General features: G+C 62.4%; 112 protein-coding genes and 1 riboswitch (2 of these 113 cut by a window edge). Of the genes, 60 read left to right on the forward strand and 52 right to left on the reverse strand.

Annotated elements, in window-relative coordinates:
- The 5 genes from tsaB to AC02Y0_RS16790 all read right to left on the reverse strand — a co-directional run.
- Positions 1–517, reverse strand: the 5' portion of a protein-coding gene (gene tsaB / locus AC02Y0_RS16770; RefSeq protein ID WP_476380004.1) for a tRNA (adenosine(37)-N6)-threonylcarbamoyltransferase complex dimerization subunit type 1 TsaB. The gene continues 131 nt to the left of window position 1, outside the view; 517 of the gene's 648 nt are visible here — the first part of the coding sequence; the start codon lies at positions 515–517; the stop codon falls past the left edge of the window.
- Positions 518–538: 21 nt separating this feature from the next.
- Entirely contained in the window at positions 539–1,102 is a 564-nt protein-coding gene (locus tag AC02Y0_RS16775; RefSeq protein ID WP_444558581.1) for a NifU family protein, read from the reverse strand.
- A 100-nt stretch (positions 1,103–1,202) separates the two neighbouring features.
- Positions 1,203–1,694, reverse strand: a complete 492-nt coding sequence (locus tag AC02Y0_RS16780) for a universal stress protein (protein ID WP_476380005.1) — start codon at positions 1,692–1,694, stop codon at positions 1,203–1,205.
- A gap of 72 nt (positions 1,695–1,766) precedes the next feature.
- Positions 1,767–2,831, reverse strand: coding sequence for a tryptophan--tRNA ligase (gene trpS / locus AC02Y0_RS16785; RefSeq protein WP_476380006.1), 1,065 nt, complete (start codon positions 2,829–2,831; stop codon positions 1,767–1,769).
- Between the two features lie 88 nt (positions 2,832–2,919).
- The gene (locus AC02Y0_RS16790; RefSeq protein ID WP_476380007.1) at positions 2,920–3,330 is read right to left on the reverse strand and encodes a VOC family protein; all 411 of its coding nucleotides are present in this window, start codon (positions 3,328–3,330) and stop codon (positions 2,920–2,922) included.
- Positions 3,331–3,580: 250 nt separating this feature from the next.
- On the opposite strand from AC02Y0_RS16790, the gene AC02Y0_RS16795 reads away from it, so the two are divergent.
- Positions 3,581–4,000 (forward strand): YcbK family protein, encoded by a 420-nt coding sequence (locus AC02Y0_RS16795; RefSeq protein ID WP_102020771.1) that lies wholly within the window; start codon positions 3,581–3,583, stop codon positions 3,998–4,000.
- Here the strand turns inward: AC02Y0_RS16795 and murJ are convergent.
- The 3 genes from murJ to mutS all read right to left on the reverse strand — a co-directional run bounded on the left by murJ (position 3,991) and on the right by mutS (position 11,173).
- Positions 3,991–5,601 carry a murein biosynthesis integral membrane protein MurJ gene (murJ, locus tag AC02Y0_RS16800; protein ID WP_476380008.1) on the reverse strand — a complete coding sequence of 537 codons (1,611 nt, stop codon included), beginning with the start codon at positions 5,599–5,601 and terminating at the stop codon, positions 3,991–3,993. The two genes, AC02Y0_RS16795 and murJ, sit on opposite strands and share 10 nt — an antisense overlap.
- A gap of 3 nt (positions 5,602–5,604) precedes the next feature.
- Entirely contained in the window at positions 5,605–8,430 is a 2,826-nt protein-coding gene (locus tag AC02Y0_RS16805; RefSeq protein ID WP_476380009.1) for a [protein-PII] uridylyltransferase, read from the reverse strand.
- A gap of 91 nt (positions 8,431–8,521) precedes the next feature.
- Positions 8,522–11,173, reverse strand: coding sequence for a DNA mismatch repair protein MutS (mutS, locus tag AC02Y0_RS16810; protein ID WP_476384064.1), 2,652 nt, complete (start codon positions 11,171–11,173; stop codon positions 8,522–8,524).
- A 198-nt stretch (positions 11,174–11,371) separates the two neighbouring features.
- On the opposite strand from mutS, the gene AC02Y0_RS16815 reads away from it, so the two are divergent.
- A complete protein-coding gene (locus AC02Y0_RS16815; protein WP_476380011.1) occupies positions 11,372–13,657 on the forward strand; it encodes an NADP-dependent malic enzyme in 2,286 nt (761 codons plus the stop codon).
- On the opposite strand, the gene AC02Y0_RS16820 is transcribed toward AC02Y0_RS16815, so the two are convergent.
- From AC02Y0_RS16820 to AC02Y0_RS16850, 7 genes are all read right to left on the reverse strand, one after another.
- Positions 13,654–14,571 (reverse strand): LysR substrate-binding domain-containing protein, encoded by a 918-nt coding sequence (locus AC02Y0_RS16820; RefSeq protein ID WP_476380012.1) that lies wholly within the window; start codon positions 14,569–14,571, stop codon positions 13,654–13,656. The two genes, AC02Y0_RS16815 and AC02Y0_RS16820, sit on opposite strands and share 4 nt — an antisense overlap.
- A gap of 436 nt (positions 14,572–15,007) precedes the next feature.
- On the reverse strand, positions 15,008–15,889 hold the full coding sequence (gene olsB / locus AC02Y0_RS16825) for a l-ornithine N(alpha)-acyltransferase (protein ID WP_476380013.1): 882 nt from the start codon (positions 15,887–15,889) through the stop codon (positions 15,008–15,010).
- Positions 15,890–15,975: 86 nt separating this feature from the next.
- Positions 15,976–16,467: a signal peptidase II gene (lspA, locus tag AC02Y0_RS16830; protein ID WP_444558621.1), complete on the reverse strand. Its 492-nt coding sequence runs from the start codon at positions 16,465–16,467 to the stop codon at positions 15,976–15,978.
- A 2-nt stretch (positions 16,468–16,469) separates the two neighbouring features.
- Positions 16,470–17,330 (reverse strand): TrmH family RNA methyltransferase, encoded by an 861-nt coding sequence (locus AC02Y0_RS16835; protein WP_476380014.1) that lies wholly within the window; start codon positions 17,328–17,330, stop codon positions 16,470–16,472.
- Positions 17,327–18,469, reverse strand: a complete 1,143-nt coding sequence (locus AC02Y0_RS16840) for a class I SAM-dependent methyltransferase (RefSeq protein WP_476380015.1) — start codon at positions 18,467–18,469, stop codon at positions 17,327–17,329. The genes AC02Y0_RS16835 and AC02Y0_RS16840 overlap by 4 nt, the downstream gene beginning before the upstream one ends.
- A gap of 106 nt (positions 18,470–18,575) precedes the next feature.
- A complete protein-coding gene (locus AC02Y0_RS16845; protein WP_444558572.1) occupies positions 18,576–18,920 on the reverse strand; it encodes a LapA family protein in 345 nt (114 codons plus the stop codon).
- 93 nt (positions 18,921–19,013) lie between these two features.
- A complete protein-coding gene (locus AC02Y0_RS16850; protein ID WP_054149157.1) occupies positions 19,014–19,316 on the reverse strand; it encodes an integration host factor subunit beta in 303 nt (100 codons plus the stop codon).
- Positions 19,317–19,618: 302 nt separating this feature from the next.
- Here AC02Y0_RS16850 and AC02Y0_RS16855 point away from each other — a divergent pair, with 302 nt between their 5' ends.
- The 6 genes from AC02Y0_RS16855 to ptsN all read left to right on the forward strand — a co-directional run bounded on the left by AC02Y0_RS16855 (position 19,619) and on the right by ptsN (position 24,712).
- Positions 19,619–20,302, forward strand: a complete 684-nt coding sequence (locus AC02Y0_RS16855) for an LPS export ABC transporter periplasmic protein LptC (RefSeq protein WP_102020759.1) — start codon at positions 19,619–19,621, stop codon at positions 20,300–20,302.
- A complete protein-coding gene (locus tag AC02Y0_RS16860; protein ID WP_102020758.1) occupies positions 20,299–20,850 on the forward strand; it encodes an LptA/OstA family protein in 552 nt (183 codons plus the stop codon). The genes AC02Y0_RS16855 and AC02Y0_RS16860 overlap by 4 nt, the downstream gene beginning before the upstream one ends.
- A 21-nt stretch (positions 20,851–20,871) precedes the next feature.
- Entirely contained in the window at positions 20,872–21,672 is an 801-nt protein-coding gene (gene lptB / locus AC02Y0_RS16865; RefSeq protein WP_444558620.1) for an LPS export ABC transporter ATP-binding protein, read from the forward strand.
- A 140-nt stretch (positions 21,673–21,812) separates the two neighbouring features.
- Complete coding sequence (rpoN, locus tag AC02Y0_RS16870; protein ID WP_476380016.1) at positions 21,813–23,381, forward strand: RNA polymerase factor sigma-54; 1,569 nt, start codon at positions 21,813–21,815, stop codon at positions 23,379–23,381.
- A gap of 223 nt (positions 23,382–23,604) precedes the next feature.
- Positions 23,605–24,180, forward strand: a complete 576-nt coding sequence (gene hpf, locus AC02Y0_RS16875) for a ribosome hibernation-promoting factor, HPF/YfiA family (protein ID WP_112247436.1) — start codon at positions 23,605–23,607, stop codon at positions 24,178–24,180.
- 67 nt (positions 24,181–24,247) lie between these two features.
- Entirely contained in the window at positions 24,248–24,712 is a 465-nt protein-coding gene (gene ptsN, locus AC02Y0_RS16880) for a PTS IIA-like nitrogen regulatory protein PtsN (RefSeq protein ID WP_102020754.1), read from the forward strand.
- A 79-nt stretch (positions 24,713–24,791) separates the two neighbouring features.
- On the opposite strand, the gene grpE is transcribed toward ptsN, so the two are convergent.
- Both grpE and hrcA read right to left on the reverse strand, forming a co-directional pair.
- Positions 24,792–25,418, reverse strand: a complete 627-nt coding sequence (gene grpE / locus AC02Y0_RS16885; protein ID WP_476380017.1) for a nucleotide exchange factor GrpE — start codon at positions 25,416–25,418, stop codon at positions 24,792–24,794.
- 102 nt (positions 25,419–25,520) lie between these two features.
- On the reverse strand, positions 25,521–26,609 hold the full coding sequence (gene hrcA, locus AC02Y0_RS16890) for a heat-inducible transcriptional repressor HrcA (RefSeq protein ID WP_166602486.1): 1,089 nt from the start codon (positions 26,607–26,609) through the stop codon (positions 25,521–25,523).
- A 171-nt stretch (positions 26,610–26,780) separates the two neighbouring features.
- On the opposite strand from hrcA, the gene rph reads away from it, so the two are divergent.
- Genes rph through AC02Y0_RS16910 form a run of 4 tightly spaced genes read left to right on the forward strand, consistent with a single transcriptional unit; the run spans position 26,781 to position 30,103 of the window.
- The gene (gene rph, locus AC02Y0_RS16895) at positions 26,781–27,497 is read left to right on the forward strand and encodes a ribonuclease PH (protein ID WP_476380018.1); all 717 of its coding nucleotides are present in this window, start codon (positions 26,781–26,783) and stop codon (positions 27,495–27,497) included.
- Positions 27,498–27,520: 23 nt separating this feature from the next.
- Entirely contained in the window at positions 27,521–28,165 is a 645-nt protein-coding gene (gene rdgB / locus AC02Y0_RS16900; protein ID WP_476380019.1) for an RdgB/HAM1 family non-canonical purine NTP pyrophosphatase, read from the forward strand.
- Positions 28,166–28,169: 4 nt separating this feature from the next.
- Complete coding sequence (hemW, locus tag AC02Y0_RS16905) at positions 28,170–29,351, forward strand: radical SAM family heme chaperone HemW (RefSeq protein WP_476380020.1); 1,182 nt, start codon at positions 28,170–28,172, stop codon at positions 29,349–29,351.
- Between the two features lie 14 nt (positions 29,352–29,365).
- Positions 29,366–30,103 carry a class I SAM-dependent methyltransferase gene (locus AC02Y0_RS16910; RefSeq protein WP_476380021.1) on the forward strand — a complete coding sequence of 246 codons (738 nt, stop codon included), beginning with the start codon at positions 29,366–29,368 and terminating at the stop codon, positions 30,101–30,103.
- Positions 30,104–30,182: 79 nt separating this feature from the next.
- On the opposite strand, the gene dnaA is transcribed toward AC02Y0_RS16910, so the two are convergent.
- From dnaA to mutM, 4 genes are all read right to left on the reverse strand, one after another.
- Positions 30,183–31,733, reverse strand: a complete 1,551-nt coding sequence (dnaA, locus tag AC02Y0_RS16915) for a chromosomal replication initiator protein DnaA (RefSeq protein ID WP_476380022.1) — start codon at positions 31,731–31,733, stop codon at positions 30,183–30,185.
- Positions 31,734–32,552: 819 nt separating this feature from the next.
- Entirely contained in the window at positions 32,553–32,819 is a 267-nt protein-coding gene (rpsT, locus tag AC02Y0_RS16920) for a 30S ribosomal protein S20 (protein ID WP_102020747.1), read from the reverse strand.
- Positions 32,820–33,061: 242 nt separating this feature from the next.
- Positions 33,062–33,835 (reverse strand): enoyl-CoA hydratase, encoded by a 774-nt coding sequence (locus AC02Y0_RS16925; protein WP_476380023.1) that lies wholly within the window; start codon positions 33,833–33,835, stop codon positions 33,062–33,064.
- A gap of 30 nt (positions 33,836–33,865) precedes the next feature.
- On the reverse strand, positions 33,866–34,756 hold the full coding sequence (gene mutM / locus AC02Y0_RS16930) for a bifunctional DNA-formamidopyrimidine glycosylase/DNA-(apurinic or apyrimidinic site) lyase (protein WP_476380024.1): 891 nt from the start codon (positions 34,754–34,756) through the stop codon (positions 33,866–33,868).
- Between the two features lie 137 nt (positions 34,757–34,893).
- Here mutM and ubiE point away from each other — a divergent pair, with 137 nt between their 5' ends.
- The 7 genes from ubiE (at position 34,894) to AC02Y0_RS16965 (ending at position 41,995) form a co-directional block, all read left to right on the forward strand.
- A complete protein-coding gene (gene ubiE / locus AC02Y0_RS16935; RefSeq protein WP_476380025.1) occupies positions 34,894–35,670 on the forward strand; it encodes a bifunctional demethylmenaquinone methyltransferase/2-methoxy-6-polyprenyl-1,4-benzoquinol methylase UbiE in 777 nt (258 codons plus the stop codon).
- Positions 35,671–35,675: 5 nt separating this feature from the next.
- The gene (gene ubiB / locus AC02Y0_RS16940) at positions 35,676–37,250 is read left to right on the forward strand and encodes a 2-polyprenylphenol 6-hydroxylase (protein WP_476380026.1); all 1,575 of its coding nucleotides are present in this window, start codon (positions 35,676–35,678) and stop codon (positions 37,248–37,250) included.
- 111 nt (positions 37,251–37,361) lie between these two features.
- Positions 37,362–38,849, forward strand: a complete 1,488-nt coding sequence (locus AC02Y0_RS16945; RefSeq protein ID WP_476380027.1) for a sensor histidine kinase — start codon at positions 37,362–37,364, stop codon at positions 38,847–38,849.
- A 2-nt stretch (positions 38,850–38,851) separates the two neighbouring features.
- The gene (locus AC02Y0_RS16950) at positions 38,852–39,289 is read left to right on the forward strand and encodes a response regulator (RefSeq protein WP_102020741.1); all 438 of its coding nucleotides are present in this window, start codon (positions 38,852–38,854) and stop codon (positions 39,287–39,289) included.
- 13 nt (positions 39,290–39,302) lie between these two features.
- Positions 39,303–40,343: a sensor histidine kinase gene (locus tag AC02Y0_RS16955; RefSeq protein ID WP_476380028.1), complete on the forward strand. Its 1,041-nt coding sequence runs from the start codon at positions 39,303–39,305 to the stop codon at positions 40,341–40,343.
- Positions 40,344–40,430: 87 nt separating this feature from the next.
- Positions 40,431–41,645 carry a bifunctional phosphopantothenoylcysteine decarboxylase/phosphopantothenate--cysteine ligase CoaBC gene (gene coaBC, locus AC02Y0_RS16960; protein ID WP_476380029.1) on the forward strand — a complete coding sequence of 405 codons (1,215 nt, stop codon included), beginning with the start codon at positions 40,431–40,433 and terminating at the stop codon, positions 41,643–41,645.
- On the forward strand, positions 41,642–41,995 hold the full coding sequence (locus tag AC02Y0_RS16965; protein WP_102020738.1) for an MmcQ/YjbR family DNA-binding protein: 354 nt from the start codon (positions 41,642–41,644) through the stop codon (positions 41,993–41,995). Before coaBC ends, AC02Y0_RS16965 begins: the two co-directional genes overlap by 4 nt.
- A gap of 10 nt (positions 41,996–42,005) precedes the next feature.
- On the opposite strand, the gene AC02Y0_RS16970 is transcribed toward AC02Y0_RS16965, so the two are convergent.
- The gene (locus AC02Y0_RS16970) at positions 42,006–42,833 is read right to left on the reverse strand and encodes a class II glutamine amidotransferase (protein ID WP_476380030.1); all 828 of its coding nucleotides are present in this window, start codon (positions 42,831–42,833) and stop codon (positions 42,006–42,008) included.
- 241 nt (positions 42,834–43,074) lie between these two features.
- On the opposite strand from AC02Y0_RS16970, the gene AC02Y0_RS16975 reads away from it, so the two are divergent.
- Positions 43,075–43,986 carry a pirin family protein gene (locus AC02Y0_RS16975; protein WP_006724991.1) on the forward strand — a complete coding sequence of 304 codons (912 nt, stop codon included), beginning with the start codon at positions 43,075–43,077 and terminating at the stop codon, positions 43,984–43,986.
- Positions 43,987–44,065: 79 nt separating this feature from the next.
- On the opposite strand, the gene thiD is transcribed toward AC02Y0_RS16975, so the two are convergent.
- A complete protein-coding gene (thiD, locus tag AC02Y0_RS16980) occupies positions 44,066–44,893 on the reverse strand; it encodes a bifunctional hydroxymethylpyrimidine kinase/phosphomethylpyrimidine kinase (protein ID WP_476380031.1) in 828 nt (275 codons plus the stop codon).
- Between the two features lie 51 nt (positions 44,894–44,944).
- Positions 44,945–45,041, reverse strand: a riboswitch (TPP riboswitch).
- Between the two features lie 184 nt (positions 45,042–45,225).
- Here thiD and AC02Y0_RS16985 point away from each other — a divergent pair.
- A complete protein-coding gene (locus AC02Y0_RS16985; protein WP_476384065.1) occupies positions 45,226–45,843 on the forward strand; it encodes an HAD-IA family hydrolase in 618 nt (205 codons plus the stop codon).
- 46 nt (positions 45,844–45,889) lie between these two features.
- Here AC02Y0_RS16985 and AC02Y0_RS16990 read toward each other — a convergent pair whose 3' ends face one another.
- Positions 45,890–49,621 carry an autotransporter domain-containing protein gene (locus AC02Y0_RS16990; protein ID WP_476380032.1) on the reverse strand — a complete coding sequence of 1,244 codons (3,732 nt, stop codon included), beginning with the start codon at positions 49,619–49,621 and terminating at the stop codon, positions 45,890–45,892.
- A 137-nt stretch (positions 49,622–49,758) separates the two neighbouring features.
- Positions 49,759–51,342, reverse strand: coding sequence for a peptide chain release factor 3 (locus AC02Y0_RS16995; protein ID WP_476380033.1), 1,584 nt, complete (start codon positions 51,340–51,342; stop codon positions 49,759–49,761).
- 87 nt (positions 51,343–51,429) lie between these two features.
- On the opposite strand from AC02Y0_RS16995, the gene dut reads away from it, so the two are divergent.
- Together dut and AC02Y0_RS17005 are read left to right on the forward strand one after the other, a co-directional pair.
- A complete protein-coding gene (gene dut / locus AC02Y0_RS17000) occupies positions 51,430–51,906 on the forward strand; it encodes a dUTP diphosphatase (RefSeq protein WP_476380034.1) in 477 nt (158 codons plus the stop codon).
- 8 nt (positions 51,907–51,914) lie between these two features.
- On the forward strand, positions 51,915–52,799 hold the full coding sequence (locus AC02Y0_RS17005; RefSeq protein WP_476380035.1) for a GNAT family N-acetyltransferase: 885 nt from the start codon (positions 51,915–51,917) through the stop codon (positions 52,797–52,799).
- 21 nt (positions 52,800–52,820) lie between these two features.
- Here AC02Y0_RS17005 and AC02Y0_RS17010 read toward each other — a convergent pair whose 3' ends face one another.
- Complete coding sequence (locus AC02Y0_RS17010) at positions 52,821–53,453, reverse strand: LysE family translocator (protein ID WP_476380036.1); 633 nt, start codon at positions 53,451–53,453, stop codon at positions 52,821–52,823.
- A 123-nt stretch (positions 53,454–53,576) separates the two neighbouring features.
- On the opposite strand from AC02Y0_RS17010, the gene AC02Y0_RS17015 reads away from it, so the two are divergent.
- The 3 genes from AC02Y0_RS17015 (at position 53,577) to AC02Y0_RS17025 (ending at position 56,511) form a co-directional block, all read left to right on the forward strand.
- Positions 53,577–54,194: a LysE family translocator gene (locus AC02Y0_RS17015; protein WP_102020731.1), complete on the forward strand. Its 618-nt coding sequence runs from the start codon at positions 53,577–53,579 to the stop codon at positions 54,192–54,194.
- Positions 54,195–54,368: 174 nt separating this feature from the next.
- Positions 54,369–55,337, forward strand: coding sequence for a cysteine synthase A (cysK, locus tag AC02Y0_RS17020; RefSeq protein ID WP_476380037.1), 969 nt, complete (start codon positions 54,369–54,371; stop codon positions 55,335–55,337).
- Positions 55,338–55,455: 118 nt separating this feature from the next.
- Positions 55,456–56,511: an HWE histidine kinase domain-containing protein gene (locus tag AC02Y0_RS17025; protein ID WP_476380038.1), complete on the forward strand. Its 1,056-nt coding sequence runs from the start codon at positions 55,456–55,458 to the stop codon at positions 56,509–56,511.
- Between the two features lie 43 nt (positions 56,512–56,554).
- Here AC02Y0_RS17025 and AC02Y0_RS17030 read toward each other — a convergent pair whose 3' ends face one another.
- The 9 genes from AC02Y0_RS17030 to rsmI all read right to left on the reverse strand — a co-directional run bounded on the left by AC02Y0_RS17030 (position 56,555) and on the right by rsmI (position 65,544).
- Positions 56,555–58,084, reverse strand: a complete 1,530-nt coding sequence (locus tag AC02Y0_RS17030) for a YifB family Mg chelatase-like AAA ATPase (RefSeq protein ID WP_476380039.1) — start codon at positions 58,082–58,084, stop codon at positions 56,555–56,557.
- Between the two features lie 193 nt (positions 58,085–58,277).
- Positions 58,278–59,225 (reverse strand): glutathione synthase, encoded by a 948-nt coding sequence (gene gshB / locus AC02Y0_RS17035; protein WP_476380040.1) that lies wholly within the window; start codon positions 59,223–59,225, stop codon positions 58,278–58,280.
- Positions 59,226–59,321: 96 nt separating this feature from the next.
- Entirely contained in the window at positions 59,322–59,813 is a 492-nt protein-coding gene (locus tag AC02Y0_RS17040; RefSeq protein WP_476380041.1) for a cupin domain-containing protein, read from the reverse strand.
- Positions 59,814–59,899: 86 nt separating this feature from the next.
- Complete coding sequence (locus AC02Y0_RS17045; RefSeq protein WP_476380042.1) at positions 59,900–61,012, reverse strand: sn-glycerol-3-phosphate import ATP-binding protein UgpC; 1,113 nt, start codon at positions 61,010–61,012, stop codon at positions 59,900–59,902.
- Positions 61,013–61,026: 14 nt separating this feature from the next.
- Positions 61,027–61,869: a sn-glycerol-3-phosphate ABC transporter permease UgpE gene (ugpE, locus tag AC02Y0_RS17050; RefSeq protein ID WP_112247368.1), complete on the reverse strand. Its 843-nt coding sequence runs from the start codon at positions 61,867–61,869 to the stop codon at positions 61,027–61,029.
- A 10-nt stretch (positions 61,870–61,879) separates the two neighbouring features.
- On the reverse strand, positions 61,880–62,761 hold the full coding sequence (locus AC02Y0_RS17055; protein WP_444558544.1) for an ABC transporter permease subunit: 882 nt from the start codon (positions 62,759–62,761) through the stop codon (positions 61,880–61,882).
- A gap of 66 nt (positions 62,762–62,827) precedes the next feature.
- Positions 62,828–64,126 (reverse strand): extracellular solute-binding protein, encoded by a 1,299-nt coding sequence (locus AC02Y0_RS17060; protein WP_476380043.1) that lies wholly within the window; start codon positions 64,124–64,126, stop codon positions 62,828–62,830.
- Between the two features lie 135 nt (positions 64,127–64,261).
- Positions 64,262–64,630, reverse strand: a complete 369-nt coding sequence (locus AC02Y0_RS17065; RefSeq protein ID WP_444558542.1) for a YraN family protein — start codon at positions 64,628–64,630, stop codon at positions 64,262–64,264.
- Positions 64,627–65,544, reverse strand: coding sequence for a 16S rRNA (cytidine(1402)-2'-O)-methyltransferase (rsmI, locus tag AC02Y0_RS17070; protein ID WP_476380044.1), 918 nt, complete (start codon positions 65,542–65,544; stop codon positions 64,627–64,629). Before rsmI ends, AC02Y0_RS17065 begins: the two co-directional genes overlap by 4 nt.
- A 224-nt stretch (positions 65,545–65,768) precedes the next feature.
- Here rsmI and dnaN point away from each other — a divergent pair, with 224 nt between their 5' ends.
- From dnaN to AC02Y0_RS17100, 6 genes are all read left to right on the forward strand, one after another.
- Positions 65,769–66,887 (forward strand): DNA polymerase III subunit beta, encoded by a 1,119-nt coding sequence (gene dnaN / locus AC02Y0_RS17075; RefSeq protein WP_476380045.1) that lies wholly within the window; start codon positions 65,769–65,771, stop codon positions 66,885–66,887.
- A gap of 126 nt (positions 66,888–67,013) precedes the next feature.
- The gene (gene pmtA / locus AC02Y0_RS17080) at positions 67,014–67,607 is read left to right on the forward strand and encodes a phospholipid N-methyltransferase PmtA (protein WP_476380046.1); all 594 of its coding nucleotides are present in this window, start codon (positions 67,014–67,016) and stop codon (positions 67,605–67,607) included.
- Positions 67,608–67,723: 116 nt separating this feature from the next.
- Positions 67,724–68,428 carry an orotidine-5'-phosphate decarboxylase gene (pyrF, locus tag AC02Y0_RS17085; RefSeq protein WP_476380047.1) on the forward strand — a complete coding sequence of 235 codons (705 nt, stop codon included), beginning with the start codon at positions 67,724–67,726 and terminating at the stop codon, positions 68,426–68,428.
- 26 nt (positions 68,429–68,454) lie between these two features.
- Complete coding sequence (locus AC02Y0_RS17090; RefSeq protein ID WP_476380048.1) at positions 68,455–68,742, forward strand: DUF1330 domain-containing protein; 288 nt, start codon at positions 68,455–68,457, stop codon at positions 68,740–68,742.
- Positions 68,743–68,873: 131 nt separating this feature from the next.
- Positions 68,874–69,854 carry a complex I NDUFA9 subunit family protein gene (locus AC02Y0_RS17095; protein ID WP_476380049.1) on the forward strand — a complete coding sequence of 327 codons (981 nt, stop codon included), beginning with the start codon at positions 68,874–68,876 and terminating at the stop codon, positions 69,852–69,854.
- Positions 69,855–70,058: 204 nt separating this feature from the next.
- Entirely contained in the window at positions 70,059–70,217 is a 159-nt protein-coding gene (locus AC02Y0_RS17100) for a hypothetical protein (protein WP_167494938.1), read from the forward strand.
- A gap of 63 nt (positions 70,218–70,280) precedes the next feature.
- On the opposite strand, the gene AC02Y0_RS17105 is transcribed toward AC02Y0_RS17100, so the two are convergent.
- Positions 70,281–71,087, reverse strand: coding sequence for an undecaprenyl-diphosphate phosphatase (locus AC02Y0_RS17105; RefSeq protein ID WP_476380050.1), 807 nt, complete (start codon positions 71,085–71,087; stop codon positions 70,281–70,283).
- A gap of 141 nt (positions 71,088–71,228) precedes the next feature.
- Between AC02Y0_RS17105 and AC02Y0_RS17110 the strand changes: the two genes are divergently transcribed.
- The 13 genes from AC02Y0_RS17110 (at position 71,229) to guaA (ending at position 84,547) form a co-directional block, all read left to right on the forward strand.
- A complete protein-coding gene (locus tag AC02Y0_RS17110) occupies positions 71,229–71,921 on the forward strand; it encodes a glutathione S-transferase family protein (protein ID WP_102020714.1) in 693 nt (230 codons plus the stop codon).
- A gap of 11 nt (positions 71,922–71,932) precedes the next feature.
- Complete coding sequence (gene queG, locus AC02Y0_RS17115) at positions 71,933–73,087, forward strand: tRNA epoxyqueuosine(34) reductase QueG (protein ID WP_476380051.1); 1,155 nt, start codon at positions 71,933–71,935, stop codon at positions 73,085–73,087.
- Positions 73,088–73,090: 3 nt separating this feature from the next.
- Positions 73,091–73,972 carry an SDR family oxidoreductase gene (locus tag AC02Y0_RS17120; RefSeq protein ID WP_476380052.1) on the forward strand — a complete coding sequence of 294 codons (882 nt, stop codon included), beginning with the start codon at positions 73,091–73,093 and terminating at the stop codon, positions 73,970–73,972.
- Between the two features lie 370 nt (positions 73,973–74,342).
- Positions 74,343–74,705, forward strand: coding sequence for a septal ring lytic transglycosylase RlpA family protein (locus tag AC02Y0_RS17125; RefSeq protein ID WP_476380053.1), 363 nt, complete (start codon positions 74,343–74,345; stop codon positions 74,703–74,705).
- A 104-nt stretch (positions 74,706–74,809) separates the two neighbouring features.
- Positions 74,810–76,102 (forward strand): RsmB/NOP family class I SAM-dependent RNA methyltransferase, encoded by a 1,293-nt coding sequence (locus AC02Y0_RS17130; protein ID WP_476380054.1) that lies wholly within the window; start codon positions 74,810–74,812, stop codon positions 76,100–76,102.
- A gap of 123 nt (positions 76,103–76,225) precedes the next feature.
- Positions 76,226–77,506: an imelysin family protein gene (locus AC02Y0_RS17135; protein ID WP_476380055.1), complete on the forward strand. Its 1,281-nt coding sequence runs from the start codon at positions 76,226–76,228 to the stop codon at positions 77,504–77,506.
- Positions 77,507–77,553: 47 nt separating this feature from the next.
- Complete coding sequence (locus AC02Y0_RS17140) at positions 77,554–79,080, forward strand: di-heme oxidoreductase family protein (RefSeq protein WP_476380056.1); 1,527 nt, start codon at positions 77,554–77,556, stop codon at positions 79,078–79,080.
- Positions 79,080–80,186, forward strand: a complete 1,107-nt coding sequence (locus AC02Y0_RS17145; RefSeq protein WP_476380057.1) for an imelysin family protein — start codon at positions 79,080–79,082, stop codon at positions 80,184–80,186. The genes AC02Y0_RS17140 and AC02Y0_RS17145 overlap by 1 nt, the downstream gene beginning before the upstream one ends.
- A 1-nt stretch (position 80,187) precedes the next feature.
- Positions 80,188–81,264: a DUF1513 domain-containing protein gene (locus AC02Y0_RS17150; RefSeq protein ID WP_476380058.1), complete on the forward strand. Its 1,077-nt coding sequence runs from the start codon at positions 80,188–80,190 to the stop codon at positions 81,262–81,264.
- A gap of 39 nt (positions 81,265–81,303) precedes the next feature.
- A complete protein-coding gene (locus AC02Y0_RS17155; RefSeq protein WP_476384067.1) occupies positions 81,304–81,756 on the forward strand; it encodes a TspO/MBR family protein in 453 nt (150 codons plus the stop codon).
- 67 nt (positions 81,757–81,823) lie between these two features.
- Positions 81,824–82,273: a PaaI family thioesterase gene (locus AC02Y0_RS17160; RefSeq protein WP_444558527.1), complete on the forward strand. Its 450-nt coding sequence runs from the start codon at positions 81,824–81,826 to the stop codon at positions 82,271–82,273.
- On the forward strand, positions 82,270–82,908 hold the full coding sequence (locus AC02Y0_RS17165; RefSeq protein WP_476380059.1) for a 5'-methylthioadenosine/S-adenosylhomocysteine nucleosidase: 639 nt from the start codon (positions 82,270–82,272) through the stop codon (positions 82,906–82,908). The genes AC02Y0_RS17160 and AC02Y0_RS17165 overlap by 4 nt, the downstream gene beginning before the upstream one ends.
- 76 nt (positions 82,909–82,984) lie before the next feature.
- Complete coding sequence (gene guaA, locus AC02Y0_RS17170; RefSeq protein ID WP_148168436.1) at positions 82,985–84,547, forward strand: glutamine-hydrolyzing GMP synthase; 1,563 nt, start codon at positions 82,985–82,987, stop codon at positions 84,545–84,547.
- 74 nt (positions 84,548–84,621) lie between these two features.
- On the opposite strand, the gene AC02Y0_RS17175 is transcribed toward guaA, so the two are convergent.
- Positions 84,622–85,185, reverse strand: a complete 564-nt coding sequence (locus tag AC02Y0_RS17175; RefSeq protein ID WP_476384068.1) for a methylated-DNA--[protein]-cysteine S-methyltransferase — start codon at positions 85,183–85,185, stop codon at positions 84,622–84,624.
- A 171-nt stretch (positions 85,186–85,356) separates the two neighbouring features.
- Here AC02Y0_RS17175 and AC02Y0_RS17180 point away from each other — a divergent pair, with 171 nt between their 5' ends.
- Together AC02Y0_RS17180 and ybaK are read left to right on the forward strand one after the other, a co-directional pair.
- Entirely contained in the window at positions 85,357–85,704 is a 348-nt protein-coding gene (locus AC02Y0_RS17180) for an ArsC family reductase (RefSeq protein ID WP_476380060.1), read from the forward strand.
- A 4-nt stretch (positions 85,705–85,708) separates the two neighbouring features.
- A complete protein-coding gene (gene ybaK, locus AC02Y0_RS17185) occupies positions 85,709–86,182 on the forward strand; it encodes a Cys-tRNA(Pro) deacylase (RefSeq protein WP_476380061.1) in 474 nt (157 codons plus the stop codon).
- A gap of 5 nt (positions 86,183–86,187) precedes the next feature.
- Here the strand turns inward: ybaK and AC02Y0_RS17190 are convergent, their stop codons facing one another.
- Entirely contained in the window at positions 86,188–86,772 is a 585-nt protein-coding gene (locus tag AC02Y0_RS17190) for a hypothetical protein (RefSeq protein WP_476380062.1), read from the reverse strand.
- 66 nt (positions 86,773–86,838) lie between these two features.
- Here AC02Y0_RS17190 and AC02Y0_RS17195 point away from each other — a divergent pair, with 66 nt between their 5' ends.
- On the forward strand, positions 86,839–88,089 hold the full coding sequence (locus AC02Y0_RS17195) for an aminopeptidase (protein ID WP_476380063.1): 1,251 nt from the start codon (positions 86,839–86,841) through the stop codon (positions 88,087–88,089).
- 79 nt (positions 88,090–88,168) lie between these two features.
- Here AC02Y0_RS17195 and AC02Y0_RS17200 read toward each other — a convergent pair whose 3' ends face one another.
- The 5 genes from AC02Y0_RS17200 to AC02Y0_RS17220 all read right to left on the reverse strand — a co-directional run bounded on the left by AC02Y0_RS17200 (position 88,169) and on the right by AC02Y0_RS17220 (position 90,799).
- Positions 88,169–88,522: a hypothetical protein gene (locus AC02Y0_RS17200; protein ID WP_476380064.1), complete on the reverse strand. Its 354-nt coding sequence runs from the start codon at positions 88,520–88,522 to the stop codon at positions 88,169–88,171.
- Between the two features lie 216 nt (positions 88,523–88,738).
- Positions 88,739–89,119 carry a DUF6481 family protein gene (locus AC02Y0_RS17205; RefSeq protein ID WP_102020698.1) on the reverse strand — a complete coding sequence of 127 codons (381 nt, stop codon included), beginning with the start codon at positions 89,117–89,119 and terminating at the stop codon, positions 88,739–88,741.
- A 30-nt stretch (positions 89,120–89,149) separates the two neighbouring features.
- Positions 89,150–89,371: a hypothetical protein gene (locus tag AC02Y0_RS17210; RefSeq protein WP_102020697.1), complete on the reverse strand. Its 222-nt coding sequence runs from the start codon at positions 89,369–89,371 to the stop codon at positions 89,150–89,152.
- A gap of 133 nt (positions 89,372–89,504) precedes the next feature.
- Positions 89,505–89,714, reverse strand: a complete 210-nt coding sequence (locus tag AC02Y0_RS17215) for a cold-shock protein (RefSeq protein WP_006725042.1) — start codon at positions 89,712–89,714, stop codon at positions 89,505–89,507.
- 233 nt (positions 89,715–89,947) lie between these two features.
- Positions 89,948–90,799, reverse strand: a complete 852-nt coding sequence (locus AC02Y0_RS17220; protein ID WP_476380065.1) for an EamA family transporter — start codon at positions 90,797–90,799, stop codon at positions 89,948–89,950.
- Positions 90,800–90,887: 88 nt separating this feature from the next.
- Here AC02Y0_RS17220 and AC02Y0_RS17225 point away from each other — a divergent pair, with 88 nt between their 5' ends.
- Positions 90,888–91,391, forward strand: a complete 504-nt coding sequence (locus AC02Y0_RS17225) for a MarR family winged helix-turn-helix transcriptional regulator (RefSeq protein ID WP_476380066.1) — start codon at positions 90,888–90,890, stop codon at positions 91,389–91,391.
- Here AC02Y0_RS17225 and AC02Y0_RS17230 read toward each other — a convergent pair.
- The 3 genes from AC02Y0_RS17230 to AC02Y0_RS17240 form a co-directional block, all read right to left on the reverse strand.
- A complete protein-coding gene (locus tag AC02Y0_RS17230) occupies positions 91,388–91,987 on the reverse strand; it encodes an NAD(P)H-dependent oxidoreductase (protein ID WP_476380067.1) in 600 nt (199 codons plus the stop codon). The two genes, AC02Y0_RS17225 and AC02Y0_RS17230, sit on opposite strands and share 4 nt — an antisense overlap.
- Complete coding sequence (gene xseA / locus AC02Y0_RS17235) at positions 91,987–93,597, reverse strand: exodeoxyribonuclease VII large subunit (RefSeq protein ID WP_476380068.1); 1,611 nt, start codon at positions 93,595–93,597, stop codon at positions 91,987–91,989. The genes AC02Y0_RS17230 and xseA overlap by 1 nt, the downstream gene beginning before the upstream one ends.
- Positions 93,598–93,663: 66 nt before the next feature.
- On the reverse strand, positions 93,664–95,496 hold the full coding sequence (locus AC02Y0_RS17240; RefSeq protein ID WP_476380069.1) for a hypothetical protein: 1,833 nt from the start codon (positions 95,494–95,496) through the stop codon (positions 93,664–93,666).
- 171 nt (positions 95,497–95,667) lie between these two features.
- Here AC02Y0_RS17240 and AC02Y0_RS17245 point away from each other — a divergent pair, with 171 nt between their 5' ends.
- Together AC02Y0_RS17245 and AC02Y0_RS17250 are read left to right on the forward strand one after the other, a co-directional pair.
- On the forward strand, positions 95,668–96,705 hold the full coding sequence (locus AC02Y0_RS17245; protein WP_476380070.1) for a glycosyltransferase: 1,038 nt from the start codon (positions 95,668–95,670) through the stop codon (positions 96,703–96,705).
- Positions 96,702–97,076: a GtrA family protein gene (locus AC02Y0_RS17250; protein WP_476380071.1), complete on the forward strand. Its 375-nt coding sequence runs from the start codon at positions 96,702–96,704 to the stop codon at positions 97,074–97,076. The genes AC02Y0_RS17245 and AC02Y0_RS17250 overlap by 4 nt, the downstream gene beginning before the upstream one ends.
- Before the next feature lie 15 nt (positions 97,077–97,091).
- Here AC02Y0_RS17250 and AC02Y0_RS17255 read toward each other — a convergent pair whose 3' ends face one another.
- Positions 97,092–98,078, reverse strand: a complete 987-nt coding sequence (locus AC02Y0_RS17255) for a Gfo/Idh/MocA family protein (RefSeq protein WP_476380072.1) — start codon at positions 98,076–98,078, stop codon at positions 97,092–97,094.
- Between the two features lie 192 nt (positions 98,079–98,270).
- On the opposite strand from AC02Y0_RS17255, the gene AC02Y0_RS17260 reads away from it, so the two are divergent.
- From AC02Y0_RS17260 to AC02Y0_RS17275, 4 genes are all read left to right on the forward strand, one after another.
- The gene (locus tag AC02Y0_RS17260; RefSeq protein WP_476380073.1) at positions 98,271–98,831 is read left to right on the forward strand and encodes an isochorismatase family protein; all 561 of its coding nucleotides are present in this window, start codon (positions 98,271–98,273) and stop codon (positions 98,829–98,831) included.
- A gap of 11 nt (positions 98,832–98,842) precedes the next feature.
- Complete coding sequence (locus AC02Y0_RS17265; RefSeq protein ID WP_476380074.1) at positions 98,843–99,811, forward strand: GlxA family transcriptional regulator; 969 nt, start codon at positions 98,843–98,845, stop codon at positions 99,809–99,811.
- Between the two features lie 169 nt (positions 99,812–99,980).
- Positions 99,981–100,931, forward strand: coding sequence for an aldo/keto reductase (locus AC02Y0_RS17270; protein ID WP_476380075.1), 951 nt, complete (start codon positions 99,981–99,983; stop codon positions 100,929–100,931).
- Positions 100,928–101,380: an N-acetyltransferase family protein gene (locus AC02Y0_RS17275; RefSeq protein WP_476380076.1), complete on the forward strand. Its 453-nt coding sequence runs from the start codon at positions 100,928–100,930 to the stop codon at positions 101,378–101,380. The genes AC02Y0_RS17270 and AC02Y0_RS17275 overlap by 4 nt, the downstream gene beginning before the upstream one ends.
- Positions 101,381–101,386: 6 nt before the next feature.
- Here AC02Y0_RS17275 and AC02Y0_RS17280 read toward each other — a convergent pair whose 3' ends face one another.
- Positions 101,387–102,277, reverse strand: coding sequence for a LysR family transcriptional regulator (locus tag AC02Y0_RS17280; RefSeq protein ID WP_476380077.1), 891 nt, complete (start codon positions 102,275–102,277; stop codon positions 101,387–101,389).
- Between the two features lie 120 nt (positions 102,278–102,397).
- Here AC02Y0_RS17280 and AC02Y0_RS17285 point away from each other — a divergent pair, with 120 nt between their 5' ends.
- Positions 102,398–103,393 (forward strand): aldo/keto reductase, encoded by a 996-nt coding sequence (locus tag AC02Y0_RS17285; protein WP_476380078.1) that lies wholly within the window; start codon positions 102,398–102,400, stop codon positions 103,391–103,393.
- Positions 103,394–103,497: 104 nt separating this feature from the next.
- Here the strand turns inward: AC02Y0_RS17285 and AC02Y0_RS17290 are convergent, their stop codons facing one another.
- Positions 103,498–104,358, reverse strand: a complete 861-nt coding sequence (locus AC02Y0_RS17290) for a DMT family transporter (protein ID WP_476380079.1) — start codon at positions 104,356–104,358, stop codon at positions 103,498–103,500.
- A 161-nt stretch (positions 104,359–104,519) separates the two neighbouring features.
- Here AC02Y0_RS17290 and AC02Y0_RS17295 point away from each other — a divergent pair, with 161 nt between their 5' ends.
- The gene (locus AC02Y0_RS17295) at positions 104,520–105,881 is read left to right on the forward strand and encodes an aminotransferase-like domain-containing protein (RefSeq protein WP_476380080.1); all 1,362 of its coding nucleotides are present in this window, start codon (positions 104,520–104,522) and stop codon (positions 105,879–105,881) included.
- On the opposite strand, the gene AC02Y0_RS17300 is transcribed toward AC02Y0_RS17295, so the two are convergent.
- Entirely contained in the window at positions 105,882–106,859 is a 978-nt protein-coding gene (locus tag AC02Y0_RS17300; RefSeq protein ID WP_476380081.1) for a helix-turn-helix domain-containing protein, read from the reverse strand.
- A 46-nt stretch (positions 106,860–106,905) separates the two neighbouring features.
- Between AC02Y0_RS17300 and AC02Y0_RS17305 the strand changes: the two genes are divergently transcribed.
- The 3 genes from AC02Y0_RS17305 (at position 106,906) to AC02Y0_RS17315 (ending at position 109,282) form a co-directional block, all read left to right on the forward strand.
- Positions 106,906–107,820, forward strand: coding sequence for a DMT family transporter (locus AC02Y0_RS17305; protein WP_476380082.1), 915 nt, complete (start codon positions 106,906–106,908; stop codon positions 107,818–107,820).
- A 140-nt stretch (positions 107,821–107,960) separates the two neighbouring features.
- On the forward strand, positions 107,961–108,983 hold the full coding sequence (gene rsgA, locus AC02Y0_RS17310; RefSeq protein WP_476384069.1) for a ribosome small subunit-dependent GTPase A: 1,023 nt from the start codon (positions 107,961–107,963) through the stop codon (positions 108,981–108,983).
- 152 nt (positions 108,984–109,135) lie between these two features.
- A complete protein-coding gene (locus AC02Y0_RS17315) occupies positions 109,136–109,282 on the forward strand; it encodes a hypothetical protein (protein WP_444558506.1) in 147 nt (48 codons plus the stop codon).
- Between the two features lie 138 nt (positions 109,283–109,420).
- On the opposite strand, the gene pheT is transcribed toward AC02Y0_RS17315, so the two are convergent.
- Together pheT and AC02Y0_RS17325 are read right to left on the reverse strand one after the other, a co-directional pair.
- Positions 109,421–111,844, reverse strand: a complete 2,424-nt coding sequence (gene pheT / locus AC02Y0_RS17320) for a phenylalanine--tRNA ligase subunit beta (protein WP_476380083.1) — start codon at positions 111,842–111,844, stop codon at positions 109,421–109,423.
- A protein-coding gene (locus tag AC02Y0_RS17325; protein ID WP_476380084.1) for a DUF2442 domain-containing protein crosses the window boundary here: on the reverse strand, positions 111,841–111,950 show its 3' portion. 181 nt of this gene lie beyond the right edge of the window; 110 of the gene's 291 nt are visible here — the last part of the coding sequence; the start codon falls outside the window, past its right edge; its stop codon occupies positions 111,841–111,843. The genes pheT and AC02Y0_RS17325 overlap by 4 nt, the downstream gene beginning before the upstream one ends.

Genomic DNA, 111,950 nt, shown 5'->3' on the forward strand with positions numbered 1-111,950 from the left:
GGCCGGTTTCGGCATTCCGGTCTGCGACGAGGGCCGAGGCGGAGCCGACGAGGACGGTCCCGGTAACAGCGGCGCGGGCGAGGTAATCGTCGAGTTCGAGCAGCAGCGGCTCACCAAGGGGCATGCCGGCCTCAAAGCTCTGAGCATAGACTTCATCGCGATGGGCGTTGATGGCGGCGAGAACCGGTTTGTCGGATTCGGATGCAGTCTGTGCCAGCACTTCCAGTGTCGAGACGCCGACGCATTCCACGCCGAGTGCAAGAGCCAGGCCACGGGTAGCAGCGACACCGACGCGGATGCCGGTGAAAGAGCCGGGGCCGACGGTGACACCGATGCGGCCTATATCGGTGAGCGTAAGTCCGGCCTCAGTCAGCGCATCATCGATCATCGCCATCAGGCGCTCGGCATGGCCGCGGCCGATGGTTTCGCTGACGCGGCCGAGCAGCTTGCCACTGTCGGAATCAAAAACGGCGGCTGCGCAGTCCACACCCGCCGTGTCGATCGCAAGAACGATCATGTCGTCTCCAGTCCGGTCAAATCAGACCGCTTCGACTTCCTGCACTTCCGGAACGAAGTGGCGGAGCAGGTTCTGCACGCCATGCTTCAGGGTAGCCGTCGAGGACGGGCAGCCGGCGCAGGAGCCCTTCATGTTGAGGAAGACCTTGCCATCCTTGAAGCCGCGGAAGGTGATGTCGCCACCATCCTGGGCAACGGCCGGGCGGACGCGGGTTTCGAGCAGTTCCTTGATGGTGGCCACGATCGTCTCGTCGCCGGCATCGAAGAATTCTTCGTCACCATCGACCTGCGCCGAGGTGGAGGCCGAACCCATGACCGGGGCGCCGCTCATGAAATGCTCCATGATCGTGCCGAGGATAGCCGGCTTCAGGTGCTGCCATTCCGGGCCGTCCTTGGAGACGGTGACGAAATCGTAGCCGAAGAAGACGCCGGTGACGCCGGGGATGGCGAAGATGCGCGCGGCAAGCGGCGAAGCGCTGGCGCTTGCTTCGTCGCGGAATTCGGCGGTGCCGGTTTCCATGACCACCTTGCCGGGGAGGAATTTCAGGGTCGCCGGGTTCGGCGTGGCTTCGGTCTGGATGAACATTTAGGCCTCCGGGCGGCGAAGACGCCGCTAAAGATTAGAATGTTTCAAAAATAGACCCTGCGGGTCGCATCTTCAAGACGCGATCGACAGGATGTTGAAATTAGCAGAGCGCGTCGATTTCCTCATTGGTCAACGTGTCCGGCAGGACTGTGACCGGGATCGGGAAAGCGGCACCACGGCCGGCGATCATCGAAACCAGCGGACCCGGCCCCTCCTTGGTGGAGCCGGCGGCCAGAACCAGGATGGCGATGTCGCGGTCTTCGTCGATCAGGCCGTTGATCTCCGCGAAGGAGCCTCCCTCGCGAATGACGAGCTCCGGCTCGATGCCGATCGTGTCACGCACCGTCTGGGCGGCCTTGGCCATGATGGCTTCCGCCTCTTCGCGGGCTTCGGCGCGCATGATCTCCTCGACGCCCAGCCATTGCTGGAAGTCGCCTTCCGGGATCACGAAGATCAGCACCAGTCCGCCGTTGGAATTCTTGGCGCGACGGCCGGCATAGTGGACCGCGCGCGAGCATTCCGGGGTGTTGTCGATCACCGCCATGAACTTGCGGCGGTGACCTTCAAGACGTGACAGACGCGTTGAAACCATTGAGAACCCCGCCGCCGGACAGATATCATGTGGCGAAGACGGGCTCCGGGCGGACCCGCCTGCCTGCCGACCTTATCGCACGAATCCGATGATGTCGCGGACTTCGTTCATGGTCTTTTCGGCGCGGGTGCGGGCACGCTCGCCGCCGTCCCGAAGGACCGTATCGATGTGACCGGGGTCTTCCATGAGGCGGCGCATCTCGGCATTGATCGGGGCCAGAACCTCGACCGCGAGATCGATCAGCGCCGGCTTGAAGACCGAGAACTGCTGACCGCCAAACTCGGAAAGCACATCGGCCTTCGACTTGTCGGCAAGGGCTGCAAAGATGCCGACGAGGTTGTCGGCTTCCGGGCGACCCTTGAGGCCATCGACTTCGCTCGGCAAGGCATCCGGATCGGTCTTGGCCTTGCGGATCTTCTTCGAGATCGCGTCCTGGTCGTCCATCAGGTTGATGCGCGACAGATCGGACGGATCCGACTTCGACATCTTCTTGGTGCCGTCCTTGAGGCTCATGACGCGCGGGGCGGGGCCATCGATCAACGGCTCGACCATCGGGAAATAGGCATGCACCGGCTCTTCGCCGACCTTGATGTCGATGCCGAGGCCGGTCGGGCGGATCTTATCGTTGAAGTCCATGTTGAACTTCATGGCAATGTCGCGGGCAAGCTCCAGATGCTGCTTCTGGTCTTCGCCAACCGGCACATGGGTGGCGCGGTAGACGAGGATGTCAGCGGCCATAAGGCTCGGATAGGCGTAGAGACCGAGCGAGGCCTGTTCGCGGTCCTTGCCGGCCTTGTCCTTGAACTGCGTCATCCGGTTCATCCAGCCGATGCGGGCGACGCAGTTGAAGATCCAGGCGAGTTCCGCATGCTGCGGCACCTGGGACTGGTTGAAGACGATGTGCTTCTTCGGGTCGATGCCGGCGGCGAGGAAGGCGGCCGTGATCGAACGGATCTGGGTCGCCATGTCCTCGTGGACAAGCTGCGCCGTCAGCGCGTGCAGGTCGACGACGCAGTAGATGCAATCGTTGTTTTCCTGGAGCGCGACGAACTTTCTGATCGCACCAAGATAATTGCCGAGATGGAGGTTGCCGGTGGGCTGAACGCCGGAAAATACCAGCGGCTTGAACTCAGTCATTTTTGTCCTCAACAGGCTGGTGGAGGGCCCGATCATCTGATCGCGTCGGTCAGGGCTTATGCACGGCGGGCGGGGCGCAATCAAGCGCTCACTTTTGCGTCCGAGGCTTCGCCCGCTCGATCAGATCCCAGAGGTTTCCATAGAGATCGGCAAAGACGGCGACAGTGCCATAGGGCTCATGGCGCGGCTCCTCCTGGAAGAGGACGCCGGCTTCCGTGAAGCGCCGGTGGTCGCGGGCGAAATCATCGGTTTGGAGGAAGAAGCCGACGCGACCGCCGGTCTGGTTGCCGATAGCCGCGCGCTGGGCCTCGTCAGAGGCTTCGGCGAGCAGGAGCGATGCGCCTTCGCCACCCCTCGGGCGGACCACCAGCCAGCGTTTGCCATCCTGCATTGCGGTGTCTTCCAGGCACTCGAAGCCGAGGCCATCGCAATAGAAGCCCTTTGCCCGATCATAGGTGTCGACGACCAGGCTGACGAGAAAGAGGCTGTTTCGGCTCATGAAATCGCACTTTCGGTTCGTTGTGTGACGAAGTCGTTCCCGATGTCACGCATAGGGAAATTTCCTCCCAGAATCGAGGGGTTTAGGGAATGAATTCGCGACGCACCGGAGCAGTGATTCGCAGCCTTGCAAGGCCTCAAAAAGCAGAAATGAGCAAAGCGCACCAAATTTGACACATTTGCGGGAATAAAAAACCGCCACAAGCGATCTGGATCGCTCAAAACAACAATCCCATTCCAGAAGGTCACTCATGCGCACTTTGTTTCGCGTCGCGCTCGGCTGCGTTCTTTCGGTCTGTCTCCTCTCCCCCGTGGAGGCCGTCGAGAAGAAGAAGCAACACTTTTTCATGAAGCACGACACAGCTGTCGCCTACACGCTGCAGCGCGTCAGCGTCAAAGCCAACTGCTTTCCCGACGAACTCAAGGGCATCCTTGCCCATATCGCCAAGAAGACCGGGAAGAAGCCGGTCGTGACCTCCGGCCACCGCCCGCGTTCGGGCCGTTCCCAGCACAGCCACTGTTTTGCAGCCGATATTCGCGTCCCCGGCGTATCCGAGAAGAAGATCGTCGCGGCGGCTCGCACGGCACCGGGCATTGGCGGCATCGGCCGCTACTGCAACGGCATCGTGCATGTCGATATCGGACCGAAGCGGACCTGGACTTACTGCTGATCCGGATCGGTCGAGGTCGCTGCGGCCTCGTCGGCTGTCTTCTTCCTGCGCTTCAGGCTGCGGCGAATGATGCCGATATCGGCGCCGCCGATCAGGAAGGCGATGCCGAAATAGACCGGCATGGCAATCACGACCAGACCGCCGAGCGCCAGCGCCTGGTCGAAGAGCGGGCTTGAAGGCGCAAGCCAGGCAGACCAGCGGTCGGAGAGGTAAACGAGCAGGCCAGCCATGATCGCGGACGCGATCATCAGGCGGGCCGTGCGCGTCACGAGCGACCATTCGAAGACGAGATGGCCACGCCAGAGCAGGACCGAGAACAAGAGGATCGTGTTGATCCAGCCGGCAGCGGCTTCGGCGATCGCGATGCCACTTTCCTCGAACATCGGGAAAAGCGTGATGGCGAGACCCGTGTTGAGCGCGACTGAGACCATGGTGAAGCGCATCGGGGTCTTGGTATCTTCGCGGGCATAGTAACCCGGCTGCAGGGCCTTGATCAGCACGAAGCCGGGCAGACCGATGCCGTAGATCGCGAGGATCGAGGCAACGACGGCGGTGTTTTGCTCGGAGAAGGCGCCGCGCTCGTAAAGCACGCGAATGATCTCGTCTGACAGTACCCAGATAGCGGCAGCGGCGGGGAGCGTCAGGAAAAGAACGAACTCGATCGAGCGGTTCTGGAGGGTGCCAGCCTCCTTCATGTGCCCGCCCTTGAGGGCGCGGGCCAGCTCCGGCAGGAGCACAACGCCGACCGCGACACCGACCACGCCGAGAGGCAGCTGATAGATTCGATCGGCATATTGAAGAGCCGCAATCGCGCCTTCCTTGGTCGAGGCGATGGCCTGGCCGATCAGCTGGTTGATCTGGGTGATACCGCCGGTGACGGCAGCGGGGACGGCCAGCACCAGCAGACGCTTCACATTGGGCGTGAAGCGCGGCCGCTTGAAGCCGATGCGGATGCCGGCATGGCGCACGCCGAGATAGACGACGGCCATCTGCAGCAGGCCTGCGCCAAGTACCGACCAGGACAGCGCCCAGGCGGTGGCAGCCGGGTCAGCGCCCGTCCAGAGCGCCCAACCGAGCGCACCGATCATCAGCACATTGAGGAAGACGGGGGCAATGGCAGCCGCAAAGAAGTGGTGCAGCGAGTTCAGCATGCCGCTCAGCATGGCCGTCAGAGACATGCACATGAGATACGGGAACATGACGATCGCCAGGCGGACCGTCAGGTTAAACTTTTCCGGGTCGTCGGCAAAGCCCGGCGCAATGATCCACTGCACCAGAAGCGGCATGGAAAGCTGCATGCCGATGGTCAGGATCAACAGGACGGAGAAGAGGACGCCGAAGACTTCCTCGGAAAAGCGCTTGGCTCCATCAATGCCGTTCGCTTCGATCTCCTTGGCGAATAGCGGCACGAAGGCGGCGTTGAAGGCCCCTTCGGCAAACAGACGGCGAAAGAGATTGGGGAAGCGGAAGGCAGCGTAGAAGACGTCGGCGACCGGGCCGGTGCCCAGCGCTGCGGCCATCAGGGTTTCGCGCGCAAAGCCGAAGATGCGGCTGCCGAGCGTCGCCCCACCGACCGTCATGAATTTCTTGACGAGGCTCATTCCTCAGGCCCGTGCCTTTTTCGGCGCTGGTGCAGCGCGGTGTGGCTGGGCGATGATGCCCGAGGGCATGTTGTCCTTCAATTCGTCGGGCTGCTCGGTCATTACGGGCTTCAGGCGATTGGCGATATTGGCCTGACGGTTCTCGTTGGTGACCTTCTGGCCGACAAGATCGGTGACATAGAAGGTGTCGATGACCTTTTCGCCGAAGGTGGTGATGCGGGCCGAATGGATGTCGAGCGAGAGGTCGGACAGGACCGCGGTGATTTCGGCCAGAAGGCCGATACGGTCGAGGCATTCGACCTCGATGACGGTGAACTTGTTGGAGAGCGCGTTGGAGATGCGTACATCCGGCTGGACCGGGAAGGTCTTGTTCTTCTTCTTGCCCTTGGAGCGCGTGGCGATGACCTCCGGCAGACGCTTGCGGCCCGAGAGTACGTCCTCGATCATCTTGCCGATCGTGGCGGCGCGACGGGTTTCGTCCTCGTCGATCGGGAATTCGCGGTTGATCAGGATCGTATCGAGCGCGCGGCCATCCGATGTCGTGAAGATCTGGGCGTCGGCGATGTTGGCGCCGGCAGCAGCGCAGGCGCCGGCGATGATCGACAGCAGGCGCGGATGGTCGGGCGAGAGCACGGTGATCTCAGTGATCGCGTGGAACTGATGGGTGCGCACCATGGTGGCGAGCGCCTGGCCTGATTTGTCGGTCTGGCGGATGAAATGGGCGTGGCGCACCTGGTCTTCGAGATCGACGGAGAGCAGGTAGGGCTCGTAATGCAGCTTGGTATAGGTGCGCTGGTCCTTCTGGCTCCAGCCCTCGAGCGCCTTGGTAAGCTGCTCGGCGGCATGCTTGGCGCGCTCCTTGCGGGAGACCTGGGAGAAGCCGCCTGACAGCAGCAGTTCGGTCTCGTAGTAGAGCGTGCGCAGGAGCTGGCCCTTCCAGCCGTTCCACACACCCGGGCCGACGGCGCGGATATCGCAGACCGTCAGCACCAGAAGCATCTTCAGGCGGTCGAGCGACTGCACCTTTTCGGCGAAGTCGGTGATGGTCTTGCGGTCGTGCAGGTCGCGGGTCTGGGCGACCATGGACATCAAGAGATGCTGATCGATGAGCCAGGCGACCATTTCGGTCTGCTTGGGCGATAGTCCGAGACGCGGGCAGAGCTTGCGGGCAACCTTGGCGCCGGCGATGGAGTGATCCTCCTGGCGGCCCTTTGCGATGTCATGCAGGAGGATCGCGACGTAGAGTGCCTGACGATCTTCGATCTCCGGCATGATCTTGTTGGCGAGCGGATGGACTTCCTCCGCCTTGCCGTTGTCGATCTCGGAGAGAACCTCGACGGTGCGGATGAGATGCTCGTCGACGGTGTAGTGATGATACATGTTGAACTGCATCATCGAGACGATCTTGCCGAATTCCGGCATGAAGCGGCCGAGCACGCCGGCTTCGTTCATGCGGCGCAGGATGAAGCCCGGGTCCTTGCGCGAGGTGAGGATCGACAGGAAGAGGCGGTTCGCCTCCTCGCTTTCGCGGAAATCATTGTCGATCAGCGACAGCGAGCGGGTGACGGCCTTGAGGGCGTCCGGATGGAATTCGAGCCCGTTCAGATCCGCCACATGGAAGAGGCGCATGATCGACATCGGATCATTCTTGAAGACGCCGGGATCGGCAAGCCCGATACGGCCACGATCATCGATGAACTCGCTGGCACCGGGGATCTTGCGCGGGCGATTGGCAAAGCGGCCGAGCATGCCGCCGATGCCGGGAGCAGCCTTGGCCTGCTGATCTTCCAACGCCGCCGCAAAGATGCGGGTGAGGTCACCGACGTCCTTTGCCACCAGGAAGTAGTGCTTCATAAAGCGTTCAACGGCGGAGAGGCCGGGGCGAGCCTGATAACCGAGGCTTTTTGCGATCTCCGGCTGGATGTCGAAATAGAGGCGCTCTTCCGGCTTGCCGGTCAGGTAATGCATGTGGCAGCGGACAGCCCAGAGGAAGTCGTCGGCCTTCTGGAAGAGGCGCCACTCGTGGCGGGAAAGCACGCCCAAGCGGACCAGTTCGTCGGTATCGCGGACATGGTAATTATACTTGGCGATCCAGAAGAGGGTCTGCAGGTCGCGCAGACCGCCCTTGCCTTCCTTGACGTTCGGCTCGACCAGATAACGGCTGTCGCCGGCCTTCCGGTGGCGCTCGTCGCGTTCGGCGAGTTTCGCGGCAATGAACTCGGGCGCGGTGCCGGTCGTGACTTCCTGGTCGAAACGGTGCTGCAGCTCCGTGATCAGGGCCTCGTCGCCGCAGATGTGGCGGGTTTCGAGGATTGCGGTCCGGATCGTCATGTCCGACTTGGACAGGCGGATGCATTCCTCAACCGTCCGGGTGGCATGGCCGACCTTGAAGCCGACATCCCAGAGGAGATAGAGCACGAACTCGACCGCCTTGTGCATGGCGGGGCCGGCCTTGGCCGGCAGCAGGAAGAGTAGGTCGATATCCGAGCCGGGTGCCAGCGTTCCGCGGCCATAGCCGCCGACGGCTGCGACCGAGAGACCGTCTGTGTCTTTCGGATAGACATGGATGCGGGCGAAATCGAAGATCACCGAGATCAGCTGGTCCTGGATCCAGGAGATGCGATTGGCGCAGTTCATGCCGCTGCCATCCTCGAAGAGCTTCAGGCGCGCCTGTTCGCGGGCGTCGGCCGAGGCCTTCTTCAGGATCGGCAAGAGCTTCGAGCGGGTCTCCAGCATATTGCCGCATCCGGCCTCTGCGATGGTCTTGCAGGACGCACGAAGCGCGTCGATATCGAGGAGATCGTCGAAGGCGAGGTCTGCTTTGGCCATGGGGGCGGCATCATCTCTTGGGACCCGGGAATCAGCCGGGATTGGTGGCGCTATAGCGCTTTTCGGGCGCGATTGACAGGCACTCTACCGGTCAAGGCTTGCCAAGTTGTTTCTTGAGATCATAGAGCGCATCGAGCGCCTGGCGAGGCGTGAGGTCGTCAAGATCGAGTGAGCGCAAGGCCTCCTCGACCTTCGACGGGCCGGATTTCGGGATCTCCTCGCGACGCACGGCGACCTGGAAAAGCGGCAGGTCATCGATCAGCTGGGCCGCCGGGTGCTTGCGGTCGCTGTCTTCCAGGCGGGTCAGAACCACGCGGGCACGGTCCACGACGGCCGCCGGCAGACCGGCGAGACGGGCAACCTGGATGCCGTAGGAACGATCGGCGGAACCGGGGCCGACCTCATGCAGGAAGATGACGTCGCCGTCCCATTCCTTGACGCGCATGGTGACGTTCGACATCCGGGCGAGCTTTTCCGACAGCGCCGTCAACTCGTGGAAATGGGTGGCAAAGAGCGAGCGGCAGCGGTTTGCCTCATGCAGATGCTCGACAGCGGCCCAAGCGATGGAGAGGCCGTCGAAGGTGGCCGTGCCACGGCCGATTTCGTCGAGGATGACGAGCGAGCGGTCGGTCGCCTGGTTGAGGATGGCGGCGGTTTCGACCATCTCAACCATGAAGGTGGAGCGGCCACGCGCCAGATCATCGGACGCGCCGACGCGGGAGAAGAGGCGATCGACGATCCCGATATGGGCGGCACCGGCGGGCACGAAGGAGCCCATCTGGGCAAGGATAGCGATCAGCGCATTCTGACGCAGGAAGGTCGATTTACCGCCCATGTTGGGGCCGGTCAGCAGCCAGATGGCGCCGGGGCCTTTGGTATCATTGGGCGAGAGATCGCAATCGTTCGCGATGAAGGGGCTGGCGGCCTGGCGACGGAGCGCCTGTTCGACCACCGGATGGCGGCCGGCGGTGATGGCAAACATTCTGGAATCATCGACCAGCGGGCGGCAGTAACCCTGCTCTTCGGCAAGCGCGGCAAGTCCGGCGGCGACGTCGATGACCGCGAGTGCGCGGGCAGCGGCCTTGATGGGTTCGGCGGCTGAGACGACTTGGCTTACCATCTGGTCGAAGGCCGCGAGTTCCAGCGACAGCGCCTGGCCTGCGGCATTGGCGATCCGGCTTTCGAGATCAGCGAGTTCGGTCGTGGTGAAGCGCATGGCGTTGGCCATGGTCTGGCGATGGATGAAGCGGGCTTTCGCCTCGTCGCCCTCGGTCATCGGGCCGGCATTGCCGGCTGTGACTTCGATGAAATAGCCGAGCACGTTGTTGTGCTTGATCTTCAGCGACTTGATGCCGGTTTCCTCGGCATATTGCAGCTGCAGGCCGGCAATGACGCGGCGGGACTGGTCGCGCAGGGCCCTGAGTTCGTCGAGTTCGGGGATGGCGCCATCGCGCAGGAAGCCGCCGTCGCGCTTCAGAAGCGGCAGTTCATCGCCGAGCATCGCAGCGAGGCTCGGCGCGAGCTCGGCGGGCAAGGCTCCAAGGTCTGCGAGCGCGTCGGACAGTTCTGTCGGCAGGTTGGACGGATCGAGCAGTCGGCCAACTTCGGCCGAGGCGGCAAGGCCGGCGACGATGGCGCCGAGGTCACGCGGGCCGCCGCGATCGAGCGCCAGACGGGAAAGCGCGCGGGGCATATCGGGCACGCGCTTCAGGGCGTCACGTAGGCGGTCGACGAGCAGGCCGTCGGCCAGCAGATGGGCGATCGAGTCCTGGCGGTCGGAGATGGCTTCCGGGTCTGTCAGCGGCGACATCAGGCGCTCGGCGAGCAGGCGGGCGCCGCCGCCGGTGACGGTGCGGTCGATGGCCTTCAGCAGCGAGCCGTTACGGTCGCCGGACAGCGTCTTCACCAGCTCGAGATTGGCGCGGGTGGCGGGATCGATGAACAGGGTGGAGGCCGCATTCTGCCTTTCCGGCAGGCCGAGCGGCGGGCGCTCGGAGATCTGGGTCTTTTCGACATAGGCAACGGCTGCGGCAGCAGCTGCAATCTCGGCGCGCGAGAAGGCTCCGAAGCCATCCAGCGTTCCGACGCCGAAATAACGGGCGATGCGACCTTCGGCGCTGGCGCTGTCGAAGAGCACGGCGGGCTGGGGCACGACGACACGACCGAGCACGTCGAAGGCGGGCTTCAGATCCTCGTCGTGGAAGAGCGTGTCAGGCACGATCAGCTCGCGCGGCTCGATGCGCAGGATGTCGGCGAGCAGGCGGGTCTCGGTGGTTTCCGCCAGCCGAAAGATGCCGGTGGAGATGTCGATCCAGGCGAGCGCCAGCTGCGGGGCGGAACCGCCACGGATGCGGGCCAGCGCCATCAGATAGTTGGATTCGAACGGCGAGAGGAGCTTGTCTTCAGTGATCGTGCCCGGCGTGACGAGACGCACGACGTCGCGCTTCACGACCGATTTCGAGCCGCGCTTCTTGGCCTCTGCCGGATCCTCGATCTGTTCGCAGACCGCAACGCGGAAGCCGAGCGAAATCAGCTTCTGCAGGTAGTCATCCGCCGCATGGACCGGCACGCCGCACATGGGGATGTCCTGGCCGAGATGCTGGCCACGCCGGGTCAGCGTGATGCCCAGCGCGCGGGAGGCGTCGACCGCATCCTCGAAAAACAGCTCGTAGAAATCGCCCATGCGATAGAAGAGCAGACTGCCGGGATTGGCGGCCTTGATCTCGATGAATTGCTCCATCATCGGAGTGGCCGTTGCGCGGCTCTCTTCCGAGGTCAGCTCGGCGACGTTCAGGACATCACTTTGGGTGGCTTGATATAGCGTCACGGGCTCAATGTTTTCTTGAAAAGGAAGTCGTGCAACACTAACGACTTAAGGCGAGGAAAAACAACCAGGATGGGCCGGCGATCGCCCGCTGCCCACAACAAGGTGAGGGGAAGCATGGCAAACGAGAAGACGACCGGCCGGACGAAAGTCTCGGTGACGGAACAGGAAGCGCTGGACTTTCACTCCCAGGGCCGCCCGGGCAAGCTGGAGATCACGCCGACCAAGGCGATGGCAACCCAGCGCGATCTTTCGCTCGCCTATTCCCCGGGCGTGGCCGTGCCTGTGAAGGCGATCGCTGCCGATCCGGCAACGGCTTATGACTATACGACCCGTGGCAACATGGTGGCCGTCATTTCGAACGGTACCGCCATCCTGGGCTTGGGCAATCTGGGGGCGCTCGCCTCGAAGCCCGTCATGGAAGGCAAGTCCGTCCTCTTCAAGCGCTTTGCCGATGTCGATTCGATCGATCTCGAGGTCGATACGGAGAATGTCGACGAGTTCATCAATTGCGTGCGTTATCTCGGCCCCTCCTTCGGCGGCATCAATCTCGAAGACATCAAGGCGCCGGACTGCTTCATCATCGAAAGCCGGCTGCGCGAGCTGATGGATATTCCGGTCTTCCACGACGACCAGCACGGCACGGCGATCATTGCCGCGGCCGGCCTGATCAATGCGCTGGAGCTGACGGGCCGCGACTTCAAGACGACCAAGCTCGTGTGCAATGGTGCGGGCGCTGCGGCGATTGCCTGCATCGAGCTGATCAAGGCCATGGGCTTCAACGGCGAGAACATCATTCTCTGCGATACCAAGGGCGTGATCTACCAGGGCCGCACCGAGGGCATGAACCAGTGGAAGAGCGCGCATGCGGTGAAGACCGACCGGCGGACGCTGACGGAAGCCATGGTGGGCGCCGATGTGGTGTTCGGACTTTCGCAAAAGGGGGCGCTGTCTTCGGAGATGGTGGCCTCGATGGCGCCGAACCCGATCATTTTCGCCATGGCCAATCCGGACCCGGAAATCACGCCTGAGGAAGTGGCTGCGATCCGCGACGATGCGATCATGGCGACCGGGCGTTCGGACTATCCGAACCAGGTGAACAATGTTCTGGGCTTTCCCTACATCTTCCGGGGTGCACTCGATGTGCGCGCCAGCCAGATCAATGACGCGATGAAGATTGCCGCTGTGCGGGCGCTAGCCGATCTGGCGCGTGAAGATGTGCCTGACGATGTGGCGGCGGCTTATCAGGGCGAGCGTCCCCGCTTCGGGCCGCAATACATCATCCCCGTGCCGTTCGATCCGCGGCTGATCTCGGCCATTCCGGTGGCTGTCGCGAAGGCTGCGATGGAAAGCGGCGTGGCGCGCAAGGAAATCGAGGATCTCGGCGCCTATGCGCATGAGCTATCCGCCCGACGAGACCCGATCGCGGCCGCCACGCAGCGGATCTACGAGCATGTGCGCAGCCATCCCAAGCGCGTTGTCTTTGCCGAGGGCGAAGAGGAGCAAGTGATGCGTGCGGCGATCTCCTTCGTCAACCAGGGGCTCGGCACAGCCATCCTGCTTGGCCGCGACGAGCCGTTGAAGGCGACCGCCGAGCGGGCCGGGATCGATCTCGACCGTCCCGGCATCGAGGTGGTCAATGCGCGCATGTCGACCCGCGTCGATGCCTACACCGAATATCTCTATGCCCGCCTGCAGCGGAAGGGATACCTGCACCGTGATGCGCAGCGCTTGATCAACACCGACCGCAACCACTTTGCCGCCTGCATGGTGGCGCTGGGCGATGCCGATGCCATGGTCACCGGCACGACGCGCAATTATTCGACGGCGCTTGAGGATGTCCGCCGATGCATCGACACGGCCCCCGGTCACCGCGTGATCGGGGTGTCGCTGGCGCTGGCCCGTGGGCGCACGATCGTGGTCGCTGATACCGCCGTGCACGACATGCCGACGGCAGAGGAGCTGGCGGATATCGCCGAAGAGGCGGCGGGTGTTGCGCATCGGCTGGGGCTCGAGCCGCGCGTGGCGCTGTTGGCCTATTCCACCTTCGGGCATCCGACCGGTGAACGCTCGGAGCGGGTGCGCGAGGCGGTGAAGGTGCTCGACCGGCGGGGTGTGTCCTTCGAATATGACGGCGAGATGGGCGCGGACATTGCGCTCAACCAGCACCGGATGGAGCAGTATCCATTCTGCCGCCTCTCGGGCACGGCCAATGTGCTGGTCATGCCGGCGATCCATTCGGCAGCGATCTCGACCAAGATGCTGCAGGAACTGGGCGGCCTGACCGTGATGGGGCCGCTGCTCATTGGCCTCGAAAAGTCGGTGCAGATCGCGCAGATGGGAGCAAAGGACAGTGACATCGTCAATATGGCGGCGATTGCGGCCTATAACGCCGCGGGTTAAGCGAAGACCGGAGCGGCTTTTGCGAGCCGCTCCATGTCGTCCTCGATCTCGCGCTTCAGCCAGCGCTTGAACTTCTCCACCTTGTCGGAGCGCCTCGCATTCTCTGCGGTCACGAAGTAGTGGCCGAAGCCGGTTTTGACGGCTGGACCAAAGGGCGCAACGAGCTGGCCATGCTGAAGCTGATGCGAGGCGATCGTCTGCCAGGCAAGCATCACCCCCTGCCCCGCAATGGTCGCGTCGAGGCAGAGTGAAGCTTCGCTGAAGGTATGGCGCGCCTTGATCTCGGCGCCTTCAAGACCGACCTCCGACAGCCAGACATCCCAGGTGAACATGGCCCTGCCGTCGATGACCTTCGGCAGGTCAAGGATGTCGGCGGCTTCGCGCAGCTTTTCGGCCATGGCCGGGGTGCAAAGCGGAGCGACCCGTTGCTCCAGGATGAGTTCGGCCTTGAAGCCCGGCCAGTGGCCACGTCCGACACGGATCCTCAGATCGACGTCCGTCTGGCTGGCATCGGTCAGGCGATCGTTCGCGTCGATGCGCAGTCCGATTTCCGGGAAGCGTTCCGAAAAGGCGGGAATGCGGTGGACGAGCCAGCGGGCGGCGAAGACCGGGGCGACGGAGATTGTCAGCAAGCTGTCGTCGCTGCGCCTGGCGAGGGCCACGGCCCCGGAAAGGTGACGAAAACCATCCGACAGACGCGCCAGCACATCTACAGCCGTTTCGACCGGGACCATGCCACGACTGGTGCGCTCGAAAAGCGGGCGGCCGAGCTGCTGCTCGGTCTTGATGACCTGCTGGCTGACGGCCCCAATGGAGACGCCCAATTCTTCCCCCGCCGCCTGGAGCGATCCGAGGCGGGCGACGGCTTCGACGGCCCGCAGGCCGTTCAGATGTACCTGGTTGAGGTTTTTCATGTAGGAAAGCTATAGTCGGCGGAGGCAAAACTCAATTGAATTTCGCAGGCTACAGGCCGATGGTGAAGCCTCTTTAGAAGGTTCACACCTTCCTTTCATCACACCGAGGCGAAGCCATGCTCAAGTTTCTCTGGAGACGACGCGAACCCGTTACACCGCTGGTGCGGGACTGGCGGCATGATCCTATGGGGCATCCAGCCTTGCGGGAGATGAACCTCCGGGAAATTGCGGACCTGCCCATGGTAGCGGAAGTGCCGATGCGGGTGGCAAGGGTGGAGGCCACGGCATATTGCCAGCGGCGTGTCAGCCGGGTGCAATCAGGCGGATGTGCCGTTTCGCAATGATCGGCAAGCACTGACGACTTTGTGGTTCGGCTTCGCCGCCCCCCTCATCTCCCTGCCGGGATCTTCTCCCCGCCGGGGAGAAGAGACGATCGTCAGCTGGCGCTGGCGAAGCGGCCGGCGTCGGCGCCGTAGTAGTTGACGTAGCGGCCGGAAATGCTCGCGATCGGCAGGATGATCAGAACATCCGTCGTGTTGAAGGCCTGGTCGACCACCGCGCCGTTGCCGACCATGGCACCGAGACGCAGGTAACCCTTGATCAGCGGCGGCATGGCGAAGAGCGCGCGGCGGGCATTGACGGCCTCTGATGGCATCAGATCCATCTCGCGGTAGAGATGAGGCAGCGCGTCGACCGCCCATTCGCCCTTGGCGACGGCATTCTGGTGTAGGAAGGAGAGTGCGAGCGCATGCTCTTCCGGCTGCACACCGGGGAAGGAACCGCAGCCGAACATGGCATCGATGCGGTTATGCAAGGCATAGGCCCAGCAACCCTGCCAGAGCAGCTCGACCGTGCGCTTGGTCCGGTATTGCGGCAGCACGCAGGAGCGGCCAAGCTCCATGAAACGCTTTTCCGGATGGCGGGCGACGAGTGCGTCGACGCCGAATTCGGAGCCGGAATAGAAGCCGCCATGGGCGATCGCCACTTCATGGCGCAGCAGGCGATAGGTGCCGACGATCTGGTCTTCGGCGTCGCCGTCGATCGAGCGATCGAGAACCAGGAGATGGTCGCAGAGGCTATCCCAGCTGTCGACCTCGCGGCCGCGACGGGCATCTTCAACGCAGACCTGCGCCTTCATCTCCTCGACGAAGACGCGGTAGCGCACGGCCTGGGCTGCGTCGATCTCGCGTTCGGTCCGGGCAATGCGGGTTTCGAGATTGCCGATGCGCCCGAGGATATCACGGGATACGGGCTGTCCGAGCGGCGCGGCCGTCGGATTTGCCAGAAGAAGGTCTCGTTCGATCAGTTCCACGCTCATCGGATCTATCCAGCGTTGAAGTCACGGGCCTTTAAACACGAGACTGCTACAGGAAAGTGACAAAACTTCGGAGGCTTCCGCCTCCTTCAAGCCTCCGGCGGCTTCGGCTTTCGGTGCTGGATGATCTCGTCGATGACGATGAAGATCGCGCCGATGGTGATGAAACTATCCGCCAGATTGAAGACCGCGAAGGACCAAGTCTGGGTGTAGAAGAGGATGTAATCGACCACATAGCCATAGGTGAGGCGGTCGATGATATTGCCGAGCGCGCCTGCGATGATCATCGCAAAGCCGAGATGGGCGAAGTGCTGCTCGGGGCCGGTCTTCCGCCAGAGCCACAGGACAAAAGCAACGATCACCAGGCGCAAGCCGACGATGAACCAGCTGTCGAGATGCGACAGCATGGAGAAGGCTACGCCGAGATTATGGGTCCGGTAGAGCGCCCAGAAAGGCATGACCGGGATCAGCTCATGCATCGGCAGATAGATCTCCACCGCATATTTGATGGCCTGATCGAGGATCAGGGCGATGGCGATGAAGGTCAGGACCGGACCGGGCCGGTTGAAGGCGGCAAGCATGGTCACTTGGCTCCGTCGAGGGCGAGCAGGTGGCGGCGGACCTCGAACAGCATGACGCCGGTGGCGACTGCGAGGTTCAGGCTATCGGCCATGCCGACCTGGGGAATGCGTGCGAGCTTGTCTGCGGCCTGAGCCAGTTCATCCGGCAGGCCTGACTGTTCGTTGCCCATCATCAGGATGACCGGCTTGGAGCGGTAGTCGATGGTGCGGTAATCGACGGCGCCGGCGAGATGCGTGGCGACGAGGCGAGCATCCACGGACTTCTTCCATTTCAGGAAATCGGCCGGTGTCGTCTTCACCAGCGGCAGGGCGAACATTGAGCCCATGGTTGCGCGCACGGTTTCCATGGAAAAGGGATCGGTGCAATCACCGACGAGGATGACGCCCGAGGCGCCGGCAGCGTCGGCGGTTCGTATGATGGTGCCAAGATTGCCAGGATCACGGACGCGGTCGAGCGCGATCCAGGTTTCCGAGCCCTTCGGCTGGACGTCCTTGAGCGGCGTCCAGCGCTGTTCGAAGACGGCGGCGACCATTTGCGGATTGTCGCGCCTCGTGATCGAGGACATCACCTTTTCGCTCACTTCCAGCACAAGGCCGCCAGCGGCGACGGTGCGGGCGGCGACCTTCTCGACCAGCGGCTTGCCCTTGCCGGCCTTGGCATAGACGAGGGTGCGGATGGTCCAACCGCGATCGAGCGCGTCGATCACCAGCTTCAGGCCTTCGGCAAGGAAGGTGCGGCTTTCGTCGCGGCTCTTCTTCTGGGAAAGAGCCTTGATATCCTTGATGATGGGATTGGCGAGGCTGGTGACTTCCTTGACCTGGCCGACGCGTCGCGGGCCTTCGTTTCGATAGTCGTCGGTCATTTCGGCACCCAGCGGCTGAAGAGAGAGGTGGAGAGCGCACGCCCCGGCGTCTTGCCGTCGAGGCCGGCTTCGCGGATGACGAGTTCGCCCGACTCGACGAGGCCGCCCTTGCCGCGCATCGTCTCGCGCATCAGTTCGTGAATGGAATAGAAGCTTGCACGGATCGAATAGGCTGTGAGCACGAGGCCGACGGCCTTCGGCGCCAAAAGCTCGCGGCAGATGTCGAGCATCAGCGGCAGATGGTCGAAGAGCTGCCAGACTTCACCGTTCGGGCCACGGCCAAATTTCGGCGGGTCGGTGAGGATGATGTCGTAGCGGTGGCCGCGACGCTCCTCGCGCAGGATGAACTTCATCGCATCTTCGCAGATCCAGCGGATCGGCGCCTTGTCGAGGCGGCTCAACGACTGGTTCTCGCGCGCCCAGCCGATCGCCTTCTTCGAGGCATCGACATGCGTGACCTCGGCGCCAGCAGCGGCGGCTACGAGCGAGGCGACGCCGGTATAGCCGAAGAGATTCAGGACTTTCAGCGGCCGATCGGCAGCCTCGATCTTCTGCTTCATCCAGCTCCAATGGGCGATCTGCTCGGGAAACACGCCGACATGGCGGAAGGCGGTGAAGCGACCGTGGAAATCGACACCAAGAAGAGAGAGCGGCCAGGTTTCGCCGAGCGCCTCGCGCTGGAAGCGCCAGCGGCCCATGCCATCTTCGTCGGTATCGCCAGTAAACACGGCATCAGCCTTGTCCCAGACATGGGTGGGCAGCGCCTTCGGCCACAGGGCCTGCGCTTCCGGCCGCACGATCCGATAGGGGCCGTATTGCTCGAGCTTCAGCCCGTCGCCGCTGTCGATCAGGTGGAAGTCGCCAGCGCCTGTCGATTCCAGGATCAGCGGCACGCGCTCGGTCGGGCGATCACCGGTGCGGACCGTCAGAGCACGGGCGGGTTCAGTCGTCGTATCGGGCGATTGCGGCTGTGGCTTCGGCTTTGGTGCCTCAGCATCACGGCGCGGCGGACGGGCCTGCCGCTCATCCCTGCCCTTCGATGCATAAGGCTTTGCCGTTGCCGGCCGTGTCTCGCCACTGCCTTTAGCCTTCGCTCCCGGGAATGGCTTGGCGCCGGGGCGACGTTCCTTGTTCTTCACGTCAATGATCCGTGGGTCGTGTTCGTCTCGGCCAGCCCTTAGCATTGCCGGCCCGGCGCGGAAAGGAAATTTGCCGCGAGCGACCGTCGCTCAGGTTTGCTGGGGCTTAGCGTGCGCCTAACTGGGGAAGGGTCGAGCCGGCAATCTCTTCGGCCCGCGTCTTCTGCCGGTCGGCTTCGGCCTGCCACTGCTGGGCCATGCGCGACTGGCTGCGGGCCTTCTTGCGGTGTTTGCCTTGAGTGAACCAGGTGACCGTGGCGCCGAGAAGGACGCCGAGCATGACTGCCACGATTAGGAAGACGAAGAGGGGCGCGGAAACGGACAGCGCCTGATCCGCCGGATTGAACGGGTTGAGGGCCAGATTGACCGAGGCACGGTTGGCAACGGCCAGAACGACCAACAGCACACCGAGCGGAAGGAATACCACGAGGCTCACGATTTTCCGGACCATCTCGACAACTCCCTCATCTCTTCAGGCCCCCTGCCGGGACCTCTCAGAGGTTCAAGTTAAGGACAGAGGCGGAATTTTCAACGCGAAAAGCGCTTATTCGTCGTCTTCGTCGCCCATGCCGGGGTTCAGACGCTCGCGCAGTTCCTTGCCGGTCTTGAAGAAGGGCACCCACTTTTCCTCGACGAAGACTGTCTCGCCGGTGCGCGGGTTGCGTCCGGAGCGGGAGGGGCGATTCTTGACCGAAAAGGCGCCGAAGCCACGCAGCTCCACGCGATTGCCGGCTGCCAGCGCGTCGGTGATCTCGTCCAGGACTGCATTTACGATATTTTCGACATCCCGGTGATAGAGATGCGGATTACGGGCCGCGACGATCTGCACCAATTCCGACTTTATCACGCGGACCCCCTGAATTTTCTAATGTGACGTGAGTGCTGACAAAGGTGCCAAAGCAAAAAAGCTCAGTCAAGGAACAACTTAACCATAAAGTGCCGGCTTTGCGAGTGCTATGACGCCCATCACACGCGGATTCGTGAACGACACTGCCTCACTTTCTCCGCGGGACCGCTGCACCGTCGATCTGGCATGCTTCTTGTAATGGGCCTGCCACAATCCATATTGGCAACATCCCATAGACATGCGAAACGACGAGAATGGGCGAGCGGGCTGCGGCTGGCCGCCATGAAAACGGGTTCCTGTTAATGCTGCAATCAACACATGATGGCGCGCCGGCCACTGGACACGGCTCCGGTGCGGACACCTATCGCAGGGCGATGAGCCATTCGCGGCGTGTGCGGCGTCTGCGCATTCTGCTGCCGGTCGTGGCACTCGGGATCACGCTTGCCTTCGTCGCGGTGTCCCTCGTGCGCGGCCTCATGCCGGACGAGCTGCAGATCGAATCCGCCAAGATCGAAGATGGCAAGGTCGTCATGGAGAAGCCGGCGATCGCGGGCCGCAATTCCGAAGGCGTTCGCTATTCGCTGCGGGCCGAACGCGCCCTGCAGGATATCAAGAACCCCAACATGATCACGCTCGAGTCGATCGCTGCAGCCGTGCCCGTCAATGACAAGGTCCTGGCCCGCGTGGTGGCGACGAGCGGCATCTTCGATCGGGGTGCCAACCTTCTCAATCTCGACAAACCGTTCACCCTGAATTTGAGCAGCGGCATCGACGCCCAGTTTGGCTCCGCCAATCTCGACATCGGCGGTGGCACCATGAAGACAGACGACCCGGTGGCTATCCAGACCAAAGGCGCGTCGATTGTTGCGAACTCGCTCGAGATGAAGGATAAGGGGCGAACCATGATATTTACGGGCGCCGTCAAGTTGAACATCGAGCCGTCCGCCCTTCGCAGCAATCGGTCAATGGAAGCCGCCCAGCCATGATTCACCGCTCCTTCGCCAAGATTTCCGTCGCTGGCTTCCTCCTGCTTTCCGCAAGCGGCTTCACCGCGCTTGTCTCGGCTCAGACAACCAGCAGCCAGATGGATGGGCTCAAGCTTTCCAACGACCAGCCGATCCAGATCGAAAGCGATGCGCTCGAGATCCGCGAGGCGGAAAAGAAGGCTTTCTTCACCGGCAATGTGAAGGTGGTTCAGGGCACGACGACCCTGCAGGCCGGCTCCATGACGGTTCTCTATCGCGGCGAGGGCACAACGGTTACGCAGGGTAATGCCGACATCGAAAAGATCGATGTGATGGACAAGGTCTTCCTGCAGTCGGAGACGCAGCAGGCGACGGCCGACAAGGGCTATTTCGACATGACCAAGCAGGTCTTCGTGCTCGAAGGCGAGCGGGTCGTTCTGTCCGAGGGGCAGAACGTCTTCGTAGGCTGCAAGCTCACCGTCCAGATGAATTCTGGCCAGGCCAAGCTCGACAGCTGCGGCCGGCGCGTCCAGATTCAGCTCGACCCAAAATCCCAGAAGAGCAACTGACGGGTCAGCGTGAACGTGCACATTCCCTTCCTTACCAAGTCCAAGCAGGCCAAGAAGCCGGCTGCCCCGGCAATCCTGCCGGGTGACAAGTCGCGCTATGAAGGCACGCTGATCGCCCACGGGCTGACCAAGACCTACAATTCCCGTCGTGTGGTGAATGGCGCCTCGCTCGTGGTTCGCCGTGGTGAGGCCGTCGGCCTGCTCGGGCCGAACGGTGCCGGCAAGACGACCTGTTTCTACATGATCACCGGTCTCGTGCCGGTGGATGCCGGAACGATCTCGATCAACGGCAATGATGTAACCTCTATGCCGATGTACCGCCGCGCCCGCCTTGGCGTCGGCTATCTGCCGCAGGAAGCGTCGATCTTTCGCGGCCTGACCGTAGAAGAGAACATCCGCGCGGTGCTCGAGGTGCATGTGACCGACAAGCGTCAGCGCGAAGCCAAGCTCGACGAGCTTCTCGCTGAATTCCATATCGAGAAACTGCGCAAATCCCCGGCAGTCGCACTGTCTGGCGGTGAACGCCGTCGCCTTGAAATCGCCCGCGCGCTGGCAACCGATCCGACCTTCATGCTGCTCGACGAACCGTTTGCCGGCGTCGATCCGATCTCGGTTTCCGATATCCAGAACCTGGTGCGGCACCTGACGGCGCGCGGCATCGGCGTTCTCATCACCGACCACAATGTGCGCGAGACGCTCGGCCTGATCGACCGGGCCTATATCATTCATGCCGGCGAAGTTCTGACCCACGGCCGCGCCAACGACATCGTCAACAATGCCGATGTCCGTCGCCTCTATCTTGGCGAACAGTTCAGCCTCTGAGGGCTGGACGAAGAAAACGCCACCCCAGCCCCTCCTGCGGCTTGACCAAAGTAAAATAAAAAGCAATTTTTGGGCCAAGTGGATTTTCCCGCCATTAATGGCGGGATTTCGGGGGAATGTAGGGGAGTCGAACGTCCGCCATGGCCTTATCCGCCAACCTATTCCTGCGACAAAGCCAGTCTTTGGTGATGACTCCGCAGCTGATGCAATCCATTCAGCTGTTGCAGATGACTCACCTGGAACTGATGCAGTTCATCGCGCAGGAAGTGGAGCGCAATCCGCTGCTCGAAATGGCAGCAGATGACGGAGATTTGGGCGGCGAGCTTCCCGACAATGCCGATCGCCACAGCGCAAGCACGCAGCAGGACAGCCAGACCACGGTCGATGAGTTTGCGGCACCTCCCTCGCTCGACAGCGACTGGTACGAGAACGACGCCAGCGATCGGCTGAACGATCGCCTCGACACCAATTATGACACCGCCTTTGCCGACGAGGGATCTGCCCAGCGGCCCGACGCGCCCGAGCTGCTGGGACAATGGAAGTCGATGCCAGGGCAATCCGGCGATGGGAGCGAGAGCTTCGACCTCGATGATTTCGTCGCGGGTCAGGTTAGCCTGCGCGACCATCTGAACCAGCAAATTCCTTTCGCGCTGAGCGCCGCCCCCGATCAATTGCTCGCCTCCGTGCTTGTCGACCATCTCGACGAAGCCGGCTATCTGCGGGCTGATCTCCAGGATGTCGCTGAGAGGCTCGGGCTTTCGCTCGCGGCGGTCGAGGGCGTGCTCACCACCCTGCAGACGCTGGAACCTGCCGGTGTCTTTGCGCGCTCGCTCAGCGAATGCCTGGCGATCCAGCTGCGCCAGCGAGACCGGTATGATCCGGCCATGGCCGTGCTTGTCGACAATCTCGAGCTTCTGGCGAAGCGCGATTTCGCGGCGCTGAAAAAGATCTGCGGTGTCGACGAGGAAGACCTGATCGACATGCTGTCGGAGATCCGCAAACTCAATCCGAAGCCGGGCAGTTGCTTCGAACATGAGGCGAGCGAATCCGTTACGCCCGACATCGTGGTGCGCGCCGACGGGATTGGCGGCTGGCGGGTGGAACTGAACCCGGACGCCCTGCCCCGGGTTCTGGTGAACCACAGCTACATGGCAGCGGTTCGTCCCGGGACGGCGAAGGATGCGCCGGATCAGGCCTTCATGTCGGAATGTCTGCAGAATGCCAACTGGCTGACGCGCAGCCTGGACCAGCGTGCGAAGACGATTACCAAGGTCGCGGCCGAGATCGTGCGCCAGCAGTCGGCTTTTCTCGATCACGGGGTCGATCACCTGCGTCCGCTCAATCTCAAGACGATCGCAGACGCCATCAAGATGCACGAATCGACGGTAAGCCGCGTTACCACCAACAAATACATGATGACGCCGCGCGGGCTGTTCGAGCTCAAATATTTCTTCAGCGTTTCCATCGCCTCGGCAGAGGGCGGTGACAGCCATTCGGCAGAATCTGTCCGGCATCGCATCCGTGCCCTGATTGCCCAGGAAAGCCCCGAGGCCGTGCTTTCCGACGACGATATCGTCGATCAGCTGAAGTCCGGCGGTGTCGATCTCGCACGCCGAACGGTCGCCAAATATCGGGAGGCGATGAACATCCCCTCCTCCGTCCAGAGGCGCCGGGAAAAGCGGGCCATGGCCAAGGTTTCGGCCGTCTGACGGACACCTTCCGGACGCAAAGATTAACAGGACATTGACTCTTCCTCAGATGGCGGCTAGAAGCGCGCCGCAATCGACAGCGCACACTGTTGCCCGAGGGCAAGAACCCTCGACTACGCCCGACAAACGAAGGCACAGACTGACCGAACCGCTCGAAAAGCTTGGACGCGGGCGTCGCTTGGCGTAAAATGGAGACGCAACCAATCATAAGAAGGGAAACTCCATGAGTGTGCGTGTATCCGGCAAGCAGATGGAAATCGGTGAAACGTTCCGGCAGCGGATCGAGGATCGGATCCAGGATGCGGTTACCAAGTACTTCGACGGAGGGTATTCCGGGCAAGTGGTCGTCACGAAGTCGCAGTCGCGCTTCGCGGCCGATTGCCTGGTGCATCTCGATACCGGCGCAAACCTGCATGCCGCAGGCGAGGCCAATGATCCGCAAGTGGCCTTCGACACCGCTTTCGAGCGCGTCGAGAAGCGCCTGCGCCGTTACAAGCGCAAGCTGAAGGATCATCACGCGGGCGAGGCTCAGAACGCGTCGATCGAGGTGGCCTACACGGTCATGGATTCTGTGGACGACGATCACGAGGAACTGCCGGACGACTACGCGCCGACAATCGTGGCCGAAAGCACCAAAAAGCTTCGGACCATGTCCGTTGCCTCGGCGGTTATGGCTCTCGACATGACGGATGACCCGGTTCTTCTGTTCAGAAACCCGGGAAGTGAACAATTGAATATCGTTTATCGTCGTAATGACGGTAATATCGGGTGGATCGATTCCGCCAACATCAAAGGCTGAAGATCGGCTTGGGCGACTGCGCACTGCAGTCGCCCGCTCCTCGATCCGAGGCATGAAGGACATTGATATGGCATTGGCAGATTTGCTGCAGCAGGATGCTGTCGTACCGGCCCTCCGGGTGAACTCCAAGAAGCAGCTGCTTCAGGAACTTGCGGCCAAAGCCTCAAAGCTTACCGACATTCCGGAACGGGAAATTTTCGACGTGATCCTGCAGCGCGAGCGTCTTGGCTCGACCGGCGTGGGTAACGGCATCGCCATCCCGCATGGCAAACTCAACAAGATCAGCAAGATCACCGGCATTTTCGCCCGTCTGGAAACGCCCGTGGACTTCGAGGCCCTGGACGACCAGCCGGTCGATCTCGTCTTCCTGCTGCTGGCGCCGGAAGGCGCAGGTGCGGACCATCTGAAGGCTCTGTCTCGGATTGCACGCGTGCTGCGCGACCACGATCTCGTGGCCAAGCTGCGCGCGACCGAATCGGCATCGGCGATCTACACCTTCCTCAACGAGGAACAGGCTTCGAACGCCGCCTGAGGCCATTACGCCTCCCAATCAGCTCAAGAAAAAAGCGCCTCGTGAGGCGCTTTTTTTATTCAACCATGATCACGGCCGATCACGCCTTGGCGCTATCCTCTGAGGCGGCATCCGTCTTCGGGCCACCCTTGGCGACGCCGACCATGGCCGGACGGAGAACTCGGTCGCCGATGGCGTAGCCTGCCTGGACGACCTGGACGACCGTGTTGTTGGCGACATTCGGGTTCGGAACCTCGAACATGGCCTGGTGGAAGTTGGGGTCGAACTTCTGGCCTTCAGCTTCAATCTTGCGCACACCATGGCGCTCGAGCGTGGCCAGCATGCCGCGCTCGGTCATTTCCACGCCCTCGATCAATGCCGTCATCGTGGCATCGGCAGAGGCGCGGGCTTCGTCCGGCAGGGTCTCGATGGCGCGGCGCAGATTGTCGGAAACCGACAGCATGTCGCGGGCAAAGCCGGTCACGGCATAGGACTTGGCATCTTTGACTTCACGATCCGTGCGGCGGCGCAGATTGTCCATCTCGGCTGCCAGGCGCAGGAAACGATCGCGCAGGTCGGCATTCTCGGCCTTCAAGGCTTCGACGGGATCGACCTGTCGTTCCGACGCGCCCTCTTCCTCGCCTGCAGCCTGCTGTTCAGCCGCTTCGGTTGCGTGCGCCTCGTGGGCGGCCGCGTCAGGTCCGTTCTTGTTGGTTTCTTCGGTCATGACGTTCTCCGAATGGTTTTAGGTGTTCGAACTCTCGGTGTCGAATTCGTGCCCGATATCAGGGTTTGGTGTGAAAAAATCAAGGGTTGGCGGCAAATCCGCCTAACGACTGCCGCGCGAGAGCCTTGCCATCAACTGCGCGGTGTAGTCGACCATGGGCACGATGCGCGAATAGTTGAGCCGAGTGGGGCCGATGACGCCGACTGCGCCGACGATCCGGTCTTCGCCGTCTCTATAAGGTGCGACGATCAGGGACGAGCCGGAAAGCGAGAAGAGCTTGTTCTCCGAGCCGATGAAGATGCGCACACCGGGTCCGCTTTCGGCAAGGTCGAGGATCTCGATCAGGCTTTCCTTGCGTTCCAGGTCGTCGAAGAGCAGTCGAAGACGATCGATGTCATCGGAACCTGCCAGGCCTTCGAGCAGATTGGCGCGACCGCGAACGATGAGCCGTGCCGGCTGCTTTTCCGCGACTTCGCCCGACCAAACCGCGAGCCCGCGCTCGACGAGGTCCTGCGACAGGGTATCGAGTTCGCTTGCGACCTGCGTCTTGAGCTTCTCGATCTGGCTGCGCAGTTCCCGCATCGTCTGGCCGGCGAGATTGGCGTTCAGGAAATTGGCCGCTTCCGTCAGCTGGGAGGCGGTGACACCGGCCGGCAGATCAATGATGCGGTTTTCAATCTGGTTATGCTCGCCGACCAGAACGGCGAGCGCCTTGGTCGGCTCCAGCCGGATGAATTCGACATGCTTGAGGATCGGATCGTTCTTCGATGAAATGACGAGGCCCGCGCCCCGCGACAGCCCGGAGAGCATGCGGCTCGCTTCGGTCAGCATGGCTTCCATCGGCTGATCGGCGCTGGTCGGTCGGATCTGGCGCTCGATTTCGTCGCGCTCGCCGTCCGAGAGATCGCCGATCTGCATGAAGGCATCGACGAAGAAGCGCAGGCCAGCTTGCGTCGGTAGCCGTCCGGCACTGACATGCGGGGCATAGATGAGGCCGAGGTCTTCGAGGTCGCTCATCACGTTGCGCACGGAGGCGGGCGATAGCGACATCGGGAGGAGGCGCGACAGATTGCGCGAGCCAAGGGGATCACCGGAGTCGAGATAGGTCTCGACGATACGGCGAAATACCTCCCGGGAACGATCGTCCAGGGACGCGGAAACGTCTGCTACGGTTGTCTTCAGTGATGCCATTGGCGCAGCGGACAGGATCTCAGATGTTTCATGCTGGAAATATAGTCACTGCGCGATGGATGACCAAGCGGTAATTCCGGGTCTTCGTGCCTCTCGGCGCTGCGGGATGGTTTTTCTTTGCAAATGGCAGGCTCCCTCCTTAGAAGGCAACAGACAACCCAGGAGATTACGATGCGGCCATCCGGCAGAAAAACCGACCAAATGCGCAAGGTTTCGTTCGAGCGCAATTTTTCCAAGCATGCGGAAGGCTCCTGCCTGGTGAAGTTCGGCGATACGCATGTGCTGTGCACCGCGAGCCTTGAAGAAAAGACGCCGCCATGGCTGCGCAATTCTGGCAAGGGCTGGGTGACGGCCGAATACGGCATGCTGCCGCGCGCCACCGGCGAGCGCATGCGCCGCGAGGCATCGTCCGGCAAACAGAGCGGTCGCACGCAGGAAATCCAGCGGCTGATCGGTCGCTCGCTGCGGGCCATCGTCGACCTGGAAGCGCTCGGCGAGCGGCAGATCTCGATCGACTGCGACGTCATCCAGGCGGATGGCGGCACACGCACGGCGGCGATCACGGGTGCATTCATTGCCCTGCATGATTGCCTGAAGTGGATGGAAACCCGTAGCATGATCAAGGTCGAGAAGGTCCTGAAGGACCATATCGCGGCCGTTTCCTGCGGGATCTTCGCCAGCCAGCCGGTGATCGACCTCGATTACCTGGAAGACTCGGCGGCTGAGACCGATGCCAACTTCGTCATGACCGGTTCCGGCGGCATCGTCGAAATCCAGGGCACGGCCGAAGGCAAGCCGTTCAGCCAGGACGAATTCCTGATCCTGCTCGGCCTCGCAAGAAACGGTATCGACGAACTGGTCGCGCTGCAGAAGCAGGCGATCGGCTGAGACGAAAGGCCGGAGAGGCATCCATGCGTAAACTCGACACCCGCACCATCGTCGTTGCCAGCCACAATGCCGGCAAGATCGCTGAGATCGCCGACCTGATTGGCCCCTTCGGCTTTTCGGCGAAGTCGGCCAAGGACCTCAACTTCGTCGAGCCGGATGAAACCGGTACGACCTTCGAGGAGAATGCGGCGATCAAGGCGCAGGCTTCGGCCAAGGCCTCGGGCCTGCCCGCCCTCTCCGACGACAGCGGCCTTGTCATCGACGCGCTTGACGGTGCGCCTGGCGTCTACACGGCCAACTGGGCCGAGCGCGAGGATGGCAGCCGCGACTTCGCCATGGCGATGGAGAAGGTCGAGAAGGCGCTTGCAGAGCGCGGCGCGACCGAGTCTGCGCAGCGGACCTGCCGCTTCGTCAGCGTGCTCTGTCTTGCCTGGCCTGACGGTCATACGGAATTCTTCCGCGGCGAGGTCGAGGGCACCGTTGCCTTGCCGCCGCGTGGGTCAGCCGGTTTCGGCTACGACCCTATCTTCCAGCCGGAGGGGCATGAGCGCACCTTTGGCGAGATGACGGCGGACGAGAAGCATGGCTGGAAGCCCGGCGATGCGGCGGCCCTTTCGCATCGTGCACGGGCCTTCAAGCTCTTCGTCGAAACCTGCCTGGAGGCCTGAGGCTTTGACCGATCGGTCCTTCACGCTGCTGCCCGACACGGGAGAACCCGGCTTCGGCGTTTATGTGCATTGGCCCTTCTGCGCGGCCAAGTGCCCTTACTGTGACTTCAACAGCCATGTGCGGCACCAGCCGGTGGATCAGGCGCGTTTCGTTGCGGCCTTCCTTGCCGAGCTCAAGGCCGTGCGCGCGCTGTCGGGCCCGAAGACGGTCACCAGCGTCTTCATGGGCGGTGGCACGCCCTCGCTGATGGACCCATCAACGGTCGGGGCGATCCTCGACGGGATCGCCGCCAACTGGCACATGCCGGATGGTATCGAGATCACGATGGAGGCGAACCCATCCAGCGTCGAGGCAACCCGCTTCCACGGCTACCGGGCGGCTGGCGTGAACCGCGTTTCGCTGGGCGTGCAGGCGCTGAACGATCCGGACCTGCGCTTCCTCGGACGCCTGCATGACGTCGCGGATGCGCTGAAAGCCATCAAGCTGGCGCGCGAGATCTTTCCGCGCATGTCCTTCGACCTGATCTACGCCCGTCCGAACCAGACGGTGGAGGCCTGGGAGCGTGAGCTCAAGGAAGCCATGTCCTACGCGGTCGATCATCTGTCATTGTACCAACTGACGATCGAGGAAGGCACGGCCTTCTACGGCCTGCACAAGGCGGGCAAACTGATCGTGCCTGACGATGAGCATGCGGCGACGCTTTACGAGGCGACGCAGGAGATTACGGCACGCGAGGGGCTGCCGGCCTACGAGGTTTCCAACCACGCCCGCCCGGGTGCGGAGAGCCGGCATAACCTGACCTATTGGCGCTACGGCGATTATGCCGGTATCGGACCCGGCGCGCATGGACGGCTGACGCAGGGGCGGACGAAGATTGCCACCGTCGCTGAACGGCATCCGGAGACCTGGCTTTCCGCCGTCGAGCAGAGCGGCCATGGGATCATCGAGCGCGAAGAGCTGGATCACGAGGCCCAAGCCGACGAGCTTCTGTTGATGGGTCTTCGGCTGCGCGAAGGGGTCGATCTCGCCCGCTGGCAGCAGCTTTCCGGTCGCGATCCCGATCCGGACAAGGAGCAGTTTCTGCTCGAGCAGGGCTTCATCGAGCGGCTCGGCAATTCGCGGCTGCGCTGCACCCCGCCGGGCATGCTGATCCTCGACGCCGTCGTCGCCGATCTCGCCTGCTGAGGGAGTGAGAGACGATGCCGGTCGATCCAGCCTTTGCCCGCTTCGACATGGCCCGCCTCTATGACGCCTTCAACCATCATGGCGAAGACGGCGACTTCTACGAGAATTTCACCAAGACTCCCTGCCGCGTGCTCGACATCGGATGCGGCACGGGATCGGTGACGCTGCGCCTAGCAAACCGTGGCCACACGGTCACCGGCGTCGATCCGGCACACGGCATGCTGCAAGTCGCGCGGATGAAGGATGGGCAAGGTCGGGTAGCGTGGGTTCAGGCACCCGCTGCCGAGTTTACGCTTCCCGATCGTTTCGACCTCGCCATCATGACGGGGCATGTCTTCCAGGTCTTTTTCGACGATGCCGAAACCCTGGCTGCCTTGCGCAACATTCACCGACACATGGTACCGGGCGCCAGGCTGATCCTTGAAAGCCGCAATCCGCAAGACAAAGCCTGGCAAGACTGGACGCGGGAGAAGACACGCGAACAGCGGGTCATCGACGGCATTGGGCCGGTCGACGTCTATTACCAGATCAAGGATGTCGAGGGTGAACACGTGACCTTCGATGCGGTCTTCACGATCGAGGCCACGGGCGAGACCCTGGTCAGCGAGAGCCGGCTGAGGTTTGCGCCGGTGGAAACCATCCGGGGCCTGCTCTCCGCTGCGGGATTCGGCGAGGTCGAGCTTCTCGGCTGGTGGGATGGCACACCCTATTCGGAAGCCAGCCCCGAGATCATCGCGATCGCCCGCGCCTGAACCCATATCCGCATACGAAAAGGCCACCGCGAACCCATATTCAGGGATCGCGGTGGCCTATATCTCTGCGACTGGTCGCTTATTCGTTGATCAGGCGGCGCAGCAGCTCGATTTCCTGCGACAGCTTCTGGTCGGCCGAGATCAGTTCTTCGATCTTGCGCACGGCATGCAATACGGTCGTGTGGTCACGTCCGCCGAAGCGACGGCCGATCTCCGGGAAGGAGCGCGGGGTCAGCGTCTTCGACAGATACATGGCGATCTGGCGCGGCTTGACGATGACGCGGGTGCGGCGGTTCGACACCAGTTCCTGGCGCGAAACATTGTAGTGGCGGGCGACGACGCGCTGGATGTCTTCAATGCGCACGCGCTTCTGGTCACCGGCACCAACGAGGTGGGCGAGCAGTTCATCGACGCGTTCGATCGACAGGTTCGGCTCGAAGGAGCGACGGAAGAGCAGCTGGTTGAAGGCGCCTTCCAGATCACGGCCGCTGCTGGTGATGTTGCGCGCAACGTGTTCCAGGATGTCAGCAGGGATATCGATCGACGGATCGTCCTTGCGGACAACGTCCAGGCGCGACTTCATCATGTCGAGGCGCATGTCGTAGTCGGGCGCTTCCATTTCGATGGCAACGCCACCCTGGAGACGCGAACGGACGCGCGGATCGAGCGATTCCAGCTCCCAGGGCGCGCGGTCGGCGGCAACGACGACCTGCTTGGCGCTGTCGAGCAGCATGTTGAGCAGATGGCAGAATTCGTGCTGGATCATCTTCCCCTGCAGGAACTGCATGTCGTCGATGATCAGGAGGTCGATGTTGCGCAGCGAGTCCTTCAGCGTCAGGGCATCATTGTCGCGGATCGCCGTTGCGAAACGCCACATGAAGTATTCGGCGGTCAGGTAGACGACGCGCGGCTGGCGCGGGCTATGAACCGCGGCATTGGCGATCGCCTGCAGCAGGTGCGTCTTGCCGAGACCAACCGAGGAATGAATGAAGAGCGGGTTGAAGCGCACAGCGCCGGCGCCTGCTTCCGCAATCGTCTTGGCGGCCGCGAGGGCCACGCGGTTGGACGCGCCTTCGACGAAGCCGTCAAAGGTGTAGCGGCTGTCGAGCGGCGAGCCGAAGAGCGGGCCGCTCTGGCTGCGCGCCGTGGTGCCGGAGGAGGAGGCCTGCGGGGTTGCGATCTGGCCGATCGACTGGGGGCCGGACTTGCGGACGGCTGCGGGCTGTGCCGCCTCGGCGCCGGCAGGACGATCTTCGGCCTGCGGACCACGGGTGCTGCGGCTTGCGCTGCGCACCATGATCTCGACCTTGAGGATCGACGGATCCTCGGCCTGGAAGATCGATGTGATGAGATCGAGGTAACGGTTGTTGATCCACGACTTCAGAAAGGTGGTGGGTACCGTCAGGCGCACCACGCTCTTCGATGCGGAATGGAGCTTCAAGCGTCCAAACCAGCTCTGGTAGACGTCGACCCCGACCTGGGCCTTCAGTCGCTTGCTGAAGCGGTCAAAGAGATCGTTATGCTTCATATCGGCGTTCTCTCCTGCTCCTTCGGAGCACGTGGCGCCGAGCGCCGAATGTGCATTGTCCCCGTTCGCCAATGCACCGGCCGTCATAGAGTTCATATGCATGTTGCCGCCTTCCAAATTCATTCCAGGTGCCGGGCGTTTCTATCGCCGTCCGACAGCCGCTTCATCTCAAGTCGATCCGAACGGATCGACGGTCCCCGAACGCGTCACGTCAGCGCTTCAGCCAAAAGCGCCTGCATGACTTGCCCCTCGCCTCCCTCACGGCGCTGGTCGCTCCATATGCACAAACCACATCCTCGACATGCGGCTCGACATTTACCGGCCCGGTCTGCAACACTGCAGACAAGGCACAAATCGTCATCGCGCGGAAACGGCTACGTCTCCGATGCAACGCCGATTACTTTATGAGAAAACGGAATGGAAACACTCCGCTCCGGCAAAGGCGACTTGTCTTGTGGGCATTGCTGCCGTTCAGACCGTCGTTTCGGGCTAGTCCCTCGCCCTTTGCTGAGACACATTAAGGCAGGATCAAATGTGAAGATCAACACCGATTTTTAGGCTATCGGGCGCTTGGACCATTGACTCTTCGTACTTCATTTTTGCGTCACATTCGGCCGAAAAAGAATCGCTTTTGAATCAAGGAGATTCCCAAACGGGCACAAAATGGGCCTCTCGCAAAGCGAAAAAATAAAATTTCTCTTGACTCACGAGGGGGCCAACTTCCCCCAGGGTGAAGTGGCGATGGAACAAGGCACCTCCCTGAACCTATTGAATTATCAGGATTTTTTATGTCACCGGACTGACAAGATGCAGTGCAGCAGGAAGCCCTAAAACATCAATTTCCGGTAAGACGCAGCGGAAACGACAAAAAGCCCGGCGCAACGCCAGGCTCTTCAGATTTTGTCGAAAAGGTGTCTTAAATTAGACAGCCAGGGCCTTCACACGAGCGGCCAGACGCGAGATCTTGCGCGATGCCGTGTTGGCGTGAACCACGCCCTTGGTGGCGGCGCGCTGGATCTCCGGCTGAGCAGCCTGGAGGGCGTCCTTGGCAACCGCTGCGTCACCAGAAGCGATGGCTTCCTCGACCTTGCGGATGAAACCACGGACCCGCGAACGACGAGCCTTGTTGACTGCAGTACGGGCAGCGATCTTGCGGGTCGCCTTCTTCGCCGAAGCTGTATTGGCCATAGATGCCTCTCTCGAATTCAAACCAAAGCCCACCATCGCCGCGTCGGGTCGTTGCGACCTGCCATACCAGCACATGGGAAGCTGTTTCATGGGAAAAGCGCATCGGCTTTCCCAACCGTGGGCGGGCATATAGCGGGAAAGCGGGAATGCGTCAACGCGGATTCTGCAGATAACGCGCCGTCCCTGTACCAAAGTCACGGAATGGAAGCGATGCGACCAGATCCGTGACTTTGGTATCACGCCTACCTGTTCTTGAAGGCGGGCTTCCGCTTCTCGACGAAGGCCGCCATGCCTTCCTTCTGGTCTTCGGTGGCGAAGAGCGAATGGAAAAGCCGACGCTCGGAACGCAGCCCTTCGGCCAAGGTCTGCTCGAAGGCGCGGTTGACCGCCTCCTTGGCCATCATGACTGACGGCAGGGAGAAAGACGCGATCTTGGCGGCGGCTTCCATCGCCTCATCGAGAAGACGCTCGGGCTCGACAACGCGGGCGACGAGCCCCGCACTCTCGGCTTCTGCCGCATCCATCATGCGGCCGGTGAGGCAGAGATCCATGGCCTTGGCCTTGCCGACCGCATGCGTGAGCCGCTGCGAGCCACCCATGCCGGGGATGATGCCCAGCGTGATCTCGGGCTGGCCGAACTTCGCGGTCTTCGAGGCGATGATGAAATCGCACATCATGGCGAGCTCGCAGCCACCGCCCAGCGCAAAGCCAGAGACGGCCGCGATCAACGGCTTGCGGAAGCCGGCGATCTCGTCCCAGCCGCCGATGAAGCCGCCGGTATATGCATCGACGAATTCGAGCGACTGCATTTCCTTGATATCGGCGCCAGCGGCAAAGGCCTTCTCCGACCCGGTGATCACGACGGCACCCACGGTCGCATCAGCCTGCAGCTCGGCCAGAAGCTGGCGAAGCTCGCGCATCACGGTCGAGTTCAGGGCGTTCAGCGCCTGGGGCCGGTTGAGCGTGACAAGCGCCACGCGGTCACGGCGTTCCATCAGCAGGGTTTCAAATGACATGGCGTCCTCCCTTGTGCGGCCTTAGAGGCCTTATTTCTGGCAGCGGCTACAATAGAATGTCGAGCGGCCGGATTGAACTATCCTTTCGACGGTACCCCCACAACCATCGGTGAGACACGGCTCGCCCTCGCGGTCATAGGCGCGGAAGGAATGCTGGAAGTAACCGAGCGTGCCATCCGCCTGGATGTGGTCGCGCAGCGAAGAGCCGCCCGCCTGGATCGCATCGATGATGACGTCGCGGATAGACTGGGTCAGCAACGCAAGCTCCGCCTTGGGGTTGCCCTTTGCCGTCACCAAGGTCGCCACCTTGCGGGTGGGCGACAAATGCGAGCGCCAAAGCGCCTCGCAGACATAGATATTACCGAGACCGGCGATCACCTTCTGATCGAGCAGCGCGCCCTTCAGTGGCTGGCTGCGTCCGGCAAAGCGCGTGGCGAGATAATCGGCGGACAGCATATTACCGACAGGCTCGGGACCCAGATCGCGGAAGGCGGGATAGGTGTCGAGTTCTGATCGAGCCATTAGCTCCATGAAGCCGAAACGGCGCGGGTCATTATAGATGACACGGAGCGGGCCATCGGCCCCGTCCAGATGGAAGACGACGTGATCGTGCTTCTCGTCCTTGCTGCGCTCATGGTGGAAGACGCCAGGCGCCTCCACCGCAGCTCCTGCCTCGATGCGGAAGGAGCCGGACATGCCGAGATGGGCAATCACGGTCAGGTCATCCTCAAGGTCGATCAGCAGGTATTTTGCGCGCCGCGACAGGGCTTCGATCCGGCGCCCCTCGACCCTTGCGGCAAAATCGCGCGGCAGGGGGAAGCGCAGATCAGGGCGGCGCAACTCCAGGCGCCTGACCCGCGCGCCTTCCATTGTCGGCGCCAAGCCGCGACGTACCGTCTCTACCTCTGGCAATTCCGGCATTTCAGCCCATCTTTCTGTTTGAACCGCTTCTTTAAAGGTCTATAGACCAGCCAGCCTTCGGCTTCTTCAGCGCAGATAGCGCGTCGGAAGCCTTTTCGCTATGGTCTGCCGACCGTTCCGTTACGTGGAGTGAACCGATGACTGCAAGCCGCATTTCCGCCGAAGGCGGCATGGAAACCTCCTACGGGTTCCGCCAGGTCGACGAGCAGGAAAAGCAGGGCCTGGTCAATGATGTCTTCCACAAGGTGGCCAAGCGCTACGACATCATGAACGATGTGATGTCGGCCGGTCTGCACCGCGTCTGGAAGGATGCGCTGGTCGCCTCGCTCAATCCCCGCAAGGATGCCAACTATAAGGTGCTCGACGTAGCCGGCGGCACGGGTGACATCGCGTTCCGCATAGTGGAAGCCTCCAATCGGCTGGCCCATGCGACCGTACTCGACATCAACGGCTCGATGCTCGGGGTCGGTGCTGAACGCGCAGAGAAGAAGGGGCTCTCCCCCAATCTCACCTTCGTCGAGGCCAATGCCGAGAGCCTGCCCTTCGAGGACGCCACTTTCGACGCCTATACGATCGCGTTTGGCATTCGCAACGTGCCGCATATCGATGTGGCGCTGTCGGAAGCTTTCCGCGTGTTGAAACGGGGCGGACGGCTTCTGGTGCTGGAATTCTCGGAAGTCGAACTTCCGCTGCTCGACAAGGTTTATGATGCCTGGTCGTTCAACGCGATCCCGCGCTTCGGCAAGATGATTACCGGTGACGCCGAGCCCTACCAGTATCTGGTGGAATCGATCCGCAAATTCCCCAACCAGCCTGACTTTGCGCGGATGATCGAGCGCGCTGGCTTCTCCAATGTCCGCTTCACCAACTATACCGGCGGCATCGCGGCATTGCATTCCGGCTGGAAGATCTAAGCCGCATGAGCACGATCGGGGCATATTTCCGCCTGGCGCGGGTCGGCTGGGTGCTGGTGCGGGAAGGTGTTGTCGCGGCGCTGCCCTCCGAGGGTCTACCGCCGCTCGTCGGCATCGCCAAGGCCGCCGTCGCGCCGTTGGCGCGCAGCCGGGCGAAGTCCGTAGACCGTTCTGACAGGCTTGCGAGTGCGGTGGCACGGCTCGGTCCCTCCTATGTGAAGATCGGCCAGTTCCTCGCGACGCGCCCCGATGTCGTCGGTGCGGATTTTGCCGAAGATCTCGCAGGCCTTCAGGATCGGATGGCCTTTTTCCCCACCGAGGCGTCCAGGTCGACGATCCAGGAGTCACTCGGTCGTCCGGTCACCGAGCTCTATACGCATTTCGGCGAACCGATCGCTGCAGCCTCCATCGCGCAGGTGCATCCGGCCGAGGTCGCAACGCCCGATGGCCCCCGCAAGGTTGCGGTCAAAGTCATCCGCCCGGGCGTGCGCAAGCGTTTCGCCGCCGATCTTGAGGCCATGTATCTCGTCTCCCACCTGCAGGAGCGCTTCATTCCCAATTCGCGGCGCCTGCGCCCCGTCGAGGTGACGAAGACGCTTGAGCAGACCACCAAGGTCGAGATGGATCTTCGGCTCGAGGCAGCAGCGCTGTCCGAAATTGCCGAAAACACCAAGGCCGATCCGGGCTTCCGCGTGCCAGAAGTCGACTGGGAGCGCACCGGCCGCGACGTCGTCACCATGGAATGGATCGACGGCGTCAAGATGTCCGACGTCGAGGGCCTGAGGGCCGCCGGCCACGATCTCAATGCGCTCGCCGACACGCTGATCCAGTCCTTCCTGCGCCATACGCTGCGGGATGGCTTCTTCCATGCCGACATGCATCCCGGCAATCTGTTCGTCGATCCCACAGGCATGATCGTTGCGGTCGACATGGGCATCGCCGGCCGGCTTGGAAAGAAGGAACGGCGCTTCCTCGCCGAGATCCTCTACGGCTTCATCACGCGCGACTACATGCGCGTGGCTGAGGTGCATTTCGAGGCGGGCTATGTGCCGTCGCACCATAATGTCGCGAGCTTCGCCCAGGCGATCCGGGCAATTGGCGAGCCTATCCATGGGCAGCCGGCCGAGACCATCTCGATGGGCAAGCTGCTGACGCTCCTGTTCGAGGTCACCGAAATCTTCGACATGGAAACGCGTCCCGAACTGGTGATGCTGCAGAAGACGATGGTGGTCGTCGAAGGTGTTTCCCGCATACTCAATCCCCGCTTCAATATGTGGAAGGCCGCCGAGCCGGTCGTTTCTCACTGGATCCGCGACAATCTCGGGCCGAAGCGCATCGCCACCGACCTCAAGGACGGCGCCAAGGCAGCGCTCAGACTTGCTGAAGCGTTGCCGGAGATCGCCGCCAAGACCGAGAAGCTGCATGGCGAGATCGTGCGGATGAGCGAGGAAGGCCTTCGTTTCGATGCCGATACTGCGGAGCGGATCGGGCGGGCCGAGGCGCGGCATACCAGGCTCGGGCGTGTGGCGCTCTGGGTCATCGCCGTGGCTGCCGTCGTCATTGCGGCGCAGTTGTCCTGAGCCGCCTCATCGGCAGCAGGTAAACCAAATTTTCTTGATCTTTCGATGGAACAAAGTCGTGAATGCCGCGTTGGAACGGCGTTACGCTTTTCTTGTTCCTTCAGGAGTTCCATGTCCGCCACCCAAACCGGCTTCGTCCGGTCCACGCTGCTCTTCCTCCTGATCGGCACCGGAATTCTCATCGGGATCATCGTCGCGACCTTCGGTCTCGTCGAGCGCACGCGCTCGACCTTCGACTACATCCTGCAGGAACGTAACATCCGCCGCATGGCGGCCAATCTGATGCAGAAGCTGACCGATGCCGAGACGGGGCAGCGCGGCTTTGTCATCACCCGCGACGAATTGTTCCTGCAACCCTATGAAGGCGCCGCAAGCGAAATTCGTGACGACGTGGAAGCCCTGGCACTCGCTGTGAAAGATCGCCCGATCAAAGCGCAGCAGATGGATGCCCTGCGCGACAAGGTGCGGGGCAAGCTCGCGGAGATGGGGCAGGCAATCAACCTCGTGCGCAGCGGCGAGCAGGACCAGGCAATCGAACTGGTTCAGAGCGATGTCGGCCGCGAATTGATGAACGACATCCGCCAGATGCTGGATGAGTTCAAGGAACTGTCCGACGCCAATGTCGACAGCGGGACGAAAGACCAGCTCTCGGCCACGCAGCAATTGCAGTGGATCACGATCGGCGGGGGTATCGCGATCATCGCCGTGATGGGCGGAGCAATTCTCGTGGTTGCCCAGCATGTGCGTGCATTGGCGTCTTCGAGACGCGAAGTCGAAGTGCTCAACCAGGGCCTGGAAGCACGCGTCGCCGAGCGTACTGAAGATCTCATGCAGGCGAACCAGGAAATCCAGCGTTTTGCCTATATCGTCACGCATGACCTGCGGGCGCCGCTCGTCAACATCATGGGCTTCACCGCCGAACTGGACGCTTCGCTGAAGGCCCTGCAGGCCTATGTGCTGAACGACGGCAAGCCGGTGTCGGAAGACCAGATCCGGGAGGCGCGACTGGCGGCTTCCGAGGATCTGCCGGAGGCCATCGGCTTCATTCGTTCGTCGACCAAGAAGATGGACGGCTTGATCAATGCCATTCTGAAGATTTCCCGCGACGGACGGCGTCAGCTGAAGCCCGAAATCGTTGAGCTGCAGCCATTGCTGGAAACGATCACCAACAGCGTGTATCACCAGATCAGCGAGAGCGACGGCAAGATCGATCTCGACATCCAGGCCCCTCGTCTCAATACCGACCGGCTCTCGGTCGAACAGATTCTCGGTAACCTTTTCGATAATGCTATCAAATACAAGCATCCGGATCGGCCCTTGACCCTCGCCGTCCGAACCACGCCCGAAGGGCGACACATGGTTCGGATCGAAGTGGAGGACAACGGCCGTGGCATTGCAGAACAGGACCACGAACGCATCTTCGAACTCTTCCGCCGTTCCGGTCAGCAGGACCAGTCCGGCGAAGGCATCGGCCTTGCTCATGTCCGCTCGCTCGCGCGGAATCTCGGGGGAGAAATCACCGTTCGCTCCCAATTCGGAGAGGGATCGACGTTCGTCCTGCGACTGCCATCTGACCTGTCACGCTTGGTACGGAGTTGAATATGAAAGCCGTGGGTAAAGAAGTCACCATCATCATGGTCGAGGACGACGAGGGTCATGCCCGTCTGATCGAAAAGAACGTACGTCGCGCCGGCGTGCACAACGACATCATCCCGTTCACCAATGGGACCGAGGCGCTCGACTATGTTCTCGGCAAAGATCGCAGCGGCAAGGTTTCAGAAGATCGCTATTTGCTGATCCTGCTCGATCTCAATCTCCCCGACATGTCGGGCACCGATATTCTCGAAAAAATCAAATCAAATCCGCATACGCGACGGCTCCCGGTCGTCATCCTCACGACGACGGATGACGAGCGCGAAATACAGCGGTGCTACGATCTTGGGGCCAATGTCTATATCACCAAGCCTGTCGATTACGACAATTTCGCCAATGCCATTCGCCAGCTCGGATTGTTCTTCTCCGTCATGCAAATTCCCTGACGGCGGCCCGGCGATGCGCTTCAGCGTCCTATACATTGACGACGATGCAGCCATCGCCCGGCTGGTGCAGAAGCATATGGGCCGCCTCGGACACGAGGTGGCACATGCAGAGAATCCAGACGAGGCGCTCCACCTCCTGCAGACTGAAACCTTCGATGTCGTCGTGCTTGACCACTATCTGCGCCAAACGACCGGCCATGATGTGCTCGCCCGCATGCGGGAGGCCGAGATCGATGTGCCCGTGGTCTATGTCACCGGGTCCAACGAGGCGCAGGTTGCGATCGAAGCGATCAAGGCGGGTGCTGCCGACTATGTGATCAAGACCGTCAGCGACGACTTTCTCTCGCTGCTGTCGAGCGCCATCGAGCAGACGGTGGCAAACGCACAGCTGCGGGCGGCAAAGGTCCGGGCCGACGAAGAGATCCGTCTGGGCAAGGAGCGGGCAGAAGCCCTTCTCGCCGAGGTGAACCACCGTGTCGCCAATTCGCTGGCGCTGGTCGCAAGCCTTCTCAGGCTGCAGATCTCCAGCGCCAGGAGCGAAGAGGTGAAGGCGGAGCTTGCAGAGACCCAGGCGCGCATTACCGCCATCGCCGGCATGCATCGCAGCCTCTACACCTCGGACGATGTCAGCCGGGTCGAACTCGACCGGTATCTCAGCCGCCTCACCGCAGAACTCTACAGCTCGCTGCACAGCGCGGAAAAGCCGATCCGCCTGCTGCTCGATGCCGATCAGATTTCGATGAGCGCGGACAAGGCGGTTTCGGTCGGCATGATCGTGACCGAACTCGTCACCAATGCCTTCAAATATGCCTATGCCCCCGGGCAGCCCGGCGATATCCGCGTGCACCTGAAGATGCTCCCCGACGGTGCAGCGATGCTGCGCGTCGAAGACGACGGCATCGGCATCGATCCTGAGAGTGCGCCCAAGGGTACCGGCCTTGGCAGCCGTATCGTCAAATCCATGGCGGCGACGCTGGGGGACGGGCTGCATTATCTTGAAGGCACGAATGGCACCGTGGCCGAGGTTCCCCTGAAGCTCGACGGCACGGGCTGAGGCACGTTTACCACTCTGGCGTCCGGTGATTTGCCAGCGACCCGATTTGCGTTAGGGTCGCGCCGCAGACATTAAGGGTTGTTCTTCATGAGCTTGGCCGGAAAGCGCATATTGCTAATCATCGCAGGCGGCATCGCCGCCTATAAGAGCCTGGACCTCATCCGGAGGCTTCGGGAGCGCGGTGCAAGCGTGCGCCCAATCATGACCCGTGGCGCCCAGGAATTCGTCACGCCGCTTGCCGTCGGCGCTCTCTCGGCCTCGCATGTCTATACCGAGCTGTTCTCCCGCGAGGATGAGCAGGATGTCGGCCATATCCGGCTGGCGCGCGAATGCGACCTCGTGCTCGTCGCACCCGCCACCGCCGACCTGATGGCGAAGATGGCAAACGGGCTGGCCGATGACCTTGCCTCGACCGTGCTGCTTGCCACCGACCGTCCCGTGCTGATTGCACCAGCGATGAACCCGAAGATGTGGGCACATCCGGCCACGCAGAGAAACTTTGCGGTGCTCCAGCGCGATGGCATCCAGGCGATCGGACCGATGGAAGGCGAGATGGCCGAAAGCGGCGAGCGCGGGCGCGGCCGAATGGCCGAGCCACTCGACATCGTTGTCCGGGTCGAAGATCTGCTCTCAGGTCCGAAGCCACTGAGCGGCATGAAAGCTATCGTCACCTCAGGGCCGACCCATGAGCCGATCGATCCGGTGCGCTATATTGCCAATCGCTCCTCGGGCAAGCAGGGGCATGCGATCGCGGCAGCCCTGGCACGTCTCGGCGCGGATGTGACGCTGGTTTCAGGGCCGGTCACGATCGCGGATCCCGTGGGCGTAAAGACCCTTCATGTCGAGCGCGCCGACGAGATGCGCGACGCCGTCCTATCCGCCCTTCCCGCCGATATTGCCGTGATGGTCGCCGCCGTCGCCGACTGGCGGGTGGCGACGTCTGCGGAACAGAAAATCAAGAAGCAGCCGGGCGAGGCGCCGCCGCCGCTCGAGCTCACGGAAAACCCAGATATACTCAAGACTGTCGGCCATCATGCCCAGCGTCCTCGTCTCGTCGTCGGCTTTGCCGCGGAGACCGAGAATGTCGAAGAAAACGGTAAGGGCAAGCTCGAGCGCAAGGGCGCCGACCTGATCGTCGCCAACGACGTGTCCCCGGAAACCGGGATCATGGGCGGCGACCGCAACCGGGTGAAGCTCATCAGCCGGGACGGCGTGGAAGGCTGGCCGGATCTTTCCAAGGACGAGGTCGCCGAACGGCTGGCGCTCTGGATCGCAACCCAGATCGGGGGGACCGGCGCATGAGCCTGTTTACCCGCCCTGATTTCGATGCCTTTACCGAAGGCTTCGCCGGAACCACACTCATCGACCAGTGGGACAGCCGTATCGCCAAGGTCGGCGACAAGGTCTTTGCACTGCTGACAGACGCCGAACGGCGGATCTGCTTCAAGGTCAGCGAGGAAAGCTTCGAGATCCTCACATCACTTCAGGGCGTGTCGCAGGCCCCCTATTTCGCCAAGCGCAAATGGGTGACGGTGAACCCGGATACGGAACTCAGCGAAGCGGATGTGCGGGAATATCTCACGCGCTCCTATCGCACGGTCAGCGCCTCGCTGACACGCAAGCTGCGCGCGGAACTCGGCATCGTCGAGTAAAGCCCAGGTCTCAGCCTGCCGCCATGGCCGGCTGACGGATCTGGTCCACGCGGGTGCGCGCGACCTCCGGCTTGAACTCGGCGGCATCCAGTCCGTTTTCGCTGAGGATCACGGCACTGCCGGCGGGAATTTCCACCCAGGTATCGGTCTCGTCGTTCAGAGGCTCCGACACGAGACAGAAGCTGCCCTTCGGCCCCATGGGTGCTGCAAACAGCGTCGGCGCATATTCGTCCGTCGAATAGCGTACGGCATAGAGCGTCTTGCCATCGGAGAAGGCCGCTGTCAGGCGGATGCGGGCCGTGCCCGTCAGATGCAGGCTGATCTGCTCGACGAAGCCCACGGCCTCGCTCATGGCGGCGATCGGGCGTTCCCGCAGCCCGAACTGGAGGGCGAGCAGGAAAAGCAGCTCGCTGTCGGTCGTGCCGACGCGTGCGTGGAAATGCTCGTCATCCAGCATGCCTTCCATCGGCCGACGGATGCGATCGAAATTGTCGATCTGGCCGTTGTGCATAAATGACCAGTTTCCCTGCACGAAGGGATGGCAGTTGTCGCGGCGGGTGGCGCCATGGGTCGCGGCGCGCACATGGGCGAGGAAGAGCGGGGAGCGGATCTGGCTTGCGAGGCTCTTCAGATTGCAGTCAGACCAGGCCGGCAGCACATCCCGGAAGCGGCCGGGCTCAGGGCGGTCACCATACCAGGCAAGGCCAAAGCCATCGCCATTGGTCGCCGTCTTGGCGCGGGTCGCACAATGGGATTGCTCGATCAGGGAATGCGCAGGCGAGGTGACAAGCTCCTCGAGGAAGATCGGAACGCCACGGTAAGCTGCCCAACGACACATATGCTTTTTGCCCCAGTTCCATCGAACCGACTGCTCGTTTTCAACAGTCTTGGCCCGATAGACTAATGATTTGCAAACATGGCATCCTTCATGACAAAATTTTGTCGGGCAGTGCAACATTCTTCCTGACGTTGACTGGCACAAAAGTGAACACTGCGTTCTGTTCAGCGGGCCTGCGTGCACCGGCCCCCTCGCCTATATTGCCACCTGAGCAAAGAGCCGTTTCCCGAGGAGGCCCCGAATGTCCATCCGCCCCGTCAAGCATGAGAGCCGTGCCACGCCGACCATGGAGGGTGCGGGCGTGAAGCTGCACCGCGTCTTCGGCTTCGGCGATCCCTCGATGACCGACCCCTTCCTGATGATGGACGATTTCCGCAACGACGAGCCGATGGATTACGTTCGCGGCTTTCCCTGGCATCCGCATCGCGGCATCGAGACGATCACCTATGTGCTGGCCGGCACCGTCGAGCATGGCGACAGCCTGGGCAACCAGGGCATGCTGGGCGCGGGTGATCTGCAATGGATGACCGCCGGCAGCGGCATCCTGCATCAGGAAATGCCGAAGGGCGACTTCGCCGGCCGCATGCATGGCTTCCAGCTCTGGGCCAACCTGCCGTCTTCGCTGAAGATGACGAAGCCGCGCTATCAGGACATCAAGTCGCCCGAGATCCCCGTTGTCATCGATGATGACGGCACGTCTGTGCGGGTTATCTGTGGCGACTTCTGGGGCAAGAGCGGCCCTGTCGACGGCATCGCTGCCGAGCCAGTCTATCTCGACATCTCGGTGCCGCCCGGCAAGCGCAAGACATTCCCGGTCGATACCTATCGCTCGGCCTTCGCCTATATCTTCGCCGGCTCCGGCTCGTTCCGCGACGCATCCAAGCCCTTCGGCGTCAAGGTCGAGAAGGAATACATGGGCGAGGAGCTGAATATCCGCGACCTCTCCGGCAACCGGACTCTAGTCGTTTTCGACACCGGCGACGAGATTACCGTGCAGGCCGGCGAACAGGGCATCCGCTTCCTGCTGGTGACCGGCAAGCCGATCAAGGAGCCAGTCGCCTGGCACGGTCCGATCGTGATGAACACCCGCGAGGAACTGATGCAGGCGATGAAAGAGTTGCAGAACGGAACCTTTATCAAGGCCGATCATTAACCCCACGCAGTCAAGTTCACTTCAACCCGGCGTCTCCAGCGCCGGGTTTTCTTTTTGCCTGAATTCACCGTCTCTGAGTTCAAGCCGGCGTCGAGGCCTGCCAAAGCGCATGGAAATGGTGGACCGGTCCGTGCCCGGAGCCAACCGACAGAGTGCCCGATGTCCGAACGGCCTCCTTAAGCCAGGTCTTGGCGGTGCGTACGGCCTCCTCGACATTTCTCCCCTTCGCCAGTTCAGCCGCCAGCGCACTCGACAGAGAGCAGCCGGTGCCATGGGTATTGCGGGTCTCGATACGGTCGGCCTCGAACCAGGTCACCTGTCCGTCCGCCACCAGCACATCAGGGCTTTCGCCACCGGCAAGATGGCCACCCTTGATCAAGACGCCGCGGGGGCCGAGCGTCGTCAGCCTGATCGCCTGGGATTCCATGATGCGCCGGTCGCAGGCTTCGGGATCGCCGAGCAGGGCTGCAGCCTCAGGCAGATTCGGCGTGAGCAAGGTTGCAAGCGGCAGGAGTTCAGTCTTCAGCGCCTCGACGGCATCCGGATCGAGCAGGCTTGCCCCACCCTTGGCGATCATCACGGGGTCGAGCACGATGGGAATGCCGCGATGGGGCTTCAGCGCCTCGGCGACGGCCCTTGCGATCCCGGCATTGGCGATCATCCCGATCTTCACGGCATCGACCCTGATATCGGTAAAGACCATGCGGATCTGCTCGGAAACGAATTCGGGATCGAGCGGCACAACGGCAGAGACGCCTTGCGTGTTTTGCGCCGTGAGCGCGGTGATGGCCGCCATGCCATAGCAGCCACGGGCGGAGAAGGCCTTGAGATCGGCCTGAATGCCGGCACCACCGGAGGGATCGGAGCCGGCGATGGAAAGGACATTGCGGATTGGGTAGGCTGTCATGTCTGCTTCTCCTCAGACGGCGAAGAAGCGACGGGCAGGACGCGGAGAGCCCGCGGCACCCGAGCGACTCCCTCCGCCAGCATGATCTGGTTCAGGTTCAAAGGGTGCTTCTCAGCCCGGCTTGCGCCAGACGCCCCTGTCTCTCGTGTCAAAGACTAGGGCAGAGAGAAGGCCCTGTCACCTGTCATCCCGGCCTATCCCGATTAAGTGTTTGCAGGCCGGGTTCAGAGCCGGTACGGGAGCCTCAACGTGCGTTCGACCAAAGGATCCAGGCCTTGCATCATTCCCCCGACCGGCTTTTCGACCGCTTCTATGACGCCTTCCTCTTCGATATGGACGGCACGCTGCTCAACTCCATCGCCGCGGCCGAGCGCGTCTGGAGCCGCTGGGCGCTCAAGCATGGGCTTGATCTCCAAACCTTCCTGCCGAGCATGCATGGCAAGCGCGGGGTCGACACGATCAGCGCGCTGAACCTGCCCGGCATCGATGTGGTGCAGGAGGCCCTTGAAGTGGAGCGCGGCGAGATCGAGGATCTCGAGGGCATCGTTCCAATCCCGGGCGCCATCGCCTTCCTTCAGAGCCTGCCGGCCGAGCGCTGGGCGATCGTGACCTCGGCACCATCTGCCCTCGCCCGCGCGCGCATTGGCGCTGCCGGCCTGCCGCAGCCACTCCAGATCGTTACAGCGGAAGACGTGAAGATCGGTAAGCCCGATCCCGCCGGCTATCGCCTTGGGGCCGAGCGGCTGGGTTTCGATCCTTCCCGCTGCCTGGTGTTCGAGGATGTGCTGGCCGGCGTCAGGGCTGGAGAGGCTGCGGGGGCCGATGTCGCCGTCATCACGGCCACCCATGCCCATCCGCTCGAAACCTCTCATCCGACCATCGCCAGCTATGAGCATCTGCGCGTCGATTTCCACGCTTCGCAGGGGCTGCGGATCGGGCCTGCGCGCTGAGGGGAAACGCGGGGCGCTCAGCCGCCCCGCACTGGTCGCACTCTCATCAGAACTGCTTCTGAAAATTCAGTTTGACGGATTGCGCATTGCCACGGTTGCTGTAGCTGCCGTCGAAATCCAGGCCGATCGTCGTCATCGGGGCGATGGGCATGTCGATGCCGGCCTGCAGGACGAGGCTGTTTTCCGCGACCGTCTTGCTGGAGGTGACGAAATCGCTGCCACCGGAAAAGGACAGGGTCGAGGCCGTTTCCGTATCGCCAAAAGCATGCTGCCATCCGGCAGCCCCCCGGACTGTTGCATTCACGCCGGCCAGCGCCACCTCGGTCCCGGCCCGGAGACCGATATTGGTGAAGGTGAGGTTCATGTCGCTCGCCGCGCGCGACAGGGAGGCGGCACCACCTTCTTCGGTGAAAGCGGGCGTGTGCATGTGGACCTGGGCGAGGTTTGCGAAGGGCTCCAGGCGCACGTCCTGGACCTTGATCTCATAGCCCAGCTCCGCAAAGGCCTGTGCGGTGTTCGTCCCGTAGTCCGCCGAGAGCTGGTCGGTGAAGCCGCCAAAATCGACCGTGCGTTCGGTCGAGACCTGCTGGTGCTTGTAAAGCGCACCGAAGCGAAATGCGAGCGCACCCCACTGGTTGCCGCCATAGATCCCGATATCGAAATCATCGCTGTCGCCGCTCGACAGACCGTCGCTCAGCTCGAAGGATGCCGCGCCGTAACCGCCGAGAATGCCGAGGCGCCAAGTGGTGTCGGCCAGCACTGTGTCGATGCCGAAGGCTATGCCGCCGATCGAGTTTGAGAGATCGGCATCGCCGTTCTCGCCGAAGCTCTTGCCCCAGCCGCCATAGGCTTCGGCCCAGGCAACGGGGCCGGCCTTTTCCGGCGTCACCAGGATCGACTCTGCCGCCAGTTCTGCCGGGGTCTTCGCCTTTTCTTCGCCATAGGCCAGCGCAGCGGTATTGCCACCCGTGGTGCTGCCGAGGGAGACGACATTGGTTTGGCCGGCGCCAACGGAACCGAAGGCGGAGCGCATGCGATTGCCGCCCAAACTGCGGATCAGGCCGCTATTATCCAAGCTCGCACTGACGCTCTGGCCATGGACTTCGCCGGAAAGCTGCTGGAAGGCCGTCGAGGCCGCGTCATCGTCCAGGACGACAACCGCGTCGTAGACCGCATTGCCCGAGCCCAGGCTCTCGATTGCGCCTGCCGTCGCAGACTGGTTCGTCGATTGCGCGATATCGGCGAAGTCGGTCGCATTGCGGGTCAGTGTCATCGTCACATCATTCGCATCGTAGCCGAGCGCGGCATCAAGGAAGCTGTAATCCGTATCGACCGTGTCGAAGGTTCCGGTCAGGCCGCCATCGGCTGAGAGAATGACATAGGACTGGTTGGCCGCATAACCGCTGGAGGGCCCTACATGCAGAACGGAGCCTCCGGTGAGGGTTGCCGTGCCCGTGGCATGCAAGAGGTCGCTGGCGCCGGTCGAGGTGTTGACGTCGACCTCATAGCTCGCGCCCGCGTCGAAGACCAGATTGCCGTCGACCGTCAGGGTTCCGACGCCGGAGCCCCCGGGGGTGACCGTGGCACCACTGGAGACCGTGGTCTCCCCCACCGTGCCCGTCCCGCTCAGCGTTCCCCAGCCGGAGACGGAGAGTGTGCCGCCAAGCGTGGCGTTGACGAGGTTTAGCGTGCCGCCGCTGATATTCGTATCGCCGGTGAAAGCGCTGCCATTGCCTTCGTAGATGACCGTGCCATTGGCCACAGCGATCTCGCCGGTTCCTTCGATGCGCGCGTCGAAGGAAACATCATCACCGCCGAAATTGAAAACGAGCTTGCCCGTACCGTTGCCAAAATCGATTTCGTTGACATCGAAACTGGCACTGCCGCCCGCCGTCTGCCCAAGGGCTGCGCCGATGATGAACGTGCCTGTGGAACCAGCCTGCCGGGCAATCTTGATCTCGTCTGCGGAGACGAAACCGCCGCCCGTGACAATCAGCGTGCCAGTGCCCGCGTTGCCGATCAGGAGGTCCCCGGTGGTGGCCCAGGTCGAGCCATTGCCTGAAACCGTGGCGGTACCTGTCGATCCGGCTTCATTGCCGATGAGACTGCGCAGCGAAGTCACGTCGCCGCCCAGGGCGATGGTCATCGCACCATTTCCGAAACGGCCAACATTCAGGTCGCTCGAAACGGTCCAGCGTGAACCATTGCCGGTGACGAGCATCTCGCCATCGGCTCCTGCCAGATTGCCGAGAATACCCTGCAGGTTTTGAATCCGGCCACCTGCCGAGATCGTCACCGAGCCTTCTGACAGGTTGCTATGACCGACGATAAGGTCGCCGCTCATGACCCAGCTCGAACCCGTGCCATTCACTGTGGCTTCGCTGTTAGAGCCGTTGTCCGTGCCGACATAACCGTCTGTACTCGTCAGGTCGCCGCCGGTCAGAAGCTGGAGCGTACCATCACCGACATTGCCGACGAAGAAGACACCGGTGTTCTGCCAGAGGCTGCCGTCGCCGGAGATCGTGACGAGGCCGGATCCGGAGGCATCGTGGCCGATGAGGCCACCGGTCGAGGTGATCTTGCCGCCATTGGTAATGTTGACGGTGCCTTCGCCCAGCCCGCCGACGCTGATGCGGTCGGAAAGGTTCCAGAGCGAGCCCGTTCCGTCGACATTGACCGTGCCTTCCGACCGTGTGCTGTCGCCCAGGATTGCAGAGGTGCCGTTGACGGTCGCGCCGGCGAGGATATCCAAGGTTCCGTTGCCTGCGACCGAACTGGACGTGTCGGAGCGATCGCCACCAACAAGGAGGGCACCAGTGGTCCAGCTGGAGTCCGTGCCGCTGACGGTGACAGAGGACGTCGAGTGGCGGCCGATGACAGCACTGCCATTCGACACCGTGGCACCCGCGAGAATGTCCAGTGTGGCGTCACCGAAGGAGCCGACGAAGAGCTCTCCGGTGTTGACCCATGTGGTCCCTGCACCCGTGACCGTGACGCTGCTGCCGTCAGTACCCGCCCCACTCCCGATATAGGCCGCCGTTCCGGATACATCGGCGCCTTCCTTGATCAGCAGGGTGCCGACACCATCGCCACCAATCGTCAGAGCATTTGAGAGCGTCCACTGCGACAAGGTCGCGACCGTGGCACTGCCCGAGGAGCCGATGCCGTCCGCGATGACCGTGCGCCCCGTCGTTGCCGTGGCGGCCTGCTCCAGGGTGAACGTGCCGTCTCCTGCATAGCCGATATAGAAACTCGTCGCTTCGAAACGGCTCTGGTTCGAGACGTTGAGCGTGCCCTCTCCTGTGAAGCCTGCGCCGAGATAGACGACGCCGCCGAGAAATTCGCCCTGGGTCAGCACGTTGACGGTGCCGGTCCCATTGTTGCCGATATAGGTGGAACCCGTATTGGCCCATTCCCCGAGGTTGCCGCTGACCGTGATCGTGCCAGACGAACCGCTGTTGTAACCGAGGGTCGTGTTGGTGGTGTTGAGCCCGTTCTGAACGGTGAGGCCACCGGCAGACACAATGCCGACGAAGAGGTTTTCTGCCGCCGCATCCTGACCATTGATCACGACGCCCATCTGGCCGATGCGTGCATCATCGCCAGCCACCGGTGCACCGGTGCCCCATTCCCAGTTGCTGCCCGTGAACCAGTCAGTCGAGGTTGCGCCAGTCCAGCTGACCGAGCCGGCCTGTGCTGCACCTGTCAGGAAAGGCAGGATGCTTGCCGATGTCAAAAGCGCCCGCAGGCGGGCCTTACGAGAAAATGTCTTGAACAAAACGCCCCGGTCGCAACGACCGCCCACACAAGATTTGAAGTTGTATGAACAGTATCACGCCGAGGCGAACAGCAAAGGTCAGTATCCGGCCAAAATCCGCAGGGATTCGGACCACTTCTGGGCAGATTACGGCTTGGTCACGCCGCCTTGGCGACGTGATATTCCTTGATGGCAACCATCTTGATTGCCGGGTAGCGCTCGGACTCGTAGCGCAGCGAGAACTGGTCCTGCGCCATGAAGACCGGGTCGCCGTCGAGATCCCGGCAGATGTCGCCGCGGCGCTGGGTCATGAACTTTTCCAGATCGTCCTTGTTCTCGGCCGAGATCCAGCGGCAGACGGAGAAGCGCGACATTTCGAAGGAAACCGGCAGGCCGTATTCGCCCTGGAGGCGTTCCTTCAACACGTCGAGCTGCAGCGCGCCGACGACGCCGACGATGGCGGGCGAGCCGTCTTCCGGCGAGAAGAGCTGCACGACGCCTTCTTCTGCCATCTGCTGCAGGGCTTCCTTCAGCTTCTTCGCCTTCATCGCATCTTCCAGCCGCACGCGGCGAAGAATTTCCGGCGAGAAGTTGGGCACGCCCTGGAAGACGAGGTTCTCGCCTTCGGTCAACGTGTCGCCGATGCGGAGCGTCCCGTGGTTCGGAATGCCGACGACATCGCCGGCGAAGGCGGTGTCGGCCAGCTGGCGCTGGGAGGCAAAGAAGAACTGCGGTGCCGTCAGGCCCATCTGCTTGCCGGTCCGGGCCAGGCGGGCCTTCATGCCGCGCTCCAGTTTCCCTGAGCAGATGCGGGCAAAGGCGATGCGGTCGCGGTGGTTGGGATCCATGTTGGCCTGGATCTTGAAAACGAAGGCCGTCATCTTGTCTTCCGCCGCGTGGACGGTGCGCGTATCGGCCACCTGGTCGCGCGGCGGGGGCGCATAGGCACCCAGCGCATTGATCAGATCGCGCACACCGAAATTGCGCAAAGCGGAGCCGAAGAAGACCGGCGTCATGTGGCCTTCGAGGAAGGCCTTGTGATCGAAGGGTCGGCAGGCTTCCTGCGCCAGTTCCAGCTCGTCGATAAAGGTGGCGCGTTCGTTTTCCGGCAGGTTTTCAGCCACGTTTCTCGGGCTGTTGACGGCGAGCGCCTCGACCTGCTTGTCGGAGCCACGGAAGGTGTTTTCGACCAGATTGTAGGAGCCGCAGAAGCTCTTGGAGCGGCCGACCGGCCAGGTGATCGGGGCCGTATCGAGCGCAAGCTTCTCTTCGACCTCGTCAAGGATCTCGAAGATATCCCGACTTTCGCGGTCCATCTTGTTGACGAAGGTGATGATCGGAATGTCGCGCATGCGGCAGACTTCGAACAGCTTCAAGGTCCGCGGCTCGATACCCTTGGCGGCGTCGATGACCATGACGGCGGCGTCGACGGCGGTCAGCGTGCGATAGGTGTCGTCGGCGAAGTCTTCGTGACCGGGCGTATCGAGGATGTTGAAGACATTGCCTTCATATTCGAAAGTCATGACCGAGGTGACAACCGAGATGCCGCGCTCGCGCTCGATCTTCATCCAGTCCGAGCGGGTCTGGATGCGATCCTTCTTGGCTTTCACTTCACCGGCGAGCTGGATGGCGCCGCCGAACAGCAGCAGCTTTTCGGTCAGCGTCGTCTTACCCGCGTCCGGGTGCGCGATAATAGCAAAGGTGCGGCGGCGGGAGACCGCCTCGGCGAGCGTTTCAGCCATATCTCAGGAATTCCTTGTGGTCGGGCGGTTATCTAGCGTTTCGAGGGCCAATATGCAATTGAGCGCGGTCAACAAAGGAATCTCGCCATGTCCTCCATCAGCCCCGAAATCCTCGGCCCCGTCCTGAACCTGAAGCGACTGCCGCATGGCGCGAGCCTCGACGTGCCGGCTTACGAGACGGCGGGGGCAGCCGGCATGGATCTGCGCGCGGCGGTCGGAGACGAAGAGCCAATGACACTTGTACCGGGTGCGCGGGCGCTGGTGCCGACGGGCTTCGTCATGGAAATCCCTCAAGGTTTCGAGGCGCAGATCCGGCCGCGCTCCGGCCTTGCCTTCAAAAACGGCGTGACCTGCCTCAACACACCCGGCACCATCGACAGCGACTATCGCGGCGAGGTGAAGGTGCTCCTGATCAATCTCGGCCAAGAGGATTTCTTGATCACCCGTGGCATGCGCATCGCGCAGGTGGTGATTGCGCCGGTGACCCAGGTCAGGGTGGCCGAGGTGACGGAGACATCCGACACGGCGCGGGGTGCCGGCGGGTTTGGCTCGACGGGGGTGTGAGGGCGCCCATGCCGGAAACGCTCGCGCTGCGGGAAGGCTACTTAGGAGATCCCGCGGCGTTTCAGGCGCTCGCGGATCTGCTCCAGGATATCTTCGGCATCGACATCTCTCTCCAGATGGCCCTGGGCGGACCTGATCCCACATCCATGCCGTTTGGCTACTTTGATCCGTCAGGACAGTGTGTTGCGAATTTCTCGGCCTTCTCGATGCCGCTCTTCGTCAATGGACGGGTGGTTCGGGCCGCTGGCTACCAGTCTGGCGCCGTGCGGCCGGACTATCGCGGACAAGGGCTATACCGGGCCTTGATGCAGAGGGCCTTCGACTGGGCGGAACGCGAAGGCTTCGAAGCCGGGATACTGCTGACGGACAAGCCAGGGCTTTATGAACCCTACGGCTTCCGGACCGTGCCGCAGTTCCGATTTCATGGTGCCGTTCCACATGCTGACTTGGCCGTGCTCATGGCGCGAGACCTCGACCTGAAGCAAGAGGCGGATCTCGAGAGCGTGCAGGTGGTGCTCGAGGCTCGGCAACCCGTCTCGGAGATCTTCTCTGTCGTGCGGCAAAAGGAGATGTTCCTGCTCAATGCCCACTTCGATCCGGACATCCGGCTGAGCCTGCTGAAAGAAGACGATGCGGTCATCGCCTGGAAGCCCCAGGGGGAAACGTCGCTGCAGATCCTGGATGTCGCGGCACGCCAGATCCCACAGCTCGGCCATATCGTGGCGAGCCTCGGGGCGCATTTTGAGCGGGCAGAGGTATTCTTCCCCGTAGATCGGCTCGGTTGGGACGGTGTGGCAACACCGCATCAAGGCGACTGTGTGCTCATGGTAAAGGGCCTGGACCTCACGTCCCTGGCTCGGCCCTTCATGCTCTCGCCGCTGGCGGATTTCTGAAGAGCGGCCTGTTCCGGATATTCAGCGCTGTGCCTCCGTCACCATGCGGATCGCGAGAGCCGCCAGCACCGTGCCCATCAACCAGCGTTGCACCACCATCCAGAACGGGCGGCCGGCGAGAAAAAGCGCGATGGTGCCGGCTGAGAGGGCAATCAGGCCATTGCCCGTCACGCCGATGATAATTTGCGTAAAGCCCAAAACCAGCGACTGGAGCAGCACACTGCCGCGCGCTGGATCGATGAACTGCGGCAGAAGCGACATGTAGAGTATCGCGACTTTGGGGTTCAGCAGGTTGGTGACAAGCCCCATGACAAAGAGCTTGCGGGGACTGTCGGCAGGCAGATCACGCACCTGGAAGGGCGAGCGCCCACCAGGCCTCAGCACTTGCCAGGCGAGCCATCCGAGATAAAGCGCGCCACAGAATTTCAGAACCTCGAAGGCGAAGGGAACGGCGAGCAGCAGGACGGTGATGCCGAAGGCTGTGAGAAGCATGTAGACGACAAAGCCGAGAGCCACGCCGCCCAACGAAATGAGGCCTGCCATGGGGCCCTGGCAGATAGACCGGGACACCAGATAGATCATGTTCGGCCCGGGCGTGAGGACCATACCAAGGCAGATCAGGCTGAAGGCAAGGAATGCGGGGAGGCTTGGCATGACATCGTTTCCTCACGGCGATTGATGCCTCCTAACGGCAACCGGCTGAGAGCCGCAATCGCGATCGTGTCACCGTTGCAAGTCTTTCCGCCCGAGATTAGGAATGGGCGAGGAGGAGCCCCCATGACACTGACGACCATCATCGCCTATTGCGGCGCCCTCTTCATTGCGGCTGCCATTCCAGGCCCCGGCATGACGGCGATCGTGGCGCGTGCGCTGGGCTCCGGTTTCCGCCCGACCTTCTTCATGGGGCTCGGGCTGATCCTCGGCGATCTCGTCTATCTGACCGCCGTCATCCTCGGTCTCTCGGTGCTGGCCAAGACATTCGTCACACCCTTCATCATTCTGAAGTTCCTCGGCGCGGCCTATCTCGTCTATGTCGCCTGGAAGCTATGGACTGCGGGCCTCGTTCCCCAGGACATCAAGGCGCAGAAGGCGATGCGCCCGGCGCTTTCCTTCCTGTCCGGCCTGCTGGTGACGCTCGGCAATCCGAAGACCATGCTCTTCTATGTCGCGCTGGTGCCGACACTCATTCCGCTCGAGGCGATCGGGCTTGCCGATTACATCCTGCTCGTCGGGCTGACCTTCATCGTGCTGATGGCGGTGCTCCTGCCTTACATCCTGCTGGCGGCCCAGGCGCGTGGACTGCTCAAGCGCCCTGAGGCGCTGAAGGTTCTGAACCGGAGCGCAGCGGGCATCCTGGCCGGCACGGCGGCCTATATCGCGGCGCGCGCCGCCTGAGTTTTCAAGGCATGCAACAAACCGACCGCGGGCGCTTTTCTCCTGAAGGGTCAAGAACGGGCCGGCGGCGGAGCAGATTTTTCCAAGGATGCCGCTCGCCGCGGCATGGCTATGCTGGAATGCACGGGGCACCGGGCGTAAGCTCACGCCAACCAAATCATCAGGGAGAGACACATGACTGAGCAGAAGAAACCCGGTCGCGGACGCGTCTATGGCTCGATCACTGAGACGATCGGCGACACCCCGATCGTGCGCCTCGACAAGCTGGCCAAGGAAAAGGGCGTGAAGGCGCATCTGCTGGCGAAGCTCGAATTCTTCAATCCGATCGCCTCGGTCAAGGATCGCATCGGCGTGGCGATGATCGAAAGCCTGGAAGCCCAGGGCAAGATCGTGCCCGGCAAGACCGTGCTGATCGAGCCCACGTCCGGCAACACCGGCATTGCGCTTGCATTCGCGGCCGCAGCCAAGGGCTATCGCCTGATCCTCACCATGCCCGAGACCATGTCGATCGAGCGCCGCAAGATGCTGGCGCTGCTTGGCGCCGAACTGGTGCTGACAGAGGGCGCCAAGGGCATGAAGGGCGCGATCGCCAAGGCTCAGGAACTGGCCGAGACGACGCCGGATGCCGTTATCCCACAGCAATTCGAGAACCCGGCCAATCCGGAAATCCACCGCAAGACCACGGCCGAGGAGATCTGGAACGACACCGAGGGCACGATCGACTTCCTCGTCTCCGGCATCGGCACCGGCGGGACGATCACCGGCACAGGCCAGGTTCTGAAGAGCCGCAAGCCGGAGATCAAGATCATCGCGGTCGAGCCGGCCGACAGCCCGGTTCTGTCAGGCGGCAATCCGGGACCGCACAAGATCCAGGGGATCGGCGCGGGCTTTGCGCCTGCCATCCTGGATACTCATGTCTATGACGAAGTGGTCACCGTGACCAATGACGAGGCCTTTGAAAACGCACGGCTCGTCGCGCGGCTCGAAGGCGTGCCGGTCGGCATCTCCTCCGGCGCAGCTCTGACCGCCGCGATCAAGGTCGGGCAGCGCGAGGAAAACGCCGGCAAAACGATCGTTGTGATCATCCCGTCTTTCGCCGAACGGTATCTCTCGACCGCCCTATTTGCAGGCCTCGGCGAGTAAGTTATCAAGGGAAGCGCCGGCGGTCGTCCGGCGCTTCCTCTATTGCGGGCGTCTCTTTCCCCGGTTAGATTGCCTCACAAAAAATTGATTTAGTTTTTCAAGTTCTCCCCGGGGGTCCATGCGCGCACTTCTTCACCGGCTGCCTGCCTTCGCTTCCGTCAAGGAGCAACTGTCGGCCGGCGGCCTGATTGCCACCTATGTGGCAAGCCTGATCGTCTTTGCGGTGGCGCTTGCTGTCCGCGCGTGGTTCGATCCCGTCCTACCGGCCGGCTTTCCCTTCCTCACCTTCTTCCCTGCGGTAATCATCTGCGGCTTCGTCTTTGGACTGCGCCAGGGGGTGCTCGTTGCCATCCTGTCGGGTCTGTCCGCCTGGTATTTCTTCATCAGCCCAGGGCGGTTCGACTTTTCCATGGGCACACGGCTTGCCATGGGTCTCTATCTCTTCGTTGTCACCACCGAACTGACGATGATCTATCTCGTGACCCGGGCCTATCGGCAGGAAATCGACACACGCGAGGAAATCCAGCGGCTGGCCGAGCAGCAAGAGGTGATGGCGCAGGAGCTTGATCACCGGCTCAAGAACATTTTCGCCACGATCAACGCGATCATCAGCCTCTCCCTGAAGAACGCCTCCAGCGCCGATGAACTCGCCGCACGGCTGCGCGACCGGCTGGCCGCACTCGGCCGCTCGAACCTTCTGCTACGGGGCCTGCGCGAAGGCGAGGACGCCTCGCTGCAGAGTGTCGTCTTCCAGGCGCTAGAACCTTTCGCCATCGTCGGCACCGCCCGGTTCGACGCGAGCGGCCCGCGTGTTCCGATCGGCGGCCAGACCGTGGTTGTCTTGAGCCTCATCCTGCATGAGCTCGGAACCAATGCTGCCAAATACGGCGCTCTCAGCGTAGCTAGCGGTCATGTCGATCTCGCCTGGTCGATCGACGCTCGTCCGGATGCCGACGAGCAACTCGTGATCACCTGGCGCGAAAGCGGCGGTCCGGTTCCCACCCCGCCGCTCGCCGGTGCGGGCGGGTTCGGCTCCACCTTGATGAAGCGCGTGATCGCCGGCGTGCGCGGACAGACCGAGATCAGCTATCCCGAAACCGGCGCCGTGATCCGCCTGACGCTGCCGGTCGACATGTTGCGCCCGACTGCCGAACCACCCTCAGACCAGCACTGACAAACGCCGGGCCCTGCACTTCGCGGCCTTCATGCAGCCGCCGTCATGCCGCCGCCGCGAGGCGTTCGGAAGCGATACGATAGGAGATGGCCTCGGCCAGGTGAATGCGCCCCAGCGTCTCCACGCCATCGAGATCGGCCAATGTGCGGGCGACCTTCAGCACCCGGTGATAGCCGCGCGCCGAGAAGCGGAATTTCTCGGCCGCATCGCGCAGAAGCTGCAGCCCGGAGGCATCCGGCTCGGCCAGCGTCTCGATCAGCGCCGTCGAGCAGCGGGCATTGGTGCTGAAGGTGAGACCGAGCCGCTCGAACCGATCCCGCTGGCGGGCACGGGCAGCCGCCACGCGTTTCGCCACATCGGCGCTGCTTTCGGCTGCGCGCGGCTTGATCAGGTCCGTCGCCGAGACCGCCGGGACGTCGATCCTGATGTCGATGCGGTCCATCAACGGGCCGGAAATGCGGCCCTGATATTCGGTCTGGCAGCGCAAGCCGCGGGCGCAGACATGTCCGGGCTCCCCCGCCATGCCGCAGCGGCAGGGGTTCATGGCCGCGACCAGCTGGAAATCGGAGGGGTAGGACACACGGTGATTGGCCCGGGCGATGATGCATTCGCCGGTTTCAAGCGGCTGGCGGAGAGCATCCAGCACGGGCGGCGCGAATTCCGGCAGTTCGTCGAGGAAGAGGATGCCGTGGTGGGCGAGCGATGCTTCGCCGGGTTTGGCCCTGAGTCCGCCGCCGACCAGGGCCGCCATGGTGGCGGAATGATGCGGCGTCCGGAAGGGACGGCGGTCCGACAGCTTGCCGCCGGAGAGCTGGCCAGCAATCGAATGGATCATCGAGACTTCGAGCAGTTCGGGCGCCGACAGCGGCGGCAGGATCGAGGGCAGGCGCGCGGCCAGCATCGACTTGCCCGAACCGGGAGGGCCAACGAAAAGCAGGTTGTGGCCACCAGCAGCTGCGACCTCCAGCGCGCGCTTGGCGCTTTCCTGGCCTTTGATATCGGCAAGATCAGGCAGATTGGCTGGAAGCGCCCGGATCGAGGGCTCGGGCCGGGACAGCACCTGGGTTCCACGAAAATGGTTGGCCAGCGCGATCAGGCTGCGCGGGGCGAGGATATCGATCTCGCTGCCGGCCCAGGCGGCTTCCGCGCCGCTGTCGCCCGGGCAGATCAGCCCCTTGTCCATGGCATTGGCGCTGATGGCAGCAGGCAAGGCGCCCGCAATCGGCGCGATGGTGCCGTCGAGATTGAGCTCACCGATGACCAGATAGCCGGACAATGCATCGCCCGGGATCGCGCCGAGGGCAGCCATGAGGCCCAGCGCGATGGGCAGGTCGAAATGCGAGCCTTCCTTGGGAAGGTCCGCCGGTGCGAGATTGACGGTGACCCGCTTGGCCGGCAGGGCAAGGCCCGAGGCGTGCAGCGCCGCCTGAACACGCTCGCGGCTTTCCGCCACCGCCTTGTCAGGCAGGCCGACGATCTGCATGCCGGTCTTGCCGGGCGCAACCATGACCTGAACCTCGACGGGCACGCCCTCGATGCCCTGGAATGCAACCGTACTGATACGCGCTACCATCGCCCGCCCTCGCCGATCGACCTTTAGTCGCCAATGCAACTTCATATTGCGTGTGGCGACAGGAACAATCTCGCATAAGAGGCATTGGAGCGCAAGAACATTTGCGGAACATACGCATCTTCAGATAGGCGTGCGGTTGCATCCGGTTGAGCAACCGGAACAACCGCTGTACTTCCAAAGAGGATTCAGAGCGTTAGGCGCGCTTGCGCTCGATCGCATCCCAGAGAAGGGCTGCGATGTCGGCGCCGCCGAACTTCTTTACTTCCCGCAATCCGGTCGGCGAGGTGACGTTGATCTCGGTCATGTAATCGCCGATGACGTCGATGCCGACGAGCAGGAAGCCGCGTTCGCGAAGCGCTGGGCCGATGCGGGCGCAGATCTCCCGCTCGCGTGCCGTCAGCTCTGTCGGCTCGGGCCTTCCGCCGGCATGCATGTTGGAGCGGGCATCGTGTTCGGCGGGCACGCGGTTGATCGCGCCGACAGGTTCGCCATCGACGAGGATGATGCGCTTGTCGCCCTTGCGCACCGCCGGCAGATAGCCTTGAGCGATGAAGGGTTCGCGGAACATCTGGCCGAACATTTCCATCAGCGAGGAGAAGTTGCGATCGTCGCGGGTCGAGTGGAAGACGCCAGCGCCACCATTGCCGTAGAGCGGCTTGAGGATGATGTCGCCCTGCTCTTCCCGGAAGCGCGCGATCTCGGCCGGGTCCCTGGTGATCAGGGTGGGCGGCATCAGGTCGGCAAATTCGGTGACGAAGATCTTCTCCGGTGAATTGCGCACCCAGGCCGGATCGTTGACGACGAGCGTCTTCGGGTGAATGCGCTCAAGCAGATGCGTCGCGGTGATATAGGCCATGTCGAAGGGCGGGTCCTGACGCAGCAGGATGACATCCATCGTCGAGAGATCGATGCGCTCGGGCGCGCCGAGGGTGAAGTGGTCGCCCTTGACGTCGCGCAGTTCCATCGGCTCGACGGTGGCAAAGACCTTGCCATCGCGCATCGAGAGTCTGTCGGGCGTGTAGTGGAACAGCTTGTAGCCGCGTGCCTGGGCCTCCAGGCTCATGGCGAAGGTGGAGTCGCCCGCGATGTTGATCGTGGATACATGGTCCATCTGGACCGCGACATTGGTAATCTTCGCCATGTGGTCTGTCTCCGTTCGGAAGTCTCGGAGATTTAGGCCGTGCGGCGGGCGATAGCAACGCCGCGCGGCCTCAATTTTGCTGAAGGAGCCTTCAGATCAGAGTGCCGAATATTTGCCGCGCCGCAGCGCATTGCGGATGCGGTAGAGCGTGGCCAGCGGCTCGGGGAAGGGTTTGCGCAGGAAGGCAACCTTGCGGACGTAAGTGTCCACCCGCCAGGTGGACCAGGTGCCCTGGCGGAAATAGGCGATGTCGCCGGCCTTCAGCAGACGCTGAACGCCGTCCTCGGCGGTGACGTTCACCTCGCCCTCCTGGATGACCACGGTCTCGTCCCAGCCGAAGAACCAGCGGAACTCGCCAGCGGTGCAATCCCAGACGGCCGTCAGGCTCGCCTCGTCGCCGCTTTGTGAATGCTCGCCAATGCGGGCGAGCGGGGTGCCGCGGATGATCCAGTCCGGATTGATCGGTGCAGCCTTGAATGCCAGATGATCACCGTTGGCGGCGATCACGGGCGGCTGGGCGTCGCCACGGCGGTTCGGCGCCGCCAGCGCCACGCTCGCCATTCCCGCCAGAAGAAGCTTCAGAGCCATCATTTCCCCCTTAAAAGTCGCTGCGGACGTTAGCAGCAAGCTTCTAAGGACGCGTGTTCCCGATCGCTAAAATGCTTCGGATCTGATCAGGCCAGGACCGGGCTTCGCTCGGCCACTGCGGTCTCGGCAGCGCCATCGCGTGCAATGGCTTCAAGGCGTCGACCGGTGTCGAGCGCGAAGAAGTGCAGACGCTGCGGCGCAATGCGCAGGGGCAGACGATCACCGAGCGGAACGTTGGAGCCGAGAACGGCGGTCAGAGGCTGATTGCCGACCAGGCCATGGACCAGACGCTGGGCACCCAGCTCTTCGACGTAGTCGATCGCGAGGTCGAACATCGTGTCGTTTTCGCTGGCGACGACCAGATCTTCCGCCCTGATACCGACTCGGACCTCGCCCTGAGGCCAGGCACCGCTCAAGGGAATGCGTGCGTCGCCGATTGCGAGCTCGGCTCCGTCGATGTGGCCTTCAACGAGGTTCATGGCTGGCGAGCCGATGAAGCTTGCGACAAACGTGGAGGCAGGGCGGTTGTAGACTTCAAGTGGCGTGCCGATCTGCTCGATGCGACCGCCGTTCAGGACCACAAGGCGATCGGCCAGCGTCATGGCTTCCAGCTGGTCGTGGGTGACGTAGATCGCGGTGGTCTTCAGCCGCTTCTGCAGCTTGCGGATTTCGCCGCGCATCGTGACACGCAGCTTGGCGTCGAGGTTCGACAGCGGCTCGTCGAAGAGGAAGACCGCCGGCTTGCGGACGATGGCGCGGCCCATGGCGACGCGCTGGCGCTGGCCGCCCGAGAGAGCGCGCGGCTTGCGATCAAGATATTTCTCGATCTCCAGCATCTTGGCGGCTTCCGCCACGCGGGCTGCGATTTCTGTCTTCGGCGTGCCGCGGTTCTTCAGGCCGTAGGCCAGATTGTCGTAGACGGTCATATGCGGATAAAGCGCATAGTTCTGGAAGACCATGGCGATGTCGCGATCCGCGGGCTCGACCTCGTTGACCACGCGGTCGCCGATCGAGATCGTGCCCTGCGAGATCGCTTCCAGGCCGGCGACCATGCGCAGAAGCGTGGACTTGCCGCAGCCGGAGGGGCCGACCAGCACGATGAACTCGCCGTCCTCGATCTGGATGTCGACGGTATCGACAGCCTTAGCGCCGCCCTTGTCGTAGATCTTGGAGACCTCGGTGATGTCGATGGACGCCATGGTCGGCACTCCCTTTACTTGTCGGTTTCGGTGAGGCCCTTGATGAACCAGCTCTGGAACACCACCACCACGATAACGGGGGGCAGGAGTGCGAGCACGGCCATGGCAAAGGCTTCGTTGTAATCGGGGATCTGCGAGCCGACCCAGACCTGCAGGATCTGCTTGATGCCGCGCATCAGGGTGTAGAAGCCCTCGTCCGTGGTCATCAGCATGGGCCAGAGATACTGGTTCCAGCCATAGACGAACATGATGATGAAGACGGCGGCGATCATGGTGCGCGAGAGCGGCAACAGGATATCGATGAAGAACTTGAACGGACCGGCACCGTCGATGCGGGCCGCCTCCAGCAGTTCGTCCGGCACCGACTTGAAGAACTGGCGGAAGAAGAAGGTGCCGGTGGCAGACGCCAGAAGCGGCAGAATCAGGCCCTGGTAGCTGTTCAGGAGCGAGAGTTCGCTCATGACCTTGTAGGTCGGCATAATGCGCACTTCGAGCGGCAGGAGCAGCGTGGTGAAGATCAGCCAGAAGGCGAGTGTGGCAAAGCGGAAGCGGAAATAGACGATGGCATAGGCCGCGAGCATCGAGAGCACGATCTTGCCGATCGCGAAGCCCAAGCCCAGGATCAGCGAGTTCATCGCCATGGTGAGCCCGGTTACCTGGCCAGTGAAGCCGCCGGACTTGAAAAGGACCTTGTCATAGGTCGTGGCGAAATCATCGCCGATCGAGAGCATCAGGCCGTTCGTATGGATCTCAGCGGCCGAATGGGTCGAGGTGGTGAAGGCGACGACCAGCGGCCCGAGCATGAAGATCACGCCCGCGATCAGGATCAGGTGGTCGAAGAATTTGGTGCGGTACATGGCGCTCTCCTCAACCGTAATGGACGCGGCGTTCGATGAAGCGGAACTGGATCATGGTCAGCACCAGGACGACCAGCATCAGGATGACCGACTGGGCCGAGGACGAGCCGAGGTCATTGCCGCGGAAGCCGTCGAGATAGACCTTGTAGACCAGCGTGATCGGGTTGTTCGCCGCCTTGTCCTTCACGATGACGTCGATGACGCCGAAGGTGTCGAAGAGCGAATAGGTCATGTTGATGACCAGCAGGAAGAAGGCCGTCGGGGTGAGCAGCGGCAGGATGACCGTCCAGAAGCGGCGCGTGCCCGACTTGCAGTCGATGGCGGCCGCCTCGCGGATCGAGGCCGGTATGCCCTGTAGCCCTGAGAGGAAGAAAATGAAGTTATAGGGGATCTGGTTCCAGACCGCGACCGCGACCATGGCGAAGGCCGTGTCGAAATAGTTGAGGCCGACCTTCATCTCCCAGCCGAAGAGGGCAGCGAACTTCACGAAGGGGCCGATATGCTGATCGAACAGCATCATGCCGATGAGGCCGGCGACCGGCGGGGCAATCGCATAGACGACAATCAGCAGCGTCTTGTAGGCCGACTTGCCGCGGATCACTGCATCGGCCTTCAAGGCGAGCAGCATGCCGATCGACAAAGCGAGAAAGGTAACGATCAGGCTATAGCCGATCGTGAAGCGGGCGATCCGCTGATATTCCGGCGAGGTGAGCGCATCCGTGTAATTGTCGGCGCCGACGAAGCTCGAACCGAAGCCGAAGGGATCCTCGATATAGAAGGACGAGGTGATCGCCTGCATCGAGGGCCAGTAGAAGAAGATCGAAATGATCGCGAACTGCGGCAGCAGGAACAGATATGGCAGGTATCGCGAGTTGAACTGGACGCGCTTCATGGAGCCCTCTCAATGCAAGTCCCGGGGGCTTGTCGCCCCCGGGTCCCAATCAAGTTTCAGAAATGATCAGCCAGCCGTCTTGGCGAAGCGGGCGAGAAGCTCGTCGGCTTCCTTCTTGATCGTTTCCATGGCGTCCTTGGCCGTGGTCTCACCGGCGAAGAGGCGGTTGTATTCGCGTTCCATCACGGCGCGGATCTGCGGGTAGAAGCCCAGGCGATAGCCCTTGTTCCACTCGGCGGTCGGCAGCTGCAGCTGCTGGATACCAACTTCGGCAGCCGGCTTTTCGTTGTAGTAGCCTTCCGACTTCGACAGCTCGTAAGCAGCGTTGGTGATAGCAACGTAGCCGGTGGCCTGGTGGTAGAACTTCTGGACTTCGGTCGAGGTCAGGAAGTTGAAGAAGGAGGCCGAGCACTTGTTTTCCTCAGCCGACTTGCCAGCCATTGCGAAGAGGGCAGCGCCACCGATGAAGGAGTGGACGCCAGCGCCTTCGATCGAGTTCCAGTAAGGCAGGAAGGTTGCCGAGAAGGGCATGGTGGCGGTCTTCTGCAGGCCACCGAAGGAGCCCGAAGAACCGATCCAGAGAGCAGCCTTGCCTTCTTCGAAGACCTTCTGGTTGTCGTTCCAGGCAGCGCCGTAGTAGCCGAACAGGCCCTGATCGTACCAGGCCTTCAGCTTGTCATACATCATGACGTGGTTTTCGTCGGTGACGTTGATCGTCGTGTCGACGATGCTGTCATAGCCGTTGTTGTTCGAAGCGAACTGGAGGTTGTTGCGCGAGAAGAAGTTCTCGGTGAACTGCCAGGTCAGCTGCGACTGGACGAGCGGGATGAAGCCGGCTTCCTTGAGCTTCGGAGCAATGGCTTCGAATTCTTCCCAGGTCTTCGGCGCTTCGACGCCGGCCTTCTTCAGGGCTTCGTCGTTGATGTACATGATCGGAGCCGAGGAATTGAACGGCATGCCGACGAACTTGCCGTCCGAGTCAGCGTAGAAGTAGCGGACGCCTTCGATGAAGGCTTCGCGGTTGAACTCGAAACCGTTGTCCTTCAGGAGGTCTTCGGCAGCAATCGTCGCGCCCTTGGCATTGATGATGGTAGCAGCACCGGCATCGAAGACCTGCAGGATGTTCGGCTGTTCGCCCGAACGGAAGGCGGCGATGCCGGACGACAGAGCTTCTTCGTACGAGCCCTTGGAAACGGGCGTCAGGACGCATTCGGCCTGGGCAGCGTTGAACTTCTGGGCGATCTCGTTGATCACTTCGCCGTTGCGGCCGCCCATACCGTGCCACCAGGTGATGTTGGTCGCGGCAAGCGTCGTCGATGCGGTCATGGTCAGGGCCAGAGCGGCCAGGGAAATCTTCTTGATCATGGGATAGATCCTCTCCACCGGTTGTTGCGGTGAGGGCTCCATTAGGCGTGCTCCGTGACAGCGACTTGAAAGTTTTATGTCACGGCTGTCACAAAACGAAGGTTTCACTCTTGCCAGGTCGAAAGTGAAACGAAGCTAAAATGCACTCTCGAAATGGGTTGGCCAGCGCCAGGGCCGCACCACGATGATATCATGGCGAAGTGACAGCCGTGTTGCATCAGATTGCCTGCGAAGCCAATGATCTGCGGCATTCGCGATGCGCCGCTCGGCTGCGTAGCCGACGGCATCGACACCGGCGCGCAGGTCTTTTCGGGCTTTCACTTCGACGAAAATGACGAGGTCGCCGCGGCGGGCGATGATATCCACTTCGCCTGCTTTCGTCTTGTAGCGGAGAGCCACGATCCGGTAGCCTTTGAGAAGAAGCGCGAGCGCCGCCCGGTATTCCGACCAGCGGCCCAGCCTCTCGGCGCGGATGCGTTTTCGATCCGCGCCCTTGGGCGTCATGCGGCCCCCTTGAGTTCCAGAAGGCGCTGGTAGAGGTCCTTGCGCGGCAGGCCTGTCAGCTTTGCAGCCTCGGTCGCGGCCTTCGCCGTCGGCATGGTCGCCGAGAGTTCGGCGAGCAGACTGTCGACGTCGGCGGCGTCAGGGGCAGCATCGGGCGCCGGCGGGCCGATGACGAGGACGATCTCGCCCTTCACCGTCTTGTCGGCATAATCGGCGGCGAGATCACCGAGCGGGCCGCGGCGGAATTCCTCGAAAGTCTTTGTCAGCTCCCGGCAGACGGAGGCCGGTCGATCACTGCCGAGTTCCTCGGCTGCTGCGACCAGCGTATCGCCGATACGGTGCGGGGACTCGAAGAAGATGAGCGTTGCCGGCACCTTGGCGAGCTCGCGCAGCCGGTCGCGCTTCGCCTTGTCCTTGGTCGGCAGGAAGCCGGCAAAGAGGAAAGCGTCGTTCGGCAAGCCCGAGCCGACCAGGGCTGCGAGCGGAGCAGAGGCGCCGGGGATCGGTACGACGCGGTGGCCGGCCTCGATGGCAACCTGGCCGAGGCGATAGCCGGGGTCGGAGACGAGCGGGGTTCCGGCATCCGAGACAAGCGCCACGGACTTTCCGGCTTCGAGCGCAGCGAGCAGCCGGGCACCTGCCTCGTCTGCATTGTATTCGTGATAGGCGTAGGGGCGGTTCTCAATGCCGTAGCGGTCGAGAAGGACGCGGGTGACGCGCGTGTCCTCACAGGCGAGCACATCGGCACCAGCCAGCGTTTCCAGCGCGCGGATGGTGATGTCGCCGAGATTGCCGATCGGCGTAGCCACCAGATAGAGCGCAGGCTCAAGCGGCCGTGCAGCGATCAGCGTGTCGTTGAGCCGATAGCGCTTCGAAGTGGCCGCGACCGGCGCATTTTTGTCTTCAGTTGTCATGTGGCCTTTATCCTCCACCCCCATGCTCGCGGCAAGGGTGCCGCCGCCATAAACCATTCCGATAACCTTAGCGTGGGACTGGCGTGGAAAACCTTGGAGCCTCTTGCTTTTCCCGCTCTTTTACTGCCATTTTGCCCGTCCACATCGTCCGGCCCGGGGACTGCCCGGCCCCTTTTTCCGATCCGGAACTCCGGAAGACGACACGTCGAAAGCGGTAGCATCCCATGCGTATAACTCTTGAACGGTCCAATCTCCTCAAGTCTCTGAACCACGTGCACCGCGTGGTCGAGCGTCGCAACACGATCCCGATCCTGTCGAACGTGCTGCTCAAGGCCGAAGGCGCGGCACTGGACATGAAGGCGACGGACCTCGACCTCGAGATCACCGAAAGCACGGCTGCCATGGTCGAGCAGGCCGGTGCAACGACCGTTCCCGCCCACCTGCTCTATGAAATCGTGCGCAAGCTGCCTGACGGTTCCGAGGTTCTGCTCGCCACCAATCCGGATGGCGGCACGATGACGGTAGCTTCCGGTCGCTCGAAGTTCTCGCTTCAGTGCCTGCCGCAATCGGACTTCCCGGACCTGACGGCCGGCACCTTCACCCATTCCTTCAAGATGAAGGCCGCGGACTTCAAGATGCTGATCGATCGCACGCAGTTTGCGATCTCCACCGAAGAGACCCGCTACTATCTCAACGGCATCTTCCTGCACACGATCGAAGCCTCGGGCGCGCTGAAGCTGCGCGCGGTCGCGACCGACGGTCACCGTCTGGCGCGCGCCGATGTCGATGCGCCCTCGGGCTCGGAAGGCATGCCGGGCATCATCATTCCGCGCAAGACGGTCGGCGAACTGCAGAAGCTGATCGACAATCCGGAACTGATCATCGGCATCGAGATCTCCGATTCCAAGATCCGCCTTTCCATCGGCTCGGTCGTACTGACCTCTAAGCTGATCGACGGCACCTTCCCCGATTACCAGCGCGTCATTCCGCAGGCGAACGACAAGGAAATGCGCGTCGACTGCCAGACCTTCGCGCGCGCCGTCGACCGCGTCTCGACCATCTCGTCTGAGCGTGGCCGGGCCGTAAAGCTCGCGCTGGCCGACGGCCAACTGATGCTGACGGTCAACAATCCGGATTCCGGCAGCGCTACCGAAGAAGTCGCCGTCGGCTATGAAAGCGACGCGATGGAGATCGGCTTCAACGCCAAATATCTCCTCGACATCACTGCCCAGCTTTCGGGCGAGGATGCGATCTTCCTGCTGGCGGACGCCGGCTCCCCGACGCTCATTCGCGACACGGCCGGCGCCGACGCGCTCTATGTCCTGATGCCGATGCGCGTTTAACGCTTCAAGGTTTCTGGCGGGCATTTTGCCCGCCAGCGTCATTCTCTCTTGCGTTTGCGACAAACTGGCCCAAAATTGTCGCAATCGGCTCGCAGCAATCGAGCAGCAAAAAGAAGAGGGACGATCATGGCCATTCGACTGAAGGAACGGTTCGAAAAGAAATTCGACGAGGAGATCCGTTTCTTCAAGGGCATGATGCAGGGTCCCAAGACCGTCGGCGCCATCGTTCCCACGTCTTCCGTGACCGCCAAGCGCATGGCAAGCGTCATCGATGTGAAGTCTGACCTGCCGGTCCTCGAGCTTGGGCCCGGCACGGGCGTCATCACCAAGCAGATCCTGGCGCGCGGCGTTCCCGCCGAAAAGATCGTTTCCGTTGAGTATTCGGAAGACTTCTACCGGCGCCTCGTCGAGGACTATGCCGGCGTCAACTTCATCCACGGCGACGCCTTCGACCTCAAGAATATCCTCGGCGGCTTTGCCGACCAGACCTTCGACTGCGTCATCTCCGCAGTACCTATGCTGAGCTTCCCGATGGAAGCCCGTATCCAACTGCTTGAAGACCTGCTGTCGCGCATCCCAGAAGGGCGCCCTGTGGTCCAGATCACCTATGGACCTGTCTCGCCGATCATCGCCAAGCCGGACCGCTACCACATCCAGCATTTCGATTTCGTCGTGCGCAACATCCCTCCGGCCCAGCTCTGGATCTACCGCAAGGCCTGATCGGCCACTTTTGCGGAGAACGGGGGATCGTCGATCCCCCTGCCCCCGTCATGCTTGCGATTCCGCGCGCGGCATGCGAGTGGACGAGGCATGGAGATCTGGCAGGAGTCTTTGTCTTGAGCGCACGTCACCGTCTCATCGTCGGACTGGATGTTCCGACAGTCCAGGAAGCGGAGCGCGTCGTCTCGACGCTCGGCGACAGCATTTCCTTCTACAAAATCGGCTACCAGCTGGCCTTTGCCGGCGGCCTGGAATTCGCTCGCGATCTCGCGAGAGAGGGCAAGCAAGTCTTCCTCGACATGAAGCTGCTCGACATCGACAACACGGTGGCGTCTGCGGTCGAGAATATAGCGCGCATGGGCATGACCATGCTGACGCTGCATGCTTATCCGAAGGCCATGGCAGCCGCCGTGAAGGCGGCCGAAGGCTCCGGCCTCTGCCTGCTCGGCGTCACCGTGCTCACGTCGATGGACGAGCAGGATCTGACAGATGCGGGCTACGAATACGATCCACACACTCTTGTACTACGGCGCGCTGAACAGGCGCGTGCCGCCGGCATGGGCGGGATCGTCTGCTCGGCCGAAGAAGCATCTGCGGTGCGTGGCATCGTCGGGCCGAAAATGGCGATCGTCACCCCAGGCATCCGGCCGGCCGGTGCCGACAAGGGCGACCAGAAGCGTGTCATGACGCCATCGGACGCGATTGCGGCCGGCTCCAGCCATCTCGTCGTGGCGCGACCGATCGTCAAGGCCGAAGATCCGAAGGCAGCTGCGCTTGCGATCCTCGCCGAGATGGACGAAGCGTTGCTCAAGCAGCATTAAGCACAGCCGATATGGGAGGAGAGACCATGGCCAAGGGATACTGGATCGCACGCGTCGATATCCGCGATGCGGAGCGCTACAAGGATTATGTCGCCGCCGCAAAGCCGGCCTTCGAGACATATGGCGCTAAATTCCTCGCACGCGGCGGTGCCTATACCCTGCTTGAGGGTGATGGGCGGGCGCGCAACGTGGTGGTCGAATTCCCATCGCACCAGGCTGCCGTGGATTGCTACAACTCGCAGGAATACCAGATTGCCGCCAAGATTCGCCAGGAAGTGGCGGATGGCGAGATCGTGGTTGTCGAAGGCATCTGAGCCCTTCCTTGCCGACAGCGGAATCTCCCCAGGGTGCGGCTTTGACGGGCCTTTCCCCGGTCAGACGATTCGGCTAAGAGAGGCCAGATCGCGCATATCGTATGCGTCCATACAGTTCAGGGGAGCCGTCCATGACCTTGTCCAACCTTCCGCCGCTCGTCACCGTTTTCGGGGGCTCGGGCTTCGTCGGTCGGCATGTGGTGCGCACGCTCGCCAAGCGGGGCTATCGCATTCGCGTTGCCGTTCGTCGCCCTGATCTCGCCGGCTTCCTGCAACCGCTCGGCAATGTCGGCCAGATCTCCTTCGTTCAGGCCAACCTGCGCTACCGCTCGTCGGTCGATGCCGCCGTCCAGGGCGCAGACCATGTCGTGAACTGCGTCGGCATCCTGTTCGAAAGCGGTCGCAACGGCTTTGATGCCGTGCAGGATTTTGGCGCCCGTGCTGTCGCGGAGGCCGCCCGCTCGGTTGGCGCAACGCTGACGCATATCTCGGCGATCGGCGCCGACGCCAAGTCGGACTCGGTTTACGCTGCCACCAAGGGTCGCGCAGAAGCATCCGTGCAGTCGATCCTGCCTGACGCCACCATCCTGCGTCCTTCGATCGTTTTCGGCCCTGAGGACGGCTTCTTCAACAAGTTCGCTGCCATGGCCCGCATCGCGCCGGCGCTCCCGCTGGTTGGCGGTGGCAAGACGAAGTTCCAGCCGGTCTATGTAGAAGATGTCGCCGAAGTCGTGGCACGCGCCGTTGATGGCTCCATCGCACGCGGCAAGATCTACGAACTCGGTGGCCGTGACGTTGCAACCTTCAAGCAGTGTCTCGAGATGATGCTCGAGATCATCGGTCGCAAGCGCGCCCTCGTCACGCTGCCCTTCGGTATCGCCTCGCTCATGGGCAGCATCGCCTCTGCCGTGCCGCTGATCACGCCGCCGCTCACCAGCGACCAGGTCAAGCTCCTGAAGAAGGACAATGTCGTTTCCGCCGCGGCCAAGGCGGAAGGGCGCACGCTCGAAGGTCTCGGCATCCAGCCGGTAACGATGGCGGCAATCCTGCCGACCTACCTCGTGCAGTACCGCGTGCATGGCCAGTATACGGGATCCGGCAAGGCGGCGTGAGCCGCCTTTTCCGGCGCTTCCGATCGGCTGCAACCTGCACCAGCGTTGCACAAAAGACGCAGCTAAACAAAGACCTGCGTTAACTCAGGATAAAGCAAGTTCGCCTATTGATGGCGATCGTGGCAATGCGTAAAGACTGGCCCCCAACGGCCGGCCGGCAGCGGTTGCCGGCCCCTTATTTCAGACAGTCTCAAGAGGCATTTCATGGGCAAGTCCATCGCACTGTTCTTCGCATGTGCGGCGCTGGTTATCATCGCTGGCTCCTTCGTCGCGCCGACCACGGTTGCGGCCCGCAAGGACAATTGCTCGCCTGCCTATGGCATCGACCCCTGCTCGACGGCATCCATCCCGTCGACCAACTGATCCGACAAAATCAAAAGGCCGCCCAATTGGACGGCCTTTTTGCTTGTCGTGAACGTTTCGACTTCAGCCGAAGACGAGAAGTCCAACGATACCGGCTGTGCCGACGGCAATCCGCCACCAGGCGAAGGGCGCATAGCCCCGTTTCGAGACGAAATTCAAAAGCCCCCGCACCACGAAGAGCGCCGACACAAAAGCGGCCACGAAGCCGATCCCGATGATCATGGTGTCGTCGACCGTCAGCGCATTCCGGTTCTTGTAGAGATCGAGCGTGAAAGCGCCGAGCATGGTCGGCATGGCGAGGAAGAAGGAAAACTCCGCCGCCGAGCGCTTGTCGGCGCCGAGAAGCAGCGCGCCGACAATCGTGGCGCCCGAACGTGAGGTGCCGGGGATCATCGCCACACACTGGCAAAAGCCGATCTTGAGCGCCAGCGACAGCGGATATTCGGTAACGTCGTGATATCGGGGCTTCAGCGGCAGACGGTCGATCCAGAGCAGGACGAAGCCGCCCAGGATCAGTACGATGCAGATGAGCATCGGTGTCTCGAAGAGCACGGTCTTGATGAAATCATGCGCGATGACACCGATCACGGCAGCGGGCAGGAAACCCAGAAGGACAGCACCGACAAAGCGGCGGCTCTCAGCACTTGTCGGCAGCGACAGCGCGATGCCTAAGAGCTTGGCGAAGTAGACGCTCAGGATCGCCAGGATCGCGCCCAGCTGGATAAGGACCGCAAAGGTGTTGCCGGGCGATTCAAAGCCGAGGAAATGCCCGGCCAGCAGGACATGAGCGGTGGAGGATACCGGCACGAACTCGGTCAGGCCTTCAATCAGGCCAAGGACCAGCGCGCTGATAATCGATTGATCTTCCATGAGGTCTCCTTCTAGGGGAAGGCAAAGTGATTTGCTTGTATTGCGGGAGCCGAAACCCTATAGCTTGGAAGCCGCGCTGATGACCAGCCGCTTCGACAGCCTGCGCTGCGGCCACTGAAAATTCCGAGAATCCGAGTTCCGATGCCGACCCTGTATCATCACACGATGTCCACCGCGTCCCGTTTCATTCGCCTGGTTCTGTCCGAATACGGCTTCCAGACGGATCTGGTGGAAGAACAGACCTGGGAGAAGCGCAAGGAGTTCCTCGCCTTCAACCCGGCCGGCACGCTGCCCGTCTATGTCGACGACAATATGCGGGCTCTTTGCGGTCCGATCATCATTTCCGAATTCATCGACGAGACGCATGGCGTCTTGAAGCGCGACCGGCGGCTCTTTGCGGAAGATCCGTTCCAGCGCGCCGAGATCCGCCGGCTGACGGAATGGTTCCTGCAGAAGATGGAGCAGGACGTGACGAAGCCTCTCGTGCGCGAACGCGTGCACAAGCTGATCATTCCGAACGGCCTCGGTGGCGGTGCGCCGGATTCTAAGGTGCTGCGCACGGCGCGGTCCAATATCCGCCATCACATGAAGTACCTCACCTGGCTGTCGGGCTCGCGCCAGTGGATCGCCGGTGAGCGTTTGAGCTATGCGGATCTTTCGGCCGCCGCCGCCGTTTCCGTGCTCGACTATCTTGGCGAGATCGACTGGAACGAATTCCCGGTTGCCAAGGAGTGGTATCAGCGGATCAAGTCGCGGCCGTCCTTCCGTCCGCTGCTCACCGAGCGCGTGCGCGGCATCACGCCGGTGTCGCACTACGCCGACCTCGACTTCTGACGGTTACTGTCATGGACGAGCCGCAGATCGATCCCAAGATCCGGAAGCGGCGGGCAGATCTCACGCGGTTTCTGCGCCAGGAGGCGGAAGCTCAAGGCTTCGATCTCTGTCGCATCACGCTGCCGGATGCCATTCCCGAAGCACCAGCCCGGCTCGACAGCTTTCTTGAAGCCGGCCGTCACGGCACCATGGCCTGGATGGAAGAGACCAGGGAGCGCCGCGCCGATCCACGCGTGCTGTGGTCCGAGGTGCGCTCCATCGTGATGTTCGGCATGAATTATGGCCCGGACGAGGATCCGCGCCTGCTGCAGGCGAAGCCGGAGAAGGCGGCCATCTCCGTCTATGCTCGCAACCGCGATTATCACGACGTCATCAAGGGGCGCCTCAAGGAGGTGGCGACACGCTTTGCCGCTCGCGCAGGCGCAGACGTCAAGGTCTTCGTCGACACGGCACCCGTGATGGAAAAGCCGCTCGCGGCGTCAGCCGGCCTCGGCTGGCAGGGCAAGCACACCAATCTCGTCAGCCGCGACTTCGGCTCCTGGCTCTTTCTCGGCAGCCTGTTCACCACGGCGGAACTCGAAATCGACGAAGCCGAGCGCGACCATTGCGGCTCTTGCAGGGCCTGTCTCGACGCTTGCCCGACAGACGCCTTCCCCGCGCCTTACCAGATCGATGCGCGGCGCTGCATTTCCTACCTCACGATCGAGCACAAGGGGCCGATCGACAGGGCGCTTCGTCCGGCCTTCGGCAATCGCATCTATGGCTGCGACGACTGTCTGGCGGCCTGTCCCTGGAACAAGTTTGCCGCGGCCGCCCGCGAGATGAAGCTCGTCGCGCGCGACGACCTGAAGGCGCCTGATATCGCCTTCTTCCTGACGCTGGACGATCCCACTTTCCGCACCTATTTCAGCGGCTCGCCGGTCAAACGGATCGGGCGGGATCGCTTCGTGCGCAATGTGCTGATTGCAGCCGGCAATTCCGGCTCTGCCGATCTGGCGCCCGCCTGCGAAGCGCTGCTCGAGGATATCTCGGCGGATGTGCGCGGCATGGCGGTCTGGGCGCTGTCGCGGCTTTTGACCGACGAGGGTTTCCAGAGGCTCCGGATGGGGCATCTGGGACAAGAAACGGACGAGACAGTCCGACAGGAATGGATGACGGGGAGCTGACGCATGCGTTTGATGATTTTCGGAGCGGGATATTCGGGCAAGGCCATCGGCAAGCTTCTCGGCAGCGAGGGCGCCTCGGTCGCTGGGACCACACGGAGTGTCGAGAAGGGCAAGGCGCTCGAGGAGATGGGCATCCGACCCTTCGTCTTCGACGGTGCGAGCCTGTCGGAGCCACTTCGCGCCGAGCTCTTGGAGACCACGCATCTCGTTCAGTCTATCGCCCCCGGCAGCGAAGGCGATCCGCTGATCCGCCTCTGCGGACAGCCGGGCATCAAGGCTTTGATGCCGAAGCTCGAATGGATCGTCTATCTCTCCACCGTCGGGGTCTATGGCGATCATCAGGGCGCCTGGGTCAACGAAGAGAGCGAGCTCAAGCCCGTCTCGGTGCGCTCGGTAGAACGCGTCGATGCCGAGCAGGCCTGGCAGGTGGTGGCGGCGCGTGCCGGACTGCCGCTTTCGATCCTGCGGCTCTCCGGCATTTATGGCCCCGGTCGCAACACCTTCATGAACCTGGCCAACGGGACTGCCCGCCGGCTCGTGAAAAAGGACCAGGTGTTCAACCGTATCCGCGTCGAGGATATCGCATCGGCGACCGCCTTTCTCGCCGGCCCGAAGACCGGCGGGATCTTCAATGTCACCGACGACATGCCCTCCCCGCCGCAGGACGTGGTGACCGAAGCTGCCCGGCTGATGGAGATGGATGCACCCGCCGAACAGCCGTTCGAGACGGCAGAGCTGACCCCCATGGCACGCTCCTTTTACGGCGAGAACAAGCGGGTTTCGAACGCCAAGATCAAGTCGCTCGGATTCAACTTCCAGTACCCGAATTACATGATGTCCCTGGCCGATCTACTTGGCTCCGACACATGGAACCAAAGGGGCTAAAACCGCGTTTCACGGGGTCAAACTTTGCGCTCAGAGCGCCAGAAAGCCTACGCAGAAGAGCGTCTGGCCCCGTCCGCACCACAATTTAGGCAGCAAATATGGCGGATGAGCAAAATTTTTCTTCAGCGATTCCGTGAATGGCGCAAACGGTGGAATCGTGAGTTTTTAATTCCGCGAAGAGTCATGGAATCAAACGATTTTTCCGTAAAATTCATATTTCGTTAAGGTAAAGATCCAACTCACGCTCATCACGAATGTTACATTATGTAACGTTTCGTGATCGAACATGGGCACGTTTTTGCCATTTTTGACCCTGCCTAGCCGATGCCACGCAAAAAACCGCTCGTGTCAACGACTAGGGACGTAAAACTTGACGATCAACCGACGCTCTATTTTCGCCGCTGCAACTATTGCTGCACTCTGTGCTTTCGCGCCTCACAGTGCAAATGCGAAGTCTTCCTGCGGTGGCGCCTCCTGGTACGCCCTGCATTCGAAGACCGCTTCCGGCGAACGTATGAACCCGGCCAAGCTGACGGCAGCCCACAAGAGCCTGCCCTTTGGCACGAAGGTAAAGGTCACCAATGCACGAAGCGGCAAGAGCGTCGTCGTTCGCATCAATGATCGTGGCCCCTTCATCCGTGGCCGTGTGCTCGATCTCTCCAAGGCTGCGGCACAGAACATCGGCATGATCCGCTCTGGCCACGCCAAGGTCTGCTACGAAATCCTGGGCTAAGTGCCCCCACCTCCGGGAGCGGCGATCGATCAGTCGGGCTTTAGGCGCTTGCTCTTGCCCGTGATCGCCGCTACCACGCTCTCTTCTTTCAGAGGAGAATAACCATGCGTCTGGGCGGCCGTCTTGCCGGTGCGATCGAAGTCTTGAGCGATATCGAGACCCGTCGCCGTCCCGTTGCCGATGCCCTCAAGGATTGGGGCCTTTCGCATCGCTTTGCCGGCTCCGGCGATCGTGCGGCTATCGGCAACATTGTCTACGACGCACTGCGCATGAAGCTCTCCCATGCCTGGCTGATGGATGACGACAGTGCCGGTTCGCTCGGCTGGGCCGTTCTCTTGCGCCAATGGGGCATGAGCCTTGAGGCTCTGCAGGCCGATTTCGAAGGCGACAATTTTGCGCCCACGGCCCTGACCGAAAGCCAGATCCAGGCCTTTTCGAGCCGCGATCTCGCCGACGCCCCCTTGCATGTCCAGGCCGACATTCCCGACTGGGTGCAGCCATCCTTCGAGCAGGCCTTCGGGGACGACTGGCTCGCCGAGGCACAGGCGCTGGCCACGCGCCCGACGCTTGATCTGCGCGTCAACACGCTGAAGGCCAATCGCGACAAGGTCTTGAAGGCGCTCGATCGTTCCGGTGCCCAGGCCTCGCCGATCGCGCGCTTCGGCATGCGCGTGCCGGCCGGCGAAGGTCCGTCGCGGCTGCCGAACGTCACGGCCGAACTCAGCTTCCAGAAGGGCTGGTTCGAAGTGCAGGACGAGGGTTCGCAGATCGTTGCCGATCTCGTGACGCCGCGCGAAGGCGACCAGGTGCTCGACTTCTGCGCCGGTGGTGGCGGCAAGACGCTCGCCATGGCGGCTGCCATGAACAACAAGGGCCAGGTTCACGCCTATGACGCCGACCGCAAGCGGCTGGCGCCGATCATCGAGCGGTTGAAGCGCGCCGGCACTCATAATGTCCAGGTCCATGACAGCACCAAGGGGCTTTCAAGCCTTAAGGAACGCTGCGACCAGGTGCTGGTCGATGCGCCCTGCACCGGTACCGGCACATGGCGTCGTCGTCCCGACACCAAGTGGCGCCTGACCGACCGGAACCTGCAGGAACGCGTGGCGCAGCAGCAGGAGGCGCTCACCGAGGCCTCGACCTTCGTCAAGCCGAATGGCTCGCTGCTCTATGTCACCTGTTCGGTGCTGCCGGAAGAAAATGACCGCCAGGTTCAGGCCTTCTGTGAGGCCAATCCGAGCTTCGAGATCGTGTCCGTGGTTGAGGACTGGACGCGTCTCTTCGGCGCCGCCGCCCCTAAGCCGCGCTCTGCGGATGGCAAGACGGTCACGCTAAGCCCCGCCAGCATGGACACCGATGGCTTCTTCTTCTGTCGCATGCGCCGTCGCCCGACCTGATTTGACCATCGTCAAGTCCAGCGGTTGTTTCTTATAGTCGACTGTTTGACACCAGTTTCTTTTTGCGCGAAGACATGGCCGTCCGTTCAATACGAGGCGCCATCGGCGCCGCAGGGAGACACCATGATCCGGAAATCCGTCATCGGCGCATCGATCGCGCTGCTGGTCACATCGGCTGCCATCTTCGCTGGTCCGGCGCTCGCCGCGCCGGCACCCAAGGACGTGCTGACCCACTATAGCGCGCTGGCTGAAGCCAAGTTCCAGGATGCGCTTTCGACCGCCAAGGCACTCGACGCCGCCATCGACGCGCTGATTGCCAAGCCCAGCGACGAAACGCTGAAAGCTGCGCGCGCGGCCTGGATCGCCGCCCGCGTGCCCTATCAGCAGACCGAGGTCTATCGCTTCGGCAACTCGATCGTCGATGATTGGGAGGGCAAGGTGAATGCTTGGCCGCTGGATGAAGGCCTGATCGATTACGTCGATGCTGCTTACGGCACCGAAAGCGACGGCAACGCGCTTTACGTAGCCAACGTCATCGCCAGCCCGAAGGTCAAGATCAACGGCGAAGAGGTCGATGCCTCCCAGATCACGCCGGAGTTTCTTGCCGAGACGCTGCATGAAGCCGGCGAAGTCGAAGCCAATGTCGCAACCGGCTATCATGCCATCGAATTCCTGCTCTGGGGCCAGGACCTGAACGGCACCGGTCCGGGTGCTGGCAACCGCTCCTTTACCGACTATGACACGGCCAATTGCACCAATGGCAATTGCGACCGCCGCGCCGCCTACCTCAAGGCCGCTTCCACGCTGCTGGTCCAGGACCTGGAAGAGATGGTCGCTGCCTGGGCGCCCGAGGGCGAAGCGACGAAGGCTGTTCTCGCAGACGAGCAGAAGGGCATCTCCGCGATCCTTACCGGCATGGGTTCGCTCTCCTACGGCGAACTCGCCGGCGAGCGCATGAAGCTCGGCGTACTGCTGCATGATCCGGAAGAAGAGCATGACTGCTTCTCCGACAATACGCATGCCTCGCATCTGAACGACGCCATCGGCATCGCCTCTGCCTATACCGGCGAATACACCCGCGTCGACGGCACCAAGCTCACCGGCCCGTCGCTCTCGGAGCTGGTTGCCGCCAAGGATGCCGCACTCGATGCGGAGATGAAGGGCAAGCTTGAGAAGACGCTCAATGCCATGAATGCCATGGCCGAGCGCGCTCAGACCAAGGAAGCCTATGACCAGATGATTGGCGAAGGCAATGCCGAGGGCAATGCCACCGTGCAGGCCGCCATCGACGGCCTGATCGATCAGACCCAGACCATCCAGCGCGTCATTGCGTCGCTCGATCTCGGCACGATCGAGCTTGAAGGCTCCGACAGCCTTGATAATCCTGGCGCGGTCTTCCAGTAAGCAGCAAAGGCGGGCCGCCCCTTTCAAGGGAGCGGCCCGATCCCATCATGAGAACTCGCAAGGCCATCCTCGCCGGCCTCGGCATGCTTTTGACGACGGGCCTCACGACCTCGCCCGTTGCCGCCGGAGAGGCTGCCGGGCGAACCGATCTGACGCCGAAGGACAAGTCCCGCGTCATCGCCGTGACCCGTCCGACTGGCGACTTCAGCAAAGCCGAAAGTTTCGAACTGATGCAAGGCGGGGCCGGCACGTCTCCACGCGGCGTGAGCGCGGACTCCTTCTCCGATTTTTCCGCCAATATCACCTTTGCCGAGGAGCAGGAGTTCAAGCTCGGCAATGCGCTTTTCCGCAAGCTCTGGGTCTCCTCCCCCTCCTCCACTCAAGCGTCCGACGGTCTCGGCCCCCTGTTCAATGCGCGGGCCTGTCAGAGTTGTCACCTGAAGGACGGGCGCGGCCACCCGCCGGAGGGCGACCGCGACCATACCTCGATGTTTTTCCGCCTGGCGCGGCCGGCCGCCACGGCAGAGGAACAGGCAAGGCTCGACCGGATCGACATCGCCTCGCTGCCCGACCCCGTCTATGGCGGCCAGCTTCAGGACCAGGCGATCCCCGGCATGGCAGCCGAAGGGCGCATGGTGATCACCTATACCGAAGAGCCGGTAACCCTATCAGGCGGCGAGACGGTGATGCTACGTCGCCCGAGCTATTCCGTCAGCGATCTGAATTACGGGCCACTCGATCCGGGCACGGTGCTGTCGCCACGCATCGCCAATCCAATGATCGGGCTCGGCCTGATCGAAGCGATCCCGGAGGAAGACATCCGGGCGCTGGCCGATCCCGACGACCTCGATGGTGACGGCATATCCGGACGCGCGACCCGCGCCCGCGATCACCGCACGGGTGAGATCAAGCTCGGCCGTTTCGGCTGGAAGGCGCAGAATGCCTCGGTGCGCGATCAGAGCGCCAGCGCCTTTGCCGGCGACATCGGCATTTCGACGCCTGACGATCCCAGGCACTTCGGCGATTGCACCGAAAAGCAGACCACGTGTTTCGAAGCCGCCACCGGCGTTCAGCCCCGACTGGGCGATACCGAAGGACCTGATCCGGTGCTCGATCTCGTGACCTTCTACGCGAAGAACCTGGCCCTACCGAAGCGGCGCAACGTGGACGATGCACAAGTCCTTCGCGGCAAGGAGATCTTCTACGCCAGCGGCTGCATCGCCTGCCACCATCCGAAATTCGTCACCAGCCGCAAGGCGGAGAACAAGGCGCAGGCCTTTCAGCTGATCTGGCCCTATTCCGATTTCCTGCTGCATGACATGGGCGAAGGCTTGGCCGATGGCCAGGCCGTGGGCGATGCCACCGGGCGGGAGTGGCGCACGCCACCGCTCTGGGGTATCGGTCTGACGCAGGTGGTCAGCGGCCACAGCTTCTTCCTGCATGACGGCCGGGCGCGAAATCTGACCGAGGCCATTCTCTGGCATGGCGGGGAGGCAGAAGCCGCCCGCGATGCCTTTGCCGCCGCCAACCTTGAGGACCGCAAGGCCCTGATCACGTTTCTGGAGTCTCTCTGATGCGGTTTTTCACGCGCCTTGCCCTTCTCTCCACGATGTTGCTGCCCTTGCCCGCCCTGGCGCAGGAATCGAACTCGACCGTCGGCGTGCTTGACGCAGCCAAGGTGCCGGCCGTGATGGCCCGAGCCGTTGACGGTTTCATCCGTCCCGGCTACCGCCATTTCACCGAAGAGGCTGCGACCATGGAGGAATCCATGGCCATGCTGTGCGAGGCGCCTTCGACCGAGAGCCTCTTGAATGCGCAGTCGACCTTCGGCGATCTCGTCGAAGCCTGGTCGCGGATCGAGATCGTGCGCGTCGGCCCTGTTCTCGACGACAACCGCTTCGAGCGAATCCTGTTCTTCCCCGATCGCAAGGGCACCGGGCTGAAGCAGGTTCAGGCAGCCCTCGCCAAGCCAGACGCGAGCGTCACCTCGGTTGAGACACTAAAGGGTAAGAGCGTTGCCATGCAGGGGCTGGGCGCGCTGGAATTCGTGCTCTTCGGAACCGGTTCGGAAACGCTGACGGCCACCGAAGGCAATTACCGCTGCCAGTATGGCACGGCGATCGCTGCCAACCTGCAGCGCCTCGGCTCGGAACTCTCCGCCGCCTGGGATACGCCCGATGGCGTCGCTGCCGCCTGGAAGGCACCGGGACCCGACAATCCGCTCTACCGCGACGAGGCGGAGGCCGCCAAGGAACTGCTCGGCGTGCTCGTGCATGCGGCCGAGACGATCCGCGACCAGCGCATCGAGCAATTCTACAAGGGCGACCCGAATAAGGCCCTCCCGCGCCAGGCGATCTACTGGCGCTCGGGCAATACCTTCCGGTCGATTACTGCCAATATCGAAGCTGTACGCGCGCTGCTCGACACCTCGGGCATGGTCGAGCTCCTGGCCGATGGCAATCGCTCGGTCGTCTCCTCGACGGACTTCGTCGCCCGCTCGCTGTCGCGTGTCTCGGGCGATATCAAGCCGGATGTGGCGAAGGTCTTCGAGGATCCGGCCCAGATCGCCAAGCTCGACTTCCTGCTGCTCAACAGCCGCGACCTGATCCTCCGGCTCAACAACGATCTCGGTGGCGGCATCGGACTTGCCGCCGGCTTCTCGTTCTCCGACGGCGACTGAGATGATATCAACGCCGCTGATCGATCGCCGTGTCTTCCTGCGCTCCGCCGGCCTCGCTTTCGTCGCTGGGCTTGGCGCCCGGTCGGCCTTTGCGCTTGAGCGTACGGATGCGGTCTATGCCAGTGGCCTCAAGCGCCCCGACGGCAGATTTGCCATCGGGCTGGTCAGCGAGGCGGGCGGCCTGATCGACGAGATCGCGCTGCCGGGCCGTATCCACGGGCTCTGCCATAGTGCTGCAAACGGGCTTTCGGTGGCCTTTGCACGCCGGCCCGGAACCTTCGCCGTCATCTTCGATGCCAAGAAGGCTGTTGAGCCGCGCATCATCGCCGCTTCGGAAGGCCGCCACTACTTCGGCCACGGCGCCTTTTCGCCCGATGGCCGTCTCTTCTATGCGAGCGAAAACGACTTCGATGCCAATGCCGGCGTGATCGGGATCTATGACTGCATTTCCGGCTTCGAGCGCGTCGGCGAGGTTCCGGCCCATGGCATCGGCACGCATGACATCGCCGTCACGGCAGACGGCCTGCTGGTTATCGCCAATGGCGGGATCGAGACGCATCCGGATTTCGGCCGCACCAAGCTCAATCTCGACCATATGGAGCCCTCGCTGGTATTGGCCGATGCCAAGACCGGCGCGCTGATCGAGAAACACACACTGCCCCCGGAACTCCGCCAGCTCTCCACGCGGCATCTCGATGTGGCCGCCGACGGCCGGATCTGGTTCGCCTGCCAGTATGAGGGGCCGCGCACCGATCGGCCGCCGCTTGTTGGATATTTCTCAAAGGGTGAGCCGGTTTCCTACGTGCAATTGCCTGACGAGACGACGGACCGGCTCGGCAATTATGTCGGCGCCATCGCCGTCAACCGGGCAGAAGGCCTCGTCGGCATCGCCTCCCCGAAAAACGGGCTCTGGGCCGTACTCGATGGCAAGGATGGGCGGCTGATTTCGGAGACCGTGCTGGCGGATGCGGCCGGCATTGCCCCCTCGCCAAAGAGTTTTGCCGTCTCCTCCTATCGCGGCGATTTCCTCGATCGAAAAAGCTCCGTCGCCTGGGACCAGCATATCATCCGCCTCTGAAGGCTGGCAGAACCCGCCGTGGAACACTAGATGACATCCATGTCCAAGATCCTGAGCTACGTCCTCTTCATCGGTTTCGTCGTCGGCGCAGGCCTGCTGGCGGGCCTCACCAATATGCCTGGCGACTGGTACCAGTCCCTCGAAAAGCCCTTCTTCAATCCGCCACCCTGGCTCTTCGGTCCGGTCTGGACCACGCTCTACGTGCTGATCGGCATAGCTGGCGCCCGGATCTGGCAGCGCGCGCCCAAGTCGGCGGCCATGCAGCTCTGGTTCGCCCAGATGGCCTTCAACCTGATGTGGTCGCCCTCCTTTTTCGGCCTGCAGAACCCGGAATTGGCGCTTGCCGTCATCGTGGGCATGCTGGTGACGATCATTGCCTTCATGGTAAAGGCCCGGCCCATCGACCGCATCTCGACGCTGCTCTTCGTGCCCTATCTTGCCTGGGTCACCTTCGCCGGCATTCTCAATCTTTCCATCGCCTGGCTGAACTGAATTTGCCGTTCGGCGGCTTGCCTGCCCCGAACGACCATGCCAATTTCGCCGCCGAAGGGGACAAGGCATGGTGGACTACGATCAGGAGACCGTCGAGGCGCGGATTCGGCAGAGTTTCGCGCGCCAAGGGGCGATGGAGACTTTGGGCGCATCGCTGTCGCGCGTCAGCCCAGGCGTTGTCGAGATCGAGCTCGAATATGACCGCAAGCTTACCCAACAGCACGGTTTTCTGCATGCCGGCGTGATCTCCGCCGCACTCGACACCGCCTGCAGTTATGCGGCCTACACGGTGACGACGCCTGAGGTCTCCCTGCTCACCATCGAATTCAAGGTCAACCTGATGTCGCCGGGGCGCGGCGAGCGCTTCCTATTTCGCGGCGAGATCACCAAGCCCGGCTCCAACATCATCGTTGCCGATGGTCGCGGCTATGCGCTGACCGACGGGCCGGCCAAGCTGATTGCCTCGATGACCAGCACGATGATGGTCATCCGCGGGCGGGAGGGGATTTCCGGATGACCTACGAGATGAAGTCGATCGCCGGCAAAAGCGTGCTGTTCGTGATGGCGGCGGATGCCGAATACGGCGTCTTCCTGCGCACCCGCATCTCACCGCTGATGACCGGCGTCGGACCGGTCGAAGCCGCCGTCGTGCTGACGAAGGAACTCGCCCGCCTCTCCAGCCATGACGACCTGCCGGACCTCGTCGTCTCGCTCGGCTCGGCTGGATCCGCGACGCTGGAACAGGCGGAGATCTATCAGGTCTCGGCCGTCTCCTATCGCGACATGGATGCCTCCGCCTTCGGTTTCGAGAAGGGCAAAACGCCGTTTCTCGATCTTCCCATCTCCGTCGAATTGCCGCTGCGCATTCCGGGCATTCCGGCGGCCACGCTGTCGACCGGTGCGAATGTCGTTTCGGGTGCTGCTTACCAGTCGATCGACGCAGAGATGGTCGACATGGAGACATTCGCGATCCTGCGCGCCTGCCAGAGCTTCGGCATTCCCTTGATCGGTTTACGCGGCATCTCGGATGGCCGCCACGACGTCAACCACATCGACGACTGGACGCAATATCTGCATATCATCGACAAGAAACTGGCGCTTGCCGTCGACGGCCTGCAGACGGCGCTGGAAGACGGCGTCTTCTGGTTCTGAGCAGGCGCACAAAAAATCGAGATTCTCTGGGCATTCTGCCATTGAAAGATGGGCCCGTTTTCTTTAAAGGCTCGCCATGACCCAGACAGCACATCCCGACAGTGTTCTCATCGTCGATTTCGGCAGCCAGGTAACGCAGCTGATCGCCCGCCGCGTTCGTGAATCCGGCGTCTATTGCGAAATCGTCCCCTTCCAGTCCGCCGAAGAAGGCTTCCACCGGTTGAAGCCCAAGGCGATCATCCTGTCGGGAAGCCCTGCTTCCACGCTCGATGAGGGAAGCCCCCGCGCGCCGCAGGTGCTGTTCGACAGCGGTCTTCCGATCTTCGGCATCTGCTATGGCCAGCAGACCATGTGCGCCCAGCTCGGCGGCAAGGTCGAAGGCGGCCATCACCGCGAATTCGGTCGCGCCTTCCTCGAGGTCGAACAGGATTGCGACCTGTTCAGCGGCCTCTGGTCGGTCGGCTCGCGCCACCAGGTCTGGATGTCCCATGGCGACCGCGTCACCGCGATCCCGCCGGGCTTCAAGGTGCTCGCCACCTCGGCCAACGCGCCGTTTGCCTTCATCGCCGACGAAGCGCGTAAGTATTACGCCGTTCAGTTCCATCCTGAGGTCGTTCACACCCCCGATGGCGCGAAGCTCATTCAGAACTTCGTGCAGAACATTGCCGGCGTGAAGGGCGACTGGACGATGCATGCCTATCGCCAGAAGGCGGTCGAGCAGATCCGCGCCCAGGTCGGCGACAAGCGTGTCATCTGTGCGCTCTCGGGCGGCGTCGACTCGTCGGTCGCGGCGCTCCTGATCCACGAGGCCGTCGGCGATCAGCTGACCTGCATCCTCGTCGACCACGGCCTGATGCGCAAGAACGAGGCAGCCGATGTCGTTGCCATGTTCAAGGAACACTACAACCTGCACCTCATCCATGTGGATGCCGTCGACAAGTTCGTCGGCGAGCTGGAAGGTGTTTCCGACCCGGAAACCAAGCGCAAGATCATCGGTCGCCTGTTCATCGAGACCTTCGAGGACGAAGCCAAGAAGCTCGGTGGCGCTGACTTCCTCGGCCAGGGCACGCTCTATCCCGACGTCATCGAAAGCGTCTCCTTTACCGGCGGCCCATCGGTGACGATCAAGAGCCACCACAATGTCGGCGGTCTGCCCGAGCGCATGAAAATGCAGCTCGTCGAACCGCTTCGTGAGCTGTTCAAGGACGAAGTGCGCGTGCTCGGCAAGGAGCTCGGCCTGCCCGATAGCTTCATCGGCCGCCACCCCTTCCCGGGTCCGGGCCTTGCCATCCGCTGCCCGGGCGGCGTCACCCGCGAAAAGCTCGACATCCTGCGCGAAGCCGACGCCATCTACCTCGATGAGATCCGTAAGGCTGGCCTCTACGACGCGATCTGGCAGGCCTTTGCCGTTCTCCTGCCGGTCCAGACCGTCGGCGTCATGGGTGATGGCCGCACTTACGAATTTGTCTGCGCGCTCCGCGCCGTCACCTCCGTCGACGGCATGACCGCCGACTTCTACCACTACGACATGGAATTCCTCGGACGGGCTGCCACCCGCATCATCAACGAGGTCCGCGGCATCAACCGCGTCGTCTACGATGTGACGTCGAAGCCGCCAGGCACGATCGAGTGGGAATGAGGCGCAGCCCTTAACGCTGACAGCGACAATAGAACGGAGGGCCATCGCCCTCCGTTTTTTTTCTTGGCCCCTTCTCAAAAGCCGAAAGACTGCTGGGCCGGGGTCGTGTCGGGCAATTCGACACCTTCCAGCTCCAGCATACGCTGCTTGGAGTCCAATCCGCCGGGGGCGGAAAAGCCGCCGATCTTTCGCCCTGCCGCCAGAACCCGGTGACACGGGATGATGAGCGGGATGGGGTTCTTGGCCATGGCCTGGCCGATTGTCCAGGCGCCCGCCGGCCCAAGCTGAAGCTCTCCGGCGAGGCCGCCATAGGTCGTCGTGCTGCCCCAGCCGAGACGGCGGGTGGCGAGAAAGATCTGCCGGAACAAATCCGTCTGGGCAGAGAGGTCAAGAGGCAGGTCGGAGAAGTCGCTGCGTTCACCTTCAAAGTAGCCTCGCACACGATCGATGACGACTGCGATGTCCACGGTCGGAGACAAGCGCTCCGCACCCGTGAAGCGCCGACGAATGGCGCGCTCTGCCTGCTCCGGCTCGTCGCCCGGCAGGTGAAAACCGCAAATGCCTGCATTGGTCCAGGCGATCGCACAGGTGCCACTCTTTGTCTCGAACACCGCAAAAGCGTGGTTGGTCACCATGATCCAGCATCCTCTCCTGACGGTACAAGTTGGCCCGCTCTAGGCGATCGATCAACCCGTTTTATGCCGGGCCTGCAAAGACTTTCCAACGAGTGTGCCGCGAGACCAAGTGGTCGGCTTGCCAGCCGTGTGATCGTCTTGCTATCCGTCGATCCCGAACAGGAGACATGCGGCATGACCACCATCTACGGCATCAAGAACTGCGACACGATGAAGAAGGCGCGCACCTGGCTCGAGAGCCAAGGCGTGGCGCATGACTTCCACGACTACAAGGCCAAGGGCATCGACGCGTCTACACTCGACGGCTGGATCGGCAAAGTCGGCTGGGAAGTGTTGCTCAACAAGGCCGGCACGACGTTCAAGAAGCTCGACGACAGGCAGAAAGAGAACCTCGACGCGGCAAAAGCCAAGGCGCTGATGCTGGAGCAGCCGTCGATGATCAAGCGGCCGGTGCTGGATGTGGACGGCAAGCTCACGGTCGGCTTCAAGCCCGAGATCTATCAGCAGACCTTCAAGGCCTAAACGCATGGCCAAGACCACCCGCGCCACGCAGTTTCTCGACAAGGCCGGCGTCGCCTATACCACCGCGACCTATGACTATGACCCGAATGTCGAACGCATCGGGCTGCAGGCGGCGGAAGCAATCGGCGAGCATCCGTCGCGGGTGTTGAAGACGCTGATGGCGGAGCTCGATGGCAAACCGGTCTGCGTGGTCGTGCCCTCCGACAAGGAGGTCTCGATGAAGAAGCTGGCGAGCGCCTTCGGCGGCAAATCGGCAGCGATGATGAAGCCGGCCAATGCCGAGAAGCTCACGGGCTTCGTCGTTGGCGGCATCAGCCCCTTCGGCCAGAAAAAGCAGGTGCCGACGGCCATCGAGATCTCGGCCATGGATGAGGCGCTCGTCTACATGAATGGCGGTCAGCGCGGGTTGCAGGTGCGGCTCTCGCCGCAGGATGCGTTGAAGGCTCTTGGCGCGATTGCGGCGCCGCTGGTTACCTGAGCGAGCTAAGGCTGACCCTCTGAGACACTAAGAATCGCGGATCTTAGGGACCAGCCTTGCGGTATGTTATCCTTATCGGGAAGCTGCAATACTTTTCGCCCCTCTAATCGTGCGTCCCGCAGCGGGCCACTCTTAATGGCATCAGACGTCACGACAACCGATTCGATTGATCTCGCAGCGAGCGCACGATCTGCTTCATCTTTATAGAGCTTAGTTTTTGGCCTCTTACTGCTCGCCTTTATCGGAACCGTTTTCCAGTATTCATGCTCATCCTGAGTGGCCCACCTAACGTCGTTTTCAAAGCCTCCGAAACGCCGCTCGCTCTCGGGAAGGCCAGGCTCATCAAATCCAAGGATTCTTTCCGTGCGAACATTGCACTTTTTGCGGGTCAATTGAATAAACAGATGAAGCTGAGGGTTCTTCGCCTCCAGTGGCGGGATCTCCATTTCAGATTCTCGAGCAAGCCAGACTTCGAACTGGTCTGCAGGCAGCTCCACTGCCAGATCAAGCTGGTGGAAAAACAGAAAATCCCACCAATTGTTATCTAGATACACCTTTATCATTTCTGCCCGACTGCCATCTAAGATCACACGCCCCTTCTTCGATAAGTTAAATATGGCTCGATCGAAGGACAGAACACCAGCCTGGAGTATTGCATGACCCTCCCCGATCTCTCCGCCTCCATCGATCCAGTCAAGCTCAACAAGCTCGCCGAGGTGGCGATCAAGGTCGGGTTGCAGTTGCAAAAGGGCCAGGACCTTGTGCTGACGGCTCCGCTGGTCGCCGTGCCGCTGGTGCGACTGATCACAGAGCACGCCTACAAGGCTGGCGCCTCCACGGTCACCACCTTCTATTCCGACGAGGAGACGACGCTTGCGCGTTATCGCCATGGTCACGACGAAAGCTTCGATCGCGCACCGAACTGGCTTTATGACGGCATGGCCAAGGCCTATGAGAACGGGGCCGCCCGTCTGGCAATCGCCGGCGACAATCCGCTGCTGCTGTCGCAGGAAGACCCTGCCAAGGTGGGCCGCGCCAACAAGGCGACCTCGATCGCCTACAAGCCGGCGCTGGAGCACATCTCCAATTTCGACATCAACTGGAACATCTGCTCCTATCCGAACCCGTCCTGGGCGAAGCTCGTCTTCCCTGACATGCCGATCGAAGAGGCCGTGCGCAAGCTGGCGGACGCCATCTTTGCTGCCTCGCGCGTCGATCGCGACGATCCGGTCGCGGCATGGGCCGAGCACAATGGGGAACTGAGGAAGCGGTCGACCTGGCTGAACGGCGAGCGCTTTGCTGCCCTACACTTCACCGGCCCCAGCACGGACCTGAAGGTTGGCCTCGCGGATGGTCACGAATGGCACGGCGGTGCTTCCACGGCGAAGAACGGCGTGACATGCAATCCGAACATTCCGACCGAGGAAGTCTTTACCACCCCGCATGCGCTGAAGGTGGAAGGACATGTCTCCTCGACCAAGCCGCTTAGCCACCAGGGTACGCTGATCGACAATATCCAGGTGCGCTTCGAAGGCGGCAGGATCGTCGAGGCCAAGGCTTCCAAGGGCGAGGCCGTGCTCAACAAGGTGCTGGACACCGACGACGGCGCACGGCGCCTCGGCGAAGTGGCGCTCGTGCCGCATTCCTCGCCGATCTCGGCCTCCGGCGTGCTCTTCTACAACACGCTGTTCGACGAGAATGCCTCCTGCCACATCGCCCTCGGCCAGTGCTATTCGAAGTGCTTCCTGGATGGCGCCTCGCTCAGCCAGGACCAGATCAAGGCGCAGGGCGGCAATTCCTCGCTGATCCACATCGACTGGATGATCGGCTCGGACAAGGTCGATATCGACGGCATCCGGGCGGATGGCTCGCAAGTGCCGGTTATGCGCAAGGGCGAGTGGGCTTAAGCCCCCGCCTCAGCAACAGACAACAAAAAACCCCGTCCTGTCGCCAGGGCGGGGTTTTGTTTTCAGCGCTTCGGGTCGATCAGCGATAGTAGACGACCTTGCCGCCGTTGAACGCGGTCTGTACCCAGAGCACATTGTGCGGGGCAATGCCGCGAACTTCGAGGGCGGCCGACAGGCTCGGGTCTTCCGTCACCATAGCCTGTGCCAGACGCATGCTGTTACCGGTCGGGTAGATGGCCTGCTGCGGGTAGGTGTGGCGATCAAAGCCGCCGCGATCAACGCGAATGGCGGTGACATTGCCGTTGTACTGCTTGCCGAACAGGATTTCGCGGGGTGTCCAGCCGCCGGCTTCGACATAGGTCGCGGCCTGGGCTGAAACGCCACCGACAGTGGCCACAGCCAAAGCTGCGGCGAGAACAAGTTTCTTCATCATGGTCATGCTCCGTTTGACCGGATGCTTGGGAGCACATCCGGCTTCAGGCGCAGATGTGGCAATGATGAAGATAGTTGTCTAGTATAATCACATGAGATTGATCGATTGCGCGCAATCGATCTTCACATCATCGATATTTAGATCGCGGGGGCCACCGACTGTCGCGATGGCCTGTCTTCACGGATGGGCTCGATCGCTCATCCGACAGCTTGGCGATCAGCTCTGGCGCGCCTTGCGGGCGGCGTAACGACGGTCGCGCTCGGCCTTGCGGGCTGCTTCGTCTTCGACAACGCGGCTGATGCGCGAAGCTTCTGCGTGTTCGCGAGCGTCCTTTTCGGCGTTGGCCTCGGCAATCAGGGCTTCCTCGCGTTCGCGGGCTTCCTGTTCGGCGCGGGCCTTTTCTTCGGCCTTCAGGCGTGTGCGCTCGGCATGGCGCTGCTCGCGCTCTTCGGCGCGTGCGACGCGCTCAGCCATCCGGGCTTCGCGTTCGGGGTCGGCTGCGGCGTGTGCCGCCTTATAGGCCTGAAGCAATGCCGCCTTGGCGTCTGTTGCTGTGGTGCGGCGTTCGGCCAGGCCATGGTCTCTGCTGAATTTCATCGGTGCTCCGATCTCTTGGACAATAGGGGGTCAGGTGCGTGCGCGCTTGGCGACGAGAGCCGCCGTGGCGCTTTCGCGCGCTTCGCGTTCGCGGGTGAGGCGAGCCTCGCGCAGGCGGATGGTCTTCTCATCGCGCGCCGAGGTGATCGCGTCCTGCTCGTCGATCGCGCGACCGCGCGCGAGAAACTGAGACTGCGTCTTCGCAAAAGCGATTTCGGCGGTCTGGCGCGACTTGGTGAGTTGTTCGGTCATGTCGTCTCCTTTCAGGAGCCCTACCCTTGCGGGCAATAAAAAAAGGCCAGGCGAACCGCCTGACCTTCCGTGGGATCGTGCCTTCGACAGTGCCAGTACATCCGTGGTCAAAGGAAAGCGGATCCCGGATCTATCAGGCTGCCTGCAGGTTGCAGGCCGACATCTTGCCCGACTTGTTGTCGCGCTCCATGTCGTAAGCCAGCTTCTGGCCTTCAACGATTTCGCGCATGCCGGAGCGTTCAACTGCCGAGATGTGAACGAATGCGTCCGGGCCGCCGTTGTCAGGCTGAATGAAGCCGAAGCCCTTGGTGGAATTAAACCATTTTACTGTGCCAGTGGTCATGATGAACCCTTTCATAGCGCATAGAGTGCCGCAGCGCGGATGCGCTGTGGAGGTAACGATTTTTGAAAGGAAGGTTCGACAGGGCGCGGGCTGTTCCGCGCGATAACCAAAGCTTAGCAAGCAACAATCGATGAGCAATAGATAGAGGCAATCCTAATGAAAGTCAACCATCGGTTTTCATTCGGATCCTAATCTCAATCAAAAGTGTAAATTGCAGCAATACAACCAAACCCTCATCCGGCACTGGCCCGCTGCGCCATCCATACGCTTGCAAGCACCGTGACGAAGCCGAGAATCTGCGGCAGGCTGAGGCTCTGGCCGAGCAGCAACCAGCCCAGTAAAGTGGCGACAAGAGGGCTCAGGAACCCGAGAGAGGCGACGGCTGCGGGTTCGAGCCGCGCGATCCCCCGGAACCAGATGATGTAGGTGAGCGCGCCGCCAACCACGCCCAGCCACAGGAAGCCCAGGATGTTGAGGCCTGTCAGCGGCGGTAGTGGCGGCTCGAGCAGAAGGGCGAGCGGGACGAGCAGAAGGCCGCCCGCAGTCAGCTGCCATGCCGTAAAGGTCAGTGCCGGCACATCCGGCTGCCAGTGACGTGTCAACACCGTTCCGGCTGCCATGGAAAGCGCTCCGGCCAGTCCGGCGGCTATGCCGATCGGGTCGAGAGACGCACTCGGCGTCAACACGAGCAGCCCGACACCGCCCAGTCCGGCCAGTGCGGCGAGCACGGCAGCCGGTCGGATCCTTCGCCCCATGACCAGGCGCGCAAGGCCGATGACGATCAACGGCTGGACGGCACCGACGGTCGCTGCCACGCCACCCGGCAAGCGGTAGGCGGAGATAAAGAGCATGGCCCAGAAGAAGGTGAAGTTCAGCGCACCGAGGATCGTGACGCGCCACCACCAATACCCACGCGGCAGCGTGCGGAAGACAAGGAGCAGCAGAAGCCCTGCTGGCAGGGCGCGCAGCATCGCCACATGCAGTGGATAGCCAGCAGGAAGCAGCTCAGTTGTCGCGACGTAGGTCGTCCCCCAGATGGCCGGGGCAAGCGCGGTTGTCGCGAGGATCAAGCGTTTCGAATTCATCTTCGTGTCAAGTATCTCGATGTCAAGGTAACCGGAAGATAGGAGGTTTTATCTTGACGTCAAGATACATTCGCCGCTAACTGCCTTCATGACCAAAAGCGATCAAGACGCCGTCGATCAGATCCTCCACCAATGGAACCGGGAGCGCCCGGATCTCGATGTGACACCGATGGGGCTGATCGGACGGCTCGGACGGCTTCGCGCCCATATCTCGCGAGCGCATGACACGGTCTTCCAGCGCCACGGGTTGAACAGCGCGAGCTTCGACCTGCTCGCGACGCTGCGCCGCTCCGGCCCGCCCTTTCAGCTGACGCCTTCGGATCTTCTGGAAACGATGATGATCACATCAGGGACGATGACGAACCGGATCGATCAGTTGGAGAAGCAGGGACTGGTGGAGCGGCTGCCGCATCCCGAGGACCGTCGGGCCCTGCTGGTCGCACTGACGGAGAAGGGACGCGTGGTGATCGACTCTGCCGTCACCGAGCATGTCGAAAATCAGCATCACCTGGTCGAGCCCCTGACGCTGGAGGAGCGAACGGTTCTGGACGGGCTGCTGAAGAAGTATCTGACGGCTTTCGAAACGCCCTAGAGGCTTGCAAAAGCGGCCTTGATCATTGTCAGGAAGTTCCGGCGCTTCTCATCCGTCGCACGGTCCATGTCGTGAATGGCGAGCATGCGAAAATCCACGCCCTTGGCACAAAAGGCGGCGACGCCGCGCTTCAGGATGCGCTTGACCGGATTGCCCATGTAGAGATGCACCACCCACCAGGGTGAGCCGGTCGAGGTCACGACCCAGAAGCTGCGGATATTGGTCATCAACGGCACGATCCGCCCGCCGGCCTTGTCGTGGCCGAAGGCGACGCCGGGGACGAAGATGCGGTCGATGAAGCCCTTCATGATCGCCGGCAGGTTGAACCACCACTGCGGAAAGACGAGCACGAGACCATCGGCCGCCTTCAGACGCTCGACGATGCCGGCGACTGCCGTCGGTTGATAACCAGGATCCATATAGGCGGCGCGTTCGGCTGCCGTCAGGCGCGGGTCGAAGTCCTCGGCATAGAGATCGAGCAGATCGACCGCATGCCCCTTCGCTTCCAGCGTCTCGACCACGGTTTTCGCTGCAGAAGCGGCGAAGCTATCCGGCAGGGGGTGGGCGAGTACGACGAGAAAGCGCCGGGCGGCCATCAGAACAGACTGCCCTGCCCGGCCGGCGGCTCGCTCTTGCGCACCGGCTTGGACACGGCTGCGGCCCGGGCCGGCTGTGCTACCGACGATTCCGGTGGTGCTACACCTTCGCCGGCGACGGCCGCAACGCGGCCATCGGCGAATTCGATCGCGATCGCCTGGCCATGCGAAAGTCCTTCGGCACGGGACAGCGGGCGATCGTTTTCGTCGCGGATCACGGCATAACCGCGGGCAAGCACGTTCTTGTAGGACAGCGACTGCAGGACGCGATCCTGCGAGACCAGGGCCTGACGCGCACGGCGGAGGTCGTTCATCACGGCACTGTCGGCACGACGACCGAGGCTTTCCAGCCTGTCCTTCGAGCGCTCCGTCATCGCCTTCAGCCGCGCGGGAACTGCCGTCAACGTGGCGTCGAAGCGGCCGAGGCGCGCCTTGTTGCGCTCGATCAGGCGCTCGATAACGCGTTCGGCGCGGATACCACTCTCCGACAGCTTCTGCTTACGCTCCACCAATTGCCGCGCCAGCATATCCGGCGAGAGCTTGGCCGCCGCGCGCTCGAAGCTGCGGCGCTTGTTCATCGTGTTGAGTTCGAGACTGCGCCCGAGACCGGCGGCCGCCTCGTCGAAGCGGCGGCGCGGCAAGGCCAGCAACTGGTCGAGCGAGGGCAGCGCGCGGACCAGGCTGCGCAGGTTCTGCCGGCGATTGTCCATCTGGCGGTTCATCGCACCGGACAGCCGCGCGGCAAGCGTTGAGACCTGCGCCTCGAGATCGGCTTTGACAGGGACCGCCATTTCGGCCGCCCCCGTCGGCGTGGGTGCGCGGACATCGGCGGCATAGTCGATCAGCGTCCAGTCGGTCTCGTGGCCGACGGCCGAGATCAGCGGAATGGTGCTGGCTGCGGCTGCACGCACCACCGCCTCGTCGTTGAAGCTCCAGAGGTCCTCGAGGCTGCCACCACCGCGCGCGACGATCAGCACGTCCGGCCGCGGGATCGGCCCACCAGGCTCGAACGCGTTGAAGCCGTGGATGGCATTCGCCACCTCGTCGCCGGAGCCTTCGCCCTGCACCTTCACCGGCCAGACCAGCACATGCACCGGAAAACGGTCGGAGATGCGGTGCAGAATATCGCGGATGACGGCACCGGTCGGCGATGTCACGACCCCGATCACCTTCGGCAGGAAGGGCAGAAGCTGCTTGCGCGCCGGGTCGAACAGACCTTCAGCCGTGAAGCGGCGCTTGCGTTCCTCGATCAGCGCCATCAAGGCGCCGGCACCGGCCGGCTCCATCTGCTCGATCACGATCTGGTATTTCGACGAGCCGGGGAAGGTCGTGACCTTGCCGGTCGCGATCACTTCCATGCCCTCTTCCGGGCGATATTTCAGCTTCGAGAAGGAGCCTTTCCAGATCACCGCATCGATGCGGGCTTTGTCGTCTTTCAGACTGAAATAGGCATGGCCCGAGGAATGCGGCCCGCGATAGCCGGAGATTTCGCCGCGCACACGCACATGATCGAAGGATGTTTCGATGGTGCGCTTGATCGAGCCCGAGAGTTCCGAAACGGAGAACTCGGTGAGGTTCGTCGGCGAATCGCTGTCGAAGAAATTGCTCATGGCCATTTCCTAGCGGAAAATCAGAGCGAGATCAGCCCGCCTACGCCGGTGATCCCGCGCTTTCCGTCAGGGCAGTTCGACGCTGTATATCTGCATGCTGGAGGAAGGGTCGACCGGTAACCGTCGGAGATAGGCCGGCACCTCGCCCTTCATCATGCCGGCATAGAGACCATCGGCCTTGGTCAGGGCGATCTTCTCCGTCTGCGGGAAATCCGGGCAGAAGACGAGGATCGTCGCGCCCGCGCCGCGCAGGAAGGCTGCCGCCTCCTCGGGCTTGGAAAGGCCGACATGCAGCTCCGTCAGCATGCCGCCCTGGTTACGGTGATAGGGACCGGAAAGTGCCCGGTGGCGGGTGAAGCGCAGGATCTCCGGGCCCATATCGGCGGCGGCAACCACCACGCCGGTCGGCAGGTCGTTGAGTGCGGCAAACCCGGCCGGAGCATCGCAGGCGGCTGTCTGCTCGGTTGTTGCAGCCGGTGTCTGGGACAGGCCCTTCACCCGATTGGTAACGCCCGCCGTGCCCTCGACGAAGAGCACGCCGAACAGCGCCCAGGCGCTCGGGACAGAAAGAAAGGCGGCGAGCGCAAAGAGCAGGCCCGTCCCCAGCTGATCGGGTTTTTCGCGCGCCTTGCGACGCAGTTCTCCGATCAGCAGGGCCAAGGGCGGGATGGCGAGCAGATTGGCGAAGATGGCACCGCGCACCTGGATGAGCGCGATCAGCCAGCAAACAGCGACCAGTGCCAGGACAATCGCGTGGGGCCGCACCCGGTCACCGTTGAGGATGCGGAAAAGGCAGACACAGATCGCGAAGAAGCCGACGGCATAAAAACCACCAAAGGCAGCCGGTTCCTTGGCGAACTGGTCGAGGAACGACTGCGCTTCGATGACACCGGCAAGCCACATGGACTGCAGAAGCGGGTCGAGTTCGCTTAGCGGGTTCTGCAGGCATTGCGGCGCGATCGTCACCGCACCGAGGCCAACGAGCACACCGGTGACGCCAATCGCTGCGATGCGTAGGCGCAGATTGCCCATGCCCGGCAGCTGGGTGGCGATGAAGAGCGAGGCGGCGCCGATGCCGACCACGGCGTAAAAGCCGACCGACAGACTGTCACAGGTGACATCGGCATATTGTGACGGCGGAACCGTCGCAAAGAAAAAGGCCGAGAGGCTGACCAGAAGGGTGAGCGAGAAGGCGCGGGCGGCTCTCGCATAATCCTCGCCTTCCACGGCCCACAGCACACCGACAATGGCGCAGGCCGCTGCCACGAAAGGCGTTGTTTCGGCGCCGATCGCGATGGCGGCAGCGGCCGTGATGCCGGCAAGGGCATGCCCGGCTACGCCGCGCGCGGGATCGATCAGGCCGGCTGCGATCGTGGCGACCAGGACAAGCTGGACATTGTGATGGTCGATCGAGCCTGGCAGGAAGCGATTGCCGGTGATGACGAAGACGGAGGTCAGCAGCAGAGCGAGATGCATGGTGACATTATCGCCGATCCGACGCGCAGCGGTCGCGATAGCTGCCATCAGCGGCAGGATTAGCATGAGCGGCCAAACGAGAAGCGCCAAGGCTTCGGCCTGTTCCATGGGCACGATCTGGGCGAAGGCGCGGATCAAGAGCGCGATCGGCAGATCGATCAGGCGCGACCAGTGCATCAAGGTGCCACCGTCGAGCCCTAGCCGATACTGCGTCAGGTCGAACCAGGACTGGCCGGCCAAGAGATCGCGCACCTGCACCAGGCGCATGACATCGTCATTGTCGCTGCCGACATAATCACTGGCGGCTGGCAGATTGAGCAGAGCAATCACGACCATGGTGACAAGGCCGTAAACCAGCGTCCAGAGAAGGAGCCGACGCGTGGTGGAGGGTCTCGACGCGCTCGGCAGGGTAATGTCGGCCATGCTTGGTCAAACCTCCAGGCCCGCCAGGCAATATCCCCTCCGGGAATTCAGCGGCAGACCATATTTCAAAGACTGATCTTCTCCGAAACCTAGCCTTAACCTTCTCAAGAAATAGTAAAATCAATGGTGGCCTTAGGGCTGCCCGAACCCCAGCGCTTTGAGCAGGTCCCCATGAGCCGTGCGGCCACCCCTTCCCTCGACATCGCCGTTCTCCTGCCATGCTACAACGAGGCAGCCACGATCGGGCAGGTCGTGACCGATTTCCGCACGGCACTGCCGGAGGCGAAGATCTATGTCTATGACAACAACTCGACCGACGGCACGGCGCTGAAGGCCATGCTGGCGGGCGCGACTGTCGTGCGCGAGCGCCGGCAGGGCAAGGGCCACGTGGTGCGCCGGATGTTCTGCGACATCGACGCCGACATCTACATCATGGCCGATGGCGACGGGACCTATGGACCCGCCGACGCCGAGGAACTGATCCGCACGCTGATCACCGAGCGCGCCGACATGGTGGTCGGCACACGGCGCGGCGTGCATGATGATGCCGGCCGCAACGGTCATGCCTTCGGCAACCGGTTGTTCAACCTGCTGTACCGCGTGCTGTTCGGCAATGACTTCACGGATATTCTCTCCGGCTACCGCGCCTTCTCGCGCCGCTATGTGAAGAGCTTCCCGGCCGTTTCCGCCGGCTTCGAGATCGAGACGGAAATGTCGGTGCATGCCTCACGGCTGAAGCTGCCGGTCTGCGAGATCGAGCTCGATTACGGTCGACGTCCTGAGGGTTCGCATTCGAAGCTCTCGACCTTCAAGGATGGCTTCAAGATCCTCTGGATGTTTGCCATGCTGATGAAGGAAACGCGGCCCTTCGCCTTCTTCGGCCTGATCGCGGCCGGCCTGATGGGCGTCAGCCTCGGCTTCATGGCACCGGTGCTCTACGAGTTCTTCACCACCGGCCTCGTCTCGCGCATGCCGACCTGGATTGCCGCGATGGCACTGACAATGATGTCCTTCCTGTCGTTCACGGCAGCGCTCATCCTCGATTCCGTCGCGCGCTCGCGCGCCGAGCAGCTCAGGATCCACTATCTGACGCTGCCGGCCCTCAGCACGGGGAAGGTCCAGGCTGAGCCCGTATCGGCGGACGAAAAGCCGAAGCGTGAGCGTTCTGCCAAGACTGCGGCCAAGGGCGGCTCGTCCCGCGCGGCATGAAGAAGTTCCTGCGCTTCGTCGTCGTCGGCGCCACCGGCTTTCTCGTCGATGCCGGTGTGCTTTGGCTGTGCCTGACCTTCACGCCAATCGGACCGCTTGCCGCCCGGATCGTGGCAATCGCGGTTGCCATGACCACGACCTGGCTGCTCAACCGCCATTTCACCTTCGGCGCCTCGAAACGCTCTGTTGTCAGCGAAGGCTTTCGCTATGGCTTCATCGGCGCGGTGACATCGCTGATCAATTACGGGGTCTATGCCCTGCTTCTGATCGGCTCGCCGCTGCTCAGCCCCTATGCCGCGCTGGTCTTTGCGTCCATCGCGGCCATGCTGTTCAGCTTCTTCGGCTATTCGCGCTACGTCTTTCGCCGCTGAGGGACGAGAAGCGGCTTACACCGCTTCCCAGCCGTCCTTGCCCGCTGCCCGATAGATCGCGTCGATCAGCTTCTGGTTCGCCTTCGAGCTTTCCAGCGTGACGACCTCGCCCTTGGTGCCGGCGACTGCGCGGGCAAAGGCTTCGGCTTCCAGCTTGTACTGGCGGCTGTCGGGGAAGCGGAAGATCTGCGAGACGTTATGGCCGCGATTGGTGAGCTCGACTTCCTCGGCGCCCCAGCGATCGGCATTGAACGGCGACTTCACCTCGATGAAGCCATCCGTGCCGTGGAAGACCATCAGCTGGCGATTGGCCATCTGGGTCGAGACGTAGAAGTTCAATTCGAAATCGGCAAAGTCAGCCTTCACGCTCGCATAGATATCCGTGCCGAAGTCCGGATCGCGCTCGATGGTCGACTGGACGCGCACCGGCTCTTTGCCCGTGACGAAGCGGGTGGTGATTGTCGGATAGACGCCGATGTCCGGAAGCGCGCCACCACCGAGTTCGGGGATGTTGCGCATGTTGCCGGGGTCGCGGTTGAAATAGGTGAAGGAGCCCTGGACCATCTTCAACGTGCCGATGGCGCCTTCGGCGAGCAATTCGCGGACCTTCAGCCAGACGGGTGCGTAGGTCACCATATAGGCTTCCGTGATCAGCACCTTGTTGCGCTCGCGCGCCGCGATGATCTCGTCGATCTCTTCAGCCTTCAGCGCGATCGGCTTCTCGCAGAGCACATGCTTGCCGGCGTCTGCCGCCTTGATCGCCCATTCGACATGCTGCGAGGTCGGCAGCGGAATGTAGACGGCGTCGATGAGGTCGGAGGCGAGCATTTCCTCGTAGGAGCCAAAGGCATGGGGAACCGAGAACCGGTCGGCCATCTCACGCGCCTTGGCCAGATCCCGGCTCGCAACTGCCGTCACAACAGCGTTTTCGGCATCCTGGATCGCCGGCACCACAAGCTCGCGACCGATCTTGGCCGTCGACAGAATTCCGAAACGCAGCATCTGTAGTCCTCCTCAAAATGTCGGGGCGGACATTAGGCGAAGCTCTGGCAGGGCGCAACGGGTTGTCAGACAATCAGCTTGCGCCGAGAAGGTCACGCTTGGCCGAAAATGTCCGCTCTTCGTCCGGCAAGCGCATGGTGACTATGAACCAGGGATCTATGCTAGTCTTCATCGCAAAGACAGGAGACGAACATGTCCGCTCAAGACACTGCCCTTATCGTGGTCGACGTTCAGGAGAGCTTTCGCCAGGCACCCTATTGGGACGCGTCTGAACTGCCCACCTATCTGTCCCGCCAGCAGGCGCTGATCGATGGCGCGAAGTCGGCCGGCATGCCGATCGTGCAGATCTTCCACGTCGACACCGACGCTACCTTCACGCTTGAAAGCGGCTTTGTCCGCACACTCGACGAGATCACGATTGCGCCGGACGTGACCTTCCACAAGGGTGTGCATTCCGCCCTGGTCGATACCGGGCTTGACGCCTGGCTGCGCACAAACGGCATTCGCCGCGTCATCGTCTCGGGCTTTCGCACCGAGCAGTGCTGCGAGACCACGTCGCGCCACGCATCCGATCTCGGCTTCGAAGTTGACTTCGTGACCGAGGCCACGCTGACCTTCCCGATGACGCATGCCTCGGGCAAAGTCTTCTCTGCCGAGGACATCCACATCAGGACGGAACTGGTGCTATCAGGCCGCTTCGCCCGGATCGCGACGGTCGAACAGGCGCTCGCGCCCCTTTCCGCCGCCGCCTGAGATTGCCCACCATGGACGTGATCCCGGTCTTCATCCTCGTTCCGCCTGACACCCTGCTGATCGACATTGCCGGTCCGCTGGAAGTGTTGCGTTATGCGAACCAGGAACAGGACCGGGTGCGTTTCGACTATCGCTACATCTCGGCCGCACCCCGGCAGCAGACCTCGATCGGGCTGATGCTGGACGGACTGGAGCCCCTGCCCGACAGCCTGCCGGACAATGCGATCCTGATGATTTCGGGAAGTCTCACCGTCGGCATCGAGGAGATTGCGCGGGACGCGGAACTGAAGACACTCACGCGCTGGCTGACCCGCACGGTACGCCCCGACACACGGCTCGTCACCATCTGCTCCGGTGCGCTGCTGGCTGCTGCCGCCGGGCTTATGGAGGGGCATCAATGCACCACGCATGCCGAGTGTCTGGACGAGCTGCGCTCGCTCGCCCCGACGGCCAGCGTGTTGGAAAACCGGCTTTATGTCGAAGATTGCAACCGCTTCTCGAGTGCAGGGATCTCGACGGGCATCGACCTGATGCTGCATCTCGTCAGCCGCTTCGCCTCGCCGCAGGCAGCCCTTGCTGCTGCCCGCAAGATGGTCATCTATCTGCGCCGCAGCGGCCAGGATCCGCAGATGTCGCCGTGGCTTTCGGGGCGCAACCACATCCATCCCGCCATCCACCGGGCCCAGGATGCGATCATGGCCGATCCGGCGCGAGACTGGTCGCTGCCGGGCCTCGCCGACATCGCGCATTTGAGCGAACGGCATCTGTCACGCCTCTTCCGCGAGCATGTCGGTCAGTCGGTCGTCGATTACGTCAACCTCATGCGGGTAACGCTCGCCCAGGAGCTTCTCAAGCAATCGAGGCTCAACATGGAAAGTCTCGCGCATCGCGCGGGTTTCGCCTCCTCGCGGCATATGCGCCGGGTCTTTGCCCAGCATCATGGCCTGTCACCCAGCGCGTTTCGTAAGACTGGAGACTGAAAGCCCCCACGACACTGGAAAGCCGCAATGCGAGACCCATATCGAGGCCATGCGCGGGCGATAGGACAAGCCCGCTTCAGAACCCATCAATGCTTTTCAATGGTGCCGTCGACTTACGCTTGATAGCGTCGCTCCAATCCTTCCTTCCCCCATCTATCCGAGGCTTCCCATGCAGAAACGTGCTCTCGGCCGCACCGGCCTTTCGATCGCCCCCGTCGTGCTCGGTGGCAATGTCTTCGGCTGGACCGCCGACGAGAAGACCTCATTCGAGGTTCTCGACCGCTTCTTTGACGCTGGCTTCAACACGATCGATACGGCCGACATGTATTCGCTCTGGGCGGACGGCAATGTCGGAGGCGAAAGCGAGACGATCATCGGCAACTGGCTGAAGCGCGGTGGCGTCAAGCGCGAGGATGCCGTCATCGTCACCAAGGTCGGCGCCGATCTCGGTGGCAAGCGCCGGGGCCTCAGTGCACGCCGCATTGCGGAGGCCGTCGAGGATTCGCTCCGCCGTCTGCAGACCGACTATATCGACCTCTACCTCGCCCATTGGCCGGATGCGGAAACCGATGACGAGGAGAGCCTTGCCGCCTTCGGCAAGCTGAAGGACGAGGGCAAGGTTCGCGCGATCGGCTGCTCCAACCTCGATGCCGAACAGCTTCAGGCGACCTTCGACGCAGCAAGCAAGGCCGGCGTCGGGCGTTACGATGTCATCCAGCCGGAATACAATCTCTACACGCGTGCGAAGTTCGAAAATGATCTTGCTGATCTCTGCCAGCGGGAAGAGATCGGCGTCATCACCTATTACGCCCTCGCCTCCGGCTTCCTTACCGGCAAGTATCGCAGCGCTGCCGATACCGAAGGCAAGGCACGCGGCGAGGATATGGAGCCCTATCTCAACACACGGGGCTTCCATATTCTCGGAGCCCTTGACCAGGTGGCTGCCGAAACAGAGACCAGCCCTGCTACCGTCGCCATCGCCTGGGTTGCTGCCCAGCCGGGGATCACCGCACCGATCGCCTCAGCCACCAGCCTCAGCCAGCTCGACAGCCTGATTGCCGCCGGTAAGCTTGAACTGACGAAGGCGCAGATCGAAGCCCTTAATGCGGCCAGCGCATGAGCCACCCTCTCGTCATTCGGGACGCCACGGCGGCTGACGAAGCCGCCTGGCGGGGCCTCTGGGAGCAGTATCTCGCCTTCTACAAGGTAGACCTCGCCGAGGATGTCACGGCCCATACCTGGGCACGCATTCTCGATCCGTCGTCGCGCGTCGCCATGCGCGTAGCGGAGGTGGACGGCACTCTGGCCGGTTTTGCCATCCACCATTTCCATGATTCCACCTGGGTGAAGACGCCGGATTGTTACCTGGAGGACCTCTTCCTCGATGCAACCTATCGCGGCCAAGGCATCGGGCGGGCCCTGATCGACGATCTGATCGCGATCACGAAGGCAAAAGGTTGGTCCCGGCTGTACTGGCATACCGACCGGGACAACGCCACGGCGCGCAAGCTCTATGACACCTACGCGCCGGAAGACGGCCATGTGCGCTACCGGCTGAAGCTCGGCTGATAGCTGTCAGCCCCGCCAGCGGAAGAAATCGATGAAGGCTCGAAGCGCCGGGCGCATCTGGCGGCGGCTGGAATAGTAGAGCGAGAAGCCGTCGAAGGGTGGACACCAGTCGTCGAGCACGCGGATGAGCCGCCCCTCGCGGATATCGGTCTCGACACCGGTGTCGAAGAGATAGGCGAGGCCTGCGCCATCGATAGCGGCCTGTCGCATCAGGCCCTGATCGGAGAGGATCAACGGTCCCCGGACATTGATCGACAGCGCGCGGCCGTGCTTCTCGAACTCCCAGCGATAGATCGTGCCGCTCTGGAAGCGCCGGCGTATGCAGGCGTGTTCGGTCACGTCACGCGGTTCGACGGGGAGCGGATGCCTTGCGAAATACTCCGGCGAACCGACGACTGAACCACGCCATGGACCACTCATCCTGACGGCAATCATGTCGGCATCGAGATGTTCCCCCAAACGCAAACCGGCGTCATAGCCCTTCTCGACGATATCCTCGAAGCGGTCGTCGGTGACGATTTCCAGCTCGATCTCCGGATAGGCGGCGGCAAAGGCGCCGAGCCGCGGCGCGATCAGGCTTTGCGCCGCCAGCATCGGCATGGTGATGCGTAGCACGCCCGCCGGCCGACCGCTGTTATCGGACAGTGCCTCGATAGCAGAAGCGATGTCGGCCAGTGCCGGCTGCAGCGTCTCCAGAAGCTGGCGCCCCTCCGCTGTCGGCGCAGCACTCCGCGTTGTGCGTGCCATCAAGCGAAGGTTCAGGCTCTCCTCCAGGGATGAGATCGCATGGCTGACCGCAGAGGGCGCAATGCCGAGTTCGGCGGCCGCCTTGCGGAAGCTGCCGTGATGGGCGACGGTGGCGAGGACGGCGAGTTGCGAAAGCTGGGTCCGGTTCATTGTTCGAAATAATAGAACAAGGTGATCGGGTCTGCATGCATTTTCTGAAGAGAGCGCGTGCTCTAGTTTGCCATCACCGGCGCGGCAAGACTGCGCTTGCCCATATCACAGGAGGCCATCATGAAGACCCGCACACTCGGCTCACTCACCACTTCGACCATCGGTCTCGGCTGCATGGGCATGAGTCACGGCTATGGCACCAATATCGACGAGGCGGCGGCACAGAAGCTTTTCGATCGTGCCGTTGAACGCGGTGTCACCTTCTTCGACACGGCTGAGGTCTACGGCCCCTTCACCAATGAGGAACTCGTCGGCAAGGGCCTGAAGCGCCACCGCGACCAGGTGGTGATCGCCACCAAGTTCGGCTTCACCATCGGCGACGAGGCCAAGGCCGCGCGTCCCTCCGGTCTCGACAGCCGGCCGGAGCATGTTCGGGCCGTTGCCAAGGCGTCGCTGAAGCGGCTCGGCGTCGAGGTCATCGACCTTTTCTACCAGCACCGTGTCGACCCCGACGTTGCGATCGAGGAGACCGTCGGCGCCATGGCGGACCTCGTCAAGGAGGGCAAGGTGAAGGCGCTCGGCCTGTCCGAGGCAAGTGCCGCAACGCTGCGGCGGGCCCATGCCGTGCATCCGATCTCCGCCATCCAGAGCGAATACTCGCTCTGGACCCGAGACCCCGAGACCAACGGCGTGCTCGACACCTGCCGCGAACTCGGCATCGGCTTTGTGCCCTTTTCGCCCCTCGGTCGCGGCATGCTGACGGGCGCCCTGAAAGACCTCTCCAAGCTCGGCGAGAACGACTTCCGCCGCGGCTTGCCGCGCTTCGATCAGGAGAATTTCGACGCCAATCTGGCGCTGGTCACGGCACTCGAAACCATGGCGGCCGAGAAGGGTGTGTCGCCCGGTCAGCTGGCGCTCGCCTGGGTTCTCGCCCAGGGCGATTTCATCGTGCCGATCCCCGGCACGACGAAGATCGCCAATCTCGACAGCAATATCGATGCGACCGGGATCACGCTCTCGGCCGACGATCTCGCTGCGCTGGCGAATGCCGTTTCACCCGACAAGGTGGCCGGCGCGCGCTACAACGAGGCCATGTCCAAAATGGCGGGACGCTAAAGTCTCTCGAGTACTTCCGCCAGGAGCCGGAAGTACTCGATCTGCCTTGTTTCGACGCAGTCCGGACGCAAAACCGCTTACGCACTTTTGCTGGACATGCTCTGTCAAGCAAAGCGCCGGCTTGCCGCCACGCAGAGAACGACCAGCAGGGCTGTCGCCAGCATGGGAAGGCTTACCTTTTCATGCAACAGCCCTGCGGCCAGCACGAAGCCGAGAAACGGCTGCAGCAACTGCAACTGGCCGACGGAGGCGATGCCGCCCAGCGCCAGGCCGCGATACCAGAAGATGAAGCCGATCATCATGCTGAACAGAGAAACGTAAGCCAGCGACAACCAGCCGGATGTCGAAACCGCGCCAAGATCCTCCGGCAGGGTCCAGAGCGCGAGCGGCAGCATCACCGGCAGCGACAGCACCAGGGCCCAGCTGATCACCTGCCAGCCGCCAAGCCGACGCGACAGGCGCGCGCCTTCGGCATAGCCGAGGCCACAGGCAAGGACTGCGGCGATCATCAGCCCGGCACCCGCGATCGCCATATCCGCCGTCGTCGACAGCGCGAAACCGGCAACCAGCGCCGCGCCCGTCACGGAAAACATCCAGAAGACTGCAGAGGGACGCTCGCCGGCCCGCAACACGCCGAAGAGAGCGGTGCAGAGCGGCAGCAGGCCGACGAAGACGATCGACTGGGCCGAGTTGATGCTTTTGAGCGCCAGCGCCGTCAACAGCGGAAAGCCGACGACAACACCGAGCGCTACGACCGCCAGCGGCAGCAGATCGCTGCGCAGGGGGCGCTTCTCCCGCATCGCAATCAGCAGGGCAGCGCCCAGAAGTGCCGCGATCACGGCGCGCGCCGATGTTAGGAACAGCGGGGCAAAATCGGCGAGCCCCACCCGCGTTGCCGGCAGCGAGCCGCTGAAGATCAGCACGCCGATGAAACCGCTGGCCCAGGCCTTCCACGACGTCGTCATTTTCGTCTCCTTTTGTCTGTCCTTCCGTATCGCGCGGAGGGACTGGCGCATCCAGAGACGGAGCGATACAATCTGGCCAAACTGTATTGATGACAAAGGCCATACAGATGAATGAGCGCGTTCAACCACCGGAGCCTCCCGCCTCACGGACGGCGCAGGTCATGGCCGATATTCGCGGGCGCATAGGCTCGGGCCAGCTGGTGCCAAACGACCGGCTGCCATCGATCCGCCGGCTGGCCAGAGAGCTCTCGGTCTCGCCCTCCACCGTCGTCGAGGCCTATGACCGGCTGTCTGCCGAGGGGCTGATCCGTCCGCGCCCGGGCTCCGGCTTCTTTGTGACCGAGGCCGGCCGCACGCCCGCACCACTTGTCCGGCTGGAGCCGCCCCGCGCGATGGAAGTGGACCCCTTCTGGGTAGCGCGCCAGGCGCTGGATGCCGATCCCGGCACATCGAAGCCCGGCTGCGGCTGGCTGCCGCCGGACTGGATGCCGACCGCCCTCCTGCATGCCGGCATGCGCAGCGTGCTGCGCCAGGCGACCAGTCTCACGACCGATTACGGTCCTTCGCGCGGCAGTGCGGCGCTCAGGCGTTTCGTCGAGACGCGGCTGCGTCAGCAGTCGATTACGCTGTCCGAAGATCAGGTGCTGCTTGCAGGTTCTGCCACACAGGCGCTCGATCTCGTCTGCCGGCTGCTTTTGCGCCCCGGCGACCGCGTCATCGTCGATGATCCCTGCTATTTCAATTTTCAGACACTGCTGCGCGCCCATCAGGCCATCGCGATCCCCGTGCCCCATACCGAAAACGGCCCTGACATCGCCGCCTTCGAGGCCGCTGTCACGCACGAGGCGCCGCGGCTTTATCTCACCAATTCCGGCCTGCACAATCCGACCGGCGCGACGCTCTCGCCGCAGATCGCCTTCCAGCTGCTCGGCATCATCGCCCGGTCGGACATGCTGGTCGTCGAGGACGACATCTTTTCCGATTTCGAGCCGGAGCCGGCGATCACGCTCGCCACACTCGACGGGCTTTCCCGCGTCATCCGTATCGGCAGTTTTTCCAAGACCATCTCGGCCTCGCTGCGAACGGGCTTCATCGCCTCCGACCCCGAGCGCATCCGACTGCTGACCGACCTGCAGGTCGCGACCCAGTTCGGCGGTCCGAGCCAGGTGGCGACAGAGGCAATCCACAGCGTGCTTTCAAGCGGCGGCTATCGTAAACACCTTGAGCAATTGCAACGGCGCCTCGACACCGAGCGGCGCGCGACAGCAACCCGTCTCGGCGACCTCGGCATCGCCCCGGTTCTCACGCCACGCGGCGGCCCCTATCTCTGGTGTCACATGCCCAAGGGCATCAGCTCGACCGCGCTCGCCCAGGCCGCTCTGCCCCAGGGCGTAGTGCTGGCGCCCGGCAATGTCTTCAGCCCCTCGCTCTCGGCAGACGGCTTCATGCGCTTCAACGTGGCGCATATGGGCGATGCCCGCCCGTTTCGAGTTCTGGAACGGGCATTGAAGGCGATGGGATAATCAGCCGCTGACCGCCCGGCGATAGGCCGACGGCGTTGTGCCGGTCACCGCCTTGAACATCCGCGTCAGGTGGCTCTGGCTGCTGAAACCGCAGGCCGAGGCGATCTGAGCGATCGGTTCGGTGCCGGCGAGCATACGCCGGGCCCGGTCGATGCGCCGGTTGAGGATGAAGTCATGCGGGGAGACGCCGCAGCTTGCGCGAAACATCCGCTGTAGATGGAATTCGCTCAGATCCGCCAGCTTTGCCAGATCCTTCAGCGTGATCGTCTGATCGAGGCTCGCCTCGATATGCTCGACCAGCCGCCGCCGCAGGACGGGTGCCAGACCGCCGCGCAGGACGGGGCGCCGCTCGCCGCCGTAACGCGGATCGGCAAAGAGTTGCCCGACGGCCGAGACGATCGCCTGTTCGGCGAGCATCCGGTTGCCGCCCTGGGTGGCAGTGGCCAGATGCACCAGCGCCTCCGCCAATCGTGGCGCCTCGTCGAAGGTCGCTTCCGGCAGAAGCATCAGCCGGGAATCGCGATCAAAAGTTTCGGAGAACAGGCGGCGCAACTCGCCATCAGCGACGTAAAGATGCACGAACTCGAAATTGTCGGTGATCTCCCATTCGGACGAGGCCCCCTGCGGCATGATGCAGAGGGCACCCGGCCAGCCGGCAATGCTGCCGGCATCAATCCGCCGCGTGCCATCGCCGCCGCGCAGGTAGCAGCTGAAGGTGTGGCCGTCGGTGCGCTCGTAGCGCATGCGATCATGGCTGTTGCGCCAGATCGCGCTTGCCCGGCCCTCGCCAAGGTCAAGCGTTTCCCCACGCTCGGCACGGGACGAGGCGGACAGGGAGCCGAAGACGGTGGCGGTGTGCAGCATGGATGGTCCTTGAAAGATCGTCTGCATTCTAGCGCGCTTGATGCGCCGCGCCATCACCAATCGGGCACCCTTGGCCGACAGGCCGAAGTTAACCGCAAGATCGTGCAAGAACATGGGTCATCTCAGGCGTTACCTGCCTTTCGAAAGCGAGGCGCATCCCATGACCAATCTTCTTCTCTTTTCGTCGACCGTGCTGATCTGGGGCACGACCTGGATTGCGATCGCGCTGCAGATCGGGCCGGTGCCGGTGCTGGTCTCGGTCTTCTATCGCTTCGCGCTTGCCGCCCTCGTGCTTGTCGGTGTGCTGGCCCTCACAGGTCGCCTCAAGGTGCCGACGCTCAAGCAGCAGCCCTTCATCCTTGTCCAGGCGCTGTCGCTCTTCTGCTGCAACTTCCTCTGCTTCTATCATGCGGCAAGCTATGTGCCCTCGGGCCTGATCTCCGTCGTCTTCTCGCTCGCCACCGTTTACAACGCCGTCAATGCCCGGATCTTCTTCGGTGATGTGATCAAGCCACGCACGCTGGTCGCAGCCGGTCTCGGCGCCACCGGGCTTGCGCTGCTCTTCGGGCCTGAGATCTTCATCGCCGTCAATCCGGACAGCTGGAAGGGCATCGGCCTTTCGGCGCTCGGAACGCTGTTCTTTTCCTTCGGCAACATGGCGTCTCGCCGCAACAGCGCTGAAGGCATCGCGCCTGTCACCGCCAATGCCTGGGGCATGAGCTATGGCTCGATCGCGCTTCTCGCCCTGATCGGCATCACCGGCACCCCCATCGTGCTGCCGCCGAACCAGACCTATCTCGCCGCCCTCGTCTATCTCTCCGTCATCGGCTCTGTCGTCGGCTTCACCACCTATCTGATGCTGGTCTCGCGCATCGGCTCGCAGAAGGCGGCCTATGCCACGGTGCTCTTCCCGGTCGTCGCCCTGACGCTGTCGAGCCTCTACGAGGACTATCACTTCACGCCGCTCGCGATGGTCGGTCTTGCGCTGACGCTCGCGGGCAATGCCGTCATGTTCGCCCGGCTGCCGCGCCGCCAGCCCGTCACCGCCGGCGAACCGGCGGATCTCAAGGCCTGATCGCATTCCGGCGCCTGCGACGGATGGCGCGGACGATTTCCCGCGTCAGCGACGACATTCTGCGCTATGAGAAGCGTCACCGTCTGATCCCAACGCTTGAAAGTGTCCATGGTCCAACGTCTTGCCTCGGTGGTCCGTCCTTGACCGGCCTTAACGACACCGCCGCGCTCGCGCGGCTCGGCTTCAACGCCTTCTTCGCTGAGCAAGTGACGGCCGACGAAGCCGAGCTCCTGGTGCGCCGGATCTCCTCGGTGCATCGCGACCGTCTGGAGGCGATCGATGCGACGGGGCCGGTGGAGATCGAGCTTCCGCCCAACAGCAACACGGCCGATTTTGCCGTGGGCGACTGGGTTCTAGCCGCTCCCTATACCGGTCTGCTCGTGCGTCGCCTGGATCGCCAGACCGTACTGCAACGGCGGACTGAAGGCGCATTCGGCCAGCAGCTTGCCGCCGCCAATGTCGACACGCTGTTTATCGTCACCTCCTGCAATGCCGATTTCAACGCTGCCCGGCTGGAACGCTATCTGGTGATGGCCAATGAAGCGGGCACGCGCCCTGTCATCGTGCTCACCAAGGCCGATACGGTCGACAATGCCTCCGTCTACGCCGATGAAGCCAAGGGTCTGCAGCGCGATCTTCCCGTCGTCATCGTCAATGCGCGCTCGCCTGAAGCCATCGACCCCCTTATGCCATGGTGCGGCCCGGGCCAGACTGTCGCGCTGGTCGGCTCTTCTGGTGTGGGCAAGTCGACGCTGGTGAATACGCTTGCCGGCCACGGCGCCGAGACGGCTCAGAAGACCGGCGCGATCCGCGAGCATGATGCAAAGGGGCGGCACACGACAACGGCCCGTTCGCTGCATGCGATCGCCAGCGGCGGCTGGGTGATCGATACGCCCGGCATTCGCACGCTCTATGTCAGCGACATCACCGACGGCATCGACACGCTGTTTGCCGAGATCACCGAGCTTGTGCCGCATTGCAAGTTTCGCGATTGCAGCCATTCGCACGAAAAAGGTTGCGCCGTGCAAGCCGCGATCAAGGACGGCACGCTCGAGCCTGCCCGTCTCGAGCGCTGGCGGCTGCTGCAGGCGGAAAACCGCGACCGCACGCCCGTCTATTCCGGGCCGAAGGGCAACAAGACGCTGCGCAAGAAGAAGTATTGAGCTTTCGGTCTCTTATCCCTACATAAGGGATATCAGCGACGCCCTTCGCATGCGTCGCATCCGCTCGCCACATGCGAGCTTTTCTTCCCCGTTTACCGCGACATTCCAGGCTCCGGCATCCTGCCGGCGCACTTCCAGAATTGGAGACCAGCATGGCAGACGACAACACCAAGGGCTATGAGGCCATACCCTTTGCCAAGAAGCACCGCATCTCGGTCGAAGACGCCAAGGCAATCCTTGCCAAGCACGGCGACGACCGCAAGTCCGCCGACAAGGAAGGCCGTCGCGTCAGCCTCTAAGGTATGATGACGAAGCCTGACCTTCCTGACGGTCCATGACCCTCGGGTGCACATCAAAAAGCCCTTTCCCCGACATGCAGGGAAAGGGCTTTTCTTTGTCTCATCGCAAGCGGCCCAGGTCCGCTCGCCATCACAAGATCAGGCGCGCAGTGTGCCGCCCGTGGACTTTTCGACATTGCCGACGATCTTCTTCGTCAGCGCATCGAAATCCTCGTCGGTCAGCGTCTTGTCGGTCGGCTGGATCAGAACCTCGATCGCCACCGACTTCTTGCCCTCGCCGACGGATGCGCCCTCGAAGATATCGAAGACATTGACGCCCGAGATCAGCTTGCGATCGGCGCTTGTCGCCGCCTTGATGATCGCGCCGGCTTCAACCGCCTTTTCGACCACGAAGGCGAAGTCGCGCTTCACCATCTGGAAGGCCGAAAGCTCGAGCGCCGGCTTGGTGCGGGTCGCCTTCTTCTTCGGCTCCGGCAGGGCATCGACATAGATTTCGAAGCCGCAGAGCGTGCCGGAAACGTCGAGCGATTCCAGCGTCTTCGGATGGAATTCACCGAAGGTGCCGAGGATGACCTTGGGGCCGGCCTTGATCGTGCCGGAACGGCCCGGGTGGTACCATTCGGGGCCACCCTGCTCGATCTGGACATTGCCGGTGGGGATGCCACAGGCTTCGAGTACGGCGAGCGCATCGGCCTTTGCATCAAACACATCAACCGGCTTGCCGCCGCCCTTGGCCCCATTCGACCACATGCGGCCGGAACCGGCAATCGACGCCGTGCCACGGCGCACGCCACCGGCGACGCGCCGCTGCGTGTCGGGAGTGTCGCCTTCATAGGTGCCGGAAACTTCGAAGATCGCCACATCGCCAAAGCCGCGGTCGGCATTGCGCTGGGCAGCGGTCAAGAGGCCCGGCAGCAGCGAGGGCCGCATGTCCGACATATCAGCTGCGATCGGGTTGACGAGCTTCAGCTTCTCGCTGCCACCGCCGAAGAGCTTGGCATGCTCGGCCGAAATGAAGGACCAGGTGACGGCTTCTAGCATGCCGCGCGAGGCAAGCGCCCGGCGGGCCGAGCGCGTGCGGATCTGCAAGGTCGTCAGGATCTTGGCATTGACCGAACCGGTCGGGGGCAGCGGCTCCGGCTTGATGTTGTCGACGCCAAACATACGCATGACTTCTTCCACCAGATCCGCCTTGCCGTCGACGTCAGGACGCCAGGAGGGAACGGAAACCTTGGCTGAGGTCTCGTCGCCCGAGAGGACTTCGAAGCCGAGGGCTGTCAGGATCTGGCGCGACTCGTCGTTGGAAACGGTGAGCCCCGTCAGGCGCTTCACTTCCGAATAGGGGAAGTCGACCACCTTCTTCTCATGGCCCTTGTAGCCCTCGACCTTGGCTGCTGCTGCCGTGCCGCCGCACATTTCGAGCACCAGCTCGGTGGTGCGCTCCAGACCCGGGACCATATATTCCGGATCGACGCCCCGTTCGAAGCGGTAGCGCGCATCGGTGATGATGCCATGGGCGCGGCCGGTCTTGGCGATGTTGATCGGATCCCAGAGCGCGGATTCGATCAGCACGTTGACGGTGTTCTCGTCACAGCCCGAATGCTCGCCGCCCATGATGCCGCCGATGGATTCAGGACCGTTGTCGTCAGCGATGACGACATTGTTCGGGTTCAGCTTGTAGGTGCGGGTGTCGAGCGCGAGGATTTCCTCGCCGTCCTTGGCCCGGCGCACGACAAGCGCACCCTTGACCTTGTCGGCGTCGAAGACGTGCATCGGACGGCCCTGGTCGAAGGTCATGTAGTTGGTGACGTCGACCAGCGCCGAGATCGGACGTAGGCCGATTGCGAGCAGACGCTGCTGCATCCACTTGGGGCTCGGGCCGTTCTTCACGCCGCGCACGAGGCGATAGGCGAAGCCCGGGCAGAGATGATCTTCCAGTTCGAGCTTCACCTGATGCGGAGTCTCGCCTTCGACCTTGAAGGCGGGCGCCTTCGGGGCCTTGAGCTTGCCGAGACCGGAGGCTGCGAGATCCCGCGCGATGCCGAACACGCTCGTGCAGTCCGGACGGTTCGGCGTCAGGTTGATCTCGATGACCGGATCGTCGAGGCCGGCGTAAGATGCGAAGGACGTACCAACAGGCGCATCCTCGGGCAGGTCGATGATGCCGTTGTGGTCCTCGGAGATGTTGAGCTCCTTTTCGGAGCACATCATCCCATGGCTTTCGACGCCGCGGATCTTGCCGACAGAGAGCGTCACATCGATGCCGGGCACGTATGTGCCGGGACGGGCCAAGGCACCGATCATGCCGGCTCGCGCATTCGGCGCGCCGCAGACGATCTGCACCGGCTTGCCGTCGCCGGCATCGACCGAGAGCACCTTCAGACGATCGGCCTCGGGATGCTTTTCCGCCGTCAGGATCTTGGCAATGACGAAGGGCTTGTAGGCCGCCTTGTCATCGACATCCTCGACCTCAAGCCCGATCGCGGTCAGTCGCTCGCAGATTTGCTCAAGCGAAGCCTCGGTTTCCAGGTGATCCTTCAGCCAGGAGAGTGTGAATTTCATTGTCTCGTTCCCATCTGCATCTTGCCCGAAGCGTCCAGCGGTCGCGCGCCTGACGCCTGCCTTCCGAGGAGCATGCTGACCACCGTCACATCGAGATCGATGTCGG

Source organism: Allorhizobium sp. nf9_anc (assembly GCF_056323085.1).

Coding starts and splice junctions, on each gene's coding strand:
- AC02Y0_RS16775 (WP_444558581.1), bottom strand. CDS start 1,102: ATGTTCATCCAGACCGAAGCCACGCCGAACCCGGCGACCCTGAAATTC.
- AC02Y0_RS16780 (WP_476380005.1), bottom strand. CDS start 1,694: ATGGTTTCAACGCGTCTGTCACGTCTTGAAGGTCACCGCCGCAAGTTC.
- trpS (WP_476380006.1), bottom strand. CDS start 2,831: ATGACTGAGTTCAAGCCGCTGGTATTTTCCGGCGTTCAGCCCACCGGC.
- AC02Y0_RS16790 (WP_476380007.1), bottom strand. CDS start 3,330: ATGAGCCGAAACAGCCTCTTTCTCGTCAGCCTGGTCGTCGACACCTAT.
- AC02Y0_RS16795 (WP_102020771.1), top strand. CDS start 3,581: ATGCGCACTTTGTTTCGCGTCGCGCTCGGCTGCGTTCTTTCGGTCTGT.
- murJ (WP_476380008.1), bottom strand. CDS start 5,601: ATGAGCCTCGTCAAGAAATTCATGACGGTCGGTGGGGCGACGCTCGGC.
- AC02Y0_RS16805 (WP_476380009.1), bottom strand. CDS start 8,430: ATGGCCAAAGCAGACCTCGCCTTCGACGATCTCCTCGATATCGACGCG.
- mutS (WP_476384064.1), bottom strand. CDS start 11,173: ATGATGGAGCAATTCATCGAGATCAAGGCCGCCAATCCCGGCAGTCTG.
- AC02Y0_RS16815 (WP_476380011.1), top strand. CDS start 11,372: ATGGCAAACGAGAAGACGACCGGCCGGACGAAAGTCTCGGTGACGGAA.
- AC02Y0_RS16820 (WP_476380012.1), bottom strand. CDS start 14,571: ATGAAAAACCTCAACCAGGTACATCTGAACGGCCTGCGGGCCGTCGAA.
- olsB (WP_476380013.1), bottom strand. CDS start 15,889: ATGAGCGTGGAACTGATCGAACGAGACCTTCTTCTGGCAAATCCGACG.
- lspA (WP_444558621.1), bottom strand. CDS start 16,467: ATGCTTGCCGCCTTCAACCGGCCCGGTCCGGTCCTGACCTTCATCGCC.
- AC02Y0_RS16835 (WP_476380014.1), bottom strand. CDS start 17,330: ATGACCGACGACTATCGAAACGAAGGCCCGCGACGCGTCGGCCAGGTC.
- AC02Y0_RS16845 (WP_444558572.1), bottom strand. CDS start 18,920: ATGGTCCGGAAAATCGTGAGCCTCGTGGTATTCCTTCCGCTCGGTGTG.
- AC02Y0_RS16855 (WP_102020759.1), top strand. CDS start 19,619: ATGCTGCAATCAACACATGATGGCGCGCCGGCCACTGGACACGGCTCC.
- AC02Y0_RS16860 (WP_102020758.1), top strand. CDS start 20,299: ATGATTCACCGCTCCTTCGCCAAGATTTCCGTCGCTGGCTTCCTCCTG.
- rpoN (WP_476380016.1), top strand. CDS start 21,813: ATGGCCTTATCCGCCAACCTATTCCTGCGACAAAGCCAGTCTTTGGTG.
- hpf (WP_112247436.1), top strand. CDS start 23,605: ATGAGTGTGCGTGTATCCGGCAAGCAGATGGAAATCGGTGAAACGTTC.
- ptsN (WP_102020754.1), top strand. CDS start 24,248: ATGGCATTGGCAGATTTGCTGCAGCAGGATGCTGTCGTACCGGCCCTC.
- grpE (WP_476380017.1), bottom strand. CDS start 25,418: ATGACCGAAGAAACCAACAAGAACGGACCTGACGCGGCCGCCCACGAG.
- hrcA (WP_166602486.1), bottom strand. CDS start 26,609: ATGGCATCACTGAAGACAACCGTAGCAGACGTTTCCGCGTCCCTGGAC.
- rph (WP_476380018.1), top strand. CDS start 26,781: ATGCGGCCATCCGGCAGAAAAACCGACCAAATGCGCAAGGTTTCGTTC.
- rdgB (WP_476380019.1), top strand. CDS start 27,521: ATGCGTAAACTCGACACCCGCACCATCGTCGTTGCCAGCCACAATGCC.
- AC02Y0_RS16910 (WP_476380021.1), top strand. CDS start 29,366: ATGCCGGTCGATCCAGCCTTTGCCCGCTTCGACATGGCCCGCCTCTAT.
- dnaA (WP_476380022.1), bottom strand. CDS start 31,733: ATGCATATGAACTCTATGACGGCCGGTGCATTGGCGAACGGGGACAAT.
- rpsT (WP_102020747.1), bottom strand. CDS start 32,819: ATGGCCAATACAGCTTCGGCGAAGAAGGCGACCCGCAAGATCGCTGCC.
- AC02Y0_RS16925 (WP_476380023.1), bottom strand. CDS start 33,835: ATGTCATTTGAAACCCTGCTGATGGAACGCCGTGACCGCGTGGCGCTT.
- mutM (WP_476380024.1), bottom strand. CDS start 34,756: ATGCCGGAATTGCCAGAGGTAGAGACGGTACGTCGCGGCTTGGCGCCG.
- ubiE (WP_476380025.1), top strand. CDS start 34,894: ATGACTGCAAGCCGCATTTCCGCCGAAGGCGGCATGGAAACCTCCTAC.
- ubiB (WP_476380026.1), top strand. CDS start 35,676: ATGAGCACGATCGGGGCATATTTCCGCCTGGCGCGGGTCGGCTGGGTG.
- AC02Y0_RS16945 (WP_476380027.1), top strand. CDS start 37,362: ATGTCCGCCACCCAAACCGGCTTCGTCCGGTCCACGCTGCTCTTCCTC.
- AC02Y0_RS16950 (WP_102020741.1), top strand. CDS start 38,852: ATGAAAGCCGTGGGTAAAGAAGTCACCATCATCATGGTCGAGGACGAC.
- AC02Y0_RS16955 (WP_476380028.1), top strand. CDS start 39,303: ATGCGCTTCAGCGTCCTATACATTGACGACGATGCAGCCATCGCCCGG.
- coaBC (WP_476380029.1), top strand. CDS start 40,431: ATGAGCTTGGCCGGAAAGCGCATATTGCTAATCATCGCAGGCGGCATC.
- AC02Y0_RS16965 (WP_102020738.1), top strand. CDS start 41,642: ATGAGCCTGTTTACCCGCCCTGATTTCGATGCCTTTACCGAAGGCTTC.
- AC02Y0_RS16970 (WP_476380030.1), bottom strand. CDS start 42,833: ATGTGTCGTTGGGCAGCTTACCGTGGCGTTCCGATCTTCCTCGAGGAG.
- AC02Y0_RS16975 (WP_006724991.1), top strand. CDS start 43,075: ATGTCCATCCGCCCCGTCAAGCATGAGAGCCGTGCCACGCCGACCATG.
- thiD (WP_476380031.1), bottom strand. CDS start 44,893: ATGACAGCCTACCCAATCCGCAATGTCCTTTCCATCGCCGGCTCCGAT.
- AC02Y0_RS16985 (WP_476384065.1), top strand. CDS start 45,226: ATGGACGGCACGCTGCTCAACTCCATCGCCGCGGCCGAGCGCGTCTGG.
- AC02Y0_RS16995 (WP_476380033.1), bottom strand. CDS start 51,342: ATGGCTGAAACGCTCGCCGAGGCGGTCTCCCGCCGCCGCACCTTTGCT.
- dut (WP_476380034.1), top strand. CDS start 51,430: ATGTCCTCCATCAGCCCCGAAATCCTCGGCCCCGTCCTGAACCTGAAG.
- AC02Y0_RS17005 (WP_476380035.1), top strand. CDS start 51,915: ATGCCGGAAACGCTCGCGCTGCGGGAAGGCTACTTAGGAGATCCCGCG.
- AC02Y0_RS17010 (WP_476380036.1), bottom strand. CDS start 53,453: ATGCCAAGCCTCCCCGCATTCCTTGCCTTCAGCCTGATCTGCCTTGGT.
- AC02Y0_RS17015 (WP_102020731.1), top strand. CDS start 53,577: ATGACACTGACGACCATCATCGCCTATTGCGGCGCCCTCTTCATTGCG.
- cysK (WP_476380037.1), top strand. CDS start 54,369: ATGACTGAGCAGAAGAAACCCGGTCGCGGACGCGTCTATGGCTCGATC.
- AC02Y0_RS17025 (WP_476380038.1), top strand. CDS start 55,456: ATGCGCGCACTTCTTCACCGGCTGCCTGCCTTCGCTTCCGTCAAGGAG.
- AC02Y0_RS17030 (WP_476380039.1), bottom strand. CDS start 58,084: ATGGTAGCGCGTATCAGTACGGTTGCATTCCAGGGCATCGAGGGCGTG.
- gshB (WP_476380040.1), bottom strand. CDS start 59,225: ATGGCGAAGATTACCAATGTCGCGGTCCAGATGGACCATGTATCCACG.
- AC02Y0_RS17040 (WP_476380041.1), bottom strand. CDS start 59,813: ATGGCTCTGAAGCTTCTTCTGGCGGGAATGGCGAGCGTGGCGCTGGCG.
- AC02Y0_RS17045 (WP_476380042.1), bottom strand. CDS start 61,012: ATGGCGTCCATCGACATCACCGAGGTCTCCAAGATCTACGACAAGGGC.
- ugpE (WP_112247368.1), bottom strand. CDS start 61,869: ATGTACCGCACCAAATTCTTCGACCACCTGATCCTGATCGCGGGCGTG.
- AC02Y0_RS17055 (WP_444558544.1), bottom strand. CDS start 62,761: ATGAAGCGCGTCCAGTTCAACTCGCGATACCTGCCATATCTGTTCCTG.
- AC02Y0_RS17060 (WP_476380043.1), bottom strand. CDS start 64,126: ATGATCAAGAAGATTTCCCTGGCCGCTCTGGCCCTGACCATGACCGCA.
- AC02Y0_RS17065 (WP_444558542.1), bottom strand. CDS start 64,630: ATGACGCCCAAGGGCGCGGATCGAAAACGCATCCGCGCCGAGAGGCTG.
- rsmI (WP_476380044.1), bottom strand. CDS start 65,544: ATGACAACTGAAGACAAAAATGCGCCGGTCGCGGCCACTTCGAAGCGC.
- dnaN (WP_476380045.1), top strand. CDS start 65,769: ATGCGTATAACTCTTGAACGGTCCAATCTCCTCAAGTCTCTGAACCAC.
- pmtA (WP_476380046.1), top strand. CDS start 67,014: ATGGCCATTCGACTGAAGGAACGGTTCGAAAAGAAATTCGACGAGGAG.
- AC02Y0_RS17090 (WP_476380048.1), top strand. CDS start 68,455: ATGGCCAAGGGATACTGGATCGCACGCGTCGATATCCGCGATGCGGAG.
- AC02Y0_RS17095 (WP_476380049.1), top strand. CDS start 68,874: ATGACCTTGTCCAACCTTCCGCCGCTCGTCACCGTTTTCGGGGGCTCG.
- AC02Y0_RS17100 (WP_167494938.1), top strand. CDS start 70,059: ATGGGCAAGTCCATCGCACTGTTCTTCGCATGTGCGGCGCTGGTTATC.
- AC02Y0_RS17105 (WP_476380050.1), bottom strand. CDS start 71,087: ATGGAAGATCAATCGATTATCAGCGCGCTGGTCCTTGGCCTGATTGAA.
- AC02Y0_RS17110 (WP_102020714.1), top strand. CDS start 71,229: ATGCCGACCCTGTATCATCACACGATGTCCACCGCGTCCCGTTTCATT.
- queG (WP_476380051.1), top strand. CDS start 71,933: ATGGACGAGCCGCAGATCGATCCCAAGATCCGGAAGCGGCGGGCAGAT.
- AC02Y0_RS17120 (WP_476380052.1), top strand. CDS start 73,091: ATGCGTTTGATGATTTTCGGAGCGGGATATTCGGGCAAGGCCATCGGC.
- AC02Y0_RS17130 (WP_476380054.1), top strand. CDS start 74,810: ATGCGTCTGGGCGGCCGTCTTGCCGGTGCGATCGAAGTCTTGAGCGAT.
- AC02Y0_RS17135 (WP_476380055.1), top strand. CDS start 76,226: ATGATCCGGAAATCCGTCATCGGCGCATCGATCGCGCTGCTGGTCACA.
- AC02Y0_RS17140 (WP_476380056.1), top strand. CDS start 77,554: ATGAGAACTCGCAAGGCCATCCTCGCCGGCCTCGGCATGCTTTTGACG.
- AC02Y0_RS17145 (WP_476380057.1), top strand. CDS start 79,080: ATGCGGTTTTTCACGCGCCTTGCCCTTCTCTCCACGATGTTGCTGCCC.
- AC02Y0_RS17150 (WP_476380058.1), top strand. CDS start 80,188: ATGATATCAACGCCGCTGATCGATCGCCGTGTCTTCCTGCGCTCCGCC.
- AC02Y0_RS17155 (WP_476384067.1), top strand. CDS start 81,304: ATGTCCAAGATCCTGAGCTACGTCCTCTTCATCGGTTTCGTCGTCGGC.
- AC02Y0_RS17160 (WP_444558527.1), top strand. CDS start 81,824: ATGGTGGACTACGATCAGGAGACCGTCGAGGCGCGGATTCGGCAGAGT.
- AC02Y0_RS17165 (WP_476380059.1), top strand. CDS start 82,270: ATGACCTACGAGATGAAGTCGATCGCCGGCAAAAGCGTGCTGTTCGTG.
- guaA (WP_148168436.1), top strand. CDS start 82,985: ATGACCCAGACAGCACATCCCGACAGTGTTCTCATCGTCGATTTCGGC.
- AC02Y0_RS17180 (WP_476380060.1), top strand. CDS start 85,357: ATGACCACCATCTACGGCATCAAGAACTGCGACACGATGAAGAAGGCG.
- ybaK (WP_476380061.1), top strand. CDS start 85,709: ATGGCCAAGACCACCCGCGCCACGCAGTTTCTCGACAAGGCCGGCGTC.
- AC02Y0_RS17195 (WP_476380063.1), top strand. CDS start 86,839: ATGACCCTCCCCGATCTCTCCGCCTCCATCGATCCAGTCAAGCTCAAC.
- AC02Y0_RS17200 (WP_476380064.1), bottom strand. CDS start 88,522: ATGATGAAGAAACTTGTTCTCGCCGCAGCTTTGGCTGTGGCCACTGTC.
- AC02Y0_RS17205 (WP_102020698.1), bottom strand. CDS start 89,119: ATGAAATTCAGCAGAGACCATGGCCTGGCCGAACGCCGCACCACAGCA.
- AC02Y0_RS17210 (WP_102020697.1), bottom strand. CDS start 89,371: ATGACCGAACAACTCACCAAGTCGCGCCAGACCGCCGAAATCGCTTTT.
- AC02Y0_RS17215 (WP_006725042.1), bottom strand. CDS start 89,714: ATGACCACTGGCACAGTAAAATGGTTTAATTCCACCAAGGGCTTCGGC.
- AC02Y0_RS17220 (WP_476380065.1), bottom strand. CDS start 90,799: ATGAATTCGAAACGCTTGATCCTCGCGACAACCGCGCTTGCCCCGGCC.
- AC02Y0_RS17225 (WP_476380066.1), top strand. CDS start 90,888: ATGACCAAAAGCGATCAAGACGCCGTCGATCAGATCCTCCACCAATGG.
- AC02Y0_RS17230 (WP_476380067.1), bottom strand. CDS start 91,987: ATGGCCGCCCGGCGCTTTCTCGTCGTACTCGCCCACCCCCTGCCGGAT.
- xseA (WP_476380068.1), bottom strand. CDS start 93,597: ATGAGCAATTTCTTCGACAGCGATTCGCCGACGAACCTCACCGAGTTC.
- AC02Y0_RS17240 (WP_476380069.1), bottom strand. CDS start 95,496: ATGGCCGACATTACCCTGCCGAGCGCGTCGAGACCCTCCACCACGCGT.
- AC02Y0_RS17245 (WP_476380070.1), top strand. CDS start 95,668: ATGAGCCGTGCGGCCACCCCTTCCCTCGACATCGCCGTTCTCCTGCCA.
- AC02Y0_RS17250 (WP_476380071.1), top strand. CDS start 96,702: ATGAAGAAGTTCCTGCGCTTCGTCGTCGTCGGCGCCACCGGCTTTCTC.
- AC02Y0_RS17255 (WP_476380072.1), bottom strand. CDS start 98,078: ATGCTGCGTTTCGGAATTCTGTCGACGGCCAAGATCGGTCGCGAGCTT.
- AC02Y0_RS17260 (WP_476380073.1), top strand. CDS start 98,271: ATGTCCGCTCAAGACACTGCCCTTATCGTGGTCGACGTTCAGGAGAGC.
- AC02Y0_RS17265 (WP_476380074.1), top strand. CDS start 98,843: ATGGACGTGATCCCGGTCTTCATCCTCGTTCCGCCTGACACCCTGCTG.
- AC02Y0_RS17270 (WP_476380075.1), top strand. CDS start 99,981: ATGCAGAAACGTGCTCTCGGCCGCACCGGCCTTTCGATCGCCCCCGTC.
- AC02Y0_RS17275 (WP_476380076.1), top strand. CDS start 100,928: ATGAGCCACCCTCTCGTCATTCGGGACGCCACGGCGGCTGACGAAGCC.
- AC02Y0_RS17280 (WP_476380077.1), bottom strand. CDS start 102,277: ATGAACCGGACCCAGCTTTCGCAACTCGCCGTCCTCGCCACCGTCGCC.
- AC02Y0_RS17285 (WP_476380078.1), top strand. CDS start 102,398: ATGAAGACCCGCACACTCGGCTCACTCACCACTTCGACCATCGGTCTC.
- AC02Y0_RS17290 (WP_476380079.1), bottom strand. CDS start 104,358: ATGACGACGTCGTGGAAGGCCTGGGCCAGCGGTTTCATCGGCGTGCTG.
- AC02Y0_RS17295 (WP_476380080.1), top strand. CDS start 104,520: ATGGCCGATATTCGCGGGCGCATAGGCTCGGGCCAGCTGGTGCCAAAC.
- AC02Y0_RS17300 (WP_476380081.1), bottom strand. CDS start 106,859: ATGTTCTTGCACGATCTTGCGGTTAACTTCGGCCTGTCGGCCAAGGGT.
- AC02Y0_RS17305 (WP_476380082.1), top strand. CDS start 106,906: ATGACCAATCTTCTTCTCTTTTCGTCGACCGTGCTGATCTGGGGCACG.
- AC02Y0_RS17315 (WP_444558506.1), top strand. CDS start 109,136: ATGGCAGACGACAACACCAAGGGCTATGAGGCCATACCCTTTGCCAAG.
- pheT (WP_476380083.1), bottom strand. CDS start 111,844: ATGAAATTCACACTCTCCTGGCTGAAGGATCACCTGGAAACCGAGGCT.